We start from the raw sequence: 115,343 nt of genomic DNA, 5'->3' as shown, positions 1-115,343 counted from the left end.
CGATCGACAATGCGCGGGCTGCCGACACGAATTTTTCCAAGAACTGGTCGGCAATGTCGCGATGGAGATACATACGCTCGTTGCAGGTGCAGATCTGGCCGCAATTGGCAAACCGGGCGGCAATGGCGGCCGAAACGGCGGCGTCAACATCCGCATCCTCCATCACGATGAACGGAGCTTTGCCTCCAAGCTCGAGCCGGACAACCTTGATCCGGTCGGCCGCTGTGCGAAAAATCTCTTTCCCGGCGCGCGTGCTGCCGGTCATCGTGATCAGTGACGTATCGGGGTGTTCGACCAGCCGCTGCCCAACCACCGGCCCCTTCCCCGTCAGAACATTCAGAACGCCGGGCGGAAAGCCGACCTTGTCCGCAAGCTCGGCAACCGCGAGACCGGACAGCGGCGTGATTTCATGTCCTAACAAAACAACGGTGTTGCCCGCGACCAGCGCTGGCCCGATTTTTCTGGCGGCCAATGCCAAGGGATAGTTCCAGGCCGTCAGCGCAACGACAACACCATAGGGATGGCGCCGAATCTGGATTTCTTCGGACCTGTTGTCCGAGGCCACTATGTCACCCGAAATCCGCCGGGCCTCTTCTGCTGCATGGCACAGAAAGGTGACGGCAGCATCCACTTCACCTCGGGCTTGCGAGATCGGCTTGCCCTGCTCGGCTGTGATCAAAGCAGCCAGACGCGCGGCGTCGGCCCGGATGGCCTCGGCGAGCCCTCGGACCATTTGCGCCCGCTCGATCGCCGGGCGCGCAGACCACGCGCCAAAAGCCCCGCGGGCCGCCTCGACCGCCGCATCGGCATGCATGGCACCACCATCTGGAACCTGTGCTACGATCTCTTCATTTGCAGGGTTTTCGACATCGACCGCGTCCGCGTCAAAGTCGGCAAAGCGGCCATCGATGAACATCGAATGGCGAACGACTTGACCCAACTCCCCCACTACAGACCGCAATTTCGCCTCCCGCACTTGCTCGGCCAGACCACAATGGCGACCGCACCGCCGATCAAAACACTAATAATATTATTTCGTCAACACTAATATTAATTATCACCTACTAATATTAGTTGCGCACCCTCCGCATAGTCGATAAAAAGGATGCGAGCAAAAAGGTTGAGCGATGAACGATCAAGCGAACAAAGCCGGGCAGCACAGGGGTGTAGGACGAGTCGCGGGCCGGCAGCGCGTGACGATGCACGACATTGCGCGCGTCGCCGGGTGTTCGCAGACGACAGTATCGCTGGTTCTCAACAAGAATGATTCCGTCAAGATCTCCGAGGATACCAAGCAACGGGTCCTGGATGCCGCCAACACGCTTGGATACGCCATGCCCTCTCAACTCAGGAAACCCCAGGACAGCGCGCGCCGGCCCGCGGCTCTGGACGGAACCATAGCTTTCGTCGTGGATGATCTGGCGTCGAGCCCCGAGATGGTAAACGCGTTCAACGGCGTGAAACAGGCCGTTCGGGACACCGGAAATCTTGTGTTACTGGCCGAGACACAAAACGACCCCGAGGTCGAGCCCAGAACGCTGAGGTATTTCCTCGACCAACAGGTTGCAGGCATCATCTACGCGACCGTTTTTACGCGGCGGGTGGTCGTGCCGGATATCCTCAGGCAGACGGCCACCCCGGTTCTGCTGTTGAACTGCTTCTGCGACGACCTCTCTTTTCCTGCGGTGATCCCCGGCGAAGTCGCTGCCGGACATACGGCGACCAACGCCCTGATCAAGGCCGGGCACAAACGAATTGCCACCATCACCGGCGAGCCGTTCATGGAATGCGCCGCCGGGCGTACGACCGGGTACAGAAACGCCCTGGCTTCCGCCGACATCCCATTTGACGAGGACTTGGTCATCGAGGGCAACTGGCTGCCCAGCGCAGGCTACGCCGCCACGCGGGAATTGATGGACCTGCCCTCTCCGCCAACCGCCATTTTCTGCCAGAATGACCGCATGGCCATCGGCTGCTATGAGGCTCTCAAGGAACTTGGCCTGTCCATCCCCGAGGACATTTCAGTCATCGGATTTGACGATGACGAAACCGCGCGACACCTGTCGCCGCCCCTGACTTCGATGATCCTTCCCACCCGGGCGATGGGACGCTGGGTCGTCGAACAGCTGTTCCATGGACCGACGGACGGTCAGCGGCATCCACTCGTGAAGCTGGAATGCGAACTGGTCGAGCGCGACTCGATCAGCGAGCCCAAACGCCGGACCTGAAGGCGAAATCATGACGGAAACCTTCGATCACATCGTCATCGGCGGCGGCTCGGCCGGCGCCGCGGCAGCAGCGCGGCTGGTCAACAAAGGCAAGTGCAGGGTTCTGGTACTGGAGGCGGGGCATTCGCATCGCCATCCGCTGCTGGATATGCCGCCGGGTATCTTCAAGATGATCAACGGGTCCAAGTTCATGACCTACCACCAGACCGAACCGCAGGACCACCTGGACGGCCGCGTGCATGACATTCCGCAGGCCAACGTGCTGGGCGGCGGGTCGTCGGTGAATGCGCAGGTCTATATGCGCGGTCGGCCTTCCGACTATGACGCATGGAACGACCTGCTGAGACAGACCAACGACGGGGTCGGCTGGGGATGGGATGATGTGCTGCCTTATTTCCGCAGGATGGAAGGCAACAACAGGCTGCACAACGACCTGCATGGCAGCGACGGTCCGGTGCAGGTCTCGGATCCGGGGCATATCGACGACATGTCCCGTTGGTTCGTTCAGTCGGTGCAGGCCCTTGGCGAACCATTCAACACGGACTTCAACGGCGCATCGCAGCGCGGCGTCGGGTTCTATCAGTTCACCAATCGCGCCGGGAAGCGCAGCTCGTCAGCTTACGCTTTCCTCGCTCCACTTGAGGCGAACCCGAATTTGACCGTCCGGTTGGGCGCAAAGGTCAGCAAAGTCATCATCGAAAACGACCGGGCCGTCGGCGTGCAGTTTCGAGACAAACGCGGGTCCCACACCGTCCGATGTGATGGTGAGGTTGTGCTTGCGGCTGGCGCCCTCGTCACGCCGAAAATTCTAATGCTGTCGGGTATCGGACCGGATGCACATCTTGCTGAACACGATATTCCCGTGGTCTGCCCATTGCCCGGGGTCGGCCAAAACCTGATCGACCACCCCGAAGTTCCGATCACCGCCTTTGCCAATGGCCCTTACGGATATTTCAAACAAGGTGAGGGCTGGCGGATGCTGCGCAACGGCATCCAGTTCAAGCTGTTCGGCAGCGGCCCGGTGACGTCGGCCGGGGTAGAAGCCGGCGCGTTCGTCAATCCGTCGAACCCTGATGGAGAACCGACCATTCAGGCCTTTTGCGTTCCCATCGTCTATCTGGATCGCGACGCGCTTGACGAGGTGCAGGATGACTTTGGACTGACCGTCACAACCGTCGTGGTCAAACCGAAATCACGCGGAGAGGTTCGGCTTCGCTCGGCAGACCCCGACGCCATGCCAGTAGTTTCGCCGAACCTTCTGAAGCATGAAGACGATATGCAGGAGATGATCCGGGGGCAGCGTTTCTTTCGTCGGGCATTCACCTCGGGCCCGCTTGCGCAAAGGATCCGCGAAATCGTGATTCCGACGGCGGACGACGACCGGACGCTGCGAGCACACTGCAAACGGTTCGTGAAAACCAACTATCACCCGGCGGGCACTGCCAGAATGGGCAGGGACGGTGATCGAATGGCCGTGCTGGACCCCAGAATGCGCGTGCGCGGAATCGAGGGCTTGCGGGTGTGCGACATGTCCGCCGTGCCGGACATCAACGCCGGCAATACAAACGCACCCGCCATGATGCTGGGCGATCGATGCGCTGACCTGATCCTTGGCATTGGATCAGCACGTGAAGAACGCAATTCCTAGCCCAAGCTGCGGGGCCGCTGTCGGTTGATCCGATTTCCGGCGCAATGATATGCCCCATGCCCGACCCGTTTCGCCGAAAACAGGTTACCCGGCCTCATGGGGTCAAAGTAATCGCGGGCCACGGCAAGAGCGCTCGCGGAATGCGCCTTACAGAAAGTCGTCCCGCCTGGGCGTGAAACAGTCGATCAACTCTCCGGCCGCCAGGCAAACACAACCATGGCTAACGCCGGACGGAATGATCAGGCTGTCACCGGGCCCCAGCTCTCGCTCCTGATCTCCGATAACGAAATTGAACCGCCCGGACCGCACAAATGTCGACTGCACATGCGGGTGGTCGTGCAACGCGCCTTCGGCACCTTTCTCAAAGCGGAAGGACACCATCATGAGGTCTTCGTGATCTGCCAAAACCTGGCGCATGACGCCCGGGGCGGGCGACACAATCGGATAGCTATTGGTCATGATGCAGTGTCCTCGGTCAGGTGGCAGCGTTCATTTCACTCGAAATACTCGGCATGTTTCGCGTGAACCTCTTCGATGGTCTTGTCGATACGGCCCAGATGACGGCGAATGGTTTCGCTCGCCTTCGCCTCGTCACGGTCTGCAAGCGCCTTGGCCAGCGCCACATGATCCCGAACCAGAGTCTCGGCCTCGCTCTCGCGCCCAAGGCTCAGAACGCACAGGCGGTCGATCTTTCTTTTGCATTCCTGAATCGTGTCAAAGGCCAGCGGGTTGCCGCTCAGCTCGCATATCAACCGATGAAAGTCATAGTCGAGTTGATGAAACTCTTCGGCCTCGTTCCTTGAAACCACGTCTTTCTGCCGCTTGAGGTTGTCCTCCAGCAGCTTCGAGTATTGGGGCTTCCAAACCTGGCACGCAGCGCGCACCACCTCCAACTCGACGGCCAGGCGAACAAAGCGTGCATGACCGATCCGTTCCATTGAAAAGCTACGGACCCGAGTGGCTTTCTGAGGCCGGATCAGCAGCAAGTCCTGCGCCTCGAGCCTGTTGAAAGCATCGCGGACAGGCTGCCTGGATACCTCGAATTTTTTTGCGATGTCGGCTTCGGACAATTTCGTCCCCGGCAGGATTTCAAGCGAAACGATCGCCTCGTACAGGCTCTCATAAACGATATCGGTGGTTGTGCGCCGCTCGATCTTGTCCGTAATACTTTGCATTTCCTGCCTTTTTCTGCGCGTGACCAACTCGGGTGGTTTTCCGTGGCTCGAGGCCCCTCCCTCGATACTCGTCAGTGTATCTCCAGCCAATTGATTTGGCACGCACCGTGCGATGCCTTTTGTGATCCCCAAACAAAGTTGTTGACAATACTAGTATACTAGTCGACTAAAATACGCAACACTGCTTCTTGCCCGTCCGAACTCAAAGATCGGAACGGGCGCGCGGCAGGCTGACCGGGGATCCAAAGGGACAAGAGAATGACCGAATTGAACGCCGAACAGATTGGCCTGAACCGGGACCTTGCAGGGAAGGTTGCGATCGTGACCGGCGGCGGACGGGACATCGGCCGTGCCTGCGTTCTGAAACTGGCCGAGGCCGGAGCATCGGTCGCAATCAACTATCACAGCTCATCCACGGGTGCAGAGTCTGCGGTCCAGGAGATTACGGCTGCCGGCGGTCAGGCGATTGCCGTACAGGGCGACATGACGTCAGGCGCGGATGTGGACAGGCTGGTCTCAGAAACGATTGCCGCCTTCGGGCCCCGGATCGACATTCTTGTCCATGTGACCGGAGGGTTGGTGGCCCGAAAGACCCTGTCTGAGATGGACATGGACCATTGGCGTTACGTTATGGACCTGAACACCACTTCTTTTGCCCGCGCCGTTCAGTCGGTGTTGCCGCACATGAAAAAAGGCGGCGCGATCGTCGGGTTCGCCAGTCAGGCGGGTCGTGACGGGGGTGGTCCCGGCGCGGTTGCCTATGCGGCCTCGAAGGGGGCGGTCATGACGATGACACGTGGGCTGGCCAAGGAACTGGGGCCCGAGATCCGGATCAATTCGGTTTGCCCGGGCATGATCGACACAGACTTCCACAATGTCTTCACCAAGACCGAAGTCCGCACCAACGTGGCCAGCGCCACACCGCTGAAACGCGAAGGCACGTCCGAGGATGTGGCAAACCTCGTCGCGTTTCTGGCCTCGGACGCCGCCGCTTTCATTACGGGCGCGAACATCGACATCAACGGAGGCCTGCTCTTTTCATAGCCGGCTCCGACCGATCACCAAAAACATCTGTCTGCTTCTAGGGAGGAAAGCATGAACACCAAACTTACAAAAACACTGATCGGCGCCGCAGCCATGGTCGTCATGACCGGCAGCGCATCTTTGGCCGAGGATTGGCGCGGGTGGAACATCCACGCAGACGGCTACCCGAATACTGTCGCGATGGACAAATTCGCCGAACTGGTCACCGAAAAGACCGGCGGTGAAATCAACCTGCAAATGTTCCACGGCGGCACATTGGGCAGCCAGCCCGATGCGGTCGAACAGGTCCGCGCTGGCGCCTTGGAGGTCGGAAATTTCAACCTGGGTCCGATTGGCCCGATTGTCGCCGAGGCAAATGTCGTTTCATTGCCCTTCATCTTCAAGGACGTCCCACACATGTTCCGCGTTCTGGACAGCGAGGGCGGTGCCGCGATCGCGGCCGGTATGGCAGCCAAGGGATTGACCCCGCTTGCCTGGTATGACGCCGGCGCCCGATCCTTCTACAACGGGACCAAGCCGATCAATACCCCGGCCGATGTCCAGGGCATGAAAGTGCGGGTCATGAACAACGATCTGTTCACCGGCATGATTGCCGAACTTGGCGGCAACCCGTCGCCCATGGCCTTCGCCGAGGTCTATCAGGCCCTGAAGACCGGGGTCGTCGATGGCGCCGAGAACAACTGGCCGTCCTACGAGTCGACCGGCCATTTCGAGGTTGCCGGCTATTACTCGCTGTCCCAGCACCTGATCATCCCTGAATGCGTGTGCGTCAACACCGACAAATTCAACGCCTTGTCGCCCGAACTGCAGGCCGCAGTCAGAGAGGCGGCGCAAGAGTCCGCCGAGTTGCAGCGGCAATTGTGGGCTGAGCGTGAAGCGGCCAGCCGCGCGGCGGTCGAGGCTGCGGGTGTGGTAGTGAACGAAGTGGCCGACAAAGCGCCGTTCCAGGCCGCTATGGCCCCGGTCTACGAGGCCTATTTCGCAACCAACCCTGACCTCCGCCCGTTGGTTGAAACCATCCAGGCGACCGAGTGATCGGACCGTATCGGATCTGATACCGTCCGGCCCTGCCAATGCGGGGCCGGGCATCTGATCAAGAGTTTCAGGCTTATGAGCAATACATCTACGCCCCCGTCCTCAGTGCGCACTATGGTCAGGATCCTCGACCGCATCGCCGATGCATGCCGGATCGTGACCGGTGTCGCGCTGGTCGTGGTCACCATCATATTCGGCTGGCTCGTCTTCGGCCGCTACGTCCTGAACGCAACGCCAACGTGGGTCGAGCAGGTCGCCCTGTTGCTGGTCATGACGATCGCGTTCATCGGCGCGGCGGTTGGTGTGCACGACAACACGCATTTGTCCGTGTCCCTCGTGCGCTCGGCCGTTCCGCGGCGAGTCAGGACGGCTCTGGTCGTTTGCACGGATGTGATCATGGCCGGATTCGGTGCTCTGATGCTGGTGTTCGGGGCGCGGCTTACGATGTTCAAATGGGGGTCGCTCATCCCCTTGATCCAGGTTCCCGAAGGCTTGCGGTCATTGCCCCTGACCATTGGCGGGGGCCTTATCCTTGTGTTTTCCGTTGGTCACCTGATCCGCCTCTGCGTCGGTTTTGACGAGCGAAAAGACAGCATCGAATAGAGGCGGATCATGGGAATTCTTCTTTTGCTTGGCGTCTTCGCCCTGTGTGTACTGATCGGAACACCTGTGGCCTTCGCCTTGGGCATTGCCGCCATCTCGGCCTTCTGGTTCGAAGGTTTGCCGCTGATGATCGGGTTCCAGCGGATCATCTCGGGCATCAACGTTTTCTCGTTGATGGCAATCCCGTTTTTCATCTTCGCCGGTGAACTGATGTTCCACGGCGGGATCGCCATGCGTCTGGTGCGGTTCGCGTCAGCCGCGGTCGGCGCCGTTCGTGGGGGCTTGGGCATCGTGAATGTGTTTTCGTCGATGTTGTTTGGTGGAATTTCGGGATCGGCCATCGCCGATATATCTGCCCTCGGCTCCATTCTTGTTCCCGTGATGAAAGAGAAAGGCTACGACGCGGATTATGCGGTCAATGTGACGGTCACGTCGTCGATCGCAGGGATCATCATCCCTCCCAGCCACAACATGATCATCTTCGCCATTGCAGCGGGGGGCGGCATTTCGATCTCGAAGCTTTTCCTTGCGGGCGTAGTTCCGGGCGTGTTGATGTGCCTCTGCCTAGCCGTCGCCGCGTATCTTGTTGCGGTGCGCCGAGGGTATCAGGCCGAAACCTTTCCGGGCTGGAAGGCTCTGGTCATCAGCTTTCTCAGCGCGATCCCCGGGCTGCTGACTGCCGTGATCATCGTCGGAGGTGTCCTGTCAGGCATCTTCACGGTCACTGAATCCGGGGCGTTCGGCGCAATCTATGCCTTTGTCGTCACGCTCGTGGTCTACCGGAGTATCACTTGGGACAAGTTCTGCATCGCGGTTGCGTCGGCCGTACGCACGACGGCCATGGTCATGATCCTGATCGCCTGCGCGGGTGCCTTTGCCTATATGCTGACCTTCTACAGAGTGCCGGACAAAACGGTGGATCTTCTGACAGGCCTGACGGAAAACCCGATCCTTATCCTGCTGATGATCAATGCGGTCTTGTTGCTTCTGGGCATGATCATGGACATGGCGGCCCTGATCCTGATCTGCACGCCGATCTTCCTGCCGGTTGCCAACAGCCTTGGCATTGATCCCCTGCAGTTCGGAATGATCTTGCTGGTGAATCTGGGCCTGGGACTGTGCACTCCTCCGGTTGGCTCCTGCCTGTTTGTCGGCTGCGCCGTTGGCAAACTGCCGATGGAAAAGGCGGTTCGGACGATATGGCCCTTTTATCTGGCAATTCTGGTCGCCCTGATGCTGATCACCTTTGTGCCCGCTATCTCGTTGACCCTGCCAGGGTTGCTTGGATAGCAAAGGCGAGCAGGCAAAAGATCCGGACGCACCTTGGGTAAAGGTGCGCCCGGTTCCGCCACTGGCGGCAACGGAAGAAACACCTCCGGTCGGCGCCGGAAGCCGAGCGTCAAAGGTGCCGCCACATGGTGATTACCCGCACAAACGCCGTTGGATCCCTGCTTTAGGCATCCCTGACCACATTATGCTCGGGCATCGCGCCAGGAACGGTAACGTTTCGTCCATCGCTTCGCCCGCATCTGATTTCGCATCAGCGCGAGAAACGCCGAGTGTGGTACTTTCGGTGGCTTGCCATTTGCCAGTCGTTCAAGCTGGAAATACGCCAGCACCATCGAGGCGAACCCCGCCAGCCTTTTGTTTTTCCAAGACACTTCCGGGATATTGACCGACTCTGATTTGCCATTCCGCCAGTTTTCGACAAGATCAGGTTCAAACGCCATCGCGCGGGCCACCCCAAGAACCGAGACGCCAATCCCGCCCCGGTTGTTGGCCAATGCATCCTCGGCAACAGCCCGAGAGCGAATGCCGCCGGTCACCATGATCGGCATTTTCGCGTTAGCAGCGATTTCCCGCGCGAAGTCTACAAAATAGGCTTCGCGCCGGGCCGTGCTGGAGCCATCCTCCTGCCTGCCCTGCATGGCCGGACTCTCATAGGAACCGCCGGACAATTCGACCAGATCAATAGCCATATCGCCAAGTTGGTTGACCACCCATTTGGCATCATCCTGCCCAAATCCACCTTTCTGAAAATCAGCCGAGTTCAGCTTCACCGAAACGGTAAAGCTCTTGGAGACGCTGGCCCGGATCGCGCGAACGACCTCAAAAAGGAAGCGCGCCCTATTCTCCAAAGAGCCGCCCCAATGGTCGGTACGGCGATTGGTCAAGGGCGATAGAAACTGGCTGATAAGATAGCCGTGGGCGGCATGTATCTGAATGCCGTCAAATCCTGCTTCTTCGGCCAACGCGGCTGTTCGAGCAAAACGGGCAATCAGGTCTTGAATTTCGGCCTCGGTCAGGGCCCGCGGCGGGTTGAAGTTTTTGGACATACCGGGGATCTCGACCGGAACGTCGGAGGCCGACACCGTTTCTTCGCCCAGGCTCGCCAGGACCTGACGACCGGGATGATTGATCTGCATCCAGATTGCTCCGCCGCGCATCTGCCCTGCCTCGGCCCATTCCCGGAAAGGCGCAAGATCAGTTCCGTCTTCCAGAACCACGCTGGCGGGGCCGGACAGCGCATCAGCCGAGACCATTACATTTCCAGTAATCAACAAGCCCGCGCCGCCCGCGGCCCAGCGGCGATAAAGCCGGTGAATTTTCTCGTCTGGCACCTGCCCGAAAGCCGCCAGGCTTTCTTCCATTGCAGCTTTTGCCAGACGGTTTCTGAGAACCGCGCCGTTTGGCAATGTGAGCGGTTCAAACAGCGGTGAAACAGTCATCTTGGGATCCTTTTCTTCTCGATCCCAGGTGATATAAACCTTCGACAATGGTTGAAGGTCAAGGGCATGAAGATCGGAAAATTGGCAGAATCCACGGGCGTGTCAGCGTCAAGCATTCGGTTCTACGAAAAACACGGCCTGATCCCACCGCCCGAGCGTCTGGAGAACGGTTATCGCGACTATCCCGACGCAATGATTTCGCGCATCAAGACCATCGCAATGAGCAAGTCGCTTGGCTTTTCTCTGTCGGAAATCAAGCGCTTCCTACCGGAAGACCCGGAAAACACCATCCCGCGGCCCGAGGTGATCGCGAACCTAAGAAGCAAGTTGGCCGATGTGGATCAAAAGATCAAAGACCTGCACGGGATTCGCCGCGACCTGGACCAGATGATCGCCTATCTGAGTGACCCGGAGTCAAATGGCTGCTGAGGGTTTGGCAGCCTGAAACCTGCGCCCAGCAGGAGCACAAGACTTCGCTCGTCAGGCTTCGTATGCCGGAAGCTTTGACAGGGCGGCCTTCAGCGCATCGCCCCACCCTTCGGATATTGTCCGAAAGTACTGATCGTCGGGCTCGAACCTTGAACGCGTGCCGGCCGTAAGGCTGTCTTCCTCATAAAGCAGCAGATCAAGCGGTGCGCCGACGGACAGATTGGCCTTGATCGTTGAATCGAAACTGACCAGCAACAGCTTGACCGTTTCGGAAAAGCTCATGTCCGGATCAAACGCGCGTACCAGTATGGGGCGGCCGTACTTCGTCTCACCGATCTGAAAGAACGGGGTATCCTCACCGGCCTCGATGAAATTGCCCTCGGGATAGATCAGAAACAGGCGCGACGGGCCGCCTTTGATCTGCCCCCCCAGGATCAGGGTCGCGTGAAAGGCGCTGTCTGCCTGTTGGCCCGCTCGGGAATGCCCCTCGATGACGTCGTTCAGCGTCGCCGCAACCAATTGGGCGACCTGAAACATCGTCGGCGCCTCAAGGATCGACGGCGACCGGTCTTCCGGTGCTTTTGTACGTTCTTCCAGCAGGCTTATGGTGGCTTGGGTGGTCGCCAAGTTGCCAGCCGTCAACAAGGTAATTGAACGGTCGCCTTCGACGGTCCAATTGAACATCTTGTTGAAGGTGGACACGTTGTCGACACCTGCATTCGTGCGCGTGTCCGACATGAAAACCAGTCCGCGGTTCAGCCGCATGCCCACAGCATAGGTCATCAGGTTCTCCGTTACTGCTGTGCGACCTGCAATTGAACCGTCAACTGCTCGCCCGCTGCCCCAATTCTGTTTCCTATTACCGGGGCCGCCTGGGCATAGTCCAGACCGGTTGCGACACGCACGTATCTGTCATCGGGTGAAATCCCGTTGGACACGTCGAATCCAACCCAGCCAAGCCCGTCCAGATGAACTTCGGCCCACGCGTGGGTGGCATCCTGCAATTCGGTTTCGTTCATCATCAGGTAACCCGAGACATAGCGGGCCGGCACGCCGATCTTTCGCGCGCAAGTGATGAACACATGCGCGTGGTCCTGACACACGCCGCGCCCGGCCTTGAGAGCGTCTTCTGCGCTCCAGTCCGGGTGCGAGCCTCCCACTTCGTAGGAGACCTGAGCCCGAACGCTTTCGGACAGGGCATGCATCCGCTCAAGCGGCTCACCATCCGGCAAAGCGGCGATCACGTCTGCAACACCCTTGCCCGGCGTTGTCAAAGGCGTGCTCCGCTGAAAAAGCCACAACGGCGTCGAGCCCTCGTGACGTCCCAACACACCATGCGTATCTTCAACCTCGACAACACCTTCGGAGATCAATGAGATGCTTTGGGTATTCGCTTCGAAACTGATCAGTTCCACCGTGTTGCGATGGTAGTCCTCAAAGCTCAGCTCCTTGCGCCCCCCGGTCACTTCGGTGCTCCAAGAGAAGATATTCTGATTGCGGAAGGATTTGGGTGTTTTTCTCAGCTGCTGCAGGCCAAAGGAAACCGGCGCGTCGAAATCGTATCGTGTCTCGTGGCGAATATGCAGTTTCATTGGTCACTCATAGAACCGGTAGTCAACTTCAATCTGGCGGCTCAAGTCTCCGAGATCTTTCAAAAAGTCCTGAATGTACTCGTGCAGCCCAAGGTCAAAGATATCGGAAATCTGCCGGTCGAGGTACTTCTCGGACAGCGCATTGGCCGCCGTAACCGACGGCCCCGCAAAGCCATAGTCTTTGCTGAGATAAGAAAGGTTCTCTTGGATCTTCCTGCAGCAGAAATGCAGGCTGCGAGGCATCCGCTGATCGAGGATCAGAAACTGCGCAATTTCCGACGGCCGGGTATTCTGGCCGTGGGTCATGCGATAGCCACCACCCGCACCCACGGACCGCAGGATGCTTTCCCATTGGATGTTGTCCAGTGACGAGCCGACCGAAAAGGCCGTGGGCAGAAGGACATAGTACTTAACGTCCAGGATGCGCCCGGTATTGTCGGCCCGCTCGACAAAGGTGCCGATCCGGGTGAAGTCGAAAATATCGTTGCGCAGCATGGTCCCCAGCGTCGCACCACGAACCAGAGCCGCCTGTTGACGAATAAGCTCCAGCGTCCCCGGCAGGTCTCTCTCGTTCACGCGGCGCTTCATGGCTTGATCAATCTGCATCCACGTGGCGTTCACCGCACTCCAGACATCATGGGTCAATGCAGTTCGAACAACGCGCGCGTTATCTCGCGCCTGCTTGATGACCGACTTGATCGAGGATGGATTGTCGGCATCACGCAACATCCAATCCACGGCATTGTCTTTTGAAATCTCATCATATTTGGCGCTGTATCCACCGAAAACGCCGGCTGTTTTCAGAACCGAGCCCCATTCCGCATCGGAATTCTTGGTCCGGGTCAGCGCCATCCTCTGACCTGTTTCAAGCAGTCTGGCCGTGTTTTCCGCCCTCTCAAGATACCGGGACATCCAGAACAACCCGCCAGCAGTTTTTCCCAGCATGGTCAGTCCTCCAGAACCCAGGTGTCTTTGGTCCCGCCGCCTTGGCTTGAATTCACGACCAGGGACCCTTTTTTCAGCGCAACGCGCGTCAGGCCGCCGGGGGTGATTTCGATCCCATCCGGGGACACCAGAACAAATGGCCGCAGATCGACATGCCTGGGGGCAAGTCCCGAACGGGCGAAGATCGGTACTGTCGAGAGAGACAACGTGGGCTGCGCGATATAGTTCGACGGCCGCGACTTGAGCTTGTCACGGAAGGCCGCAATCTCTTTCTTGCTGGCGGTCGGGCCGATCAGCATTCCATAGCCGCCCGAGCCGTGCACCTCTTTGACGACAAGATCCGACAGGTTGTCCAATACGTAGGACAGCGACTCGGGGTCGCTGCAGCGCCACGTAGGAACGTTTTTGAGCAGAGGCTTCTCGCCCGTGTAGAACTCAACGATTTCAGGCATGTAGGAATAGATTGCCTTGTCATCGGCAATGCCCGTGCCCGGCGCGTTGGCGATCGTGATGCCCCCGGCCCGATAGACGTCCAGAATGCCGGGTACGCCAAGCGCGCTGTCCGGGTTGAAATTCAGCGGGTCCAGGAAATCGTCGTCAACCCGGCGGTAAAGAACGTCGATTGGTTTGTAACCACGCGTGGTGCGCATGCAGACGCGCCCATCGACAACCCGCAGGTCGTGGCCCTCGACCAGTTCCACGGCCATCTGATCGGCCAGAAACGCATGTTCAAAATAGGCTGAATTATAGATCCCCGGTGTCAATACCGCGACGGTCGGCTCGCCATCCGCGCAGGCCGGCGCACTGGCCGCAAGCGAGCGTCTCAGATTGCGGGGATAATCGGATACATTGCGCACATTCGTGGCGCTGAAAAGCTCGGGGAACATCTTCAGCATGGTTTCCCGGTTTTCGAGCATGTAGCTGACCCCGGACGGCGTACGGGCGTTGTCTTCCAAAACGAAGAACTCGTCTGGCCCGGTACGCACCAGGTCGACGCCGACCACATGGGTGTAGACCTGCCCCGGCGGTGAGACACCCAACATCTGCGGCAGGAAGGCTTCGTTGCTGGCAATCATCTCTGCCGGCACGCGACCGGCACGCACGATTTCCTGACGGTGATAGATGTCGTGAAGAAACGCATTGATCGCCCGAACCCGCTGTTCAATGCCACGTTCCAGTCGTTGCCATTCGCGCCCTGAAATCACGCGCGGAACGATATCAAATGGGATCAAACGTTCTTCGGCCTCGGTCTTGCCGTAGACGTTGAAAGTAATCCCCGTCAGCCTGAAAACTTCTTCGGCTTCGCGCTGTTTGGCCCTCAGCCGTGAGACATCTTCCGCATTGAACCAACGTCCGATCTCTTCGTAAGGACCTCTGAGAGATCCGTCGCCGTTGAACATCTCATCAAAATACTCGCTCATACGAGAAGTGTGACGATCAATTCAAACTTTGCAAGTTGTACGGGCTTTTCCAGTTGGCGGCCTTCCAAGAGATGCACAGTTTTCGAGCGAACAGCAGCCGCCCGTCGATGACGAAACTGGTTCTGGGTGCAGCGAAAATCATCGCCGCCACTCTACCGGCTTCTGGCGTCAATGACGTGCAGCCACCAAAGCAATTCTCGAAAGCAATCAGGGGCTACGGCTCCGCCTGAGAACCGACTAGGTTCCCACCGCATCCAGCAGCGCACCCCGGACAGCGTCTACCATTCTGGCACGGGGTGACATTGCGACACTCGCAAGACCGACGATGCGTCGGGGTCCGAACTGCTCCAGAGGAATTTTTTTGAGCTGTAAATGGTCATAAGACGCCAGACGACTGTCAGGTATGATCGAGACCCCGAGTTCAGCGGCGACCATGCTTGATATTGCCTCAAGGCTTTCAAGCTCCATGGCGTCTTTGACTTCTATACCCATCCTTTGCAACCAGGTCTCGATCTGCCTCCCCACAACCGCGTCGCGAGTGAACCGAATAAACGGCAGTGCGCCGAGAAGCTCTTCGGGAGAAAGGTCCGGAGTGTTTTCCGAGACGAGCAGGACCAGTTTCTCGGTCACGATTTCCGAGAACTCCAGCGACTTCGGCAGAATATCCGGGCGTGAGATGATTGCTGCGTGAACCTGCTTGCGGTCCAGCTGCAACAGCAGCTGATTGGTCAAGCCCGGAACAATTCTGACACGCACGTCAGGATGTTCTGACTTCAGCCTTGATAACGCAGCAGGCACCAAACCCGTCAAAGTCGTTGGAACTGCACCCAAGATGATCTCGCCGGCAAGTTCCTTGTCCAATCTCACCTTGTCAGCCAGGCCATCATACGCGGCGACGACCGCCGCCGCTTCTTCAACAAGCATGAGCCCCGCACTGGTCAGTTTGGGTGTCTTCGCCGACCGGTCAAACAAGTCGAGCCCCCACATGACTTCAAGGTTCCGCATCTGATGGCTTACCGCCGACGGCGTCAGATGCTCGGCCTCCGATGCGGCTCTAAAGCTTCCATGCCGATGTATTGCGATCAACGTTCGCAACGCTCGAATGCTCATCTCAAAGACCTCGCCACCTTCGTCCGGACCCGCCAACGGTGAGAGTTTTTCACCGATGGATCAAATCATTTTCGTTTTTGTTTACATTTTTTGATCTGTACCCTGCACGAAACAGGCTCAATGAAACAGCGCCCCGAGGTTCCTATGGTTGCCCCAAAGTCCAACACCTACACGTCCATCGTTGCCAAGCCTTTCGCTCCGAACCTCGGGGCCGAGATCTATGGGGTCGATTTGAGCCAGCCTGTGCCCGACGACCAGTTTGCCGAAATCCGCGATGCCTTTCACACCTATCAGGTTCTGTTCTTCAAAGAGCAGAAAGAGATACCGCCTGCGCAGCACATCGAGTTTGGGAAACGCTTCGGACCGCTCCACGCACACCCCGCAGCCCCAACGATGGAAGGATACCCGGAGATATTCGAGATCCATGCCACCAAAAATTCTAAGGTGGCCAACGGTGAGTTCTGGCACTCGGACGTGTCATGTGATGAGACGCCCCCATTGGGAACAATGCTTCAGATCCACATTGCCCCTCCTTGCGGCGGGGACACCATGTTCAGCGATATGTATGCGGCTTACGACGATCTGTCCGAACCGATCAAAAGCATGCTCGACGGACTGTCCGCCCTCCACAGCTCCGAACACATCTACAAGGGCCGGTACAGCGACCGGGGCCAAAAGGACGCGGATATTGATTGCCCCGAAGCAATTCATCCGATCGTCCGAACTCACCCCGAGACAGGACGAAAATCGCTGTTCGTCAACCGAACGTTCACAACGAAGATTATCGGCTTGTCGGACAATGAAAGTGAGGCAATCCTCAACATGCTTTTCGAGCATGCCGAACAGATCAACTATCAAATCCGGTTCCGTTGGTCGCTCAACGATATGGCTTTTTGGGACAATCGTTGCTGTATGCATCGCGCTATCTGGGACTATTGGCCCGCGGAACGAAAGGGGCGGCGTGTAACCGTGAAAGGCGACCGACCCGTCTAGCTTCGACTGGACGGGATTTCTGGGTCGAAGAAACCATTTTGGGAGCGCGAAGTGCGAGCTGCAGTCGTCAGAGAGTTCAACGAGGACCTTTCGATTGAAACGGTCCCGGACCCAACCTGCCCCGACAACGGAGTGGTCTTGGAGGTCGCCGCCTGCGGCGTGTGCCGCTCGGACTACCACGGCTGGTCCGGTGCCCACCCGAAAGTTCAAAACGGCTCCATCCTGGGGCACGAGTACTGTGGAACCGTTGTCGAGGCCGGGTCGAATGCGAAACACAAGGTGGGTGATCGCCTCATCGCCCCATTCATCCTGGGCTGCGGCAATTGCCATGCCTGTCAAACCGGAGTGTCGAATACCTGCGCCAACCAGATCGTTCCCGGATTTGGCGCACCGGGCGCCTATGCGGAATATGTTGCGGTGCCTTTTGACCATAACTTGGTTCACTTGCCAGACACACTCTCCCCTGCCCTCGCCGCCGGCCTTGGCTGCCGCGTCACCACCGCATGGCATGCTTTGACGGACCGAGCAGACGTTGCTGCGGGCGAATGGGTTGCTGTTCATGGAACCGGAGGAATTGGTCTGTCCGTCCTCTTGCTTGCGAAAATGCTAGGATGCCGGGTTGTCGTGGTGGATGTGGTCGATGAGAAACTCGAGCACGCAAAACTCCACGGCGCGGACGCGACGGTCAATGCATCCAAAGAGGATGCGGCGACCGCGATCCTGGAAATCACCGGTGGAGGAGCGCAAGTTTCCATCGAAGCTCTGGGCATCGAAACCACGACGAACGCTTCGCTGGAGTGCCTCGCGATCTTGGGCCGTCATGTGCAGATTGGGATGCCGTCGGGTGACGGTTGGATGCGCATGAACATGCGCGCGATATATTCCAAACAGCTCTCGGTTTTTGGCACCCGGGGCATGCCGTCCTGGAAGTACCCGCGTCTGCTTGGCCTGATCGAGCGGGGTGACGTAGACATACAGCCGATGGTGGCCCGAGAGGTCCGCCTTGAGGATGCCAGCGGTGAGCTTCGCGCGATGCGTGGCCCGACCTCGCCGGGCACCGCTGTAATCACGAGTTTTCGACCTTGATTGGGTGCCTGCGTCTTGCAGGATGCACGCAGGCCAAAAGGCTAAAAGTGTTGAAAATAAATAACTTAAGGCAAGTATCGGCGTTTACCCCGGCTATCGCCACACACGCCGAAAACACTGTTCCCGAAAAATGAAAACACTGTTCCCGAAAAATATTGTGAAGCCGTTTCAACAAGAAAAGCCCGCCCAAACAGTTTTGGTCAGTTCAGGCGGGCTAGCCTATCAGAGAATGAAATCACCTTCGTCTAGGCTGCTGGCGCGGACGCCGAACAACGAGATTTCCGTGTCTCCCAAATCGATCTTGGTCTTGAAGAAACGGCCGCTGATCGCATCCTCGACCTCCTCATAGTCTGTGAAGCCATAGGCGCTGAGGTCGATCTTGTCGCGACCTGCGCGAAAGCCGAACACAGTGTCATGTCCGCCGCCTTGTTCGAAGACGAAGCTGTCAGAGCCCGAGCCGCCGATGAGTTTGTCGTTTCCGGCACCGCCCGCGATCTCGTCATTTCCACGGCCGCCGAAGATGATGTCGTTTCCACCCTCGCCGTTCAGGGTGTCGTCACCCTTGCCGCCGAAAACCTTGTCCCGACCGTCACCGGCGAGAACCAGATCGTCACCACTTCCTGCGAAAACGATATCGTTGCCGCCCTTGGCATCGATCAGGTCATTGTCCCGACCTGTGCGGATGACTTCGCGCCCATCGTCTCCGATGACGAAATCGACTGCCCCTGAACCGTCAGATTGCAGTAGATCGGCGGGCAGCAGAACGCCGTTCAACACATGGATCACACCGTTAGACGCCTGAATGTCGGTCGCGATGAGGCTTGGATCCTGAACGTCCGGATCGGCATCGACTAGGGTAAGGGTCTCGGCATCCACACCAATCGTTCCGCCCTGGAGCGTTTCGATTTCCTCAGACGCAAGAACTTGGCTGGCCTGCAGGCTTTCACCGGAGACATGGTATGTCAGCACCGTCGTCAACAGTTCGATGGGATCGTTTCCGCCGTTGAGCAAACGCAGTGCGTCAACAAGGTATGCAAACGCTCCGCCCTCATCGCTGCCTTCGTATCCCAGCGAGTTCGAGAGCGCGATAAACGCGTCATCGGTCGGCGCAAAGGCGGTCAGGTCGGCATTCGGGTCATTAAGGGCGCCCGCCAGATCAGCCGCGATCAGGGCTTCTCGAAGAATGTCGAAATCACCCCCGTTTTCGTCAAAGCCGGATGCACCGCTTATCGCAAGAACGGTTTCGGTGATCGTCGGAGCGTCATTGCCTGGCAGATCGATCGGCAGCAGAACGCGATCAATCACGTGGACCACGCCATTGTCCGCCTGGATGTCTGTCTGCACCAGCGACGGGTTGATGAGGTCCGGCTCCAGATCGCCAAGTGTCGGCAATTCGGACGCATCGATCACTCCGCCCTGAAGTGAGGTCACCGAACCCGCCGACGCAATCTCGGACGAACCTTGGGTGCCTGCTGCAACATGATAGGTGACGATCGTCTCAAGCAGCGTTGCGGTTTCGACCGGATCTTCGTTCAGAGAGGTCAGAAATGCGGTTACGGCTGCGGTGTCAGTAACGTCGCCCGCAAAACCCAGATCAGCTGCGAGCTGCCCGAATGCCGCGTTTGTCGGGGCAAAAACCGTGTAGGTCGCAGAAGGGTCACCAGCCGTTCCACTGAGGACACCGAGGTAGTCAGTCCCCTTCTGGTCATCGATAAAACCTATTGCTGCGACAAGAATGCTAAAGCTTGGATTTCCTGCGGCAATTCCTGCAATTGTCGTCATAATTTCCTCCACCTGAGATTTGCAAGCCAATGATTGGCTTACCGCTGGTACGGAGCGCACAGGCCGTTCGGATCAAATATTTATGAATCACGATATGTTCCTCGCGACACCGCGTGGATCGTTCCCGCGCCCGCTGAGGCCAAAATCAAAAAACAAATCCGACCGGGTCTGATCAGCGTATCGGTCATCAGTTGAGAACAAAGGTGACGGCCAATGGGAAAACCCAAATTCGTAGTCGAAACGGGGCGTCAGGAACTTCGCGAAGTGCGCCGGGAAAGCTGGCGGCTGTACGTTTTTGTCGGTGTTCTCAGTTGCTTCACCAACCTTCTTATGCTGACCGGGCCATTGTATATGCTGCAGGTATACGACCGAGTACTGGGCAGCCGATCGGTGGAAACGCTGGTCGCTCTCTCGGTGCTTGTTGCGTTCTTGTACGGCATTCTGGGCCTGCTTGAATATGCTCGGGGGAGGATTTTCGGACGCGTCGCGGCCCGATTCCAGGCGCGGCTTGACCGTCGGGTATTCGAGGCGGTGCAGCGCAAAGCCTCGGTCGCTCCGGACGATCAAACGGAAACCGGCCTGCGCGATCTTGAGGCTGTTCAGCGGCTTTTGTCTTCTCCGGTTCCAATGGCCTTTTTCGATGTATTTTGGACGCCCGTTTTCCTTTTGGGCATCTGGATATTCCACCCTTGGCTTGGTGCTGTCGCTGCGCTGGGTGGCTTGGTCATCTTGGCACTGACCGGCTTGAACCGAGTCTTTTCGGCACGCCCCATGTCGAATGCCAGCCGTGCTGTCGCCTCGTCCGAAGCGATGTCCAACCAGTTGCGGAACGAAGCCGAAATCGTTGAGGCGATGGGTATGCGCGATGCGACCTACACGCGGTGGAAGACGTTGCGCGACCGGGCGCTGAAGGAGCAGATCCGCTCGGCAGATGTAAGCGGCAGCTTTGCCAACGCAACAAAGACCTTCCGGTTGTTTCTGCAGTCAGCCATCCTTGGTGTTGGTGCATTTCTTGTGCTTCAGGGGGAACTGACTGCAGGCGCAATGATTGCAAGCTCAATCCTGCTGGGCCGGGCGCTGGCACCGATGGAGCAGCTTGTGGCGCAATGGCAGTTGGTTCAGACCGCAAAAAGGGGCTGGGATAGTGTGGCCGAACTGCTCGGCACCGTACCGCCCGAACGTGTGAATACGCGACTGCCGAAACCCAAGGCCAAGTTGGTTGTTCAAAACCTGACCGTATTTCCGCCGAACTCACGGCAAGCCGCTCTGAAATCCGTTTCGTTCAACGTGAACCCCGGCGAAGCGGTTGGCTTGATTGGGTCGTCCGGCGCGGGGAAGTCCACACTCGCCAGATCCTTGACTGGCGTATGGCGTCCGCACAGCGGCACGATCCGGCTGGATGGCGCCGCGCTGGATCAATACGGCTCGACCGAACTTGGCAGCCTCATCGGCTATCTTGCGCAGCGGTTTCAGCTGTTTGACGGCACGATTGCCGAAAACATCGCCCGAATGGCGCCCGAGCCGGACGATGCCGCCGTCGTGGCAGCCGCAAAGAAAGCAGATGCGCATGAGATGATACTGCGGCTCGCTGATGGCTATGACACCAACGTGTCGGCGAACGGAGGGCAGCTGTCCGGTGGTCAGATGCAACGTATCGGCCTTGCCCGCGCCATGTACGGCGACCCCGTTCTGCTCGTGCTGGACGAACCCAATTCAAACCTCGACGTCGAAGGCAGTGCCGCGGTCAATCGCGCAATTGAAGAGTTCAAGGCAAACGGAAAATCCGTGTTGATCGTGGCCCACCGGCCGGCCGCAATTCAGGAATGCGACAAGCTGATAATGCTTGATAACGGCACCGTCCGGGACTTCGGCGCCAAGAAAGACGTTCTTCGGAAACTCGTTATCAACCACGAACAAATCGCAAAAACTGCCAGACAGGGAGGCCTGAAATGAAACCGGAACGGTCCGACGTAAACTCGTCTGTTTCCTGGTCAGCGCGCGGACCAGTGCTCGTGGGTCTCGTGGGCCTGATGCTGTTGCTTGGGGGCTTTGGATATTGGTCCTTCACGACCAATATTGCCGGGGCAATCGTTGCCAGCGGTCGAATTGAAGTTGATCAAAATCAACAGGTTGTGGAACACCCCGATGGCGGCGTGGTCGCCGAGATACTTGTCGACGAAGGGTCCTTGGTCGAGGCCGGTGATGTTCTGATCAAGCTGGCGTCCAATGACCTTGCCACCAAATTGGCGATCGCCGAAAAAGAGCTTTACGAACTCATGGCCCGCCGTGGCCGGCTTGAGGCGGAAAGAGACGGAACCGAAGAAATCCGATTTGATCCCATTCTTCAGCATGCTGCATCTTTGGACATCGACATCGCGGACTTGGTCTATGGGCAGGAACGATTGTTTGTGGCGCGCAAGGAATCCATCGCGCAGGAGATTGATCAGCAACTCAAAAGAGTTGGTCAGATCGACAGTCAGATTGTCGGGATTGATGCTCAAAAACTGGCGCTTGCCACCCAGCTGGACCTGATACGAAAGGAACTGACGGATCAGGAATCCTTGTTTGAACGCGGATTGGCCCCCGCATCCCGCGTTCTGTCATTGCAACGGGAAGAAGCACGCTTGAGCGGCACGATGGGTGATCTGACTGCCCGTATCGCGGAATCCGAGGGGCGAAAGACCGAAATCGAGATTCAAATCCTCAAGTTGCAAAGCAAACGCCGCGAAAATGCCATTACCCGCCTCAGGGACCTGCGGTATCGGGAACTGGAATTACGCGAGGAAACGACGAATATCGCAGAGCGTATCGCCAACCTTGAAATCACGGCGCCGGTCTCTGGGGTCGTACATGGATTGAACATCTTCAGCCTTGGCGCGGTTGTGAAACCGGCTGAACCGGTATTGTACCTCGTTCCGCAGGATCGTCCGCTGATCATAAGTGCCCGCGTCGACCCCATTCACGTTGACCAGATGTTCGTCGGACAAGATGTCGTTTTGCGCTTTTCGGCCATGGATCAGCGCAAGACGCCCGAATTGACAGGACGGGTCACCCTGGTTTCTGCGGATGCGTTCGAGGAAGCTTCGACAAACCAGACCTACTACACGGCCGAGATTGCACTGAATGCCGGAGAGCAGAAAAAACTGCCCGCGGAAACACCTCTGGTCCCTGGAATGCCGGTCGAAACCTTCATACGGACGCAGGACAGAACACCGATTGCCTACCTTATCAAACCGTTCAGCGACTACTTTGCGAAAGCATTTCGTGAGACTTGAGTGTGGGCCCCGTGTCGCCGTCAAATCGAGCCACGAGCGGGTCACTAAGGTTATCTGGCCCTGCGCGGAAAACCCGTGCTCTGCGACTGGCACGAAGATAAACCCGCTTGGCTCTTGAATAAACGCCAATGAAACTTCAACAGCCCGAACTCGGCTGTTTCCTGCAGAGCGCCCTGCCGCCTGCAGTGCCCATCACTCAAGAAAGTCGGAGACCAGACGCTGGAAGAGTTCAGTTTTCTCGGCATGAACCGCATGGGCGCAACCCGGCACGACCGCAAGCGAGGTCTTGGGGATTTCTTGCCAAAGCATATGCGTCTGGCTCCACGGATAAGTCCGATCCCGATCGCCCCAAAGCACAAGTGTTTCCTGCCGGATTTGGCTGAGGTTCTGCTCTCCGGACCAGGAGTGCATCGCGTCCAGGCCGGCGTTTATTGCAGCCAGTTTGCTTTGCGCGGCGACGGCGGCGCAGTGCTCAAACCCTTGTGCGTCTTCACGATCCAAAAAACCAAGTTGCAGCGATCCGAAGGGCGGCTGTGGCAGGCGATTTCCTGAGACAACATGACGCCCATCGAGCGCCCCAAAAGGTGATGCCACGCCAGCCTGAGATCGCGGAGGTGCTGGATCCCCCAATCCGCCTTGCACAAGGGCACCCAAAAGCCTTTCAGTTGACGGTGCAAATTCTGTACTTCCCTCGAAGAAGCAAATCTATTGTCAACGATAGGCTTTGTCGATCGACGCTTCAGGTCAGCATTCCACCGCACAGACGCGGCTTTGACACAGGAAACTCGGCGGCCATCGGTTGAAGTCCGCTCAACTTCTGAATCGCAACTCAACCGGATCGTTTGACCGTCTGGCCATGCATTGCGGCAACCACGCTGTCCGCAGACTTTCATACGGCATCAACGCTACAGATCGAACGTTCTAATACCCGGATAAATTAGCAACGAGACCTGGCTCACTCAGACGGCATTTGCGCCGTTGGTGTCGACATGGAAATCGCTCGTTCCTCATCCGTCATATCTTCGGCAATCCCATCAAAGAGCGGTGTCGAAAGATACCGTTCGCCTGTGTCGGGCAGCATCACCAGCATCACCGATCCGTCCGGGGCGCTTTTGGCCACGTCCATTGCGATGGCAAATGTGGACCCCCCTGAAATTCCGGTGAAGATCCCCTCCTCTGCGGCCAGACGCCTGGACCAGGCGATACCGTCCGCTCCGGCGACGGGAAGCAGTTCATCATAATAGGCATTGTCCAGAGCTTCCTGAAGCACGTACGGGATGAAGTCGGGCGTCCAACCCTGAATGGGATGCGGTTCAAAGGCCGGATGGCTCTCAGTGGGCTGATGGGCCTCGTTGCGGGTGTTCACGTAGCCAGACCCGACAATCGCAGCGTTTGCAGGCTCGGTCAGAATGATCTTGGTGTCAGGGCGATCACGCTTGAGCACGCGCGACACGCCCGAAACGGTGCCGCCTGTTCCATAACCGGTGATCCAGTAATCCAGCCGCTCTCCTTCGAAATCGCTTAGTATTTCCCTCGCCGTCGTGGCCTCGTGGATGTCGGCGTTGGCGCTTGTCTCGAATTGGCTGGCGAGAAACCAGCCATTTGCCTCGGCCAACTCCTTGGCCTTGGAGTACATCCCAAAACCCTTGAGCGCACGAGGCGTCAGCACAACCTTGGCCCCAAGAAACCGCATCAACCGGCGGCGTTCCACCGAGAAGCTGTCAGCCATAGTGACCACAAGCGGATAACCCTTTGCGGCACATACCATCGCAAGACCTATCCCGGTATTTCCCGAGGTAGCCTCGACGACCGTTTGCCCGGGTTTCAGCCGACCTTCCCTTTCGCCCGCTTCGATGATGTTCAGCGCAAGGCGGTCCTTGACCGAGCCCGCGGGGTTGAAGGCTTCAAACTTGACGTAGACCGTCACGTTGGCCGGCGCGATTTTGTTGATGCGAATGCACGGCGTGTTGCCGACCGTGTCCAGGACGCTGTCATATAAACGGCCGCGCCCGGATGTGGTTCGAATTTCCATGTGCCCCTCCTGCTTATCCACTTTTCTTCAAATGCGAAGAAGACTGCCACAAGCGCGATGCAATTGATAGAACGTCAACAGCACAGTAGAGGAACGGACCTTCTCCCACGCTACTAAAGCTGAGAGCCGATTGGCAAAATACTGAAAAATCCAGCTACGATATGATCCCAAGCCGAACCCGTTGGCTCTGAGTCATATTCAAGAATTTCTCCGTTCTTGCCCCGTGTTCTCCATTTGAGTTGGCCAGCACTCTCCAGCGTCACATGATACGTATATGCTGGAAGCGCATCGTCCAAAGCTCCCATGGTTTGTGCGGTCAGCGCAGGAGAGTCGATGAGAATGCCCATTTCCGTGTTGATGTTGACTGAACGCGGGTCCCAATTGAACGAACCGACAAACAGATATCGGTCATCGACAGCGAACGCTTTGGAATGAAGACCTGACCGAGATTGAGCCCAGTTTATTCCACGACGTTGGACCTGATAAGCGTCAGGCCGCAATTCATAAAGCTCGACCCCACCGCGCAGCAACGCCCGGCGTTTCTTGGCGTAGTGCGCATAGACTGGTGCTACGTCGTTTGAAGCAAGCGAGTTGGTTACGACTTTGACTTCGACACCTCGGTTTTCCAGTTCGGTCATCCACTTCACGCCGTTGTTGCGTGGCACGAAGTAGGCCGAAACGATATTGACCTCCCTGTCAGCACCTTCGAAATACGGCAGCAGTTGCGACGCAAGAATTGGATCTGAGTTATCAAGCCCTGCGGCTTTGGAGGGCGGATCGGCGTAGAGTTTTGCGGGCACCCAATCCAAAGAAAGCGTGCCGTCTGCAAAATTCTCCCTTGCAGATTTTCTGAGAGCTTCGCCGTACTGGGTCTGCTTTGCCGCCTCCACAAGCTCATTCAGTCTGCTTCGCGCTTGGCCAAGCGAAAATTCTTCAGGTTGCCCGACGACCACGCGGGCCGGAACCGCGAACTCACTGTTCCAATATTCGTCAAAGCTGTGTGAAACTTCATTTACGACAGGACCGGCTGCCAGAACATCCAGATCCGCATAGTTCATTTCCTCCCGTGCCAGGAAGTACTCGGCGCCGATATTCCGGCCACCGACAATTGTGAACACGTTGTCTGCGGTCATCGACTTATTGTGCATTCTGCGATTGATCCGCTTGAAATCCGTGAGCCCGGCAATGATCAGGCTTTGGTCGCGCCAGAAAGGATTGAACAGACGGATTTCAATATTCTCGTGGTAGTCCAATGCGGCTGTCATCGCGTCGTATCCGGATGTGTCCATGTCATCCAAAAGCAAGCGAACACGTACGCCTCGATCCGCCGCCTGCAAAAGGCTGGCCGCAAAGAGGTGACCTGTCGGGTCGTTATGCAAAAGGTAGTATTGAGCGTCGATCGATTGTTCAGCCGCTGCAGCGAGTAGAAGCCGTGACACCAAGGCTTGTTCGCCGTCGCTGATCAATTTGACACCGGACCGGCCGTCTTTGGGGTCCCCAAGCCGGGTCGCCGTCTGCCCAAGTGTGCTGTTTGTCCTTGCCGAGAATGAAACCGAATTGGTTTTCTCATATGTACGAACTTTTGGGGCACAAGCGACAAGAGCGAATGTGCAGAACGCACAAAACATGATTGTCCAAGGCTTCATCGACTTCCTCCGCTCGTCACCCATAGGTGACTACGCCAAGAGGCAAGATTGCAAGTATGTTCCGAGAAAGGTCAGGAGGTTTCCTGAAGTAGTGTCGTTTCAGAGGAATTGCGGTTCGAAGCCAGTCAGCCCGTCATGAGTATTAGATTGATCGACTGATGAAGCATCCTGTCCACAATCGAAAGGCAATCTGTTCGCCGATGAATCGTTTCTTCGGCATCGCTACACTCCCCTGTTGCCAGAAATGCACCCAAAATTTCGCACTCGGTTCGGACCAGTTTCAGGGGTCAAGACCACCCTCTCGGCGCGCCCGGAAAAAGATGCACGATTCCAGGGGTGCTTTTCATCAACGGGATCGCAGTGTCGCGAAAAAAGCGGCAAAACTCGTCTTCTTTACCTGACCGCGTTGTCACCTGAAAAATTCGCATGATCATACATCCGTCCTCCCAAAGGTGCGGTTTCTGAATGTATGTGGGCCTCGCACGATCCAGCTTAGCGTACTCGATACCGAGTGTCAGTTTAGGGCTCGGAGCAGTCGCTTATAGTCCAATTCGACAGGCGCATTGCGGACGAAGCCGCCTAATATTCAGCTTGTTGGGGTGTGTGATAACGGCCCAAGGAGGACCTTGGGGAAATTTTGACCCGGTGCCGTCAACTGCTGTTTCTAGCACAAAAGGCTGCTACGCGGGTAAAGCTCACACACTCTTCTTCGTGTTGAACGGTTGCTACAGAGAAGTGACGAAGTGCGCCAAATCACCGGTCAACTGTTGTGTTCTGCCCGCGGTCTTCCTATGTGCACTTCATCGGAAATGGAGATTTTATGTCCCGGTAAGGAGGGGAGGCAGCGCGCCTCCCGGAGCATATTCAAAATCTGAAGCACCGCCGTCGCTTTGTTGCCGACGGAGTGTTTTGATGTGCGCACTCTTTCTACCATCAGCGCCCAAATCTGACCTGGGCCAGAGACATGAAAGTGAACACCCTATGACAAGGGATTATTCCGACTTCCTTCCGCTTCGCGCAAGCGACGCCGGATCGCACGCCAATCCCAGCCCTCTTCAGGCATTGGGATGGCAACCGTTTTTCGCCCAACAGATCAGCGTAGAGGACTTGTCGGCGACACCTCCCGTTCGCGTTGTCGAAGTGCATCGCAATGGGCTGCATGTCGTCGGTGACGGCATAGATACGGTACTTCCGCCGGGAGCCGACGCAACTGTCGGAGACTGGCTGATGCTGGACTCCACACGTCCGCGCTCCAGTCGGGTTCTTGAGCGCACAAGCCTCATAAAGCGGCGTGCGCCCGGAACCGACCGGCAGGAACAACTGATCGCGGCGAACATTGATACGGCCTTTATCGTCACGTCTTGCAATCAGGACTTCAAGGTGGCCCGGCTGGAACGCTATGCAGCTCTGGCTTTGGAGGCACGGATGACACCCGTCATCGTCATCACAAAGACCGACCTCGTGACAGACCCGCAGAACTATATCGACGCTGCCCGCGCGGTATCGGACATGATCGACGTGGTCGCCCTTGACGCCCGCGGAGACGCGCCCCGGACAAAACTGCTTCCCTGGTGCAAACCCGGCAAGACGGTGGCGTTTCTCGGCTCATCTGGTGTTGGTAAATCAACGTTGGCCAATGCGCTGCTCGAGAGTCAGTCCATTGAAACCCAAACCATTCGTGAGGACGACGCAAAGGGGCGGCATACGACAACGCGGCGCGAGCTTCATGCTATGCCCAATGGCTGTTTGGTCTTGGACAGTCCGGGCATGCGGGAACTGCAGCTCACCGATGCAGCGGAAGGTATCAATGATCTTTTCGCCGACATTCAGGAGTTGGCCGCGCAGTGTCGATTCAAGAACTGTCAGCACGATTCTGAGCCGGAATGCGCTGTTCTGAAGGCTATCGATGAGGGTGTTCTTGATAGCGATCGGCTTCGCAGATGGCGCAAGCTCATGGCCGAAGATGCGTTTAACTCGGCGAGTCTTGCGGAACGCAGGTCGCGCGACAAGGCGTTCGGGAAGATGGTCCACGGAGTCAAAAAACTCAAAGATGTCAGGAAGTAAAGCGATGACACAGTCGAAAGCCGGTCAAATCGTATGGCATGACCTATTCACACCAGACAGGGCGCGTTCAATGGCATTCTACCAGCACGTCGCCAACTGGTCTTATGAAGTCGAGCGGGCATCGGATTTTGCATGGGGTGGCGGCGAGCAGGATTTCGTCCTCGCCCTCTCCGGTGACGAAGCGGGCGCGGGATTGATCGAGACGCCGCCGGAACAAGCGAATGGCTGGGTCGCCTACATCGAGGTCCCCGACGTGGACCTGGCGGCCAAGCGCGTCGACACGCTCGGAGGCCAAGTTGTTCGGGAGCCATTCGAGGTGCCGGGCGTCGGGCGCAACGCACTCGTTCGCGATCCGCTCGGCGCGTTGGTGGGGATTTCGCTGTCTCGGCACAGTTTCCCCGTGCCGAGACGGCAGTTTGGCCCTGAAGTGTATATCGGCAACGGTGATGACTTTCCGCAAGCGTTCTACATCGAACTCTTCGGATGGCAGGTGTCTCCCGACCGGGACCAGGATTGCGCCACTCTCCTCGGGCCTCGGGGCCGTCTTGTTGCAATCCAGCATGCCGCGACTTGGGCAACCGCCTCAAACGCATCTTGGGTCCCGAGCCTAAAAGTTGCTTCAGTCCCTGACGCCTTCCGTGCCGCTGAAACCAAAGGGGCGCATCCGGCCTCCTTGAACTTAAGCGAATCCGTTCAAGCTCAAATCCCCATCCTGTGTGATCCGGACGGAGTGCCGTTTGCGTTCGGCGGCAAGCAGGCAAACCCTTTCTAGCCACCTGCAGATTCTATTCAGGAACTGCAGAGCGGATATTTTCCGCTCTGCAAGGTCCGGAACTCAGCGCTTATGCGCGCTAGTGGACAGTGTATTGGTTGGAATCCAGCCGCAGACTTGTTTCTGAGGTCAGTTCTCCGATGCTTTGGTCCGGCATAGGGGGTGTGTGCCGTAGCCGCTCGGTTTGAAACCAATGACCGACACCTAGTCCCCTACAAGTCTCGCGTACTGCCGTGTCGAGATGTTTGGTGAGGCGCGGAAAGCTGTCTTTCAAGGGGTATCCTGAATTCTGAAGTCGCAAACCGTATTGCTGCCGTCGGCTGTGACCTCGACGCAGACCTCATTGATCGAGATTGCATTTCATCTAGCTTCGTCCAGGTCCGAAATTGGGTCGACAACGAATACTAGACGCCTTGCGATGGAGCCAATTCAAGTCGGTGTTTGAATTCAAACTACCGTTGATTGCTTGCGCGCGTACCTCTCAAACAACTTCTTCTGGAAAACCGACGCAAGACCAAACCGTTAAGGTTATGCCAATTGCTTTAGCCGTGGCATCAAATCCAATAGTTCCCGTGTATACGGATGCTCGGGAGCTTCGAACAACGCGTCCGTCTCCTGAACCTCAAGCAGCTTCCCATGCCGCATCACGCCCACCCGGTCACACATCTGACGTACGACAGGAAGATCATGGCTGATAAAGAGCATAGTCAGGCCCAGATGCTCCTGCAGGTCTTTGAGAATGTTCAGGATTTGCGCCTGAATGGATACGTCCAGGGCGCTGGTCGGCTCATCGCAGATCAGAAAACGGGGCTGAGTTGCGAGGGCGCGAGCAATACAAATGCGCTGACGCTGCCCACCGGAAAACTCGTGTGGATACTTGCGCCACGCGTCCTTGGCCAGGCCAACCCAGTCAAGCAGTTCGCGCACGCGCGGTTCAATTGCGGGCTTGGGCAGGATTTTGTGATGATGGATGGGCTCGGCAACGAGGTCCCCGACCCTCATGCGGGGATTTAGGCTGGAGAACGGGTCTTGAAAGATCATCTGGATCTGGCGGCGGTAGGTTTGCAGGGCCTCTGCCTCCATCACTGTGACGTCTTCGCCATCAAAGATCACCCGACCACCGTCCACAGGATAGAGTGTTCCAATCATCCGGGCGACTGTAGACTTGCCAGAGCCACTTTCGCCGACAAGGCCAAAAACCTCACCGTCGCGAATGTCGAAACTCACCTGATCGACGGCAGTGAAGTACTTGCGTTGCGAGGGCAGCAGCCCGCCCTTTTGGAGGAACGTTTTAGTAATGCTTTCGATTTCCAGCAGTTTGCCGGATTTCGACAGATCGGTCTTGTCCCAATGGGCCGCCAGATCGTCGATCTTGAAGGTTCTTTCCCGCTCGCCATAATTGACCACTGGGAAACGCTCGACTTTGGTGTGCGGGCGCGGCACGGCGGCAATCAAAGATTTGGTATACTCATGTTTCGGTGCGCCGAGGATTTGATCGGTCGTTCCGCTTTCAACCACATGACCGGAATACATCACAGTCACCGAGTCCGTGGTGTCGGCGATAACGCCCATGTCGTGGGTAACGAGGATCACGCCGACCTGACGCTCTTTCGCCAGTTCCTTGATCAGATCCAGCACCTGCGCTTGGACAGACACATCCAAGGCCGTTGTGGGTTCGTCCGCGATCAGAACGCTGGGCTCGGTACAGAGTGCAAGCGCGATTACCACCCGCTGACGCATCCCTCCGGAGAACTGGTGCGGATACTGGTTGAATCTGTCTGCCGGGTCGGGGATGGACACGCGATCCAGCAGAGAAATGGCGCGCTTTTTGGCCTCGGAAGCGGACAGGCCGAGGTGAAGCTGGATCGTCTCGACCAATTGCTCGCCCACTGTGAACAACGGGTTCAGCGAGGTTAGCGGGTCCTGAAAGATCATCCCGATCTCTTTGCCCCGGATTCGGCGTTTGTCCTCGGCGTCCAGTTCGTCAATCCGGCGACCGTTCAGCCAGACCTCACCTTCGGAGACATGGGCCGGGGGGTCCAGAAGGCCGATCACGGCGTTGCCGGTCATGGACTTGCCAGCACCGCTTTCGCCGACAACGCCCCGGATCTCGCCAGGATGCAGGTCGTAGGTCACATGCTCGACCGGCTTGAAGATGCCGTGGCGTGTGGGGATTTCCACAGTCAGGTTGCGGATCGAAAGAACGGGATCGGTCATTTCAGCCTCGGGTTCAGAACGTCACGCAGCCAGTCGCCCAGCAGGTTCACACTCAGCGCCAGTGCCAGCAGGGTGCAGGCCGGGAAGAACAGGATCCACCACTCGCCCGAGAACAGGAATCCCTGCCCAATGCGGATCAGCGTCCCCAGCGAGGGCTGGGTCGGTGGCGCGCCAACGCCAAGGAAACTGAGCGTCGCCTCGGCAATGATCGCCAGCGCCAATGAGATAGTCGCGATCACCAGCACCGGTGACAGTACATTGGGCAGGATATGGCGCAGCATGATGGTCAGCGGGCTTTGCCCGATGATGCGCGCGGCGGCGACGTAATCTTTGTTCTTCTCAACCAACGTTGCGCCCCGGACGACACGAGCGAACTGCACCCAATCGGACAGTCCAATGGCCAGGATCAGCACCCAGATCGCCATCTGGTCCCGATACTCCACCGGGGTAATGCCTTTGGCGATCCCAAAGATCAGCATGGCCAGAAGGATCGATGGGAAAGTCAGCTGCACATCCGCCGTGCGCATGATGATGGTTTCGGTCCAACCGCCGAAATACCCTGATAACAGGCCCAGAATGATCCCCAGAACCATCGCGAACAGAACGGCCGCCACCCCAACGAATAGCGAGATCCGCATTCCGTAGAGGATGGTCGAGAACACATCACGCCCCTGATCGTCTGTGCCCATCAGGAAGGTTTCGCCTGTAAAGGCATTGGGTTCCATCGGCGGGGTGAAGCCGTTCATCAGGTTCAGGCTGGCCGGATCAAACGGGTTTGTCGGCGCAATCAGTGGTGCGAGGATCGTGGCCAGGATCAGGATCAATGCCACTGTCGCCGACACCATGGCGACAGGCGAGCGGCGGAAGGCGTAGAACTGGTCGCTGTCCAGAATGCGTTTCACACGGCTCATGCGCTGACCCTCAGGCGCGGGTCGATGAAGGCGTAAAGGATATCGACCGCAAGGTTGATGGTGACAAAGATGACCGAGATCATCATCAGGTATGCTGCCATGACAGGGATATCCACGAATTGGATTGCATTGATGAACAGAAGGCCCAGGCCCGGCCACTGAAACACCGTCTCGGTGATGATGGCAAAGGCGATGATGGCCCCCAGTTGCAGGCCGATAATCGTGATGACGGGGACCATGGTATTCTTCAGCGCATGGCGGAAATTGATGGTCCGGTCACTCAGCCCACGGGCGCGGGCAAAGCGGATATAGTCTTGCCGGAGTACTTCCAACATCTCGGAGCGCACCAGCCGCATGATGAGGGTCATCTGGTATAGACCCAGTGTAATCGCGGGCAGGATCAGCGCCTTGAGTCCACTGCTTGTCAGCAAGCCTGTGTTCCACCAGCCCAGATCTACGACTTCTCCGCGTCCAAAACTGGGCAGCCAGCCAAGTTCAACTGAGAAGATGTAAATCAACAGAATCCCGATCAGGAACGTCGGCAGGGACACCCCGATCAGAGAGGCTGACATGATGAAATTCGCTGCAAACCCGTCTCGGCGGATTGCGGTGAACACACCCAGCGCGATGCCCAAGACTATGGCAAATACGGCTGAGACAAGCGCCAGTTCCAACGTTGCCGGCGCGCGTTCGGCCAGGATTTCCGCGACCGGACGCCCTTGACGGAAGCTGACGCCAAAATTGCCCTGTACCGCTTCCTGCAGAAACTTCACATATTGCACCGGAAACGGCTGATCGAGCCCCAACTGCGCGCGCAGACGTTCCACATCTTCCATGGTCCGCTCTTGCCCCAGCATGTTGTCGATCGGATCTCCGACAAAGCGGAACATGGAAAAGGCGACCAGGCCCACGACGAACAGAACTAGCGCCGACTGAGCCACACGCCTGATAATGTATGACAGCATTTAGTTGACCGTTACCCAGCGCAGAAGGAAGAAGTTGTCGGGCCGTTGTGTCAGCTCGATATTGCTGCGCGCGCCCCAGACCAGCGGTTGAACGTAAAGCGGTACATAGGCCACCTCATCGTGCAGGATACCTGCCACCTCGTCCAGCATTGCCTGACGTTTGGGTTCGTCAATCTCGGACTGGATCAGCGGCAGCAATTCATCCACGCGAGAGCTCGAATAGCCGCCAAAGTTCCACGAACCCAACTTCTTTTCCTCATTCGGGGTCGAAGCGAGAAAACGCACGGGATGCTCGGCATCAAACGTACCGGGTGACCAACCCAACAGATACATATCAAAACTGTCGGCCCGCAGTTCAGGCCAGTAGTTCTGAACCGGCATCGCATCGAGCGTCACGTTCAGCCCGGCCTGAGACAGCATGGCGGTGATCGCCTGGCAAACAGCTTCGTCGTTCAGGTAGCGATTGTTGGGGCACTTAAAGCTGATCTCAGCCCCCTCAGCGCCAGCCTCAGCCAGCAAAGCTTTGGCACTCTCGGGATCGTAGCCATAGGGATCCGCATTCGCAGCCGAATAGCCACGCATCGCAGGACTGACCAACTGGCTCGCCACCTCAGCATTGCCACGCATGATGGTTTGCAGGATAGCGGGAACGTTTACTGCCTTTGCTACCGCCTCGCGGACGCGCACATCTCGGAACAGGTCCGAGCCACCCTGCCCGGCTTCACTCGCGCCTTCCTGCTGATCAAAGCCCAACATGATCACGCGCGCTTCGACGCCCTGAATGACCTTCACATCCGGATTGCCTTGCAACCGAGCCACATCCTGAATTGGGACCGGGTTGATGAAGTCGACATCTCCGGACAACAAAGCCGCCAGAGCGGTTGCCGGGTTTTGGATTGGCACCAATTCAGCGCGGGTCAGGTTGTGTTCTGCTTTGTCCCACCAGCCGTCGAACGGTTCCAGAACAGTGCGCAGGCCCGGCTCTCGCGCGGTGACTCGGAAAGCGCCGGTGCCATTGGCGTTCAGGGTCGCATAGTTGCCCGATTCTTTGTCAGGCAGTGCTGCGTCGTTTGCCTCGGCCCAGCCGCTATCCATGATCATCCAGTTGGCAATGCTGTCCGGGAAAATCGGGTTCGGCGCAGTGGTCATGACATCGACGGTGTAGTCGTCAACCTTTACCACCTCGCTGACGGGCGCGAACCAGCTGCGGGTGTCCGAATTTTCGTCAGACGCCCGCTGGTACGAGAAGATCACGTCATCCGCATTGAATTCGGAACCATCATGAAACGTTACGCCCTCGCGCAGTTTGAACCGCCATCCAGCTCCGTCCCCGATGGTTTCCCAACTCGTGGCCAGCGCCGGTTCAATGGTCATGTCCTTGCCCCTGCGCACAAGCCCTTCGTAGACGTTGTTCAAGAAACCTAGAACCGGGGCAGAGTTGACAGCATGAGGATCCATTGTTTGCGGGTCCGTTGTAACGGCAAACGTGAACTCTTCGCCTGCGACGGGCAAGGCAAGCGCGCAGAATAGCGCGGCAGTGGTCAGACGTTTCATGATAGCTCCCACTCTTTGGTGGCGGGCCTCGCATCCCGAGGCCCGGCCACGTTTCTTACTTCAGGCCAAAATGCTTGACCATAGGCTGATCTTCGGGATCAACGTTGATGTCCAGGTTTTCAGCCATACCCCAGTTCAACACTTGATGGTGGATCGGAATATACAGCTGTTCATCCTGCACCACCCGCCAGATCTCGGCGATAGCCTGATCTCGCGCGACGAGATCCGTGTTCGAGGCCAGCGACTCGATCTTGGCATCCAACTCATCATTGTCATACCCGGTGCCGTTCCACGTCCCAATGTCGCTTTCACGGCCATGGACCAGGAAGTTGAAGATGTATTCCGAGTCATACGTCGGAACGCCCCAGCCCAGCATGTAGAAATCGGTCTTTCCGTCCGTGATCAGCGGGAAGTGCTGCGCCTTCGGTTTGGCATCCAGATTCACTGTTATGCCAATCTGACCCAACATCCCGACAGCCGCCTGACAGATACCTTCATCGTTGATGTAACGGTCGTTGGGACAATCCAGCCGGATCGAGAAACCGTCCGGATAACCCGCTTCGGCCAAAAGCGCCTTTGCACCTTCAACATCCGTGCTGCTTTCACTGTCCATCTTGGCAGTCCAGCCGTTCACGAACGGCGGGGCGATCATCCCGGCAGGTTGCGACTGACCGCGCATGACCACCTGTTGGATGGCATCTCGATTGATCGCTTTGGACATGGCCCGACGAACGCGGACGTCGGCAAGTGGGTTCTTGCCATCGACGTTATCCGCCTCGATGTCGTCCGCGCCCTGGTTCATTCCAAAGAAGATCACCCGGTTTTGCGGCGCTTGTTTGACGACCAAACCGTCGACGGCATTCACCCGGTCCAGGTCCTGCACCGGCATATCCTGAAGGAAGTTCACCTCGCCCGACAGCATCGCCGCAACGCGGGTAGCGTCATTCTGGATCGGGGTATATATGATTTCGCTGATCGCCATCGGGAACTGATCACGCCCCCAATAATTTTCGTTCCGCTCCATCACCGTTTTGACGTCCGGTTCGCGGCTGACCAGTTTGTAGGGGCCGGTTCCATTCACATTGACGGTCGCAAAGGTGATCTCACCGCCTTCAAAGTCCTGAACGTTGACCGCGTTATTCGCCTCGGTCCAGCCCTTGTCCATGATGAACAGGTCGGTGAGGTTCGCAGGCAGAATGGGGTTCGGACCGTCCGTCTCGATCTCGATCGTGTGGTCGTCGACAGCGCGCACCTCGACAATCGAATTGATCAGTTCTTTCATGTCCGAGTTCGGCTGCTTCGCACGGTTGATGCTGAACACCACGTCTTCTGCAGTGAAATCGGCGCCGTCGTGGAATTTCACGCCCTGACGCAGATTGAACACCCAGACATTCGGATCACTCTCGCTGGGGGCCCAATCGGTCGCCAGCGCAGGCTCGAAAGCACCGCTCGTATCCCGAATGATCAGAGGTTCATACATCTGGTGGCGCACGGTATGCGTCGGCCCTTCGTTCTGCGAATGCGGGTCAAGCGTCAGCGCATCCCCCGAGCGCGCCCAACGCAGAGTTTCGGCACTGGCCAAAGACGTCGTCGTCATCAAAAGCGTCAGTACGAGTATTGGATTTTTCATTATTTTCTCCCATGTTGCAGTCGTTTGACCGCATTGAATTCACGATGCTGTGTCGTAAATTTCTGTTAACGTTATGGTTGCGGATAGCATACCAACTGCGAATGCATGTCAATCGTTCAACTCGGTTTTGATTTGCTAAACACAAGCGACACGGGACTTCAGGGGGACAGCCACTCTCCCCAAAAACACCGCATCAAGTGTCTATTACTCAGACGGGAGGAACACAAACCGCAATCATCAAGCTTCATGGTCCGACAAGTAGATCCAGATAGCGCTGACGGGAACTGCGCTGCTCACAATCTGGATAATTGTCCGCTTCATAAAGCGATTGCCACGCTGTTTTGATCTGTTGCCAGAATTGCAATCCTCCCGAGGTGCTTTCGCTCATTCGCAATGCGGAGAAAGTTACCGTAGGCTCATTGCTTTCTGATGACTGGTCTCAGCCCAAACCGGACGTTCAGCCCAGAACTTTGCAATTCTAGCTTTTTGCAGAACCGGACATGCGTGAATGGTGTTGCAGGCGCTCGACCAGTTTTTCACAACGTGCGCGCAATTTGGGATTTATACGGCTAGTGTTCTCATCCTATGCTCGAAGAAACGACGGCGAGCTGCATGCGACCGCACTGGCGCCGGTTTTCAGCCCAGTTCTTTTACCGTTTTCTTAAAACCCGACGGCGACATTCCAGACCATTTACGGAAGGCCCTCGAAAACGCAGTGGGGTCTGCGTAACCAAGCCGCAGTGCGGTCTCACCAACGGACTTTCCCACCGGACCCAGCAGCTTCTTTGCTTCTTCCGGTTTGACAGCAGATATGACCTGAGATGCTGATTGCCCATAAGAGGCCAGCCGGTTGTTCAATGTCTCCCGGTGGAAACCGCATAGGCGCGCCAGTTCGTCAACACCAAATCCCGGCTCGCCAAGATGAATCCGGATGAGGCCCTGAAGCCCGGCTAAGAAATCTTGAGGCGCATGCTGGTCGAGGAAATCGCTTGTCAGGTCTGACGGGTTTTCCAATGTTTCCGAGAGCAACCGATGGCTCAGCCAGGGTGAAGGAAACCGGATCGAAAAGCCCTGAGGGCTACACTTAATGGCTTGAACACCATGAAAGTGCTTTGGCAACACGTCAGGTTCGCTTACCCGTAAAATGATCTGGCTCGGGTCCCACCTGAAATCGAGAACCCGATGCAGCAATGATACCCAGATGCTCGCCAGAAATGCGTCGGTCTGTCCGGGCGAAACCGAAATGCTGAAATTCCGCTTAGCACTGAAATAAGCGTGCTCCCCTTCCACAAGCAGCGACTGCGTGACCGCGTTGGATTCTTTCGAGACGGCTTGAGTGTAGCGCGTAAAGAAGTCGCCCAACGTCAACGCCTCGGCCAACATGTCACCGAGAGGCAGAAACCGAACAAGGTCAATTGATTGACCAACTTGCGCGCAGAAGTCTGGTGATGTTGCATCAGCAGCGGCTTGATGGATTTTATAAATCGTCCCGTGTGGCAGGAAGTTTTGGCGATCCATCACCTGAGCTTCGCTCACGCCCAGAGGGTCCAGAACAACAGCCGGTTCAACACCGGCACGACGCAAAGCAGCTACGACAGGTGCAGCAACCGATGCCCGAACCAGCGGCAAGCCCTTCTTTGTGTTTTGCTCAAATACGCCCATGTCGCCCTCAAATATCATGAAGGTAACGACAGAAAGACAGAAAACACACAAAAAGGCGCCAAAAGCATGCAGAATGCCAAATCAATTTGGCGCAGCCCGCCATACTGTCAGGCAAAATCCGGCAATCACTCTAAAATCATATTCAGAAACATACATCTTTGATTCGTATTTGGAGGGCCTCAATGACACCGAAATTCAAACACCTGGTGGCCACGACAGCCTTTTCTGCAAGCCTGGCAATCGCGGGCCAAGGTTTTGCGCAGGATGAGAGCTTTCCAATCCTATTTACCAACGTGCACGTATTTAACGGTGTCGATGAACAGCGAATTGAGAACGCAAACGTTCTGGTCGTGGACAATCTGATCGCGGAAGTATCGTCGGAACCGCTGGCCGTTGCCAATGCCCAGATCATTGACGGTGGAGGTCGAACGCTGATGCCGGGCTTGATCGATGCGCACGTACATATGGCAATCACCGAGCCCGTCGCGGACCTGAGGGACAATTTTGACTGGATGTATTGGGGCGCGGTTTCCACAATTGAAGCCGAGAAAATGCTACTGCGTGGTTTTACAACCGTTCGGGATGCGGGTGGCCCGGCAATTGGTCTGCAAAAAGCTATTGATCGTGGAAAGGCCGTAGGGCCAAGGATTTACGCATCAGGGCCGGTCATCTCGCAGACTTCCGGACATGGCGAGCATCGGGTCTATACCGAACCCCACCCGAACTTCATGGGCGCAGCCGTCTTTCTTCAACCAGCATGTCGAGTTCTTGGCCGATGGTGTGCCCGAAGTACTGCGGGCAACGCGCGAAGCGCTGCGTATGGGCGCTGTGCAGATCAAGGTAATGGCAGGCGGTGGTGTGTCATCTTCGGTTGATCCGTTGCACACCGTTCAAGGATTACCGGAAGAGTTGGAGGCTTCGGTTCGCGCGGCGGCTGATTGGGGAACCTATGTCATGGTCCACGCGTATAACGACGACTCGATCCTGCGGTCGCTGGAAGCGGGCGTCATCAGCATAGAACATGGACAACTGATGACTGAAGTGTCAGCGCAGGCCATCAAGGATTCTGGCGCCTGGATCGTCCCGTTTTATTCTCTGCTTGGGCTTGATGAGGAAGTTGTCAAGAAGGCGCTTGGCCCTGCGGCAGCTCCCAAATTCCTTGATGTTCAGGCAGGTGCGCGCAACCAGATGAAACTGTTGAAAGAGTATGAGATCGAGAACGTTGCGTTCTCGACCGATATCATCGGCGATCCCGTCGCGCTGACCAAGCAAAACGATGAGTTCAAATACCGGCTGGAGGCATGGACTTCACACGAAATCCTGCAACAAGCCACGTCAAAGTCCGCCGCACTTCTGGCGCTTTCAGGAAAACTCAACCCCTACACAGCAGGCCCGCTGGGTGTGATCGAACAGGGCGCATACGCCGACCTGCTGCTTGTTGAAGGAAACCCGGTCGAAGATGCCGAGATCCTGGTCGACTACACCAACAACATCGACCTGATCATGAAAGACGGCGTGATCTACAAAAATACACTCGATTGAGTGTCGCGCGGGGTGAATTTACCTCGACACCCCGCGCCCCCTTAGCTTGACAAATTGGAGTGCTGACACGTGGAAACACTGGCCTCACTGACAGCAATCGCCGGATTTGTTTCCTTGGCAGCAAGCGGCGCGTTGGCGCAGGACGCGCTCCCGCAAACCTTGTTCACCAATGTGCATATCTTTGACGGAATTAGTGAAGAGCGGATCGAAAACGCGAATGTTCTGGTTGAAGGCAATCTCATAAAGACAGTCTCGACCGACGGTATTGATGCGCCCGAAGCGACGGTTATCGACGGAGGTGGGCGCACGCTAATGCCGGGATTGATTGACAGTCACGTGCATCTCTACGCTACAGGGCTCGTGCAATCCTTCTCAGGTCTTCAGGCCGCCAAATGGGATCAGATCGGGGCCACAGCAGCCGAAAATGCCCGCGACTATCTCTACGATGGTTACACCACGGTGCGGGATACTGGCGGAATGGGATCAGGTCTGCGCGAACTGATCGACAAGGGGATTGTAGACGGGCCACGTATCTATGCGTCAGGTGCGGCCATCGGCCCGACTTCCGGGCATGGTGACTGGCGAAACCCCGAGCAGCGAACCTTCAACATGGGGTCGGACGACGTCGCCAATACGTTCAACCTGTCCTATATTGCTGATGGTGCCGAAGAAATCCGAAAGGCATCGCGGCTTAACTTCGCGCACGGTGCGAGTTTCCTGAAACTGATGGCCGGCGGCGATGTGTCATCCGAGCTCGATCCGCTTTGGTCCGTTGCCTACAACGTTGATGAGATTGCAACAGCGGTCGAGGCTGCGTCCTTCTTTGATACATATGTGACTGTCCACGCCTATACGGACGAAACGGTAACAATGGCTCTGGACGCAGGCGTCAAGTCACTGGAGCACGCTCAGATGGTGAGCGAGGAGACCGTCAAACGCATTGCAGATGAAGGTATCTTCTGGGCCTTGAATGTCGCAGGAATGGATCCGGCGCTGCTCGACCATCCGAATTTCTCGATGCCAACGGTGAAACCGAAACTGGAAGAATATCTGGTCGGGTCAGAAAACGTCATTGAGTACATCAAGAAATACAAACCCAAGATCGTGCATAACGTCGACACCGTGCTGTCCACCATTGGGTTTGGCCGCGCACACCAGGACTTTGAAAAGTGCTATTTCGCGGAATTGCTGGGTAACCATGCTTTCCTGGTTGCAGCGACCTCGACTGGTGGCGAGTTGGCACAGCTGACAGGGCGGCGGAACCCTTATCCCAACAAACTGGGCGTGATCGAAGAAGGGGCCTATGCAGACATCCTTATTGTCGACGGGAACCCACTGGAGGACCTGTCGGTTCTTGGCGCAAATCCGAAATGGTTTGATGCACCTGCGCGTGATCGAGGGTTTGAGACCATTCGCGTGATCATGAAAGACGGCGTCTTCTACAAGAATACTCTCGAATGAGCAGAGTATGCGGGAATTTGACACGTGCGCCTTGCATCGTCGATCCTGAACAGGGGAGCGATCAATGAACAAGGCAATCGCAGTAACTCTTTGCGTTTTTGGGATCGGCGTTGAAGGAGCAGCAACGGAACAAACCCAAAGCCGATACTATCTGGGGATCGGGGAACCAAACCCCGATGCCTGGCAAACCATGATCGACAACCCGACCGACCGGGGAAAGGACATGGGCGCTGCACTCGCCGCAATGGGCGGTGAGATGATAAGCTGTTTTTGGGACTGGCAGATGGCAAGAACTACATCACCGTCCGTTTACCGGACGATCCAGGCATGGTGCAGGCCATGTATTTTTCGCGTCTGAGCCAAGGGGTGCTAAAAGACTACAGGTTCATCGAACTGATGACGAGCGCGGACAGGGTTGAAGCCCTGAAGCGCGTGCCGGAATTTTCAACTCGGGTCGAATGAAGTTAGGAAGCAAAGGAACAGTCTATGAAGATCGTGTACGGAATTCTCGCAGCCTTAACAGTTGTGTTTTTCATCCTTGGAGGCAGCGATGCTTATGCCAAAGACAACAAGGGTAAGAAGCCGAACAAGGGCGGCAAGGACGGAGATGTCAGCATTCAGATCGAAGACAAACCCGGCAAAGGCCCAAAGGCTGTGCCACCTGGCCAGATCAAGCGCTACACGCGCGGTGCCAAGCTCCCATCTGACCTGGAGTTCGAAGAAATCGGGGACCTTTCCAAATGGAAGCTGAAGGAGCCGGGCAATGGAAACCGCTACATTCAGGTCGATGGTGAAGTCCTCGAAGTTACGAATGACCTCTCTACCGTTGTTGATGCTGTCGGCATCGTCGGTGATCTTCTCAACTAGACTAAGGTACGGTGTTTCAGGGCAAGAATTACCTCGTTTGCCCTGACGCTGGCCGGGGCGATCTTTCTGTGAACCCCGGCCCAAGGTCAAAACCCAGACACCAGACCTAGCGATGGAAAAAGCCCTTCTTGTATTTTTTGCGCTTGCTACCCTTTCGTGAGCACGCGTCCTGCTCGCGCAGGAATCCGGTGCAACTGAATGATGACCCGTCAAAGCCAGTGGCAATGGGAGCTGCTTTGCGGACAATTGAGGAGCATATGACAATGCGTCTTTCCTTTGCAGTAATAACTACATGCTTTTTGGCATTGCCGGCTCATTCGGAAGGTAATCGTGTTGAGTGGTCAGACCTGATCGTTGAATCCGCTCAGGACTACGAAGATCCTTTCGTTGAATTGACTGACAAACAGCTAAACGCGCTTCGTAAATTGGTCAGGTTGCAAGCACTACTAGAAAAAGTCGGGGCCACGCCAGAACAGCTGGACCAGCTTCAACTGGATATCGAGACGACCGAAGCAACCCTTGCTGAGGAAGGCATTGATGCGAACTGGCTGATTTCCCAACGCTGGGTTGTGATGGAAAGACGTGAAAAGGCGGGCACGGCCGCCAATGTCGACATCGATGGTGCGAACGTTTCGTTGGGCGGATTTGTGATCCCGGCACCCCGCGACGAAGATGGCTCCCAAATGGCATATATCGTGCCGGAACGTGGAATGTGTAGCCACGTGCCGCCTCCACCACCAAACCAGATGGTGCGTTTGCACCTAAGTGACTCATGGACGCCATCGACGCTTTACGAGCCCATCGCTGTAACTGGGCAAATCAGGATCGACCCGACGCAGAAAGAAATGCTGGTTGTTGATGGTCCCGTTCTCATGAAGGCTGCGTTTACTTTGGAGGTCGATGACGTTCAGACTTTTGGACCAATTCAGTCTTCCAAAGAGGCTACGACCAATAGGGCAAGCGTACTGATGGGAAGAATAGTAGCGACTGGCGGGGCTATCAAAGACGAATAGTGACACGGCCCAACTGACCTGAATATGGTTTAGAAGGGGCGTTCAGTTAGGTGGGCCGAATATCTGCTTGTGAGAGACTGAACGGCGAAAGCGGCGATAGGGGAGCGCATGAGGGTTTGGCTATTTAGGGTAATTGGGCTTGTTGCACTTCTCGCTTTCGCAGCAGTTGCGTTTGTTTGGTTGTTGTTTGCTGCTCCGATGTTCTCGGACATGCGACGCGACCTTGTGGAAAGAGTTCTTTCGGAACAAATTGGTCGGCCACTTCTTGTCCATGATGATGTAAGCGTCGCGCTTGGCCGTACGAGTTACATTTACGTAGGTGGTGTGGTCATCCCGAGCCTGACAATGCCGGAGTCAGCTCTTGTGGAATTGAACCTGCTGGAACTGGAGCTGGATATCGCCGCTTTGGCCAACAGGCGCCTGCACTTTGACAATCTCGTCGTGGAAGGCCTCCAAGCAAATCTTCTGACGGCCGAAGACGGTACCACAAGCTGGCGAAAAGGCGAGCCAACACCCAAGCCAACTTCAGAGGAAACTGTATCAGCGGATGATCAAAAAGACGTCGCGAGCGCTGATGGTACCGATAAGACCGACACGGAAAGCAGTGGAATTCTGAACTTCCTGAGCGACAAGAACGTCAGCTTCAGGTCAATCGGGTTAAACATCGACGACAAGGTCTCGGGCTTCTCATTTGTGTTTGACCTTCAGGCCCTCGCGCTCGAACAAGTAGATAATGGACAAAGAACAAAGGTCTCGGGCTCCGGCTCCGTCAACGGTCAGGTTTTCGAAATCGAAGGCGACTACCCGCACGCCGCACCGTTTACGACACGCGCCAGTTTTGGCGAAATGACCGTAAACTACAATGGCGAGCCCTTCTCGGCAGATGAAGGGGGTGGCTATCGCGCAGTCTTGGAGATGGACACAGGTGAATTCGGTGATTTTCTGGACGTCATCGGGCTGGAACGCGTTCTGGAAGGCAATGGCCAGTTGCAGGCTGAGCTCGTGTCTCAGGACGCTCTGAAGATCGAGGCGTTTACAACCACCGTAAGCCTGGAAGATGGACAGAAACTCGAAGCTGAAGGTTCAATAGATGACCTCTACACCGCTCAGGGCGTCGATCTGCTTTTCAACGCGCGACTTCATCCCGAAGGACAGCCGCCACCAGCAGCAAAAAGTATCCAGGAATTGAAGTTCACGGGCTTTGAAATGTATATGGTCGGATCCCTGGCTTCCTTCGAATTCGAGAAGTTGCTGTTCCAAACTAATGCATTCGACCAGGGGTTAGACGTAATCGGTCCAGCCTCAATCGAAAGCATTCGCCGCATGCCGGACGGCCGGCTCGCCATGCTGGGCATCGCGCTGCAAGCCGGTCCAATTGAAGAGCCTGTCCTGAAAGCCGAAGGTAAAATCCTCGATCTGCTTCAGCTTCAGGACGTGACTTTCGATGGGGAGCTAAACGGGCCCGCCAAGTTGATTTTGCCCAACCTCGATGAAGTCTACGTTGACCAGTTCGGCGGCATCAAAGCCGATTTCAACATATCCAACGCGGGTGGGCCGGTTTCACTCAACAGGTTTAACGCGACGACTTACGACACCGATCTCTGGGCACTCGATCTCGCACTTTCTGTCAACGAGCTAAAAGGGCTTTCCGGTCTCGATTTCGACGTGGAACTGGACATCGACGACAGCGCCAAGTTTCTGACCGCAGTGGATCTGCAGCCTGTCGAGATCGGAGCACTAGCTATTGATGCGGAAACCTCCAAACAGGGCGGGGACTTTGGTGCCGCAATCCAGTTCGAAGCCGGGTCCTCGCATCTTCTTGCAGCATTGGACGCAAATTTCCCCGAGGGCGCTACTGTTGTTCGGGGCAACATCACCAGCGAAAAGCTTGATCTCAACGACCTGAAGAACCTGACTGCCGTGCTGGACCAACTGAAAAGCTTGGTAGGCGAGGCCACAAAGGAACCTGAAGCCGAAGTTCAACCTTTGGTTTTACCGAAGGAGACAGACGTCCAGCCCTTGGTATTGCCAAAGGAAAAAGGGAAACCTGCCGATCTTCTGGATGTGCAGCGCGTGCTGCGAGAAGCTGACGTCGAGGTACAGATCGAATTCAAAGAGATTGTAGGCCAGCAAGGCGTAACGTCTGTTTCAAGCCAATTGTCTGCCAAAGACGGAACCGTGGATTTCGGGCCTCTTCAGATGGCTTATGGTGGCGGAAACTTCAGCCTGCGGGCGGTCATGGATCTGATTGACTCTCCTGATTGGCTTTCATTGTCGGGATCGACCTCGGGATGGGAATTCGGCGAAATCTTGGATGAGTTGGGCATTGGTATTGAGGCCTATGGACGTTTGAGCGGTGAGTTCAACGTTTCTGGCAGTACCGCCTCGGGCAAGGCCTTCGTCAATTCGATGCGTGGCAATGCGTCGTTGTCGATGTCGCAAGGTTACATTAGTACCAGTCTACTAGAGTTGGCCGGGCTGGGTCTTTTCCCCTGGCTCTTTTCAGAAGAGTTCCGACAAGGCTATACCGACATCACTTGCGTGGTCGCCCCGGTTGATATCCAAGCCGGGCGTGTCAGTTCAAACTCCATCGTCATCGAAACAGGATCGGTTCAATTGGTGGCCAGGGGGCAAGTGGACTGGCTGAACGATAGCATCGCATTAAGAGCGGAGCCTCGTCGCGTCGGCGAACCCCTATCCCGGAGCGCTTGGCCATTTGATGTAACGGGTCGGCTTTCGTCGCCAAAGTTCAAGCTGGATGTGGGCGGGTCCAGAAACAAGGCTCCAGAAGGCGCTGATGCTATGCCTACCAACAGGCAACCTTGTGTGCCGGACATCAATCAATTGCAATAATTGGAAGCTACTTAGTTCTTCAGTGGTTCCGGCTGTTCGGCCTGACACGCCAGAACCGCTTCGATTGCTTTTGCAGACCCGCTGAGATCGAGTTCCACCTCGGCCCCACTTTCACCTATAATCGTAACGCTTTGGCGTTTTCCAAACTCGGTTACAAAAGCCGGGTTGTCGAAAAAGGCGTAACCGCCGGGTACGCCATTCTTGAAGACACCAATTGCCTCGCCTTCGAATTGCGCATCACCAAAATCGAACTTCACGATGCCCTTCGCGCCGTCCTCGATCTGAACCCAGGCCGGATTAAAGGCGGCAAAAAAACCACCAGCCTGATTGGGCGCCGCGCCTATTTCAACAGTCATTTCATTTTCAAAGGGCTTCCACGCGAGACAACCATTGCCCTTTTCGGGATCAATCAGGATTGTCCAGTCCCCGGATTCACCCCACCGCTCCATACCGGCGGCATGAAGTAAGCTTGCACAACACAAAGCCAGTATTGTCAGCACATACCTATACATTTTTGACCCCGGATTAGTTTTGAAGGTTTACCCATCCTACCGATCAAGGACGATCAATCAAACGATACAAAAGAAGCGTCATGAGGATACAAGTCGTCGGGGCGCAACCGTGAAGTCTAGTTCCTGCTCATAGCCGCATACGCCGCTATTAGAAGGAATGCCCGGTTTGAGCCGTCTGCTGTGCTTTGCACAGTCCACTTTCTGCGCATTGCTGTCATTGGGGCATCGATCAGCATCAGTCAAAGTGGGCTCAAACCGGTCATTCGCTGCAACTTGCTTGAACGTCTGCTTTGCGGACCATGCTGCCGTTTGCTTCAGTTGCAACGTCGAAAGGCACATCCGGCGCCAAAGCGCGGTGGAATGACATCGCAAGGTCTAACTCCGAGCCCAAACCAGACGCTTACCGAATTTTTTAGAGATTGACTATCCATACTTGCAGAAACCTGCGTTGCGGGTTTCCTTCTGTAGTTCAAGATATCCACTGTTTCGCCAGGGTTCGAGGAGTTACTATGAAAACAGCCGTTGTGACTGGTGCCGCGGGAGGGATGGGACAGGCTATCTGCCGCCAATTGCGGACATGTGAGTTCCACGTCCTTGGACTGGACCTCAACGAGGAGGGCTTGGATGAACTGGCGGCAGAGTTAGGTTCAAATTTCACACAATTCTGCGTTGACTTGACGGATCCAGTTGCAATCGCGCAGACGTTTGATGGCATAAAGTCAGCTTATGGCGGCCTCGATGCTTTGGTAAACAACGCTGGCACCTGCTTCATGTCCGACTTCCCGCATATACCGCCCGAGGAACTGGAAAGGCAGATGGCAATCAATTTCAACTCTGCGTTCTATTGTTGCCAGCAGGCTGTCCGATTGATGTTGGAACGCGAGGGCGTCAAAAAGATTGTGAATATCTCATCAAACGGAGCTTACAATTTCGATGTATTTGACCCTCCGCACTACCGGGCATCAAAGGCGGCGATGGATACCCTTACGAAAGACCTAGCCCGTCGATACGCAAAGGAAAAAATCTGTGTGAACTCGCTGGCGCCAGCCATGACCGAGACGCCCTTGTTCAATGTCTTGTCTGAGGAAGTCTTGGAGAAAGCCGTTGGCGCCATGCCGCATGGTCATGCGATGCAGCCCGAGCAAGTCGCCTCTTGGGTCAGTTTTCTCATTTCACCGGCCGGTGACGTTTCCAGCGGAAATGTAATCATTCTGAATCAAGGGCGGGACGTCAGGTAGTTTTCAGGAAGATCAATCGATTTCGGGAAAGGTGGACCACCGGTTGGGGTCAACGGTAGACCTCTGGTGCTTTCTTCAGAACTGGCCATTGATTTGGACAATGCCCATAGATCACAAAGGCGTTTCGCTCGGATGCTAGACGCATCAACCTGTCTGCGCTGGCAATCGCGGCTTCTTCGTCCCATGACCCTGCAAATTTCTCATCGATTTCTGACGGTCGGGATATCGCGTCACTGGTGAGCAAAACCGGACCCGAGGGAAGATCGACCATCAGGGCGATCTGGCCTGGTGCATGACCGGGTGCCGCCATTACCAGAATACCTGGTCCAATCTCTACGTCGCCATCAATCAAAAGGTAATCCCGATCGGGCCACTCCAAAGGCTGCACACCGCCCCAATACAATGGACGAGGCAGAGCCCGCTCCACGGAAGAGATCAGTATCGGAGTGCTCGGAAAGTCGCCCAATCCCCCGATATGGTCGATATGAGTGTGGGTACAAATCTGCAGCGTAATGTCTGATGGAATGAGACCGAGCTTTGCCAGTTGCGCGCGAGGCAGATTTTCCGGTTCACATTTCAGGACTTCGCCAAACTCGTACAAAAGATCTTCTTTGACCGCGGCTTCGGTATCGGTCGCATATTTTTCGGGAAACCCGGTGTCGATGAGTATGGCTTCTCCCAGATCCGTCCGGATCAGAAAGCCGCAGATCCCAATGATGCGACCCGTGGAATGAACCTTGAACAGCCCGTAGTCCAATACTGCCAGGTCAATCGGCCGCCCTTTGACAAATCCCTCAGCTTGCACAAACTCTCTCCCTCATTGACTGCAAGGATTTTGAGTAGAGTGTGAAAGTCAAGGAGTCCGTCGTCACACTGCACACTATACTAGCTATCACTCAGCCCAGCAGTGCTACGGGTGAAGCTTGGAGCGAGATTGGCGGTTGAGATCGGAAAGAGGTCTTTTCTCTTAGTCAACCGACCAACAGTTAAACGTTTTGGTAGAAAATCACTGATATTTGGCCAATCTGCCGATTTTGGCTAGACTTAGAGAGTTCCCTCAACGCACAGAAAATTTGTCCGCATTCCCGACCTTGCCACTGTGCGCTCCGGAACGCTCTAACCATTGGGACTACACCGTTTAATCGCCAAGGAAGCCACCGGGAGAGTGCCAGGACGCCCGAGACCAATGTCGGGAGTTATTTTTTGCCCAAGAGCACATTCGGGCCACCGTCTGTCAAACTTGATCAGCCGTGTTATACATGGCGTCAAGATACGAAAGGCGAAATTTGATGGACGCACCAGTTATCCAACTGATATTTATGCTAGCTTTTCTAGTTGGCGTGATCTGGCTTTATATCCTGCCGATCACGATGGCGGGGCGGCGCAACCGATCCGGTTTGATCTGGTTCCTGATCGGTCTGGTTGGATCACCGCTTTTGGCCATCCTCTTACTACTGGCTTTGGGTGACGCACCCGAGCATCCAGCAACCTAGTTTTGTGAACGATACCGTCGGACACACAAAAAGGCTCCACCGGAGGGTTTCTGGACACCTGTGAGCCGTAACGGCCTTCTCAGCATGCAGGGAGGGCTTGAATTGAGTCACTACACCTTCGGAAGAGAAGAAAAGTACTCCTTCCCACTCTCGACGGCCGTGTAGTGCAATTCTACGGATGACCGATCTGTTTGAAGAATCCTAGATGACTTTGTCCGTGACCTGGTCATAGCGGCAGTTCTGACGAACGTCCGACACCGTTAGGAGCAGCCAATGAGGTTGGTGCCAGTTTGGCGGTCCTGCCCCCAACCATGAGACTTCTTGCTACATATGCCGACGCTGATGTCGTTGTTGTGAAAACGGTCATAACCGGTGGGATTGAAGATGCCGGCTCGGCTCATAACTCCATCTGTAGATTTCCACTGACTTTGTTATTGGAATTTTGCTGATCGCGCGCGGCCGCGGGTTGGAAGCTTCGGCTAGTTCGCTGATCATCGGCGCGCTGCTATTTGGTGTTTTGCATCGCTCATGTGCGTCCAGTAGGCCCAACCAATGACTAACGACTTGCGGCGATTCATTCACGAGACACGGACGGATTAGGGATTGACCTTGGTAGGTTCCCATTTTCCAAAGCCACCTTCATCCGTAGATCTTTTGGTTGCTAAAGTGTTTTGGAAACATCGATTGCAGTACAAACAGGCAGATCCTCAAAGCCTCCGAAGGTTTGAAGATCTCTGAGTGCAAGTGGTAGTCGGTCCAGAGCCCTTCCAGCAAAGCAACCAATGCGTCTGTTGCAAGATTGGCGTCTACGTCATCGTACTGGCCTTCAACCTTTATTTGCTCCAACAGCTCCAGTATCGCCGCCCTGAAACCTTTGTCTCGCGAGTCGATGAAAGGAAATACCTTCGGGTTCGAGAGCGCTTCGGCCCGGAAGGAAAACCAAATTGCGACGTCCCGTGCATTTAGGACCAAGGGATCGAAGTCTGCCTCAATGAAAGAGATTAACTTGTCTGCCGGGTTCAACTCGGGATTGGCTGCGATGACCTTCCACTGCTCCGCGTAGCGGACTGACAATTCCTCAGCCACCGCAAGCAGAAGCTTTTCTTTGGAGCCAAAGTGTAGGTTTACCATCCCTTGCGACAGTCCCGACAACTCTTGGATTCTCGCCGAGGTCGTGCCGCGAATTCCGTACTTATAGATGGCCTCTGCAGCCGCTTGGATCAACTGCTTTCGGTTCTGCAGCTTACCCAGATCACGGGCATTGGTTGGGATATCAGGCTCGAGAGTAATCTTGTTTGTCCTCCGCTGGGTGGTCGCCCTTTGTCTTCTCGCATTTAGCAGAGCGAAAGTTCAAGAATTGACATTGAATAAATGTTTGTTCATTTTGTGATTTCCATTTCATCGAGACGCTGCATGACCCTTTCCAACTCTGACTTTCGGTCCATTCGCGAGTGGGATAACGAACATTTCCTGCACCCGTGGGAGGGAATGTCATGTTTGGGCCAAAACGCACGCACCTTTGCAGAAAGCGGCCTGGGCGTTCACGTCTTCACTGAGGACGGAAAGCGCCTAATAGACGGCCCTGCTGGCATGTGGTGTATGCAATTGGGCTATGGAAACACTGAAATTGCCGATGCCATGGCCCAGCAGGCGAAAGAGATGGCGTATTTTTCGCCCTTCAACAATGCCAACTCAGCCCCCGCCCGGTTGGCGCATGAGATCGCCAAGAGGACGCCGGGCGACCTGAACCATGTGTTCTTCACGACAGGTGGCTCAACCGCCGTGGATTCCGCTCTTCGGTTTGTGCAGTTTCGCAACAACCTTCTGGGCAAGCCTGAAAAGAAGATCGTGATATCGCGGCAGAAAGCCTATCACGGATCGACCTACCTGGCGGCCTCAGTGTCCGGAAAAGAGCGAGACAAAGGTTGGCTGGACCAGGCAAGTCACCTGACGCGCTTCCTGCCAAATGTGAATCCTTGTACGCGTCGCCCCGAGCAGACAGTCGACGACTTTCTGGACGAAAAAATAGCGGATCTGGAAAACATGATCCTGCAGACCGGAGCAAACAAGGTCGCAGCTTTCATCGCTGAACCGATCTTGTGCTCTGGAGGTGTCATCGTACCTCCACCGGGATATCATTTGCGCTGTCTTGAAATCTGCCGAAAGTACGATGTCCTATATATCTCGGACGAGGTTGTGACTGGGTTCGGACGGCTTGGGCATTGGTTTGCCTCCGAAGACGTCTTTGGGATTCAGCCGGATATCATCACCTGCGCGAAGGGGATGACTTCCGGGTATGTGCCGATGGGGGCCTGCATCATTTCTGATCGGCTGATTGCAGAAATAAGCGGCGAACACGCCCAAGACGCTACCTTTTCTAATGGCTTCACCTATTCGGGCCACCCAGTAAGCGCGGCGGCCGGTTTGAAGACTATCGAAATCATGGAGCGTGACGGCGTTCTTGAGCATGTCCGCGCGATCACGCCGCTGTTCGCAGAACGCCTTCAGGTCCTAGCTGAATTGCCGCTTGTCGGTGATGCCCGCGGTATGGGGCTGGTTGGCTGCGTCGAGTGTGTTGCGGACGCCAAAGCCGATGACCTGCTGGATCTTGATAAATCAGTTGGCGCATTGATTGATCATCATTGTCAGGAGAACGGACTGATCCTGCGGCCAATCATCAATATGTGTGTGTTTTCTCCGCCGTTGATCATTTCAGAAGACGAGTTGAACCAGATGTTCGACATCCTTGAAAAGGGCATCCGGCTGGCCACCGAGGACCTGACGCGCCAGAATGCGTTGAGAACTTAGGAATGGCTTCGGGGCGGCCTCGCAACCTAGCAAGTGGCGAGCCCCTACCGCGACCTGCTACGCTCACCCAGCCCGCATTACTTCAGGCGGCAACTTAATCGGAAACCTGGATCGAACCTCTTCATCAGCCTTGCTGCCAAAGTAGTTCGGGTAGTGATTGGAAAGGATATCGTTCACAACCGACCTACTCCGCTCGAACATATCCTGACGGCCTGCCTTCTCCCAAGTGTCGGTAAGTTCCCGATCCATCAAGGTTGGATAGACATACTCGGTTTCCATGTACTGCAAGGTCTGAGCGTTGCCAAGGAAATGTCCGGGATCGATTGCGCATTCGTGGATGACGTCGACTGAAAGCGTATCGTCACTCACCTCGATCCCGCGCAGTGTTCGAGAGATCATACCCGCCGCCTCGTTGTCGATGACCATTGACTCAAAGCTACAGCCCATCAGGCTGCCGAGCATCCCGCCAAACTCGCACAACCGGTTTGCTCCCGCATGGGCCGCTAGTGCGAAGGTAAGCGCTTTTTCCAGCCCATATTGCGCATCGGGGATTTTGGAATCCGTCATTCCACATCCGACGCTGGTTGGTAGGTTGTAGAAGTTGCCCATCTGAATAGCAGCGGCTGAAATCAAAGCCTGCTCGCCACTTCCGCCAGTAAAGGATCCAGTGCGCAGATCAGTAATGAACGGCCATGCCGCAAAGACGACAGGTGTTCCTGGGTTAATCAGGTTGGCAACGGCCACGCAGGAAAGGGTCTCGGCCACCGCCTGCGCCAGCGTGCCGGCCAATGGCGCAGGTGACGTGGCTCCGGCTTGTGGCGGAACGGCAAGGTCGCAGACAAGGCCCATTTTCGCAGTATCAATCAGGATTTCCAGGTTTTCCCGCCCGAACCGAAGCGGTGAAACGATGGGACAGCCTCCAAAAATCACCGAGGGCTTTTCAAGGAACTTTCCCTCCCCGCCCGATGCCAGATCGAACATATGAATGGCGTCTTGTATGTGTTCGCGCGTGCGGAATGTCAGGCAGGACGGTTTCTCGCTTCCCGCCAGAATGGCGTATAGCATGCTCATGTCATGCTCGTAGTCCTGCGGGACATCCGTTGCCAGAACCGTATCACCGGTCATGTGAATGTTGTCGAGCCGGTCTACAAGGCGGGTGAAATCGTAGATATCCTTGAGCGTCGATGGTCGGTAACTGCGCGTTTCCGCGTCAAACGTTGTCACCGCCGTACCGGAATTTGCGTAATACACCTTGTCCTTGGTGCAGTGCATGTCGTCCTTTCCGGCCCGAGATCCGCGTGCATGGACATAGAATTCGCTGGCGGCCTTGGCCAACAGGTCTTCCATCAAGGCCCGAGGAAAACACAGCCTGCCGTGCTCGTTCACCGTCGCCCCTTTGGGCAGCACGAGATCAAGAACTTCCTGTGTTGGATCACCGACGCCGGTACGCTCCAGAATACTCAGGGCGGCTTCATGAATGCGCGCCATGTCAGCGTCTGAAAGGGGCTTGTATCTTCCTCCGGCAATGCCCGGCCAGATTGCCTGCGAAGCGACGTTGCTGGTTCGCACGGCCGCGCGCGCCTCACGCCCGCCCCCGCGCCGTCTTGATCGGCGCTTCGTTAACTCTGTCATGGTGTTTCTCCGAATTCTGAGCGTATCAGATCATGCTGAAGTAGTTGCGATAGAAACCAGGAATGCTCCACTCCATCTCGGACAGCGGTCCCGGCACGAAATGGTGGGAGTTCACGCCTTCCTGATTGTGACGGATGATCCGCTCATCATCGAGCGACGTGACATGCCAGAGCCATGTCAACGCGTCCTTGTCGTAGTCACGACCCTCTTGAGCATCGCCGCGCACATACCAGACGATCTGAATATCTGTTTCCTGCAGGGCGCGCGGAACGAACCGGTAGCCAACCATGTGATCTGCATAAACGAGGAAGTAGTTCAAAGTCCCGATCCCCAGATCGGTGGCACCGCCGTCGTGACCCTTTAGCTCTCCCAGAGCGGGAGCCAAAGGCGTACCATCCTTGCTGCCCGTCAAATACCCGGGAAACAGCGGGTAGCGCCGCCAATAGACATCTGCACCCGGCGCGAACGCGTTTTCTCCGGTCAGGTCCAACTCCTCCAAGGGAACTCCGACTTCGTCCATCCGCTCGCGAAGAGCGCCGCTGAACTCAAGAACTTGAGCAGGATCTTTCAACGAGTGACTGCGCGAATAGTCCTGATGAGACGGGGCGCAGTGATAGCACTCCAGATAGTTTTCCAAGGCCAGTTTCCAGTTCGCGGGAACCGGATACGAGGCTTCATGAGCGACCTTCAGATTTTCAAAGTCAAACGGCTTTGAAAGTGGGGCGAGTCGCTCCAACGCGGCATCCAGAGGTGGTGCATTCGCGGCTGCACAGGCGAATATCAGACCTTGGTATATCTTCACCTGAACCGGGAACAACCCATACTGGCCCGGATCAAAACCCGATCCCATTGATCGACCGTTCCGCAGTTTGCCGTTCAAGTCGAAAGTCCACGCGTGATACGGACATATGAAGTTGCGGGCTTTGCCTTTCCGTTCGATGCAAACCCGCGATCCACGATGGCGGCATACGTTCAGATGCCCGCGCACTTCGCCTTCCCGATCCCGAACGATAATGATGGACTCGGGTCCATAGTCGAACAGGAAATAATCACCCGGTTCAGGGACCTGGCTAACATGGCCGACCCAGATCCAGTTTCGGTTCCAGAACGCACTGATATCGTTCTCGTATACGGCTTGTGACGTGTAGAAGTGACGAGGCAAGGCGAACCCTTCACGTTGCGAGCCCACCAAGTCGCGCATTACTTGCAAATCATCTTGTGGCATGGTGCACCTCAAAGAAGTTCAAGGGAAACGAGTTCCCGACGGAAAAATTCGCGGTCAATTTCGCCCGCCTCGCGTTCAAAATTCCGAGCAGCCATGTGACCCGAATATACTGCGTCCGCGATCAAGCCGGGGTTTGCTGCATCTCCGATCAATTCCAACGTAGTCAGCGGGTTGTTGGCCAAGCTGCGCAGCTCATCGTAGAGGTTGGTTTCGCGCGCGCGCTGCGTCACCAACACAACTGAACCACATTCTTTGGTCTGTTCTTGCCCCGTGTACGCACATCGCACGGTCGCCTGCCCCGGCGCCACGTTGTCCAATGTATGAGACAGGACCAGTTGAACGCCGCCCTCCAGAAGACTGCGTTGTACTCGAGTTTGTTCCAGCGTTAGTTCAGTAAACGGCGAAACCATTGAAGCCGGGGTTACAAAGACGACCTCATGTCCAGCCCGAGCCAGATGATCCGCCAATACACCACCGAGATATGCCTGTTCATCATCGTAGACCAAAACCGGACCGCTCCCCGGCAGTGTCCCTGACATGATGTCATCCGGCGTAAATACCTGAGCGCCGGCGCTTATTGATACGCCGTGAAATCCAGATTTCCCGCGCCCGTCTCGTCGCCATTTTGCGCCAGTTGCGACAAAGACGTTCGGAATAGCCAGCTCGACAACCTCGGTTGCTGACAACAGGCTGTCGGTGAACAGTTGAACGTTCCCTCTTTGCCTAAGGTCATAAATCCTGTGATCTGTGACGCGTTTCCAAGCGGACAGCCCGGTCAGACCAGACTCCTGCAAGACACGGCCGCCAAGCTCTTGCTTGGCTTCCGCCAGAGTTACCTCGTATCCCCGCCGCGCCAATTGCATGGCGCATTCAAGTCCGGCTGGTCCGCTGCCCACAACGAGCGCAGTTTTCTCTTTCCCCCGACGCTCAATGAACTCTGGATGCCATTTCCGCCGCCACTCTTCGCCCATGGTCGGGTTTTGTGTGCAGCGTATGGGGACACCGAGAGAGTCGGATGAAACACAGATATTGCAACCGATGCACTCACGGATTTCTTCGATGCGACCTTCCTTGATTTTGTTGGGCAGAAACGGATCAGCGATGGATGGCCTCGCCGCGCCGATAAAATCAAGAATGCCTTTCCTGACCAGTGACGCCATCAAATCCGGCGACGTAAGACGCCCGACGCCAACAACAGGTTTGGAAGTCACCTGTTTCACGAATTCGATATATGAGGTTTGAAAGCCGTCGCGGGGCTCGAACCGGGTAGTTGCAGAGTCGTTGCTCCAATCTGCCACGTTAACATCCCAAAGGTCAGGAAGCTCGGCCAGCAACTCGACTACAGCACGGCCTTCTTCCTGCGCTTGCATGCCGTCTGCCCCGAGCATTTCGTCAACCGCAAATCGCAGGGCAATGGCGCAATCGTCTCCAACCTCTTCCTTGGTTTCTTCAAGAAGCTCGCGGGTTAGCCGCACCCGGTTCTCCAGTGAACCTCCATACTCATCCGTTCGATCATTGAACTGTGGCAGCAGGAAATGATGAGGCAAGGTCATGTGATGCCCGGCATATACATACACGATGTCGAACCCGGCTTCGCGCGAACGGCGAGCCGCTGCGCGATGCCACTTGCGAAATTCGCGAATGTCCGCCTTATCCATCGCCCTGGCTTGCTTGGGATAAGCAGTTTGCAAGGCAAGTTCTGAAGGCGCCAGCAAAGGGGCCCGGCTCAGATGATTTTGCGCGTGGTGACCGTTATGCGCCAATTCAATAGCCGCCAAAGACCCCTTTCCATGCACCGCCTCGGTCATCAGGCGCAGCGCCGGAATATCCCGCTCATCCCAAAGTCGGTTTTCGGCAAACGGGGACAGGTCAGAAGTCGGGTGAATTTCCGTCTCCTGGTTGGAGACGACGGCCCAACCACCCTCGGCCTTCATTGCCCGCATGGCAGCCTCGGCCTGCGGTCGCAAGTGCCCCATGCCGTTGCAGTGGGGCACTTGGTAGAACCGGTTTCGAGCCGTCACTGGCCCAATTTGAACCGGTTCAAAGAGTACAGAATATCCGTCAGCGCCTGACATTGCCGCGCTTCCTCCAAGAAAATCGGAAATGGTTTCGTGGGAATGGAAGGGTTTCTACATCCCCACCATTCCCGGCTGTGTTGTAAGAGCGCCTTTAGAAGCCCGCTTTGATGCGCTCGAATTCCTTCAACATCTTCGCCTCCAACTCGGGGTTAACGGCGTCAAAGAACAAGCTGCCTTCAAAGAAGCTGTCCACATCCGAGAACCCGTAAGTCTCGATCAACTCCGGGTCTGCCTGTGCAAAAGCGTCTTCATTGGCGTGGGCGTACCCCCAGCTTTCAATGATGTACTTCCCACTTGCCGCGGAGCTGAGCGCGTTCAGCATGTCATAGACCTGCTCATCCGACTGCTTCGCAGATTTCAGATGTACATAACCGCAGACCCAGGTCGCGATGCCTTTGTCCACATCACGCATCATGACTGCTGGGGTTTCGTTCCAGATCAGGTTCAGTTCCGATTGGTTCCATCCCCAACCCAGCGTGACCTCACCGCTGGCAATTGCCTGATCCAGTTGGCCGGCATCGGACCAATAAAACCGCACGTTCGGATGAACCGCGCGCAGATAGTCCGCCGCTTTTTGGAATTCCTCGTCACTCATATCGGTATAGCTGGACGCTCCAGTCGCCAAGGCTGCCATTGCAAAGGCACTGGAAGCGGCGTCCGGAATGGCGACTTTGCCCTGATAGGCGGGATCTGCAAGCAATTGCAGCGAAACATCATCCGCCGAAATCATATCGGTGCGATAGATCAGGCCGGTGTTGCCCCACTCAAACGGCACCATGTAGGTCTGCCCATCGATCGTGATGCCATCGACCTCTTTGATCTTGGGCATCAACTTGTCCCAATTCTCCAGCTTGCTGGTGTCGATTGGCTTGATCAAATCTGCCGCCACCCATTTCCTCAGAGCATCTGTGCAGGGGTGAGCCAAATCGGCCTCAAACCCGGACTGAAGCTTGGTGAACGCTTCTTCCACGCTGCCAAAATAGGTGTAGCTGGGCGCCCCACCGTACTTTTCGACATAATCGCCGTAGAAACCCTGATCCTCATATCCGGACCAGTCAAAAACGGTCAGGTCAGCGGCGTTCGCCAGAGCTTGGCCCGCGGTAAAGGTGGCAACTACTGCTGCCGTAAGTGATGCTGTTTTAATCATTGTTCTCCTCCCAAAGATTCACGTTTACCCAAGTCAATCACCGAGGCGCTTTGAACGCCAAGCCAGACGGTATCGCCGCGCGTGTGATCGACCGTGTGAAAGTAGTTTGGTACTGCGACGGCAATGCTGTCTTTCAGACCATCGACGCGCACATAGTAGTGGACACTCTCGCCATAAAAGGCGACGTCCGAGACCTCGCCCTGAACAAGAGCATCATAGCCATCCGGTTTTTCCGAGCTTATTTCCAGTTGCTCAGGTCGAACCCCGACAAGAAGTTCGTTGTCATGCACCTGGACGTTGGGGTTCACCCCGATTTCCATCTTCCCAAAGCCCTTGACGTTGACTTCGAGCGTTTCAGAATTCTCCGAAGTCACTTCGGCATCCAGAAAGTTCATTCCACCGATGAAAGAAGCCACTTCCCGGTTGCAAGGTTGGGAATACAGGACCTCTGGCTTATCCACCTGCTTGAGCTGCCCGGCGAACATGACGCCGATGCGGTCGGACATGGTCATCGCCTCGTACTGGTCATGCGTGACCATGACGAAAGTAATTCCAAGCTTCTGTTGAAGGCGTCGCATCTCCAACTGCATCGCTTCGCGCAGATTTTTGTCCAACGCAGACAACGGTTCATCCAAGAGCAATACCTTGGGCCGCATAACGAGTGCCCGGGCGAGTGCCACACGTTGCCGCTGACCTCCCGACAATTCGTTGGCTTTTCGGTCCTGCAGGCCGCCAAGCTCGACCATCGCAAGCGCCTCGGCAACGCGCTCTTTGATTTCCCTCCGAGACAGCTTTGTTTTGCGTAATCCGAAGCCAACATTGTCGCCGACGTTCAAGTGCGGAAAGATCGCATAGCTTTGGAACACCATATTTGTAGGGCGCTTGTTGGCAGGCACCTCTCCCATCGTCCGACCATCGATCCGGATCTCGCCTTCTTCGTGATCCTGAAAACCCGCGATGATACGCAATGCCGTTGTCTTGCCGCAGCCTGAAGGGCCAAGCAACGAAAAGAACTCACCTTCTTTCAAGGTCAGGTTCAGATCAGACACAGCCACAAAGGAACCAAAGCGTTTTTCTACGCCCCGAATTTCGATGATGTTCTGTTCGCTCATCTTACTTGTTTCCTTTGGCTTCAATCTGAGGACTGGATGGAACGGCGGCGGAAATATTCGGCAATCAACAGCAGCAGGACCGATGACAGTAATAGCAGTGACCCCAGTGCCAACGTGTTGGGCAGCTTTGCCGGGAAGCGGATTTGGCTCCAGATATACACCGGCAGTGTTGGGCTGTTTCCGGATAGGAAAAAGGCCAGGACGAACTCGTCAAACGACACTGTGAAGGTGACCAACAGGCTGGCAATGATTCCCGGCGCGACGATTGGCAGGGTAACACGTCGAAACGTTCCAACAACGCTTTCACCAAGATCGAACGCGGCCTCCTCCAGGGACTGGTCGAAGTCGTCGAACGCAGACTTCATGATCGACACGGAAAAGGGCAGCGCCACAAACACATGCCCAAGGATCACGGTGGTCAGCGATGGTTTCAGCCCGATGCTGATGAACAGAACCAGCATTGAACTGGCAACGATGATGCCGGGAATGACCAGTGGAAGCATGACCAATCCCTCGGACAACTCACGCCCCGTGAAGCGATAACGGACATAGGCGCGAGCTGCAAAGAGACCCAGGGAAGTTGCCATCAGGGCAGTCACGCTGCCGACGATCAGCGAATTCACCATGGCTTGCAACAGCGTGTCTTGCTGACCCAACTGCGCGTACCATTTCAACGTGAAACCTTTGAGCGGGAACGCCACGATGGTTCCGTCATTGAACGAAAACAGCGGCAACAGCAAAACCGGCAGATAGAGAAACACCAGGTAGGCAATCGCGTAAACCAGCAACCATGAGATGCGAAATACCCTGGTCATCTGATCCTCCGACCCAATGCGGTGACGACCACCACGAACAGGATCGCAACGCAGCCGACCGAAAGCATGGCGAGAAGAGACAGAGTTGCACCCAACGGCCAATTATTGGCGGCGCCAAACTGCACCTGGATCAAGTTCGCGACCATTTTTCCCTGAGATCCACCGACCAAGGCCGGAGTGACGTAATCGCCGACGGTTGGGATGAAAATGATCAGGCAGGCCGCGATGATCCCCGGCACCGTCAGGGGCAGTGTCACACGTACAAAGCGCTCCAACTTACTGCAGCCAAGGTCTGTTGCAGCCTCCAAAAGGCTGCGGTCAATCTTTTGCAGCGATACATAGATCGGCAGGATGGCAAACGGTGCCCAGGCGTGGGCGAGCGTAAGGACCACAGCAAACTCATTGTAGAGCAGGAATGTCAGTGGTTCTTGTATCAAACCCAATGAAATCAGTGCCGAGTTCAACACCCCGTTGAAACCAAGAATGAGTTTCCAACTGAACACGCGCAGAAGGTAGCTGCTCCAAAAAGGAATAGTGATCAACAACAGCCAGAGGGTCTTTTTTTGCGTACGAAAAGCAATGAAGTAGGCAATCGGATAGGCCAGACAAACCGTTGCCAAGGTCACCGCACCCGCAATTGCAACCGAACGGATCATTAGGTGTCGAACCAAGGGGTCAGTAAACGCCTCTTGGTAGTTCACCCAAGTCAATGTCCGGTCAATCTGAACATATGTCTGGGTCCAAAAACTGTAGGCGACAAGAATACAGAGCGGCACGGCTACAAGCAGCCCCACGTAGAGCGTCGCAGGCGCGCTAAGTGCCAGGCCCTTGCCCGTCTCACTTCGTAGTGCTCCTGCCATGCTTCCCTGCTGAATGTCGTTTTCGATGCTGTGACAACAGTCGATCACAAAATGGACAATCGTCCATTTAAATCTGGGATTTTTGCACTAGTTGTGTCAACTGATTATTTCGACATAGAGGCTGGCCAATTTCGCATCGGCCACTAGACGCCACCGCAAGAGACTGAAAACAAATAGAGCCGCCTAATCATATGACCGGAAGACGACAAGAAATACGCGAACGAAATCGCCTTTCTCTGATCGAGGCCGTACTCGACTCGGTGGCAGAGAAAGGGATTTCCGAGACCTCAGTCAGCGAAATCATCCAACGCGCCAATCTGTCCCGCGGCATGATTCATCTTCATTTTGGTGGTAAGGACAACTTGGTCGACGAAGCCGCCCGCTATTCATCCGAACAATACTACAACGGCATTTATGACTTGTTGGAAGCGACCGGGCAAACCGGACAGGAACATATTGAGATGATTGTTCGGGGCGACTTGAGTGAAACCATTCTCAACAAGAAAAACGTCTCCATTTGGTACGCATTTCGAGGCGAGGCCCGAAACAGAGCAGCAATCGCTGCGTTTTCAGATACCCGCGACGCCAAGCTTCGGAACTTGGTTTTCAACGCTTTCGCTCGAATTGCAAAAGAAACTGGGACGGAACACCCTAATCAAGTTGCCAGGGACGCCACGCACGGCACACTCGCAATGCTCGAAGGCATGTGGACTGATTACCTACTCCACCCGGATTCATTTGACCGCGACGAAGCAATGAGAATTGTCTTCCGATTTCTGCGTGCAATGTTCCCAAAGCACTTTGACCTGAATGGCGCAGTGTTGTCTGAGTAGAGATCGCGAAAGGTTTCCTGTCTGGCTATTGTAGAGGTGGGCAATCCCATCTTTCAGTCAACATCATGGAAGCAGAGAGATGAATGGACCGCGGCGGATTTAAGTAAACTTTGCACGCTTCGGAAAAGCGGCCTCAGTCTGCATATCGCGCTTTCTCTGATCGAGGCAGAGCGGCACAGCGCACGGTACTACCCACAGAAACCCGTGGCAAGAAAACAGTGGCGAAAGTCGGGAATGGGTGGCGGTGCTGTCAGACGAAGTCGAACCAGTCTCAGTTTACCGCGGGAACCACGAACCTATCCGGAACAAAGTTGACTCCACTCGCAACGACCGGCGAGGCGGATCAGCCTGAAGGGGCTTGGGCTGGTTAGCGATCTTTCCTAGTTGAAGTGGTCAAATACAGAGGATTTGAAGACGGCGAATTTCTGTAGATTTCGCATGTGTTTGAAACGCTGTAACGCGAGGTCGAGTCGTAGAAACGGCAGGTGGGAGTTCTCGAGGCGGTCATTGAGCCACCTGCCCGTTTGCCGTTTGTTAAAAGCGCCCAACCCAATTGCCTTAGTGCAGCCTTTTAGCATGCGAAGCGACCAGTGACGAAAGTTTTTGTGGGCAGGCGCTGGAGCAAGACGATATTTTACTCGGGAACGGCCCGACCAAAGTAGGCAACAAGGGGTTCGGCATAGATCATTCGGACGACTGCAACGACCTTGTTTTGTTGGCCACACTCTCTGACGTGGAAAGGGGGTCAGCAAAATGCGACGTGCCGCATAACTCAGGCGGCACTTTGGCTGAATTGGAGTATCTCAAGGCCATGCAACACCGGACAAAGTCTCCAAAAACATAATGAGATCAGCGATCTCCTGCTCGGACAAGCTCAGTTCTGAGAGTATGGCCTCACCGTCGGCATGCAGCCTTTCGGTATCAAGCTCGCTGTAGTGCCGGACCACCGCGTCCAAGTCGATCAAACTGCCGTCGTGCATATAGGGCGGAGTTTCAGCCACACCCCGCAAACTTGGCGTACGAAAGGTCCCAAAATCAGAATGACGCCTATGCACACTGCGAACCGCCCACGCACCTTGCTTGGCGGGATCGTCGTTCCATTCCCCGTCCAGTGTGTAGACGCTTGAAAATAGGAAGTTCAACCCGCCGAACCGTCCTTCATCGACTTCGGTTTCGCTTAGGAAGTAAGGCACACCGGCGTCGTGAAATTCATTGTTGGAAAATGCCGGGCCATTGTGGCAAAGGGCACATTTCCCGCGCCCCAGAAAGAGCTTTAGACCTCTCTGAGCAGCTTCGGGATAGTTCGCAGCCGCCAACAGATCTCCGCGTTCCAGCGCATCGCGGAAACTGTCAAATTGTGTCCGCTCGGTTCTAAGCGTCTCCAAATAGGCTGATAGAGACTTGGCCGTGTTGACCAGGACCAACTCCGGGTCTTGACTTCGGATATTGCCGAAAATGGACTCAAAATCAGCAACATAAGAACTCTCGGAAATTGCCGCCTTTAGACTTTCGCTGCTGTGAGCCATCTCTTGTTCTTCGATGATCGGATGCAGACTTGCTGCCCAGAGACTATCGCTCTTGCCACCCCAACCGTACCAGCGCAGACTCGCAAGGTTTCTCAGGGATGGGGTGTTCCGATCCAACCTGACACGGCCGAGCGCCCGCGCCTCGGATGTTGTAAATGCCTGTTCGGGGTCGTGACAACTCGCACAAGAAAAAGCGCCGTCTACCGACAGCACCGGATCGTTGAACAAAGCCGCGCCGAGCAAAATAGCCCTTGAGTCACCTGAAACGCGATTGCTGGGGTCTGGCTTGTATGTTGGCGGCCACGGCCCGAAGGAAAGCGTTTGCTGTATTTCCTCTTCGGACAATAGAATTTCTGAGTGTACAGCAACCGGAAGCGCCATTAGCGCGGTTAAAGCCCAGAACTTCATTTGAGCGTGATCTCTGACGTGTAGGACAGCGATCGCCCTCCGATATGAACGTCAGCCTGCAGCTCCCAGAGTCCCGGCATGTGAAACAGCAAATCATCGACCCGGAACATTCCATCGCCCAATGCCGAAACTTCGGGAACGTAATTCAAACCGTGCTGATGAGCGGGCATGATTGCATCAACACGCACCTCATGTGCCGTTGCTTCACTGCAGACTGAAATCAGAACGGAAAACGGTTGGGCCAACGGAATTTCGCTGACACCCAAATAAACCGCAGGCGCATCTGGGGCTTCCGACCCCATGCGTTGCCCCACAGCGTCACAAGCAATTGCTGCGCCCGGTGAAGCAAGAAGCCAGGCAACCCAACGGATCATTCTGATGCCAGCAAACGTTCAGCGTTGGCATAGGCGATGTTGTCTGCGATCCGATCCGGCAGCAGATCCAGCCATTCACGCGAAAAATCTGCGTGCGGGCCAACATAGTACCAACGCTCCGGAGCAAATGTGTCCGTCCCAACCATGAACCGTTCGGGATGCGCCTCGAACGCGGCCTTCCAATCCGGGTCTAATCGGCCGCGTGAAACCATATCCGACCGAAAAGCCAAGTCCGCCCAAAGCCTGGGATAGGTATCCAAGGCGTCAGACACACTGGCCGGGTCGTCAAAGCCAGAATGCGCCCACAAAACCCGCGCCTCCGGCCAAGTCTCGAAGATCAGGTCAACTGCCTCGCGATCACCGTGGTGGTGTAAAATGAGGTTCCGCTCTTTGGCCAGTGCAATCATACGCTGGATTACCGGCGTTTTGATATCGTTGCCGTAAGCGTGAAACTCGCCGATAGCTTCGTAGTCGTTTTTGGCCAGGTTTTCCTCCAGATAGTCAATTACAGTTTCATCGTGCATCCAGGTATTGATTTCACCGCGACGACGGTACGGGCGCAACGCTGGAACGACGATGTCCGGTGCCGCGGCCAACAACAGCTGAGTGCCATTGTCGTCTGAGCTGGAAACTAGCGCTTTCCGCACGCCCGCATCCCGAAGGATTTTAGCCACCTGTTCTGGTGGCACCAGTTCGACGGCGTCGTGGCTGTAATGAATATGCGTGTCGAAGATGGGGCGCTCTTGTGCGATGGCGGCACTGCAAAACAGCGCAGCGCCCAAAATGAAGATACGTTTCAGCACCTCAAGCCTCCTATCTATCAATCAGTCCTTGGCAAGCGTCACGTCGAAATTCACATGCAAGAAAGGTTCATGGATCTTACCAGAAAGCTCCATGCCATCAGGAAATTCAGAAGCCGGGCGTTCAACATATGTCATCACCAGATCGTCGCGCACGCCAAACACCGTGTCTTCATCCAGATAGGGATCATCGTCGGGAAATATCTCGGTCACCAAAGTGCGATAACCGGGAGCTTTGACGATGTAATGCAGGTGCGACGGTCGCCAGGGATGGCGACCACAGGCTCGCAGAATGTCTCCGACTGGCCCATCAGATGGCACCGTGTATTCCACTGGTTTGACCGTGGTGAAAGCGTAACGGCCATCTGAGCCGACCGTCATCAAGCCATGAAAAGAGTAGATATCCTGTTCCTCATCCTGACTGGCGTAGAGCCCGTTTGGTGCGGTTTGCCAGATGTCGAGCTCGGCACCCGCAATCGGATTGCCCTTTGTATCCCGGACCACGCCTTCAGCAAGAAGGACCGGCCCGCCGTAGTGACGTTTCATATCGCCACCGATCGGCAGCGGGGGTGCGCCTGAGACGTGAAACGGCCCCAACACAGACGAACTGGTCGCGTCAGGGCTGGAATGCAGCATGTCAACCAATGACGACAGGCCCAACACGTCCGAGGCTAGCACGAATTCATGCCTATCCTCGGTTTCCACCGCGGCGCAGCCTTCCAGAAACGCAATCCCAGCGCGCCACTCGTCATGCGTCAGGTTGGTTTCCCGTGCGAAATCGTGCAGGTGTTTGACCAGAGAGCCCATGATCTCGCGCATTCGTGGATCGGAGTCTTTGGACAGGTACCCCATGAAGACGTCAGTGATATTGTCTTTGGTGACAGAGCGCATCTTGGCCTCCTTAAATCAGGGCAAGGCTGAGGATCGGGAACTCGATCAGAATGAACAGAACGATCAGCATCACAAACGCAAAGGGAAGTGCGCCCATGAACACGTCTTTGAGTGATATGCGGTCGTCGTTGATCGTGGATTTTATGACAAAGCAGGATATGCCTAAAGGCGGTGTCAAAAGCCCGATTTCGGCTCCGACCACGGTGATAATGCCGAACCAGATCAGCGACATATCCAGCGCCTCGGCCATAGGTAGGAACAACGGAACAACGATAAGAATGATCGACGCCGTGTCGAGCAGCGTTCCCAGGAACAGCATCAGAAGAACATAAAGCAGCATGATCGACCAAAAGGACGCGGAATTCCCTGCAAGCAAGTCCTGAAGTTGATTGGGCAACCCCGCCAGTCCCAGCATTCGACTGTATATTGAAGCCGCCGTAATCAGGAACAGGATCGCCGCCGTGATGTGCCCGGTTTCCAGCAACGCGTCCCAGAATGCGCGCGGAGACATAGACTTGCGGGCAACCGCTATGATTAGCGCAACGAAAGCCCCGGCGGCCCCTGCTTCTACTGCCGTCAACCAACCCGTGTAGATACCACCAAGCACGATGGTAATGATGAACAGTGTCGGCAGTGTCTTGGAGGCGATCTCGCGTCCTGACATCCACTCGGTGTCTTCAACAACACGACCACCGACGAAAGCTGGGGTGAAGCGCCCCATGACCCAAATCGCGCCGACATAAGCGATTGCCAGCATAATCCCTGGAATGACCCCCGCCAGGAACATGTCCCCAACGGATTGTTCGGCCACGAAGGAATAGATGATCAGCATTGCCGACGGCGGGATGATCATCCCCAAGACCGAAGACCCGGCTACAACCCCAACCGCAAAACGTGGATTATATGCCTGCGCCATCATTTGCGGGACCGAGACTTTGGTGAACACTGATGCGGACGCAATGGACGACCCGGTAACGGCCGCAAACACGGCATTTGCTCCGACGGTCGCCATTCCGATACCGCCTTTGACCTTGCGAAATCGCATGGTCATGACCTCGTAAATATCCCTACCTAGTCCCGCTTTTGAAACGATGAGCCCCATAAAGGTAAACAGCGGGATGGTCGCAAAACTATACTCCATCGCGCTATCGCCAACCGCCACTTTCAACAGGTTGAGCGCAAGCGTGAAGTTGTCCCGCATCAGCCAGATCGACACGAACGAGACCACACCCAGAGCGATAGGAATGTAAACACCCGCGTAAATCAGAAAGACGATGGCGATGACCGAGATCAGGCCAATCTCGATCGGGGTCATTCTGCAGCCTCGTCATGCTCTGGGGTGCGGACAAGTTGCGGGCGGTCCTGCGCCGTGACGACCTTGAGCAGGAAGATCACGCAGGCAAGCGCAGTACCGCACGCGATGACCAGTTTGACCGGCCACCAAGGCAATGTGAAAAGACCCGGTACTCCGAAGTAGTCCTGTGTCTCCCACATATGAAAAAATTCTGGGAAGGTTACATAAGCGATCAGGGCCATGAAGATTGCGGAAATCGCGTTGATGATGCGCCTCAGGTTGGCTGTCAGACCGGGGCGACGATGGTGTAGCAGGTTCAAAAACCCGTCCGAGCGCGTCAATCGATCCACTCTGACCACATCGGCCAGCTGCAGGAACACGATCATCACGACCGAGAATTGCACCATCTCGTAGGTTCCGCGTAGTGGGGCCGAAAACAGGCCCCGCGCAATGACGTCAACATTCAGAATGACCACCAACGCCAGGACGACAAGCGTACCCAATGCGTTGGCGGCGATTGCAAGCGAATTGGCGACCCGCGACAAGCCAGCAACTGCGGTCTTCAGCATGAAAGGCCCCTTTCGTGGATCGCCAGCCAGTTATTTGGCCGTCCAGTCACGAACTCCGGTGAAACCCGCGTCCTGCAGCTTGCCGAGGTAAGCGGCCAAAATCGCGTCGCCTTGTTCTCCGTTTTCATTCAGGGTGGCTGCCCATTCCTGTGCAACATTTGGCATGGCGTTGGCCCAAGCCGCTCGTTCTTCGTCCGAAACTTCGACAATCGTTCCGCCGGCTTCGGTATAGGCATCCCTTGAGGCCGCGGCGCGGTCCATAGCGATACCGGCCACATGATCACGGTAGTCGATGGCAACGGCCTTAAGAACGTCTTTGACTTCGTCCGGCAACTTTGCCCAATAGTCAGAATTCACAGTTATCGTCTTGGAATTCACCGCACCCAAGTCAGCTTTGAGCATGTAAGGAGCTACTTCGGCGATCTTGAATGTTTTGGCAGCCTCCGGCCAAAGCATCGCACAATCGACCAGGCCAGTTTGAAGCATATTGTAGAAATCGGTCAGGCCACCACGTACCCCGGCCGCGTCTTTGATGCCTTCAAGATATCTGAGGTTCAGTCCAGCTCCGGCCACTTTCCGGCCTTCCAGATCTGAAACAGCCGAAACCGGCTCTGTACAGAAAACCTGATAGGTATCGAGCACGACGCCAGTTGCCAGGTAAACCTGGTTCTGCGCGGCAAACTCATTTTGCATCGCCGGGAACTCACGCGCGATTTCATCCACGGCTTTGGCCACAGCACGGGCGTCGGATGCAACGAAAGGCGTCGACCCCGAGATACCCTGACTAGGTAGCTTTGAAGAATGGAAGATCGTTGTGACGATCCCAATATCTCCAAGGCCAAGCTGGACACCTTCCAAAACACCCTTCGGCTTGACGATCGAACCGCCATAGTTCTCTTGCCAATTCATCCTGTAGTTACCGGACTCAGCCAGCCGCTTGTCCACTTCTGGAATGAAGAAATTGGTGAATTCCTTCACCCATAGGGCCCGATCTGGGTACCCATCAATCACAACGGCTGAAATGGTCTCTTCCGCCTTAGCAGGCATCGCCATGACGCTTGCCACAGCAGCCGCAACAAGGCTGCGTTTGGTCCAGTTTTTCATTTCTCTCCTCCCAGAAAGTCGGGTCTATTGACTTTTAGCTGCTTGTTTTGACCCAGTTGACGGTCAGGTCAGTGCCTGCCGCTTCGAACAGCTTTGCGATGGCACAGTATTTGGCCGTTTCCTCACCCACGCGTGTCAGCTCCTCCTGACTGGCGGGTGTTTCACAATTTACGGTGAGTACGATTTCCGGAAACGGAACATCGATCTCTTCTTCCATTAGGACGCCGCGCCGATCCAACCTGCATTTCGCGTCTATCGTCACTGTGCCAAGATCAATTCCCAAACGGTGCGCATTCTTGTGCCCAATGACGTTGGTGCAGGCGATCAGCGCTGCCATCGCGGTTTCGGTCGGAGACGGGCCAAGATTTGTTCCGCCCCGTTCGACCGGTTCGTCGACGACAACATCCAAATCACGAATGGGAATTTCGGTACGCGCGTGCGTCGGGCATTGAGCTGTCGTGCGGTACGTGACGACAGGTTTCAATTTCATGGCCACTGGGTCACCTCCTCATGCATAAGAGCAAACCTTTTCGAATGGGAAGCGAGGCAGCTTGTGAAAAAGTCCCGTTTCATCTGCGTAGCCCAAATTGCACAAAAAGTTCGACTTGAGCGTTGTTCCTGCAAAGAACTCCTCGTCGACGATCTTGTTCGAAAAGCCTGACATCGCACCGACATCCAACCCTACTGCTCGGGCGGCGATCATGAAGTAAGCGCCCTGAAGCGTTCCATTGCGAAACGCTGTATCGGCTACATATTCGGGATTGTTCTCAAACAATGGCCGTCGGTCTTCGTGCGGGAAAAGAAAAGGCAATTCCTTCCAGAAGTCCATGTCATAGGCAATGATCGCCGTGACCGGCGCATCCATCATTTTTGGAACGTTCTTTGGCTTCAACGACTTGGCAAGCCGCTCTTTTCCTTCGGCACTTTTCACGAAAACGAAGCGGGCGGGCAGCGTATTCATGCTGGTCGCGCCGTTGATCGTGATGTCATAAATCTCTTCGAGCAGATCGTCAGAAACTGGCTGGTCGGTCCAAGCATAGTGAGACCTGGACTCGCGAAGGATCAAGGCAATTGCATCGTCGGACAAACGCGGAATGCGCTCGCGCAGATCACGATGATCTTGCTGCGCCTTGGCGCGAAGTGCTTCCAGCTCTGCCCCGGTTGGTGCGGTCATGCTGCGGCCACCTTGGACTTGGCGTCTTTTTCGTCAATGACTGGGCTGGCGCAAATTCCAATGCCTTCAATCTCGACCTCTACGGTTTCGCCGGGCTTCAACCAACGGGGATTGGGCTTTTTGGCGTGTCCCACACCAGGCGGCGTGCCCAGCGCAATCAGATCCCCCGGCTCCAAAGTGGTATATTCCGAAATCGTCGCAATTACCTGCCGGACCCCCCAGATCATGTTGGCCGTATTCGAGCTTTGCAGGATTTCATCGCCCACACGGCTTTCGATCTTCAGACCTGATGCCCCTTCCGGCAACTCATCCGGCGTCACGGTGAAAGGACCGATCGCGCCCGTGTCATCAAAGTTTTTGCCGGGCGTCCACTGAACGGTTTTGCGCTGATAGTCCCGCAGCGAACCATCGTTGAATACAGTGTAGCCAAAGACATAATCCAGCGCGTCCTGCTCCGAGATATGGCGGCCGCGTTTTCCAACGATCAGCATTAGTTCGGCTTCGTAGTCGAGTTTTTCAGAACACGCAGGCCGCACCATAGGCTGGCCTGCCGCCATGATCGAATTCTTACCGCGCATGAACAGCGTTGGATATTCGGGGATGTCGTAGCCGCCCTCTTTGATGTGATCCGTATAGTTCAAACCCATACAAATGATCGTGCCGGGTGACGCCACGGGCAACGCCGGTGTGACTGAGGATAACGGCACACTATCTGCCGAGGTGATTTTTTCAGCCAGCGAGTCGGCCAGGCCAGGCTTGCTGATCAAACCCATCAAATCGGAACCGACGGCAGGGTCCAAAGCCGTTAGATTCACTGCGTTTTCACCGTTCACGGCAAAAACCGCTGTGCCTTCCGAAGTCTCTCCCACCAGGTATTTCATTGTCACCTTCCATGTTAGCTTGCTTGATTTTTGCCGACTATTTTGCCATATGTCAAATAATATCGATATTTTTGGAGGCCGCGAATGGTTGCTTGGGCAGACTACAAATCAGAAGCAAAAAGCCGCGGTGCGCTTGCGTTGGAGCTTTACGTCGCGCTGAGCACGCCAGCCAAAGCGCCCGAAGATGTAAAAGCTTCACTGCCAGATCACCTGGCGTATCAGGCGCAGCTTGAACATTCGGGGCAGTTGGCTTTTGCAGGTCCCATGTCGGATGAAACCGGCGAGCATATGCAGGGCATTGGCCTCATCATCTATAGGGCCGACAGTCTCGAAGCCGCCCGAAAGCTTGCAGAAGATGACCCGATGCACAAAAGCGGGGCACGCAGCTTTGTACTTCGGCGATGGCTAATAAACGAGGGCTCGCTGAACATCTCAATCGGACTATCGACTGGAACGAGCACGCTCAGCTAAGAGCTCCCAATAGACTGCGCCACGAAGAAGGGAATGCCAGACATGGATGCCATGCTTGATACCGAGGGCAAAGAGACATCCGCCACTCATGGTGCGTATCGAAAACTGCGCGAAATGATCCTGACTGGCGAGCTGCCGCCCGGTCAAAAGCTCAAGATCGAACAGCTCCGCGGGATGCTGGACACCGGCGCAAGCCCGGTTCGCGAAGCACTAAGCCTTTTGACATCGGATATGTTGGTGGAACGAATTGACCAGCGCGGTTTCAGGGCTGCACCAGTAAGCAAATGCAACTTCGAGGAAATCCTTATGTTGCGATGCAATCTTGAAGAAACCGCGTTGCGCAAGTCCATCGCCAATGCAAACTCAGCCTGGGAAGACAGGCTTGTTTTGCGGCACCACCATATGAAAAAGGCGAGCCAAAAAGGGGCACTCGACTTTGAAGACGCACACAAGGCGTTTCACATGGCCTTGTTGGACAATGCGAAGCTTCCTTTACTCTTGCGGTATTGCTCGCAGCTCTACGACCTGAACATCCGCTATCGATATCTGGCGGCTGGCGGGTCGAGTTACAAAAAACGTGATATCAACGCAGAACATCAGGAAATACTGGACGCAGCACTGGATCGCGATGCAGAAAGCGCAACGCGGCATTTGATCGATCATTACCGTCGAACTGGTGAGTATCTGAGCAGTCAGATGGATTCGTGAAATGCAGCGGAACTGGTTTCTGGGCGATTTGCTTAATCAGCTGTTCGACCGCCCCGGCAAAAAGCGGGGCAAGGATGACAAGCGATCCATCTTGGAGCTATGTGAAGCACTCTTGTCTGCGGAAGGTGAAGTATCAGGTTTCGCACTCGCATCAACGATACTGGATCGATACCAGACCTTGGACGACCCGGAAAAACTGGACTTCTTCGCTTATTTGAATGATCAGCTTGAGTTAGACGCGGATCAACTGTCTGAGACGGCGCGTCGTTATGCCGAGTGTAGAAGTGTCGATCTGTACAAAAGGCTTAGCGAGGCGGCCGAACCCAAACGGCAAGAATTGCTGCGCCGTCTGAATCAACCCTCCGGCGCGACGCAAGAGCTTGTGGCAATGCGCGTTGACCTGTTGCGTTTTCTCAAATCCAACCCCGAACTCAAGCGCACAGATGTAGATTTCGTGCATTTACTGCGAAGCTGGTTCAACCGGGGTTTTCTGGTCCTCAAACAAATCAGTTGGGATACACCAGCCCGCGTTCTGGACAAGATCGTCGCGTATGAGGCCGTCCATCAGATTCATGATCTGGACGACTTGCGGCGCCGGCTTTTCCCGCCCGACCGTCGCTGTTTTGCATTTTTTCATCCCTCAATGCCGGATGAACCGCTGATTTTTGTCGAAGTTGCTTTGACGACTGAAATTCCGAACGCGATTGATGTGCTTTTGTCCGAAGTTCGAGAACCGATCGAACCAGAACAGGCCAAAATCGCCGCATTCTACTCAATTTCAAACTGCCAAAGGGGGCTAACGGGAATCAGCTTTGGAAACCTGCTGATCAAACAGGTTGTGACCGAACTTTCGCGAGAGCTTCCGGGCCTCGACACATTTGTGACCTTGTCTCCGATACCCGGTATGAACCGGTGGTTAGCTGGCGAAACAGGACATTCCGAGCATGGCCATGCTGCCGAAGCCGTAATTGCGGGAACAGCCCCTCCGCAGGACGTGCGGGCGATGGCCGCCCGATACCTGTTACACGCCAAGCGCGAAGATGGGATGCCGCTGGACCCAGTGGCCCGCTTTCATCTGGGCAATGGAGCCGAGCTTCACGAACTGCATGCCGGGGCCGATCCGTCACAGAACGGACGATACCAATCCGGCGGCGCAATGGTCAATTACCTCTACGACTTAAAAAAGACTGAACGTCACCACGAAGAATTTGTGACGCACGCCACAATCGAAACCTCGCGTTCCGTGCGCGCGGCTTCAACCGCAGTACTTGCGCCCAGACCAGAGGAAAATCCAGCGTGACTAACACACTTTATGACAGCTTGTTTGCCCACCACGCGGGAAACGAGGCTCCGTTCCTGCTACTCGATGACGGAAAAGTAGTGTCATATGACGCGTTTCTGAAACGCGCTGCGCAGATCGCGCATGTTTTGCAGAAAAGTGGAGTTTCTCCTGGCGACCGCATCGTTGTGCAGGCCCCAAAGTTGGCCGATACGGTTGCACTCTATGCTGCTTCAGTTCAGGCAGGTGCTGTCTATTTGCCGCTAAACACTGCTTACACAATGGCAGAATTGGACTACTTCGCATCTGACGCCCAGCCTGCGGTGATCGTCTGCGACGACAACGACGAAGCTGAGATCAAAACATTGGCGGATCGGTATGGCGCAAGGCTGCTTACCCTTGGCGGTGAAATATCAAGCTTAAGCCGCCAAGCTGACGCGCAGCCCCGCGAGTTTGAAACCGTTGATCGCGCCCCGGACGACCTTGCGGCTTTGCTTTATACGTCGGGAACCACGGGTCGCTCTAAGGGCGCAATGTTGAGCCACCAGAACCTTTTGACCAATGCACAAGCTCTCGCGGATTTGTGGGGTATGACAAACAACGATCGCTTGGTTCACGCGCTGCCGATCTTTCACACGCACGGGCTTTTCGTGGCGATGAACACGTCACTAGTCGCCGGGTCCGAGGTTCGGCTGATGGAAAAATTCGACATTGGAATGATCTTGGAGGAATTACCGCATTCAACCCTTCTAATGGGCGTCCCAACTTTCTACACTCGATTGCTGGCAGATGACGGTTTCACCAAAGAGACGGCGGCGAACATGCGGTTGTTCGTGTCGGGCTCTGCCCCATTGCTGGCCGAAACCCATCAGGCGTTCGAAGCGCGCACAGGCCACCGCATCCTGGAGCGCTACGGTATGACCGAGACAAACATGAACACCTCGAACCCTTATACTGGCGAACGTCGCGCAGGAACTGTTGGCATGGCATTGCCCGGCATCGAGGTGATCGTCACTGATCCTGAAACCGGTGAGCAACTGCCCAGAGGGGCGGTTGGAATGATCGAGATACGCGGCCCTAATGTTTTCCAAGGCTATTGGCAGATGCCCGAAAAAACCGCTGCAGAACTTCGCGAGAATGGGTTCTTTATCACCGGGGATCTGGGCAAATACAGCGAGGATGGCTACCTGTCGATTGTAGGTCGTTCAAAAGACCTCATCATTACTGGCGGTTACAACGTCTACCCCAAGGAAATCGAAGACGTTTTAAACGACATCGATGGCGTACTGGAGTCGGCAGTCTTTGGCGTCCCTGACAACGACTTCGGGGAAGAGATCATTGCCGCTCTGGTTGCTGAGCCAGGCGTAGAACTCGACACGGATCAGATTGCATCAATCATCAGGGAAAGGCTGTCGCGCTTCAAACATCCGCGTCGCTACGAACTCGTCCAAGAGTTGCCACGAAACACCATGGGAAAAGTCCAAAAGAACGTTCTGCGCGATCAGCACACGAAGAAGGAACCCGCTACGGCAATATCTTAGCCGACCTGCCTAGAACTTCGAACAAACCATAACCCTTTGAACTGATAGTATCCCACGGATTGAATCGCCACCTCATCAGGAGATTGACCATGACTCGCATGACAGCAAAAGACTTCGATCAGGAACTGCTGGATCTGTACGACTATTATGCGCACGGAAAGATCACCAAACGCCAATTTCTGGACCGCGCCGGAAAATTCGCGGTTGGCGGCTTAACGGCTGCCGCGTTATTGAACATGCTCAGCCCGAACTATGCGCTGGCACAGCAGGTGTCGTTCAACGATCCCGATATCCACGCAGACTACATAACCTACCCCTCTCCGAACGGAACGGGTGATGTCCGAGGCTACCTTGTTCGTCCCGCTGGTGTGGAAGAACCCCTGCCCGGGGTGCTCGTGATACACGAAAACCGCGGTCTGAATCCCTACATCGAAGATGTGGCGCGACGCTTGGCGAAAGCAGGCTTTATGGCACTGGCTCCTGACGGCCTAACGTCGGTTGGCGGATACCCCGGCAACGACGCAGATGGGCGCGAGTTGCAGAAGACAGTCGACCGGGTCGAGCTGATGAATGACTTCTTCAATGGCTTCGAATACCTGTTGAACCGGGAAGACTGTACTGGGAAAGTTGGCGCTGTAGGTTTCTGCTATGGCGGTGGTGTGGTCAGCGCAATTGCCGTGGCCTACCCCGAATTGGCAGCCGGCGTGCCATTCTACGGCCGCCAACCGGCCTCCGAGGATGTGGCTAGAATTCAGGCACCGCTACTGATTCAGATGGGAGAGCTTGATGAACGCATCAACGCAGGTTGGCCGGAGTTCGAAGCTGCGCTGCAATCCAACAATAAGGTTTACAAGGCCTACATCTACGAGAATGCCAACCACGGCTTTCATAACGACAGTACGCCTCGGTATGACGAGGAAATGGCAAACTTGGCCTGGGACCGCACCATTGATTGGTTTGACACCTACCTAAAGTCCTGAACTGAGTTCGCGGAATGGCGAAGCGACGGCAAAAAATCTGTCGTCGCTTCGGTGTTCAAAAACTTCGAGAGAGCGTCATCAAACAAACTCAAAGCATTCTCGGCCAGCCCCAAATAGCTGCCTTTCTGCTGCACCAAGCTCGCGCCATTCGCCGAGGGTAGCGTTGCATGTCAGCTTCAAGGTGTCTCGATTGGTAAGAGATTGCTAAAGGTTGAAGTGATTTTAGAGGACGGAGTGAACGGCCGCGAGCTTTTGCAATTTTGCATCCGACTTACTGGCTGCATAGTAATTCGAGAACGGTTGTTTTGGTCCGTGACCCGGTCATACCGGATCGCAATCTCGCTGCGTTCTGCCTGAACGTCCGCATTTTCCTCTGTCATGCAGCGGGTGATTTTCGCCGATGCGGTGGGTAATCTTGCTGCGAGCGCTCGCTGCGTAAACTCTTCACTTCCACGGAGGGCTCGATGCGGTCACTCGCTCTACCGCCACAATTATCCGATTTGCGGACTTTTTCCGTCACTGGCCCGCGTGAACTACTGAGCCGCTTGTGACCCATCCGTCGGATACGCACAGTGTGCGGTTCACAATTGAATTAAGTTATTCCCCAACATTGGGATAAATGAACCCGTTCACCGGGTAGAAGCTGCCATACCGGCCCGGATGACTTTCAACTCGGACCAATGTCCAATCATTGTTTTTGGATACATCCTTGACGCCCATCTTCAATGATACCTTGTTGCGGTGCCAGTTGGCGTGGTTCACGATGACTTCTCTGTCAGTGACGACATCGGATACGACAGCCACGTGACCAAGCGGCATCCCTCGGGTTGCTCGAAATGACATGACCGCACCAACAACCGGTTCATTGCCTCGCTCAAAAGTATTGCGCGCCTTGCCCCACCAGTCCTTGGCGTTTCCGCGAATTTCGATACCGCTGAGGTTACGTGCGTAGGGTACGCACCATACCCTTTGCCCTCGAGCTTGTTTTTGAGAGACCTCGCGCAACGCCATGGCCTGACGTTCTGGATCGAGATCCGCGCCGCTTGGGGCCTGAGCGCAGGCAGAAACAAGAGCAAAAAGCCCCATCGCAAACGCAGCGCGAGCAGTACCGTGCAGGCACGGCCGTTTCGTATTCGCTTTGCTGTCGCTGTTCTTCAAGACATTACATTGACGGTTTGAGGGGTCGGATAGTTTTAAGGCGATCTAATGGGTAATGAAAAGAGCCCAGCCGGATCCCCGGCAGAAATTTGCCAGTTGATATTCATCCTCGAAAGGACAAGCGCGAAACTTTGCAAAGTCAACTTTCTGCGCACAGCCGCCGTCGGTCGATCGCGCAGCATCGGTCACTTGGGGCTCACATCCTCTGTTCGCTGCGTCTTCACTGAGTGACTACTTTGCGGACGAAGTGGCTAGCCTCGGACAACTTCTGAATTAGCCCGAAACATCCATCGAGTAGAAATAGGTCGCACAAATAGTCTGGTCATCAACGCTTGTAGGCGCTGCCGCACCCGTAAACATCGCGATGCCGAGATAGTCGAACCCAGAACTTTCTTCGTTCCAGGCCGCCATAAATGTGATTGGCTGGTCTCCACAAAGCGTGTTTCCCTGACGCAACGGTCCGACGTCACCTGATACCCGGAATACCTGAGCAAAAGGCACGTCACCAGACGCGCCCCAATTACCTGAACTCTTGGCGTCATGAACCTCGAGATCAAGAGAAGCGCCGGTCTCGAAGACTATCCGCTTGGTAGACAAGATTACTGGCCCGGTAATCGCCATAGCCGTTTCGCTGGAAGGATTGAAGGCCTTGGAATCCTCAAAGAGCGGTTGGGAAGATGCAGCACCCCCCATTACCCCCATAGTTATTTGCAGCATCAGGTTCGATCGACGCATTTGATTCTCCATTGTGCGAAGCGGGCTGACAACCTCAAACATGCTTTTGCTTTGTCGTCGAATGCAGCCGAGAGACCAAGCCAATCGTTGTCCATGCTGAGCACGCGATCAAGGTCTGAGGAGGGCTCGAACCTGACGTTCGTCTGAAAATCGTGAGCGTACGCGTGTGAGAATTTGCAAACCCATTGCAAGAGAAATGAGAGTTCGAAGACAAACCCAATGACATGAGCCTCCGGCTGTAACAAGATGGTGGCAGAGGTGTACGTTATGGCGGATGTTTTCGACCGCATTGCAGATTGGTTGCAGAAGCTGACCTTTTTTGATGCCGACCTTGGCGGGCTAGTCGAGCAGCTAAGTCACAGGCTGATCGATGGTGGCGTGCCGGTTTCGCGTGTTTCCTTGGGCCGCCTGATGATGCACCCTGTAATTGGATTGCTCGACGCAACATGGGATGCTTCCAACCATCGAATTGAATGGACTGTTCTTCCACGAAGCTCGGTGACAACTGATCTCTTCGACAAAGCACCCTTCGGAGAGAACTCGAAATTGGCCAATGAGATAGCGAAACAGCACTTCAACAAGGAAGTCTGGGACTTGGCGGACGACCTTACGAACGGCTCGATCAAGTTTCCTTTCATGCGAGCAGATCTGACTGACGAAGCGACCCGTGACAGATTTCCGCTATTCCAAAAACTCGCTGAGGCAGGTGTCACCGACTACGTCGTATTCAGTGCACCATTCGGCAATCGTACCGTTGTATTTGACGGCAAGGTCGAGTGGGCTTTGGGGGCGTCAGTCTCTTTTGCTACAAAGCGTCGTTCTGGTTTCACAGACCGTGAGGTAGATGGTCTGTCGCGACTGTCTCTACCTTTGCTTGGTACAGCGCGTGTTCTGTCAGAGCAGTTCCTGGCAGCTGAGTTGATGGAGGTTTACTTGGGCAAGGTGTCCGGTCGATCTGTATTGAACGGTCAAATAGCCCGGGGAGATGTCAGCAAAATTGACTGCGCTCTATTGTTCAGTGACATACACGGGTCTACGGCTTTAAGCCAGCGCCTGTCACCGGAAAAATATGTCGCGACCGTCAACCAATTCTTCGACTGCGTCGGCGGGGCGGTACACGACCACGGCGGAGAGGTTCTGAAATTCGTTGGCGATGGGTTGCTTGCGATCTTTCCTTTTGATGGCCAACGAAGACTACCCGAAGACATGTGCGAAGCTGCCCTGTCGGCGGCGCGAGAAGCGTTCCAAAGGCATAAAGAGCTTGATCCATCAGACCGTGCTGAGTTTGGGATTGGTTTGCACACTGGCGCGGCTGTGTACGGGAATGTTGGCACTGAAAAGCGCTTGGATTTTACGGTAACCGGCACATCAGTTGCGATAGTCAGCAGGTTAGAGAGCTTGACGCGAAAACTGGATGCGCGGCTTTTGGCAACTGGCGACTTTGTCAGCTTGGTATCTGAAGAGCCGCATAAATTGGGGCGGCATTCATTGCGGAGTTTTGATGAAGACTTAGAGGTCTTTTCCTACGGAATTGTCACGTAAAGCTCAATTGCATAAGCCTTTTGCAAACATGCTTTGATGTGCGTTTTGAGGCGCGGGCACTAGAATGACAACGGTCTGCTTCGGGCTCGTAGCGGTTTTCCCGCAAGACTCAGTGTTTGGCTTCTCGGCAGACAGAAGCCGCAATTCCAATCATATCGGTAAAACTTGCTTCCAGACAGAAACGGAAATTCACCGAAGCATCCGGCAAAAAACGCGGAGATAACAGGGTCGCAGTCCAATTCATTGTTTCAACGTTGATCCTGGAGGCGCCGGATGTAGTCGCTGACGATCTCTTCCCAGAGTATCGGCCACCACAATACCCAATGACCTTTGTTGTAGCCAGGAACGGCCACGATATGAGTCTCACTTTTGACACCCATCGCTTCCATTGCGGTGAGGTTGGATAGGGAATGCTCGATGCTGTAGAACATGTCATCTTCCCCATAGATGGAAAGCACCGGCCCATCGAATGATCCAACACGTCGAAAGAGCGTCGGATTGATTTGAGGATCACCGTAGCCCTCTGCCATCCATCCCCCAACGAAGTTGATCACACCAGCGGTGTTTCCCGGATCGTCGCCGGCCTGCATAAGGGCAACAATGCCCCCGCGCGAGAAACCAATCAGTAGAACCGATCCATCACTCACATCCGGTCGTTCCTGCAACGCATGCAGCGCTGCTTTTGCATCCATCAGCGCACGTTCCGCCCCTGCCAAAGATAGCCGGGCCTCCATCGAATAGCCCTCGGTCCGATCTTCAGCAAAGCCCTCGTCATACAATCCGTCGGACCCACCCCGACCGCGGCGCTGTGGGAACGCAGCGATCCAACCGTGTGAGTTCAGAACGTCCGCAAGCCAGTCGTTGGAAAAGAACCGATCAAAAGCCTGCGGATCGGTTCCAGAGCCGGTTGAGCCGTGATGAACGAGAGCCAACGGGAAAGGCCCATCACCAGGAGGTCGATAGATAGCCACAGCAAGCTCGACTGTTGCGCCGTCCTCTCGGAGTTCCGTCGTAAGGAAGTCTCGCGTTCCAACCTCAAACCACTGGCGGGTCGCCGTCGCGAGGACTTCTGAGAGGGTTTGTCGCTCGAGTATTGCGACGCGGTCCTCGGTTGGATAGATGCCCCGCAGTCGCCCCGTACCCGAAATTGAATAGCGCGCCCCGAAGTCATTGTCGGTGAACACCAACGTGCTTCCGTCTAAACGTGCTTTGCTCCGGAACCAGTTTCCGCGGCCATGCTGGCCACGTCCGACCGAGTAAACAACATTGAACAACCCATCCTCATCTCGGCTTTCGACGACGAGGATATGACTTCTCCGAGAGTCCCATCTCCCCGTCCAAATTCCAAGAAAAGGAGAATCTGGCGTTACATCAATTGCAATGTCGGCAGGAAGCGGGGCGTCCCCGATAAGGACGGAGTCTTGCGCAAAAGACTGAGTGGCCAAGACAACGAGTGTTGCGATGGTGAGAGAAAAGCGCATGACGAATGCCCCGATGCTGTAAGTGATACGAGTTCGCCCTTTTTTAGCACAGTACACGGTGCGATTAGTGCAACTCATCGCTCTGGACTGCCAAGCCTGCTACTCACCATCTTGTGAAGTGTGGTTGGCTTTGCCATTGGTTCCCACTTGCACGCGTGAAAGCGGTCTTTTGCACACGCGATTTCTCAATGAAGCCCGTCCTGGCGTCGCAGCGTGGCGGGAAACTGGCCTTTCGATTGTCGTGCAGCCATTTTTGATATGTGATGTCACAGGTTTTGGACTGAGCTGCCGTGACCGAAAATTTGACTAGTCGTCCAGATCTGAAACAAGGGACTTTAGTCGGAGGATTGCCCCTTTGCTTATGCGAGCACGATCAACTGTAAGAGAAAAGCCTTCATCTTCCTCGTGAATAATGCGGCTATCGCGGTCGGCACTTTCATAAATAGCGGTCGCAGCATAGGTGCGAATGGGGTTTTGAAATCCCTTCACTCGAACAGGCTCTCGTTCCTCAACCGGAAGCCAGTCTTTTACCAAAGAATAGGATTCGGCAGCGAGTAAGAGACCTCCTGGATCACACTCGGCCTCAAGTCTCGCAGCAAGGTTCACTTCGCGTCCGATAGCAGTGTAGTCCATCCGGTCTTCCGAGCCGAAGTTTCCAATAGTGCAGTAACCAGTGTTTATGCCCATGCGAGCGCGAAATGGTCGATCGATCAATCCTTTGCGCTGCCATTCCGTTTGCAAGTGGCCAAGCTTGCGTTGCATATCTATTGCCATTCGCACACATGCAGCGGCATCTTCTTCTACCCCGAGGCTTTCGGGTTCGCCAAAGTACAGCATCATGGCATCACCGATAAACTTGTCGAAATATGCGCCGTGCTTCAGGGCGATTTCGGACATTGCTGAAAGATACTCATTCAACAAAGTAGTCAGCTCCTCGGCTTCGAGATGATCTGTGATTTCGGAGAAGTCGACGATGTCTGAGAAGAAGATCGTGAGCTTTCGGCGGCGGCTTTCGATGGCCGCTTGCTGGTCGCCGGCAATGATTGACTTGTAGAGTTGGGGTGGCATGTATTTGGCAAGCTGTTTAGACACGTGTGTCAAAGTGTCATTCGCCTCACGCATCTGGCTCAGCAAGTGTAAGTTGTCCAAGGCGATGTTCGCTTGTGCCGCAAATGTTGTGAGAATATCGAACTGCTCTTTTTGAAGTTTTCCGGTTGAATGCCTCAACACGGCGAGAGCTCCAACAGTTTGTCCTCCTTGTGAAATTGGCACCATGGTGACTGCCTGAAACCCTGAGGCGAGGAAGTTTCCAGCCCCTATACGGAACCTGTCTTTCGATGCGGCGACGTCCGGCAGATCAATCGCCTCGCCGTTCAAAATGACATGGCCATGGATTGTTTCTGGATGAAGTGGCGCCGGAAAGCGACGCCGCCAAGCCTCGACACCAGCCGGTTCGGGACCAGAAATTGCTCCCAAAATCAGTTTGTCGCCGTCCTGTAATCCAATGCTGACTGTCGACTTTGGGAACAGCGTTTGACCCGCTTCAACAATCGAGTTGAAGACAGGTTGAGGGTCTTTAATAGAGCTGTTGACGACCTCCAGGATTTTGGCGGTCGCCTTTTGCCGATCCAGCGCCTCCCGCAACCGGAGTTCCAAGGCCGCCAAGTCCTCAGCCTTTTGTTCGTTCAGACCAAGGACGCGTTCTGGCAGCGATTTTCCCCTACCCTTCGACATCCTGATCCTCCCATTCGCGATTAGCCGTCGACCAAGTCATAGTGCTTGATGGATCGAGACTCGACGAGGTCAGCTTCTATCGGATCGATGTGCGGGCTTTGATAGTCTTCGCCCACAAACGACTTCAGTGCCTCGAGGCTCTCCCAAACCATAACGAAACTGAACTCTCGTGGCGTATCCTCTCTCGGCGCTCCCGGAAGAAGGTGCACGATTCCAGGGGTGTTTTTCATCAACGGGATCGCAGTGCCGCGAAAAAAGCGGCCAAATTCCTCTTCTTTTCCCGGCCGCGTTGTCACGTGAAAAATGCGCATGATCATACATCCATCCTCCCAAAGATGCGGTTTCTGAATGTATGTGTGCCTCGCACGATCCAGCTTAGCATACTCGATGGCGAGTGTCAGATTATGACTCCGAGCAGTGCTCGTAGAGTTTGGACGAATGACTGCTCAGCGGACAAAACAGACATTGATCGCAATGGAGCGAGTAACCGCATCGAACCCAAAGACAGCTTGGGGAAGACAGAGGCTGAGTGCTTCGATTGGCCTCCATCAAGAACTGCGGTTCGAAGGACTCCAAGTCAGTAAAACTCTGAAGAGCGTTTCTTCTGGTGCGGCTTACGGGCGTCTTTTGGTTAACCGCATTGAAAACATCTGCGTATTTTGTGTTAGTTAAGTGCATTAGGGAGAGGCATCCACCATGGGAAACACCTCCAGACGGGCATTTATTAGGTCCTTCTTGACGAGCACGACGATCCTCGTTGCTCCGAGTACATTGTTCGGGCAAGAAGGCACGCTGACCGATCTTGGCGGAGCGATACTCGATCTTGATGAAGTCACGATTTTTACGGCGCGCGAGATCGTCACACTTGATCCCGACCTTCCAAGCGCCGAAGCCGTTGCTGTTGTAAACAGTCGGATTTTGGCGACCGGCACTAGAGAGCAAGTTCAAGAGGCGATTGGTGAACAGCCCTTCACCGTTGATGACACATTCGCCGACCACATCATCGTTCCCGGCTTTATCGCCCAGCATGATCACCCAGTTTTGGGCGGCTTGAGCCTTTCGTCCGTCATTCTTTCGATAGAGGACTGGGACTTGCCACAGGGTTTATCGCGCGCCGTTGTGGACAAGGATGACTTTCTGGCACGGTTGTCCGAAGCTGTTGATGGTCAGCAAGACCCGGACACCCCTGTCATGACATGGGGATACCACGCTGCATTTTATGGTCCATTGACACGGTCGGACCTTGACCAGATCAGCAGCGAACGACCTATTTTTGTGTGGGCCCGCTCTTGCCACGAATTCATCCTGAATTCAGCTGCAATGGAGGCCGCGGGCGTTACCGAAGAGGTCATGGACGCTTGGTCCGACACAGAAAAGATGCAATCCAGCTTTGAGCATGGGCACTTCTGGGAACAGGGTTTGTTTGCAGTTCTGCCTTTGATTGCGCCATACGTGGCGACCCCTGAAAAGTTTCGCGCTGGTTTGGAGACCATGCGCGATTACATGCATGCGAAAGGCGTGACCTACGGCAACGAGCCCGGCGGCATTCTGGCACGCCCGGTTCAGGATGCGGTGAACGCTGTATTCTCCGCACCCTCAATGCCGTTTCGGTGGAGCTTCATTCCAGATGGAAAAAGCCTGATCGCCAAATATGACAATGCTGAAGATGTGATCGAACAGACAGAAGCACTTGTCGACTGGTATGGTGGCAAGACCAGTATGTCCAAAGGCAGCGTCAAGCTTTTTGCGGACGGTGCGATATATTCCCTTGCCATTCAACTGAGGGACGATCCGCTTGGCGATTACCATGGCGAGTGGATGATGGACCTGCCGGCCTTTGAACGCGCGTTTCAAACCTATTGGGACGCCGGCTACCAAGTTCATATTCACGTCAACGGTGACGCCGGGTTGGACCGTGTATTGAACGCCTTAGAGCGAAACTTACGCAGAAACCCGCGTTTCGATCATAGAACGGTGATCGTGCACTTTGCTGTGAGTGCGCCCGATCAGGTCGATCGTATCAAACGTCTGGGTGCGATTGTTTCTGCAAATCCCTACTACGTTACGGCACTTGCGGATCAATACAGTAAAACCGGTCTTGGTCCTGAACGCGCCAATGAGATGGTCCGTCTTGGAGATCTGGATCGAGCGGGCGTATCCTGGTCATTGCATTCCGATATGCCGATGGCGCCCGGTGATCCATTGTTCCTAATGTGGTGTGCGGTGAACCGCGTGACGAGTTCCGGTCGGGTAGCAGGACAGGATCAGACGGTCCCGGTCGAAGAGGCCTTGCGTGGAGTGACAATCAACGCCGCCTATTCTCATCGTCTTGAACGGGACCTTGGCAGTATCGAACCTGGCAAGCGTGCGAACTTCACTATTTTGGATGACAACCCATTGACGGTGGATCCCATGGCAATCAAGGACATTCAGGTTTGGGGAACAGTATTGGAAGGCGAAAAATTTCCTGTGGGCGACAAGCCAGAACAGGAAGATACACGTTTGCCTCTAAATGATCCGGACAGCCAAAGAGAGTTCGCAGTGAACACTCTCAATCACGCGCTTTCGGTTGTTCACGCCCATCTCTAGGCGCGTTCGCTTTAGGAGCAGAATGATCCGAAATCTCGCGCGCCTGATCCTGAGGCGGGAGCGCTCGGGATAGCCTGTTTCTGCAAACTTTTGATACCGGATATTGGCGCAATCGCCGTCGTAATCTTTATGCAAAAGTGAATGTCGACTTCGTCCGCGCCGCAAAAATTCACTGAATTTCCCCTACCCGCAGCACGGCGCCCCCAGTGACCGAAGCTGCAGGATCGACCGACGGCGGCTATGCGGACAATGCGGCCGGTCGAAGTTCGTGAGAAGGTTCCAAAACAAGATGTCTTTTCGATGAAACGTATTATGCGTTACGAAGAGACATGAACGGAGACCGCAAACTTTCCGCAGTACTCTCGGCCGATGTAGTAAACTACTCGGGCCAAATAAAGGCGGATGAGAACAGAACTCTCAGTGAACTCCGTGTCCTGCGTCGAAAGATATTCGATCCTTTGGTCAGTGATCATCGCGGCAATATCATAAAGAGGATGGGCGATGGATGGATCGTCGAGTTTAGTTCGGTCTCGGGCGCTGTGCGATGCGCCCTCGATCTTCAAAGCCAAGTGTCAGCCCAGTCTTCACTTAAACTGCGAGTGGGCGTGCATCTTGGAGATGTCGTATTCGACGAAGATGACATCTTCGGCGATGGGATCAACATAGCTGCGCGGCTACAAGAGGCTTCCGACGAAGCGGCTGTGTTGATTTCCGATGTCGTCCATCGCAGCCTTGATGAGAGGCTCGCCGAGCGATTTCACCGCGCTGGCGAACGGCATTTCAAAAATGCCCCGTCACCAGTCGAAGTATTCCAATGGTCGCCACCTGGCTCAGCTCCACCGCGAGTGACGCCCGCGAGTCATACGAAGTCATTGCTGATCGGCGTCCTACCTTTTGACAATCTTTCTTCCGACCCCGATCAGGAATTTTTTTCCGATGGCATTACCGAAGAGATAATTACCACCCTGTCAAAACTCCCGAACTTACTGGTCGTCGCGCGGAATTCCACTTTCGTCTACAAGGGGCGTTCCGTGGATGTGAAACAGGTCGGACTGGAACAAGGAGTCGATCTTGTTCTCGAGGGAAGTATCCGCCAAAGCGGTAGTCGTGTGCGAATTACCGCGCAGCTAATAGATGCGAAGTCCGGCATGCATATTTGGGCAGACCGGTTTGATCGCCTGATAGAAGACGTATTCGAGGTTCAGGATGAAATTGCTCTGAGAATTGCGACTGAACTTCAAGTCGAATTGCTGGCAGGCGAGATGGCCCGTTTCAGGGGTTCGGGGACCAAAAGTCTGGATGCCTGGACTGCTCAACTGCAAGCTGTGGAGGCTTCTCGCAGAATAACAAAGGAAGCACAGGCTGACGCTCGCCGGTTTGCTCAGCAGGCAATTTCTCTGGATCCTGGTTACTCTGCTCCATATTGCACTTTGGGGTTCATTTGTACTGTGGAAGCAAGGCATGGCTTTGTAGCAGACCGAAATGCGGCGCTGGCAGAGGCGCGCGACTGCGCTCGACGCGCTCTGAAAATAGACAGTTACAACCCAGAGGCTCATGCAATTGCGGGTTTCGCGGATGCAATCGATGGCAAGCTGAAACCGGCTATCGAGAAGTTCAACGAAGCGCTTCAGCTAAATCCAAATCACGCGGACGTCGCTGCAAGGTTGTCGATTACACTAGCGTTCGATGGACAGGCAAAAGAAGCTATCCGCGTGGCGCGGCAAGCCATTACTCTCAACCCTCATTATCCGGGCTGGTATGCTGGTGTTTTGGGTTTGGCCCTTCGGCTCGACGGTCAATACGAGGAAGCCAAGGAGGCATTCACCGAGTATAGTCAAAGGGTTGAAGGTTTTGGGCACCTCGACCTCGTTATCGTACATATGGAAACGGATAACGTTGAGGCCGCTCGCGATGAGGCGCGGAATGTGATGAAATACCGTCCTCAGTTTTCCATATCGGACTGGGCAGAAACTCAGCTTTTCTCTGACTTAGAACGATTGGAAAAAGACTGCGAGTCTCTGCGTTTGGCGGGCTTACCCGCATAAGCGCAACGTTGATTTTTAGAAACGAATTTTCTATTGGAAACTGATACCCGCAGTGTCCGCTTTGGTATCAATGCGTTCGTTTGTTGTAACTTGCTAGAACGTCTACTTTGCGGACAAAGCGGCCGCGTCTCATCCGTCCACCAAGGACAGCAAGCTACTCAAAGCTGACATCGCTTTCCGACGTTTCACAGAACTCGAAAGATTGACACTTCACATCCCTTGGATATTTGCGAGTCGCGCAGGATAGAGGGATAATAAAAATAGAAAGACGCTCCATGACGCCCACCGGTTTCGTCTTGACCAGATGTTGGTAGAGATTGAGCAGATACGACCGCTGGCAGAGTCATTGGGCTTGCCTCAAGTACCATGGCGTTTTGTGATGCGGTACAGGGAGTAACTGCTGCCATAAGGAAATTGCGACTTAATAATTGAATCTAAGACCGATCCCGGCGGCTTGGTCATAGGGTCGATCAGCACCAATCCCGATCAGCACATCTGCATAGAGGGCTACTCCGGGGCTGAGGTTCTTTCCGATCTGGAATTCTGCGGTCGCGGGCCAGGCGTCATTCTCCCAATCATAGGGCGCTTTGATATCCGCTTTGATCCAATACCCCTCACCAAATGGCTGAAGTGCAATTAGGCGCATCGCGGTTTGGTTGACATCGATCGGTCCATTGTAAGATGCGAAATGCTGGACCAGCGGGATCAGTGTCAGCCCACTTTTTGTGTTTGCAAAAGCGAAGCCTCCGAACGGAGCAATTTGATCAGACCCGATGCCTATGCCTTCATCGGGGTCGCCAAAATCAAGTATCCATTCCAAACCAAGCGCGGATTTTACAGCCCATGTGTCATTCAAGGGGTTTTGGGAAGGGAAGTAGATCAGCTTGAAGCTGGTCTTCTCGAACCCATTGAACCTCTGTCCCGTCACATTCGTTGAATTGTAATGTAGTTCGTATTTTAGCTTCAGATCGGGGCGCAGCATGTATGCACCATCGATGAACATGTCCTGACGGTCTGCCCCCCCTTCCAGATCGAAATACTGATAGCGAATGTCCGTGTTGTTAACCGCAGCCAGTGGATTTGACGCGTTTTCCTCAGCTTTGGTGGTAGAAGCCACTACGAGCATCGCCAAGGATAAGACTGCCAGATGAAAGGTGATGCGGGTCATAGTACACCTTGGAAAAATTCATGCGACCAGTCAGACGGCGGTGTATCGGCACCGCCGTCTCAAGTTCGTCATTGCCAGCTTGAAAAGACTTCTCGGGCCAATTCGCTTTCGGGCCTGAGGTTTTCAATTCCTTCATAAGGGACACCCTTGCCGAGCTGTTTGTGAGGGTGCTTCACGATGGTTTTCTGATGGCGCTTTACCATGTCTTGGAAAGACGCCCCGGACCACAGTGAATACCCGACAAGCGGATGTTCTTCACGGGGATCGCGATAGACATTGAAGACAGGGGCCGCCGCGCCTGGCTGACCGGGGGCTGGCAGATGCATCTTGAACTCTTGCTTCACCACCGAACGCAATACTGGCCCTTCGTACACATAGACGTAATCGCGGCGCGAATTGCCTTCTCCCTCGAGCAACAATGCCGTCTGATCGATGCCATCAATCACCCGGTCGCGTGGAATGTGGTCTGTCGCGCCTGCGATCCGGGCAAATGTAGAAAACAAATCCGAGACATGAACGATGTCACCTGCCGCACTGCCCGCTTCGATTGCACCGGGCCACCGGATGAACGCATCAGTTCTCACACCGCCTTCAAGGTGCTGTGTCTTTCCACCGCGATAGATCAGTTGGTTTAGGCCGGAAGTCCCCTCATAATGATACATCAAGCCATTGTCAGCCATGATCATGACGACGGTGTTATCCGCCTTGCCGGTTTCATCCAGCTTGGCCAAAACCTCGCCGATCCAACCGTCTAGAACCTGCAATTTGTCCGCATGGAAGCCGCCGTTGCGAGATACGGCCTGCTCAGGATAAGCAAAGTTCAGCGGATAGAGTGGCCAGTATTGCATAAAGAATGGCGCGTCCTGCGAAGCCAGCCGCTCCAGCTGCTCCAATGCTTGAAGCTGATAGCGCAAGTTCATTTCCTCGTATTTCGCTTGGGTCCATTCTTCGCCGGGCTCCATTTCGACTTCGCGAGCCAGACCACCCGCTTCACCTTCTACGCCGGTCACAAGGCCATAGGGTTTGAACCGCTCGTCCAATTGAAATTGGTTGGACTGCCCTGACCAATGGTAACCAAGCATATTGTTGGCGACCATCGCATCACGTGTCATCAAGCTCAGCTGAACCTGCTGATGCAAGGGAAAAGCCGCCCAGTCGAAGCCCTGATTGTGCGGATAGGCCTGTTCAATATCGCCTTGGTGCCATTTCCCGACGTGCGCGGTGTTGTACCCTACTTCCTTGAGGATTTCGGCGATGGTGACTTCCTCGGACGCAAGACCTTCGCCGACCAGGGCGACCTTGACCTCTTCCACGCCCGCGCGCACCGGATGTCGACCGGTCAACATCGCCGTTCGAGTCGGTGTGCAGGATGGCTCCGTGTACATTCGCATCAAAGACATGCCTTCTGTGGCAAAGTCATTGATGTTGGGCGTATCGAAACCGGTGACATAGTTCATCGTCCGGTTGCCCATTTGACCGAAACTCACATCGTCAATCAGAATGTAGAGAATGTTGGGTGGTTGTCCTCCATTCGCGCCACGGATCTCGGCAAGCTTAACTTCTATCTCCGCATCCTGAGCATCCCATTGCTCGCCAAACTGCGCGCGGAGAAACTCGAACTCGCCGTCGTGTATGATAGGCGCTTCTTGGGCAAAACCCGCGCCAGAAATCAGCACCATGGCTGTGGCATGTTTCAATATTGATCTCATCGGTTTCCCTTCCCCTATTTGAATTATATCTTCCCTGCACGCCGCAGCGATTCAGCAATTTCATCCCGAAGACCATCCAAAGACTCGCGGATGTCGCGGGCAATCGGGTACGACCGACTTCTCGGCTCAGTGTTCACGGAGAGGTACTCGTCACTGAGAAGCTGATAGTCTCGGCAGATTTCATCGAAAACGGTGTCCGCCCGCCTTAGGTCCGCAATCGCGGTCCGATGGTTGGGAAACAGGATATCAAGGGCGATGCCTTTCATTTCGGAGCTCGTTCAATGGATCAACTGGTTTAGGGGAGTGTTGGACGAATTCACTTTTAACAATAGGTGTATCGGGGCATAATACGGTGTAATCAGATGCGTAACTTACTGAAAATATGGGTTTAACCAAAGACACATCTTCTCCATTGAATGAGAGCGGGTCACCTGCTGCAAAAGATGTTCGGGCGGCACTTCAGCGGCTTATCAGGTCTTCGACTTTCACGGGCTCGCAGCGCTTGCAGGACTTTCTGGTGTATGTGGTTGAAGAGTCGCTAAATGGTCGGGCCGATGATATTCGTGCCAAGACCATCGCAATGGATGTTTATGGTGGGACCCTGTCAGAGATGTCGCGCCGTGAAAACGTGGTTCGGGTCGATGCTGGTCGCCTGCGCCGAAAGCTTGCTGAATATTACGCTGCCGACGGGCAGGACGAGAAAACGGTGTTTGAACTGCCAAAGGGTGGTTACGCACCTCGGATTTTGAGAAGCGGCTTCGAACCGGCACAGCCCGAATTCTCAGAGCTGGAAACCAGTGCGCGCGCATGGGCTCGGCCAGGTGTTGGGATTATCGGGATTATCATTTTAGGCTATGTTGCTGTTGCTTTTTGGATGAGCTCGACAAAGCAGGATCTTCCGACTGATTTATCCGTAGATGGCCTGAGCCGTGACGAGCGCAGCGCAATTTTTGGCGCATCCCCAATGCGTCTACAGGCTGTAAATCTAGCCAATACTGGTCGAGACCTGATCTTTCCGGCTTTGGAACCTGCGCGTCTTGAAGCGGCCCTGACCATATTCAAGGGGGCAATTGAAAACGACGACAGCTATTTCGGCGGCTATGCAGGTACTGCTCAGGTCGCTGCGACAATTGCTGTACTTACATCCGATACCGACTTGGCTCAGGACATGTTGAACTATGCCGATGCTCAAGCCAAACGGGCCATCGAGTTGGCTCCGGAAACGGGTTGGAGCCAGTCCGCAATGGCCTGGGTCAACTTTGCCAAGGGAAACTGGCCTGAGGCAATAGAATTTGCACAAAGAGCGCAACGTTTGGCACCACACGACGTACATGTGTTGGAGTTCGTGTCGCTGGTCCTGCTTTATTCTGGTTCATTCGAACAAGTCATAGCAATTAGCGAGGACGCACTCTCAAGAATTGAGCTAGAACGGGCTTATGTGTTTCAGAATGCGATGGGGTCAGCAAAATTCCATCTGAAGGACTATGAAGGTGCTGTGTCAGCCTTTGAACAAGTAACGGAGAAAGGCGGCCCTGTCGGACCTGTCTCCGTTGCTTACCTAATGGCGTCACATCAGATGTTGGGGAATAAGGCTCAAGCTCAGTCTCTATCAGAACAACTGTCACGCGAGTGGCCGGACAGTCGCGTGGATGCACTGTTTAAGAAACTTTTTGCAAATCCGAAATATGGGCAAGACCTCGGTGACGCCATGAGACAAGCCAATTGGATTCCACCAAATTAGGAGTGTGATTTCGCATTGCGACCGCTTGAGTTTCTATCAACGGCATTGAGACCGAATGCTCAGTAATTGCACCATGTCCGCTTCATTCGAATTCCTGCCATTCGAACATTACGCAGCGTTGGTCAAAATGGGCTTAAGGCAGACGTTCGCTCACCTACGCTCAATGACTGCATTGCGGACTCTTCGGTCATTCGCATGCAACACCAGTGTCTATCTTGACCCTCGGGAAATGTCTCAGGCCAGATTGTTCTTGTGCGCTTTGCCGTTCTTCATAATCACATCGAAATTGTCCGCAGAGGCCATGACCGTAAGGTCGGCAATCGGGTCTCCGTCCACGAGCAGAATATCTGCGTAGGCTCCGGGTTGGATGACACCGACTGGACCAGCCTGGTAGGGATTACGCGGGCCGGTCAAGTCCCAAAGCTGACCATTCAGACCTGTTGCCTGCCGCAAAATCTCGGCGTTGCTGAACCATGGCGTCCTGAGCTGCAATTCCTCCAACTGCGTTGCTTTCGTTTGCCTCGATCCGACAAAGTCTGTTCCGAGTGCAATCTTAGCGCCGGACTCTCGCGCTAATCGAAGCATGGCGTCGAGACCATCAAACGCCATCTTTTGGCGTTCTGCCTGGGCGGGCGTGAACCCTGCCGGAATGTCTGCTGCAAAAAAGCCAACCTGGGTTGAAAGCCAGACCCCTTTTTCCACGGCCAACTCCATCGACTCAGGCGTCATGAGGTTGCAGTGTTCAATACATTGGTAACCTGCCTCAATGGCGGCCCGAACCGATGTGTCCATGTATGCGTGCGAGGTCGCGTAAGTGTTCCAACGTTTGGCCTCCTCTACTGCCGCTTCGAGTTCTGCCGGCGAATACTCGTTGATATCCAATGGGTCGTAGAGGCCAGTCACGGCGCCGCCTGAAAAGACTTTGATGAAGTGCGCACCCTGCCGGAACTGCTCGCGTGCAGCCGCCAGAACTTCAGGTACCCCGTCTGCGAAAAGTGTGATCCCAAGTCGCTCCGCTTCTGTGAACGGCGGCCCGCCGAAGGCTCTCGGACGCACGGATCGCGGCCGAAGGTCGCCATGACCGGCGGTCATTGAAATCGCAGCGTTTGACGCCTGAATGCGCGGACCGGGGTGAAGGCCCTCGTCTATGGCGCGCGCCAAACCGAGAATGCCGCCACCAGTATCACGGACACTGGTAAAGCCACGCATCAGGGTGGCTTCACTTTCACTCAATGCCAATGCAGCAATGTAATCTGGACGTGCTGTCAGGAAGCCAGCAGGGTCCTGGTTCCACTGCAGGTGCACATGCATGTCGAGGAGCCCCGGCATCAAGGTCCGTCCATCTCCATCGATGCGCGGTACCTCTGGCGCGGCATCAACAGCGGGCGAGACATCCTTGATCAATTCCCCTTCGACAAGAACGTTCGTGAGTTCGGTCAACTCATCGGACATCCCGTCATAAACACGCACGTTCGTGAAGAGTGTGGCATCTGGGGCTTGAGCACGAACTCGCGCCGGGACCAGCGCCAGCGCAGCGGTCGATGCAAGACTGGACAAAAATACGCGTTTGGAGATCATAACTGAACCCTCAAGATGGCGAAGAAGTTATTGAAGGCTACCTCAGGCTCGCCTGTAAAACCATCTGGCAAACCTGATGAAGGGGGTGACGTAAGGTATAGATTTTTTAGGGTGTTAAACTGAAGGTAATCCTTCGCAGCAAGAACACCGCTTTGGGCTTACAAGCGGTTATTCGCTGCGCTTGCCGGGAGCGTCCGTTCTATAGGCAATCCTATTGTTAAGTGAATGCCAGGGAAGGACTGCTCTTTCTTTTTAGGATCGTTGCAGACCTATGTCTGTTCACGAAAGGCTCCACATACATCTTTGGCTTTTACCAGGCTGCGGCCCTCGCAAATCACGGTGCCGTCGGGGGTCGTACAGCTCGCCCAGAGATCCACCAGATGTTTTTCGGGGCGCAGTTTCGTAATCGAGACTTGCGCTGTCAGGACTGTGTCCAGTGGTGCTGCAGCATTAAACTTTAGATCTTGTTTTAGGTAGTTGGTGCCTGAACCTGGTAGCTCGACACCAAGTAGGTAAGAAAACAGAGCGGCGAGCAGCGGCTCGGGGACGCCTTCAGATTTGCCCCCACTCAGCGAAGTGAAGGCGCGTATGTCTTCTTCGGTGTACCGCCGAGCGATGTGAGCGGATTGTCCAACTTTCAACATCGGATTTCTGCCTTCCCGATCAAACATTCTGCGCCGTCGGCAACCCGAACGGCACGCATTATCAAGCGTCCTTGCGTCTCCTGTTTGATGGACAAATCCAGCGGCTCTCCGGCAAATGCCGGATTTGGAAACATGAGACTCTGTGAAGACGTGTTGAGGGATGGGTCGTTTTTCTTCAGCATGCCCCAGAGCTTGGCGTAGAGCAGCATGCCGTGAGACACCGTCCGACCGAATGTCGTGTCGGCGCAGAAATCCGGGTCCACATGGATCGCGTTGTCGTCACCGGACACGCGCGCAAAGGCATCAAAGTCATCTTGCGTCGGGGTCCAGCGTTGTTGGAGGTCAATCATGACCAAAAGCCTCGATCAGAGCGGGCTTGCGAATTTTGCCGGCCGCGGTGCGTGGGAAATCCGGGACAACTCTCACATATGCGGGAATTTTGTAGCCGGCCAAACGTTCGCGGCACCAAGAACGCAGGTTTTCGGCATCAAGCGTTTGTTTCGGTCGCAATAGAATGAACGCGGCGCCAACCTCTCCCCATCTATCGTCGGGCACACCGATCACAGCTGCCTCGAGAACGGCGGGATGGGAATACAAAACCTTCTCAACTTCAGCCGGATAGACGTTTTCGCCGCCTGAGATGTACATGTCCTTGATGCGGTCGACGATGTAGTAGTACCCGTCTGTGTCGCGACGCGCGATGTCTCCGGTTTTGAGCCACTTGTCTTCGGTGAAGGTATTTGCCGTAGCTTCTGGATTGGCAAAATAGCCCGGCGTCACACCGGGGCCTTTGATGTGCAATTCGCCAACTCCTTCCCTGCCATCGGGTACTCCGCTCAATCGTACTTGCGTCAGGCTTTGCGGTTTACCGACCGAACCGATCTTTTGCTCGGCATGGGCGGGATCCATCAGAAAAACAGTTGGGCCAGTTTCAGTCATGCCCATGCCATTCAGGACTTTCACACCGCGACCCGCAAAAAATCGGATCAACGGTTCCGAGAGGGGGGCACCGCCGCAACCGCAACGGATGTTGTGCCAATCAAGTTCGTCAATCCAGGGGGCAAGCGACAATGCCTGATAGACTGCGGGTACGGCGAAGAACTGGTTGATCTGACCGGACGCGATTAGGTCGCGTATCTCGTCCACATCGAACTTTGGAAAGATTGTCGATGAACCGCCGGATAGAAAAATGGGCAGTGTGTATAGGTTGATCCCCGCCGTGTGGAACAACGGCAAGAAACACGCGGAGCGGTCAGTCGATGCGATATCGATGGCTTGCCCGATGTTAATGGTGTTTGCCCATGCCATTCCTGCGGTTTGGATGACGGACTTGGGCAAGCCCGTCGTTCCAGACGTGAAGAGCAGATACCAAGGTCGATCAGAGGGGATCGAAGCCGCCAACTTGGGGCCACCTTGCTCGATCCATCCTGCAAGATCGTTTTCTATCGTCAGGAGCGGTGCCCCGACCCCTCTTGCCGTTTCGGCTGCAACCTTTTGGAACTCGGCGTCTGTGAGCAAAACCGAGACACCAACTTGCTCCAGAGTTTCGACAAGCTCCGGCGCGGGCTGACGCCAATTTAGGGGGCAGAGAATGATGCCTGTTTTTTGGCAGGCAAAAAGGGTGATGAAAAACTCGGCAGAGTTCTGGCACAGGATGGCCACTCGGTCGCCCTCGGAAAGGCCAAGGCCAGAGAGACCGGCCGCAACTGCATTGGCGGCATCATTTATCTGGCCAAAGCTCCAATTGCGCGACGACAAAGTGTCATGAAACGCAAGGGCATTGGGCGAAAGCTCCGCCCTTTTCGCGGCCATGTCAGGGATCTGGTCAAACATTTCTTTCATCCCTTGGCTGAAGGAATTCTTGCATCTTGGTCAGAGTTTCCGGTCGTCCAATCATGGCCCTGAAGGACTCGGTCTCGGCCTCGAGCCGTGTTTTGACGACCGCCCGGCGCTTGTCGTCCCAGAACAGGGACTTTGTTGCCAGCGCCGTGCCGGTTTCGATCTGGGCAAGCAGCTTCGCGGTGCGCGTTTCGGGATCTTGATCAACAGCCTGAACAAGCCCAAGGCTTCTCAGCTGCTGTGAACCCTGCCGATGGTTGGCCATTATCCAGCCCCTTGCGTTTGCGCCGCCAATCAAGTCCGGCAAAAGGGCGGTCCATCCGCCATCCGGGGCAAAACCCACCACCCCGTAATAGGGCTGAACAAACGCGTCTGGCGATGCAACCACCAGATCAGAGGCAAACACCATTCCGGCTGACCCACCAGTTGCCGCACCGCGCACGGCCGAAGCTAAGACTACGGGCATCTCGACCATGCGCAATACCAGCGCCTGCAGTACGGGTACGACCTTTGCAGTATAGCTTTCGACCTGCCCAACCCGCGTTGCCTCGGCAAACCGACCTACATCACCACCGGTCGAAAAATTGCGCCCGCCTGAGATCAGTGCTTTTTTCACATCCGATTGCTCCAGCGCATCGAAAGCAAGGTGCAGTTCGTCGAGAATGCCGGGCTCCAGAGCATTTGAGCGAGGCGCTTGCAAACGGATCAGACAGCAGGGCTCGGAGTTTGGCAGGTCTTCTATGTGCCAGGCGACCAACTTGCTCATGGGGCCAAGCCGTTGCAGATCAACTTATGTGCCTCGGCGACAACGCGGTCGATGTCGACGTTGTCGTCCCAAAGCACGTAGCGCTCGCCCAAAGCCTTCGCAATCCCCATCAGGGCCCAGGCTCTGACCTCCGCGTCCCCTTGAGAAATCTCGCCCTTGAGTACGGCGTGCTCCAGTTGATCGGCGTAAGCCTTGCCAAACTCTGTGTAGTAGGTGCGGTAGGCTTCGGGATCAACGAACCGTGCCTCTTCGACAATGCGGTATTGCAACGGTCGGTCACGAACCACGCGCAAATAGGCCTCGAGCCCGGCACGCTCTGCTTCCAATCGGTTTGGCGCGCCGACGATCTGTTCGGTCGTTTGCGTTCTTGTGGCGCGGCCCATGTCCTCGACCAGCTCACGAAACAGTGCTTCCTTGCTGGAAAAGTAGATGTAGAACGTGCCAAGTGCCGTTTCCGCCGTACGTGTAATGTCGGCGATTGAAGCGGCTGCAAAACCCTTTTCACCGATCACCTGCTCAGCAGCTGCAAGGAGCTTTGCGCGGCGCTCAACCCCGCGTTTGGTTTTTGGTTGGGAAGCAGAGGATTTCGTCATTCCGTCAGTGTCCTCCTGCGCTCAGTCTTTGTGCTTTCCAATGTCCTGACAAACCGCCGGATGGCATCGCAAAAGGCGTCAGGCTCTTCGAGATGCGGAGAATGCCCGGAGTTCTGGAAAACCCGCACCTCGGCCATAGGTGAATGCCGTTCGATCCAATAGGCCACTTCCGGATCATAAAGCCTGCTATGCGCCCCCGCGCAAACCAAGTACGGAATATCGATCGCGGCGATGCTCTGCCGTGCATCCATTGCAATTAGATCGTCCCAAATCGGGCGCAGCGCTGTTGGGTCTTGCTTCAAAAGAAGCGCCCTCATCGCGTCCTTATTCGCCTCCTGGACACCGTTGGGCGCGTACATGTTGTGCAGAATGTTGTTGACCATGCTGCGCCATTGAAATTCGATCTTCGAGGACGTGGATAGAACAGCGTCAGTATTTTGGCCGCCTAGTCCAAACGCCCATTGATCGTCAGGCAGCAATCGCGGGCTCATGTCGATGGTAACCAGCCCGCTCAGGCTCTGGGTGCCTTCCTGCACGAGATACTGCCATGCAACGGCGGCCCCCATGGACCAGCCGACCAAAACAGGATGATCCAACTGATTGATGATTTCGCTCGCAACCTCGACACAGCCTGCAAGGCTGGGCTCATCCATTTCCCGGGAACCATGTCCGGGCAAATCTGGTGCATAACAGTCGAAACCCGGCCCGAGCTGTGTTTTGACCCCATCAAAAACCGCACCATTCATGGCCCAGCCGTGTAAAAAAACTAGCGGAACGCTCATGCGGTACGCTGCCCGCGCAGGCGACCGACGATGCCGGTTGGGAAGAAATAGACGCTGAGAATAAACAGGATGCCTAGCCACATCAGCCAACGATCGGGATCAACAAGCTCGGGGATCAGTGGCAAGCCTTCGGTGGCATGAGATGCCGCGCCCATGAGGTTTTGCAGATAGGTCTGCGCCAGTACGAAAAGCACCGCACCCAGCACCGCTCCATACATCGTGCCCATGCCGCCAATGACGACCATCAGCAGAATGTCGAGCATAATCTCAAAGCTTAGCGTTGTGTCGGGTCCAACATACCGTAGCCAAATTGCAAACAAGCTTCCGGCAAGCGCAGCGGTGGCCGCCGACAAGCAGGTTGCTGCGGTGCGATACCATACGACCCGGTAGCCGATTGCCTCGGCTCGAAAATCGTTCTCGCGTATGGCTTGCAGGACGCGACCAAAAGGAGAATTCACGATACGCAGAAGAAGCAGGAACAGCACCAGCGAGCTGAAGAAGATCAGGTAGTAGTTCAGGATTTTCCCCGTGAACTTGACCCCCATCACCTCGCCCATCCTGTTGGCAGAGGTCAGAACGCGCGGGATTTTATAGGTCAGCCCGTCTTCACCACCGGTGATGTCAGAAAACTGCGACACAAGAACTGCGACGGCAGATGCAACGGCAAGCGTAATCATCGCAAAGAATATCGCACGTACTCGGAGGCTGAACAGGCCAATCAGCAGCGCCAGAACGATTGCTGCCAACGCGCCCAGAACCGAGCCGACCAGAAGGGCATCAAACCCGCGCCCCATATGTGTGGACGCAAGCGCGACGCCATACGCGCCCATGCCAAAAAACATTGTATGGGCAAAACTCACGATCCCGGTGTAGCCAAGAAGCAGGTCATAGCCTGCCACCAGTACGATAAAGATGCAGATCCGAGCAGCGGTGTCCAAGGCGCGCACGCCTTCAAAAATGAACGGCGCACCGGCCAAGCATATCAGGATCAGCAGCAGCAGCGCCGTCAGAATGGGAGAACGGGGCGTGTCGCCAGATATCAGACGTACAATCATTTCACTTGGCCTTCACTACAGGCAGCATGCCTTGTGGCCGCCACATCAAGATTGCAGTCATCAGCGCGATGTTGGACACAAGCGCCAGTTTGGGTTCGAGGAATGCCACGTAGTTCTGCAAAAGCCCGACCAGGAGCGCGCCAATGAAAGCGCCCTCGACCGAGCCAAGACCACCGATAATTGCCACGATGAAAACAAGGACCATCATGCGTTCGCCCATGCCGGCAGTGATAACCTCTTGATAAAGGCCCCACATCACACCGCCCAAGCCAGCAAGCGCTGATCCGGCGATGAAAACGCCGACGAAAACCACGCGCAGTCGGTATCCCAACGCTTCGACCATCGGGCCGTTTTCGACGCCTGCCCGAACGATCAATCCGATCTTGGTACGGCGCAGGATCATGCGCATGGCAATGAACAGAACAGCTCCGATCCCCACGGCGAGAAGGCGATATTTTTCCATCGCGGCGCCTGCAAAGGTGATCGCGCCTTTCAGCATTTCGGGGCGGTTGATAAAGATCTCATCCGGGCCCCAGATCACATGGATCAACTGTTCGATCACGATCAGGCCGCCAACGGTAACAAGGATCTGCTTTAGGTGTGCGCCGTAGACGGGTTTGACGATCACCCGTTCGAACACCCAGCCCAACGCACCAGTCACAGTCATGGCAGCCACAACCGCAAGAAAAACTGCCGACATGTTGAGCAGCAGTGAGGTCGCTCCGGTCCAGTCGCCAAGCGCGATCAGGACCGAGATCCCGACGAAGGCCCCGACGGACACAAATGCACCGTGGCCAAAGTTGATGACATCCATCAGGCCAAACACCAGCGTAAGCCCGGATGCCATGATGAAAATCATCATCCCCATGGCGAGGCCCGACACGGTCAAAGTCAGCCAGGATGATGGAGCGCCGATCGCAAAGAACCCAAGCACCACGAGGATCGGGATCAATAGAAACGGCATCGCCTTGTCCAGACGCTCACCCAGCGACACGTCCGCGAAGGTTGGCCTGTGATCAGGAGCGGCGGTCATTCAGTGCGCCTCCATGCTTAGACCCATCAGGTTTTCCTGAAGGTCTTTATTGCTTGCAAGTTCCGCCATGGCCCCGGTCCAGATTACGCGCCCGTCATCCATGACAACCGCGCTGTCCCCGAGGGCTTTGGCGACTGAAAAATTCTGTTCCACCAGAAGGATCGAGCGGCCCTGTGCCTTTAGTTCGCGCAGAGCGTTGGCCATGGTCGCAATGATGGCTGGCGCCAGTCCCTTGGTGGGCTCATCGATCAGATACAGTTCGCGGTCTTCGGCCATAGCACGGGCAATGGAGAGCATCTGTTTTTGACCCCCCGACAGGTTTCCCGCTTCGCTGTTCCAGAAGTTGCCCAGTGCCGGAAACGCGCCCAACAGCCACTCCTTCCGTTTCAGGTCAAGCGGACCGGAGCTCGCACCCAAAACCATGTTTTCTTCGACCGTTAGATCGCTGAAGATACCCATGTCCTCGGGCACGAAGCCAATGCCGGCGCGGGCGCGGGCAGAGACCGGCAGGCGCTTCAGGTCTTGGCCGTCATAGAGTATCTCGCCCGACTTTGCGGTCCATTGCCCCATGATAGTCTTCAGCGTCGTGGTCTTGCCTACGCCGTTGCGGCCGAGAAGCATTGTCACCTCGCCACGGGGCACCTCAAAGTCGACACCTTGCAGAATGTGGTATTGCGCGATGTCGGTATAGACACCTTTCAGCGTCAGGATTGGGTCAGACATGATCCATTTCCTTACCCATGTAAGCCTCTTGCACTACGGCCGAGGCCATGACTTCGGCTGGTGGACCGTCAGCGGCCAACGCGCCATTGTGCAAAACGATAATGCGGTCAGCCAGAGTTCGGATCACGTCGAGCTTGTGTTCGACAAGCAGCACTGTTCTGCTGGTATCGGCCTTGATCTCTGCAATCAGGTCCAGGATCACCGGAGCCTCATCCACGCTCATGCCTGCTGTTGGTTCGTCGAACATGTATACCAGCGGGTCGAGGCCAATAAGCATGGCCACCTCCAGCTTTCTCTGATCGCCATGCGACAGTTCGGACACCAGTTGGTTTTTCTGCGTATCGAGGCGAACCCGCTCCAGAATGCCGCTGGCTTCCGCAGTCAGTTCGGTGTGGCTGTCTGCCATCGAGAATAGCCCAAAGCCTTTGTGTTTACGCGACTGGATCACCAGTCGAAGGTTTTCAAGAACGGAAAGGTCGGGGAACAGGTTGGTCAACTGAAACGCACGTCCCAGGCCTCGACGGCAGCGTTCGGCGACACCGAGGCGGGTGATGTCCTGACCATTCAAGGTCACTGTTCCCGCGGTCGCCGCAATCTGACCTGAGATCAGGTTAAAGTAGGTCGTCTTCCCTGCGCCGTTGGGTCCGACAATTGCCGTCAGCTCTCCGGCTGGAAATCGGCAGGTCACCGTATCGACGGCCACATGCCCACCAAACCGCACAGTGAGTGCGTCAGTTTCCAAAAGTATCTGGGTCATTGGATGAAGTCCTAATGTCCCCGGGGCGGCAAAAGACAAACCGCCCCGGCTTCATGCGACAAACTGAGGCCGCAGCTTATTGATTGCGAACGGGAATTTCCATCTCGTCCATGCCGATCTCACGGACCAGCACCGGCACACCATAGTCCTTGCCGTCCTGAATTTCGGTGCGGAAATGGTACATGGTCTGCATTGCCTGATGATCTTCTGGGCGGAACATCATCGTGCCTTTGGGAGTTTCCCAAGTTAGCCCCTTCATCGCAGCAATCAACGCTTCGGTGTCTTCAGCGCCTCCAGCCTTTTTGATCGCTTCAACAATGGCGATTCCTGCCGCCATGCCGCCGGCTGTAAAGAAATCCGGCGGGCTGTCGAAACGCTCAAAATGCGTTTTCACAAGCCAGTCGTTCACCGGGTTCTTGGGGATCTCATAGTAGTAGTAGGTGGCGCCTTCCATTCCAGGCAGCTCTTTGTACGCCTTAAGAGCCGCTAGGATGTTTCCGCCTGTGGCGATCTCGACCCCAAACCGGCCAGGCTCCATCGCGTTGATCTTGCTCATCGGATTGCCGCCACCGGCCCAGATGATGAACAACTTCTTTTCGCCTTCGATATCAGCCATCGCATTGAAAATGCGTTCTGCGGCTGCGGTGAAATCCGTTGTGTCGGTCGGCACATATTCCTCATGTGCCAGTGTCGCACCTGTTCCTTCCAAAGCTTCCTTGAAAGCCGCCACGCCGTCGCGACCAAACGCGTAGTCCTGCGCCAGAGTTGCAACCGTGACGTTCTCACCGCCCAGAGCAACAGCGTTCGCAATCGCATCCTGAGAGGAGTTGCGGCCAGTACGGAAGATATATGGGTTCCAGTTTTCACCAGTGATCGAGTCCGCCACCGCGGGCTCTACGATCAATACACGCTCGTATTCCTCGGCAACGGGCAGCATCGCCAAAGCAACACCAGAACTGACCGGGCCAACCGCGATATGGGCGTCATCGTCGCCGTAAGCCTCTTCCAGTTGCGCACGGCCAATGTCCGGCTTCAACTGTGTGTCTTTCTCGATGATGACGATCTTCTCCCCATTGATCTCCATCGTGCCATCCGTGGCGTATTCCAACCCCAGCTTCAGACCATTGTGGGACTGGGCTGCATAGGCCTCAAAAGGTCCAGTTTTGCCGTAGACATGGGCAACTCTTATTTCCGCAATCGCCGTAGACGAAATCAACGCGCCGACAGCGGTTAGTGCGAGCATGCGCAACATAAAGGCTCCTCCCGTTTTCCTCCGTCGAAAATGAAACATGAATCATAATTCATGTCAAAGATAATTGTTCTGAGAGGCGGCCAACAAGTTGCATGGAACTCGTTAGGCCCGCTTCGGTATGTAACAAGAAACCCCATGGTTAGCGATCTTTCCTGGTTGAAGTGATTGTAGACGGAGGAATGGACGGAGGCGAATTTCTGTAGACTTCGCATGCGCCTGAAACGCTGCATCGCGCGTTCGCGTCGTCGAAACGGCAGGTGTGAATTCTCGGCGCGGTTGTTGAGCCACCTGCCCGTCTATTGTTTTTCGAACGCGCCTATTTCTCTGAGCGCAGCCTTGTAGGAAGCGAAGCGATCTGTGACGACCTCCTTGGCGCAACCGTGCCGTTTCATCAATTTCCTGAGGAATTTTAGTGCTGCAGCCTTGTTTCGGCGCTGGGTGACAACTGCTTCCAGCACTTCACCTTCGTGATCTACTGCACGCCACAGATAATGTCGCTTGCCATTCACCTTTACGAAAACCTCGTCCACGTGCCACTTCCATTTCGAGAACGCGCGCAGCTGCTGCACACGCTTCCGTCGGATCTCAGCTGCAAACACTGGACCAAACCTGTTCCACCAATATCGGACGGTTTCGTGGCTCACGTCGATGCCTCGCTCGTGCAACAGATCTTCGACATTTCGAAGCGAGAGCGGGAAACGGATGTACAGCATCACCGCAAGGCGGATGACCTCGGGACTGGTTTTGAAGTACTTGAAAGAGGCAGGTTTGGTCATGGGCAAAAGCTACGCAACCGTCCTGCCTGCCTCAAGACAAGTTCTTCTGACAAGACCCTTCGTAGAAGTGCGGCAGTATAGATTGTTGGCCTATTTGAAGTAAATTTAGGTGTGGAGAATTGTCGGGCTACGTCGGCCAACGTAATCGCCAGGGAATAAGGCAATACGAAATCCAATTATCCAGATGACAATTGAGGAACTTTTGGTCGATTAATCTCATTGTCCGAGCAAAACCCACCAAGTGAGCTTCAGCGCTGCTTTCGTTTAACCGAAATAATGCATCCAGAGTGTTTTGGATGCCGTGCAGGGACATCTCGTGCCATAGCGTCCACGTTTCCGAGGTGCCGCAACGCTCCGTTGTTCAGCAACACACCGCGCCCTGCATCGTAACGGCGCTGTCCAAATCCGCTGGCAACGCATTCCCAGTTTTCCTTGGTCGCTGCGTTGCGGAACCTGGGTAAGTCGTGCGGGTCATGCCGTCCAGGTGTTGCTGCGACATGATCGTGTTTCTTTGAATTGCTTTGGTGGGTCAAATGGTGGGTCACTTGTGTTGTGCCAGTTGGCTGGACAGTACCGGTTGTCGGCCTTGGCTTTGGGCGCATAACTGTCACGACGCCTTGTGGTTTCGGATGTCCTGGGACGGCCACATGAGTTGCCGTAGGTTTTGGTGTCAACTGTGGAACTTGACCAGGAACTGCTGTGGGAACCTGATTGGGAGTCGCGGTTGGGACGAGCGGTGGCACAGCAGTTTGACCGTTAGGTTGAGGCGGAACCTGGCCAGGAACAGCGACTGGTATTTGGTTGGGTGTTGCTGTTGGCACCAGGGGCGGCACATTGGGTTGAGGCGGAACCTGGCCTGGGACAGCTATCGGAACTTGATTGGGAGTCGCAGTCGGAACTTGCGGCGGCACGGCAGTCGGTCCGGTAGCTAACGGCGGAACCTGATTGGGAACGGCTGTCGGAACCCGGTTTGGCGTCGGGTTTGGCACCAATGGAGGAGCTAGGGTCGGCGCTACGACGGGTGTTGGAACTTGACCGGGCACAGCTATCGGAGTTGCGATAGGAACCCGACCGGGAATTGCGTTCGGGACCGCGCCCGGTGCAAGGACCGGCACTGTAACGGACGTCGGCGTTTGCGGCGTTCCTCGAGGTGGCAACTGATTTGCCACCGGCTGCGTTGGGCCGGTAATTTGATTGCCTGGCCCTTGCCCACCGGTCTGCCCGCATCCTTGGCTCGACTGGTGTGGGTTCCCTACACCTCGACACCACCCGTAGTGATTTCCGCGGGCAAAGACCTGAGTAGCGGCCAGTCCAGCAATCAAACAAGCTGCGGAAAGTAAAGCAATGCGGTTCCGTTTCATAACATCCTCACCAACTTGTTGTCAGAGCAAGATACGCGCCAGGATCGCCAGAGTCGGTCAAAGGACCGTCCCTCAAAGGAACACCGACATATCCGGACAAGAATAGGTTTTGCTTAAACTCAATGTCCAAACCCAGACCTGTCGATGCCAGTGTAGCACTTTCAACTTCAAAACTCGCAGGGTCATTGTTCGAGATGTACCCCACGTCGAAAAAAGCAAAGGGTGTTAAGCGATGTATGCTCTGGGACCTAGGGAAGTAGGAATGAGACACTTCGAAAATCGCGGAGATCCCGGAATCACCATCTACCTCGTCAAAACGATATCCGCGCAAAGCATAACGATCACCAAGGAAGTACTCCTCTACCGAGGGCAGCCGGTCGGTTGTGAACTGGCCCCAGATCTCAGTGCGCCAAGCTGTGTTGGGCGACAAGCTCGTTAGCGGGCTTTCGTATCCAATGCCGCCCCGTAGATGCCAGAACGAGGAGTCGCCGTCGTCAAAATTCGCGTCCGTCGTATTATTGTTGCCAAACGATAAAGTTAACCCAGCCTCCAGAGTTTGCCCTTTTGGATAGTTTTGCCCATAGAGATACGTTAGGCCGACGACACCTGCGTCACTGGATAATGGCACGCCGCCACTGACTGAGTCCGCCTCGGAAAGGCGATAATCCAGCAGAAGATATCCATAACGGGCCACATCGCGGATCACGGGGTAGCCCAACGCGACGGTGAAGTTCTCGCCATCAACATCTGTTCTTGCAAACTCCCCCGAGAGGTCACGTTTTGCATTTATGTTTCCGTAGAAAACCTCACCGTATAGACCATCGCTGTTTAGCGGCGTGCGATAGGTAACAGCGCCCCACAAAGAGTGTTCGTCGTCTTTGTCCCAATTGTAGTTGCCAGACCCCTCAAATCGCAGCAAATCCCCGACAGTCAGCGTCGAATAAAACTCTTGCACGACATAGAAGCTGAGCGCTTCTCCCAGCTCACGCGGAGGGTTGTCGAGTGTCGCACTACCGGCTTGTTTTCGCAGTGGCTCTCCCAATACTCTCAGCCGAGCACCAGCCTGATCTGGGTAATCAAGTTCGGTCGACACGTCCAAGTCGGGTATGTCCTCGGCGAGCATAACTGCCCGCTCAAATTGTTTGAGAGTTATCGGGTATGCGGTGGTGAGTGGGCGAAAGATCTTTTCCAAGGTTTGGAACGTGCGCGTATCTACCCCTTCAATTTCGATGGTTTGAATGCGTCCTTCATCCACAACTATGCTCTGCCCATCGGGTCCAGGCCAGGCCTCAGCCAAGAAGTAACCGTCTTCTCGGTAGATCTGCGTAATCGTTGATGCGACATCCGCCGCTGTGATGCGCCCCGACCGGTCAAAGGCCAACTGACCGGCAAACGTTAACAGCTCATCGGTATCATACACCGTTACGCCACTGACAGAGTGCTGGGATGCGATGTCCCAAGTTTGGGCCATGCTGTATTTTGGGACTGATACAATAGCCAAAAAAGTGCAAATGATCGCAATTACAACCGAGTTGGTTACGGGCATTTTCTACAACCTTAGCATGATTGAGCATGTTAAAACCCAATCCTATTACGAGGTTTGAATGTCTGAGCTTACCGGTACTCAAATTTGATCACGACTGGTGCTTTCGAGATACACAGCGACCAGATTACAGTGCGCCTTCGTCGCCTAGGAACTCGATACCAGCTGTCGCGCCATCACTGTAAGCAATGCAATTCCAAGGAGCACGGTCCTCACCAACACCGACAGTGACTTGTGTTCCAGCTTCGCTAAACGCGGATGAGAGCACAACGACTTGCGAATTGTTCGTTGTTTTGGCTACATCTCGCAAACACGCCTGCTGAGCGGGTGTGAGTTCGGCGGACGCGCTAGACGTACTCGTTTCGTCACATGCCGCAAGCAATGCAAACAAAGTTGTGCCTGCAATCATCACTGTCTTTTTGGTCATTTTCTTCTCCATCAGGGTCCATCGAATCTAGTGAAATTGGATGCTCCTTTTTGAAGCGTCCGCTTCTACTCAGCCAATTGAGCACAGCTCGATCCGGTGCTTACCTATCTCAAAGATTTGTCGCCAACGGATTGGTCGGGGGAACGATATCGAGTTGATTGCCGGGGCCGACAACAACGGAGGTAAAATATAGTTGTGTCGAATTCGCATGTTTGAATCTAATTTTTAATAAATCAATATTTTTTTCGCGCGTAAATTTCTCTACGCTCTCGTACGATAGGCCTCTGCGTTCAAACAAAAAAGTAACTGGGAGCTAAGAGTGTGTTCCCCTGAGCGGCGAAGCGATTTGAGGCCGCACAAAAACAATGAAGGGATTGAAAGATGGGATTTGGTGAAGCCGTTAAGACGTGTTTCTCGAAATACTTCCAGTTCTCCGGTCGGGCTATACGCTCAGAATACTGGTGGTTCTTCTTGTTTGTGGTTCTCGTGAGTGCCGCTTTAGCTGTGCTGGATACGATCATATTCGGGACCAACCCCGAAACAGGCCAGGGATCTCGGGTCCTGTCCTCTGTTTTCCAACTGGCTGTTCTCATACCTATGCTGGCCGCCGGTTGGCGAAGGCTGCATGATACAGGACGACCTGGCTGGTATTTGCTGCTGCCGATGGCGCTCAGCATTACAACGCTCTTTGTTATGCTGGGTGGGGTGGCGTTCTTTTCGGTATTGGAGCAAGGGACGGAAAACCCCGATGCATTGCGAGGACCTGCGGCCGTCCTGGGCGTGACCGGTATTGTTGTTGTCTCAATTCTTCAATTGGTTCTGTCCATCCTGATGATCTGGTGGCTGACGCGACCTTCCCAAGAAGGCGCAAACGAATACGGCGCACCTGTTTCCTAACCTGGTTGCCTGGGTAACGGGCCGGCAACTCTGGCTGAATGACAGCACGAACCACAACATCATGGAGAGAGATGATGAGTTTCAAAACGATTTACTTTGGAACGATGATGATGGCAGGAGCGACCACAGCATCAGCGGAGTGGTCGTTCAACTCCGGGCCTAACCCCAATGCTTTTATTCAGACCGGAAACATGACGCTGGAACTTCAGTGTAATCGTATCCGCTTTGCTCCGGCTGGATATGAGGATAGCCAGGACATCGTGGAAAAGCAGGGGCTCTCCATTCGTTTCTTGAAGAACGGCACCACCGAAGTTGGAGCATTTCAGGTCGGCGCAGAAAACGCTGCCGTGCAGATCGTCGACAACTATCCCGTCGAGGTCAGTTTCAATAGTCAAGAGGACTATGGTTTTGTACTGGACCAGCTTGCGGCCAATGCATCGGTTAATCTGTCGATGATTGATCAAGATGTCAGCTACGGAATCTTTGACTTGAAGGGTTCCAGCGCAGCAATTCGGTCCCTTCGTTCCGCCTGCGACTCAGATGCTAGCCAAGGGACCTCCTACGAAGCACCCGAAGGCATCGTCTATTGTGGTGGCGGAGCGAAAAAACGCCAAATCGAATATGTAATTCTGGACAATCCAGAGGGGGAGTGGGACGCGAGAGTAACGGTCAACGGCGAGTCGATCAGAGCCATGACGGCCTACAGTTACTTCGGAAACTATGAGCCGCCCGCCGGATTTGTCGTCGCCCTGCTTGGGGAAGACAGGTCCGAGTTTCTGATTTTTAGCGAAGGCTCGGTAAACTGGCTGGAATACGGGGACTACAGATATGATCAGTGCAATTGATGCCACCTTCCAAACAGCTTCCCAAATAGTGCGTCAATTGAAAGGTTTAGTTTCCAGGTTTGTGCTGGTCTCTGGTCTAGTATGGAACTCACCAGCTGTCGCGGCTGATGTATCGCAACTTCCGCCCGGTTTGCAGGCGAAGGTTGATCTGGCGGCACAGGCCTGCGCGGAGTTCAACGACGGTCAGTTTGACTTAGACTGGGGTGCGGTTGAGAGGGTCGATCTCGACGGAGATCTACGACGCGACTGGGTTCTGAATGAGTCTGGTTTCGCGTGTTCAAGCGCCGCATCTCTTTATTGCGGAACTGGCGGATGCATGTCGCATTTTTGGGTTGGTGAAGAGGTGCAATCCTTGCTCAATCAAGGCTGGACAGTCGTTGATTTTGGGCGCCAACGCGTTGTTGTGGCAGGTATTCATGGATCCGATTGCGACGGAATAAACCCAACGCCTTGCGTTACGGCCAGTGTTTGGGACGCGGACGCTAAAACGTGGCGCTCGTCTGCTGGTGATTGGGAGTAAACTGCAATTGGGCACCGTATAGAAGCCTGAGAGACTGTTTGTTCGATGGGTTCTCTGTAGCATGCAAACTTTGGGCGAAGTTTCAGCATATTAATTTATAAAATCAATCTTATACATGTAGAAGTTTAAACGCACCTACACCCAGTCTCGGAAATTGCAAAATCTTTTTACGAATGTCCGCTTCGGGCTCAAGGCAGACGTTCGCTCACCTACGCTCAATGACTGAATTGCGGACAACGCTGCCATCCGCATTTTTTTCCAAAGGACCGCGGACAGCCCAAAACGGACATTCGCAATTAGACTTTGCAATTCCCGAGAAGCGTAGCAGATCAACCATTTGCTCGCGCCGCGAGTGCTTGCGCAGCATCAGTTCACAGGAGCGGCACGAATGTCGATGCGTTGCTGCTGATGACGTCAGGCCAGTCATTCATAGCCACGAGGAAACCTTGATCACGTACCGCTCTGTCGCCGCACTCAGGCTCGACAAGAGAGACGCGGACTTAAGCTGCCATTCGCTGCTGCTCCGCCCCCAAATCCCTACAACAACAGATTAATGCCAAGTAACTTCTTTCGGCGGTTCACCAGGCTACTTGGTCACGTGCTTGTTTCACAAACACCTGCCTTAGCAGTACTAGCGTTGCGACGAGGGAAACTTCCTTGACTCTATTCTGGCAAAGGACCACAAACGTGCATTGGTGAAAATTACTCGTCGTCGCGATGCTGCCGGCTTCGATGATCCAATGGCCTTCAGACTAACTGTAGCATGTGCCCCAGCATAGGAACGGGTCGCGCTGGGGTCTTCGCGTTGAGCTCGTTCCTCGCAAGCATTCGCAACTGTCACCTGACATGCTCCAGTTATCGCGTTACCCATCAATGAAGGCGCCGTATGAACAGAACATGGCTTATAAATCGCGTGCCCGATGCCGGATAGATCAGGTCTCAGGCTCCGTTTCAATCAGTCACTCATCGTGTTTTTGCGCCGCGTTCTTTGTTTGATCCCGACACTCTTGGTGTTGCTCTCCGGAACGCAGCTTCCCGCCCAAGTCGCAGGCAATGCTGATGGATCGGTCTGTGACGAAGGCTTCGAAAACAAGAACGGATCGTGTCAAAGAGCAAACGCACCTGAAAATGCGCATTTGACCGGCAGTTCCTATGGTCCAGGTTGGGTATGCAACCATGGATTCAAGCGTGTTGGAGATTTTTGTGAGGAAATAGAAGTTCCTAAAAACGCATATCTTGCATCGACCGGAGATCGATGGGAGTGCAATCGGCTCTTCCGACAAGTCGGTGAAAGATGCGAAGAATTGATAGCGCCTCAAAATGGGTACGTCGGAACCCGGTTTGGCGCACAGGAAATACACTGCAACTGGGGATTTCGTAAGGAAAGCCAAACATGTGTTGCAATAGAAGTTCCAAAAAACGGTCGTCTGAGCGACAAAAGAAGCTCGGATGGGTGGGTATGCCTCAGAGGGTACAGGGCAGCGGAGAGCGGCTGTGAGCCAGTGGCAATTCCACAGGATGCATATCTCGCCCCTGAGACTTTTTCCGGATGGAAATGCGAACGTGGTTTTCGCGCAAACCGGAACAGGTGCGATAAGATTCAAGTTCCTTCCAACGCTCATTTGAACCGAAGAGGTGACGGTTGGGAATGTAATCGTCCATTCACAAGACAGAACGATACGTGCACGGAAAATGTGCCATAACAATGCGTTGGTGGAAACCTATGCCGCATGAGAAATCAGGAAGGACAAAGCCGTGAACAATGACTCGATTGATGAAAACCTGGGCAAGAGCATCAAGGCTGAAAAGGCGCGTCGCCGGTCCAATGGGATAAAGATATCTATTGCATCGGCGGTGTTTGTCGCAGCGATAGTTGTAGTGGTGTTTCTCTGATGCGCAAAAATACCCCTCAAATTACCCTTTCCGGTTCAAAGATGTCAGCTCGAGGTCTGGAACAACGAGCATTTCAGGACCGCAGTGTTCGTAAGTCGCGGAACGCTGACGTATCAGGAGTGATTGAGGAAGAGTTTGGAAAGTACTTGATCAAGGCCGGCGTTCTGAGCGGCGATAGTGTTGCACGGGCATTTCCCAAACCGCCGGCCAAAACGCAGACAATGATTGCCGATGCAGTTGGAGAAACACCAGCATTGGCTATAGAAGCCTTGAAAGAAATTCTCGCAGAACGAGACAGGAAGCGTAGCGGTCAACGCCGTTTGGAGGGAAACTCCGGAACCCTCGTTCCCAGTGAAAGAGAATATGCCGAGGCATTGCGCCAGATCAGGCTCACCCCTGCGCAGGTCAGGTTGCTGAAAGCACTTACAATCGCGGGCAAGGACGGTCTGACCATTGGTAACTTGTCTCAGGCGGCCGGTTACAAATCGCGCGAAGCCTCTATCAAGGTCTTCAAGAAAATCGGGCTATTGATTGCGGAATATCTGGAGCTGGATCTTCCCGAAGCCGGATCGGCACAGAATGATGGAGCCGCACAGGTTCTGGCATTTTCTCACATCGAAAGTGACGACGAGCCCGCAACTTGGATTATGCATCAGGAACTGCGCGACGCTGTTCGTTCGGTTCTATGACGCACGTTCCAGCCCCCGCTTTTGAAGTGAGCTCTAAATCGGAACACATGCACGAAAGGTTGGTCACGTAGCTTATGTTGGAGAAACGACCATATCCGCTCGACCTGATTTATGTACCTGTTAAACGGGCAAAAACGCTTGATCAACAAAAAGTTCTGACGCTGGCCGAAGATATCCTGAAGAACGGCCAGAGGACCCCGATCCAGATACGCGCGGACAACAAGAGGTTCGTGCTGATCGAAGGCCTTCACCGACTGGAGGCCATTCGCGCCCTAGGCGGTGACACTGTGGAGGCATATCTGGTGCGCGCCAGACTACACTGAGTAGTTATTGGCGTTCGACAAAGCCTCGGAAAATGTCAGCAGGCGCTGGCTTTTTTCGTCCCAAAGATGCAATCGTGCACAGTGAAGGCTCTCATATAGAGTAATACGTTGGCAATTTTCCAACTCGGAATGGTCCCGCAAAACTTCGTTTAGCCGATAAAACGGTATGCGGCTGGCAAGGTGGTGAACATGGTGAACGCCAATATTTGCAGAGAACCAAAGCAGGATGCCTGGTAAGGCATAATGAGAACTTCCATGGAATGCGGCGTCCTGAAGGTTCCACTCTTCTTCCCGTTCCCATGTCGTGTGTTCAAACTGGTGTTGAATATAGAAAAGCCAAATACCAATCGAGGCGGCGACGATCATGGTTGGCAGGAATACATAAACCAGCACATCCAGGCCTCCGGTCCAAAAAATCAGGGCCAGGACCACCGCAATCGCGGCGTTTGTTCCCATTGCGCTTGCCCAATACAGCCAGCCTGACCGCATGAAACCAAAGGGTAAGCGATTTTGCAGAAAGAACGTGTAGACAGGCACGATACAGAACAGGAAGAAGGGGTTCCGGATTAACCTGTAAGCGGCACGACCGGCCCGCTTGCGCTTCAGGTATTCCTCTACAGTCAACGTAGGGATATCGCCCATCCCGCGCCGATCGAGGTTGCCGGTTGAGGCGTGGTGAATCGCGTGGCTTTGCCGCCAGACGTCATAAGGTGTGAGGGCGAGAACACCCAAGACCCGGCCTGTCCAATTGCAAACGGTACGGTTTTTAAAAAATGATCCGTGACCACAATCATGCATGATGATGAAGAGACGCACCAGAAATGCAGCGTTAAGGATTGCCAGTGGAATAGCGACCCAGACACCAAGGGAAAGCGCAAACCACGCTGCGCCCCATAGTGCGAAAAAAGGGATAACAGTAATTGTCAGTTCAAAAACACTACGCTTGTTATCGGGTACGCGGTATTGAACGAGCGCCCGGGTCAATTCCTGCTTTTGCAACTGACTTTTTCTCCAACGGCTCTTGGGAACCCTCTGAACAAACGGGCACCCCAGAAGGATGCCCGTAGCAGGCTATGCGAGTGCCAGGTTGGAAGCGCTTTCGCGTCCGTCACGGCCAGCTTCGACGTCGAAGGTAACCTTCTGGCCGTCCTTCAATTCGCTAATGCCGGAACGCTCAAGTGCGGAAATATGCACGAACACGTCGCGCTTCCCATCTTCAGGCTCGATAAAGCCAAAACCTTTGGTTGAGTTGAACCATTTTACTGTGCCATTTGCCATGGTGGAAGTCTCCTAATGCTTGTCGCCCGCATCATTGCAGCGACTCGGCGTGGTCGGTCTGAATCGAGGGACTGAACGCCGAATTGAGGAGACAGCAGGTCGAAAAAGAAAAACGTAAGCCACGTATATATGGACTTTGGATACGCACGATACAAGCCCTGATGCATTGGCTAACAACAGAGGCTTTGAGACTGCCGGGCTCGAAACTGTTCAAACGAACCGAACCACCTCTGACCGCCGATGCCGTCGAATGGGAAACCCTGAAATGGGTCGACTGGTTCAACAACCGCCGCCTGCTGCAGACCATCGGAAACATCCCGCCAGCAGAAGCCGAGGAGAAGTTCTATGAACAGCGTAACGAGTTCGATAAAGTCGCCTGAAACGGAGTAATCAGCCTCCGGAAAACCCGGGGCGGTTCAAGTGTCTATCTTGACCCTCGGCAAATCTCTCAGGCCAGATTGTTCTTGTGCGCTTTGCCGTTCTTCATAATCACATCGAAATTGTCCGCAGAGGCCATGACCGTAAGGTCGGCAATCGGGTCTCCGTCCACGAGCAGAATATCTGCGTAGGCTCCGGGTTGGATGACACCGACTGGACCAGCCTGGTAGGGATTACGCGGGCCGGTCAAGTCCCAAAGCTGACCATTCAGACCTGTTGCCTGCCGCAAAATCTCGGCGTTGCTGAACCATGGCGTCCTGAGCTGCAATTCCTCCAACTGCGTTGCTTTCGTTTGCCTCGATCCGACAAAGTCTGTTCCGAGTGCAATCTTAGCGCCGGACTCTCGCGCTAATCGAAGCATGGCGTCGAGACCATCAAACGCCATCTTTTGGCGTTCTGCCTGGGCGGGCGTGAACCCTGCCGGAATGTCTGCTGCAAAAAAGCCAACCTGGGTTGAAAGCCAGACCCCTTTTTCCACGGCCAACTCCATCGACTCAGGCGTCATGAGGTTGCAGTGTTCAATACATTGGTAACCTGCCTCAATAGCGGCCCGAACCGATGTGTCCATGTATGCGTGCGAGGTCGCGTAAGTGTTCCAACGTTTGGCCTCCTCTACTGCCGCTTCGAGTTCTGCCGGCGAATACTCGTTGATATCCAATGGGTCGTAGAGGCCAGTCACGGCGCCGCCTGAAAAGACTTTGATGAAGTGCGCACCCTGCCGGAACTGCTCGCGTGCAGCCGCCAGAACTTCAGGTACCCCGTCTGCGAAAAGTGTGATCCCAAGTCGCTCCGCTTCTGTGAACGGCGGCCCGCCGAAGGCTCTCGGACGCACGGATCGCGGCCGAAGGTCGCCATGACCGGCGGTCATTGAAATCGCAGCGTTTGACGCCTGAATGCGCGGACCGGGGTGAAGGCCCTCGTCTATGGCGCGCGCCAAACCGAGAATGCCGCCACCAGTATCACGGACACTGGTAAAGCCACGCATCAGGGTGGCTTCACTTTCACTCAATGCCAATGCAGCAATGTAATCTGGACGTGCTGTCAGGAAGCCAGCAGGGTCCTGGTTCCACTGCAGGTGCACATGCATGTCGAGGAGCCCCGGCATCAAGGTCCGTCCATCTCCATCGATGCGCGGTACCTCTGGCGCGGCATCAACAGCGGGCGAGACATCCTTGATCAATTCCCCTTCGACAAGAACGTTCGTGAGTTCGGTCAACTCATCGGACATCCCGTCATAAACACGCACGTTCGTGAAGAGTGTGGCATCTGGGGCTTGAGCACGAACTCGCGCCGGGACCAGCGCCAGCGCAGCGGTCGATGCAAGACTGGACAAAAATACGCGTTTGGAGATCATAACTGAACCCTCAAGATGGCGAAGAAGTTATTGAAGGC

General features: G+C 55.1%; 103 protein-coding genes and 3 pseudogenes (1 of these 106 running past the window's edge). 40 read left to right on the top strand and 66 right to left on the bottom strand.

The window, feature by feature from the left end:
- Positions 1-949 carry the 5' portion of an aldehyde dehydrogenase family protein gene (locus tag GOW72_RS10745; protein ID WP_217358150.1) on the bottom strand. It extends 506 nt beyond the left edge of the window, so 949 of the gene's 1,455 nt are visible here — the first part of the coding sequence; its start codon is at positions 947-949; its stop codon lies beyond the left edge, outside the window.
- A gap of 178 nt (positions 950-1,127) precedes the next feature.
- On the opposite strand from GOW72_RS10745, the gene GOW72_RS10740 reads away from it, so the two are divergent.
- Positions 1,128-2,228 (top strand): LacI family DNA-binding transcriptional regulator, encoded by a 1,101-nt coding sequence (locus GOW72_RS10740; protein WP_244952396.1) that lies wholly within the window; start codon positions 1,128-1,130, stop codon positions 2,226-2,228.
- A 10-nt stretch (positions 2,229-2,238) separates the two neighbouring features.
- A complete protein-coding gene (locus GOW72_RS10735) occupies positions 2,239-3,876 on the top strand; it encodes a GMC family oxidoreductase (RefSeq protein ID WP_170366856.1) in 1,638 nt (545 codons plus the stop codon).
- A 147-nt stretch (positions 3,877-4,023) separates the two neighbouring features.
- Here the strand turns inward: GOW72_RS10735 and GOW72_RS10730 are convergent, their stop codons facing one another.
- A complete protein-coding gene (locus GOW72_RS10730; protein ID WP_170366855.1) occupies positions 4,024-4,335 on the bottom strand; it encodes a cupin domain-containing protein in 312 nt (103 codons plus the stop codon).
- A 35-nt stretch (positions 4,336-4,370) separates the two neighbouring features.
- On the bottom strand, positions 4,371-5,051 hold the full coding sequence (locus GOW72_RS10725) for a GntR family transcriptional regulator (protein WP_170366854.1): 681 nt from the start codon (positions 5,049-5,051) through the stop codon (positions 4,371-4,373).
- Positions 5,052-5,309: 258 nt separating this feature from the next.
- On the opposite strand from GOW72_RS10725, the gene GOW72_RS10720 reads away from it, so the two are divergent.
- From GOW72_RS10720 to GOW72_RS10705, 4 genes are all read left to right on the top strand, one after another.
- Positions 5,310-6,095, top strand: a complete 786-nt coding sequence (locus GOW72_RS10720) for an SDR family NAD(P)-dependent oxidoreductase (protein WP_170366853.1) — start codon at positions 5,310-5,312, stop codon at positions 6,093-6,095.
- A gap of 51 nt (positions 6,096-6,146) precedes the next feature.
- Entirely contained in the window at positions 6,147-7,130 is a 984-nt protein-coding gene (locus GOW72_RS10715; protein ID WP_093961689.1) for a TRAP transporter substrate-binding protein, read from the top strand.
- A 114-nt stretch (positions 7,131-7,244) separates the two neighbouring features.
- Entirely contained in the window at positions 7,245-7,733 is a 489-nt protein-coding gene (locus tag GOW72_RS10710) for a TRAP transporter small permease (RefSeq protein WP_244952395.1), read from the top strand.
- A gap of 9 nt (positions 7,734-7,742) precedes the next feature.
- On the top strand, positions 7,743-9,023 hold the full coding sequence (locus GOW72_RS10705) for a TRAP transporter large permease (RefSeq protein ID WP_170339264.1): 1,281 nt from the start codon (positions 7,743-7,745) through the stop codon (positions 9,021-9,023).
- 182 nt (positions 9,024-9,205) lie between these two features.
- Here GOW72_RS10705 and GOW72_RS10700 read toward each other — a convergent pair whose 3' ends face one another.
- On the bottom strand, positions 9,206-10,462 hold the full coding sequence (locus tag GOW72_RS10700) for an NADH:flavin oxidoreductase/NADH oxidase family protein (protein ID WP_170366852.1): 1,257 nt from the start codon (positions 10,460-10,462) through the stop codon (positions 9,206-9,208).
- Between the two features lie 66 nt (positions 10,463-10,528).
- On the opposite strand from GOW72_RS10700, the gene GOW72_RS10695 reads away from it, so the two are divergent.
- The gene (locus tag GOW72_RS10695; protein ID WP_170366851.1) at positions 10,529-10,891 is read left to right on the top strand and encodes a MerR family transcriptional regulator; all 363 of its coding nucleotides are present in this window, start codon (positions 10,529-10,531) and stop codon (positions 10,889-10,891) included.
- 51 nt (positions 10,892-10,942) lie between these two features.
- Here the strand turns inward: GOW72_RS10695 and GOW72_RS10690 are convergent, their stop codons facing one another.
- From GOW72_RS10690 to GOW72_RS10670, 5 genes are all read right to left on the bottom strand, one after another.
- Entirely contained in the window at positions 10,943-11,674 is a 732-nt protein-coding gene (locus GOW72_RS10690; RefSeq protein WP_170366850.1) for a proteasome-type protease, read from the bottom strand.
- An 11-nt stretch (positions 11,675-11,685) separates the two neighbouring features.
- On the bottom strand, positions 11,686-12,483 hold the full coding sequence (locus GOW72_RS10685; protein WP_170366849.1) for a transglutaminase family protein: 798 nt from the start codon (positions 12,481-12,483) through the stop codon (positions 11,686-11,688).
- Between the two features lie 3 nt (positions 12,484-12,486).
- Entirely contained in the window at positions 12,487-13,428 is a 942-nt protein-coding gene (locus GOW72_RS10680) for an alpha-E domain-containing protein (protein ID WP_170366848.1), read from the bottom strand.
- A 2-nt stretch (positions 13,429-13,430) separates the two neighbouring features.
- Positions 13,431-14,849: a circularly permuted type 2 ATP-grasp protein gene (locus GOW72_RS10675; protein WP_170339274.1), complete on the bottom strand. Its 1,419-nt coding sequence runs from the start codon at positions 14,847-14,849 to the stop codon at positions 13,431-13,433.
- Positions 14,850-15,086: 237 nt separating this feature from the next.
- On the bottom strand, positions 15,087-15,959 hold the full coding sequence (locus GOW72_RS10670) for a LysR family transcriptional regulator (protein WP_170366847.1): 873 nt from the start codon (positions 15,957-15,959) through the stop codon (positions 15,087-15,089).
- 120 nt (positions 15,960-16,079) lie between these two features.
- On the opposite strand from GOW72_RS10670, the gene GOW72_RS10665 reads away from it, so the two are divergent.
- The gene (locus tag GOW72_RS10665; RefSeq protein WP_217358149.1) at positions 16,080-16,952 is read left to right on the top strand and encodes a TauD/TfdA dioxygenase family protein; all 873 of its coding nucleotides are present in this window, start codon (positions 16,080-16,082) and stop codon (positions 16,950-16,952) included.
- Positions 16,953-17,003: 51 nt separating this feature from the next.
- Positions 17,004-18,038, top strand: coding sequence for a zinc-binding dehydrogenase (locus tag GOW72_RS10660; RefSeq protein ID WP_170363776.1), 1,035 nt, complete (start codon positions 17,004-17,006; stop codon positions 18,036-18,038).
- A 222-nt stretch (positions 18,039-18,260) separates the two neighbouring features.
- On the opposite strand, the gene GOW72_RS10655 is transcribed toward GOW72_RS10660, so the two are convergent.
- Positions 18,261-19,820, bottom strand: a complete 1,560-nt coding sequence (locus GOW72_RS10655; RefSeq protein ID WP_170366846.1) for a fasciclin domain-containing protein — start codon at positions 19,818-19,820, stop codon at positions 18,261-18,263.
- A gap of 213 nt (positions 19,821-20,033) precedes the next feature.
- Between GOW72_RS10655 and GOW72_RS10650 the strand changes: the two genes are divergently transcribed.
- Complete coding sequence (locus GOW72_RS10650; protein WP_170366845.1) at positions 20,034-21,773, top strand: type I secretion system permease/ATPase; 1,740 nt, start codon at positions 20,034-20,036, stop codon at positions 21,771-21,773.
- Positions 21,770-23,095, top strand: a complete 1,326-nt coding sequence (locus GOW72_RS10645) for an HlyD family type I secretion periplasmic adaptor subunit (RefSeq protein ID WP_170366844.1) — start codon at positions 21,770-21,772, stop codon at positions 23,093-23,095. Before GOW72_RS10650 ends, GOW72_RS10645 begins: the two co-directional genes overlap by 4 nt.
- 192 nt (positions 23,096-23,287) lie before the next feature.
- Here the strand turns inward: GOW72_RS10645 and GOW72_RS10640 are convergent, their stop codons facing one another.
- The 3 genes from GOW72_RS10640 to GOW72_RS10630 form a co-directional block, all read right to left on the bottom strand.
- Positions 23,288-23,725 (bottom strand): alpha/beta fold hydrolase, encoded by a 438-nt coding sequence (locus GOW72_RS10640; RefSeq protein ID WP_170366843.1) that lies wholly within the window; start codon positions 23,723-23,725, stop codon positions 23,288-23,290.
- A 325-nt stretch (positions 23,726-24,050) separates the two neighbouring features.
- Entirely contained in the window at positions 24,051-25,127 is a 1,077-nt protein-coding gene (locus GOW72_RS10635; RefSeq protein ID WP_170366842.1) for a PLP-dependent cysteine synthase family protein, read from the bottom strand.
- 113 nt (positions 25,128-25,240) lie between these two features.
- Complete coding sequence (locus GOW72_RS10630; RefSeq protein ID WP_170366841.1) at positions 25,241-26,773, bottom strand: phospholipase D family protein; 1,533 nt, start codon at positions 26,771-26,773, stop codon at positions 25,241-25,243.
- 981 nt (positions 26,774-27,754) lie between these two features.
- Between GOW72_RS10630 and rsgA the strand changes: the two genes are divergently transcribed.
- Positions 27,755-28,837, top strand: a complete 1,083-nt coding sequence (gene rsgA, locus GOW72_RS10625; protein ID WP_170366840.1) for a ribosome small subunit-dependent GTPase A — start codon at positions 27,755-27,757, stop codon at positions 28,835-28,837.
- Positions 28,824-29,609, top strand: coding sequence for a VOC family protein (locus GOW72_RS10620; protein ID WP_170366839.1), 786 nt, complete (start codon positions 28,824-28,826; stop codon positions 29,607-29,609). Before rsgA ends, GOW72_RS10620 begins: the two co-directional genes overlap by 14 nt.
- Before the next feature lie 528 nt (positions 29,610-30,137).
- On the opposite strand, the gene GOW72_RS10615 is transcribed toward GOW72_RS10620, so the two are convergent.
- The 6 genes from GOW72_RS10615 to GOW72_RS10590 form a co-directional block, all read right to left on the bottom strand.
- On the bottom strand, positions 30,138-31,826 hold the full coding sequence (locus GOW72_RS10615) for an ABC transporter ATP-binding protein (RefSeq protein WP_170366838.1): 1,689 nt from the start codon (positions 31,824-31,826) through the stop codon (positions 30,138-30,140).
- Positions 31,823-32,737, bottom strand: a complete 915-nt coding sequence (locus tag GOW72_RS10610) for an ABC transporter permease (protein WP_170339892.1) — start codon at positions 32,735-32,737, stop codon at positions 31,823-31,825. Before GOW72_RS10610 ends, GOW72_RS10615 begins: the two co-directional genes overlap by 4 nt.
- Complete coding sequence (locus tag GOW72_RS10605) at positions 32,734-33,702, bottom strand: ABC transporter permease (RefSeq protein ID WP_170339894.1); 969 nt, start codon at positions 33,700-33,702, stop codon at positions 32,734-32,736. Before GOW72_RS10605 ends, GOW72_RS10610 begins: the two co-directional genes overlap by 4 nt.
- Complete coding sequence (locus GOW72_RS10600) at positions 33,703-35,256, bottom strand: ABC transporter substrate-binding protein (protein WP_170366837.1); 1,554 nt, start codon at positions 35,254-35,256, stop codon at positions 33,703-33,705.
- 55 nt (positions 35,257-35,311) lie between these two features.
- Positions 35,312-36,886 carry an ABC transporter substrate-binding protein gene (locus GOW72_RS10595; protein ID WP_170366836.1) on the bottom strand — a complete coding sequence of 525 codons (1,575 nt, stop codon included), beginning with the start codon at positions 36,884-36,886 and terminating at the stop codon, positions 35,312-35,314.
- 636 nt (positions 36,887-37,522) lie between these two features.
- The gene (locus GOW72_RS10590; RefSeq protein WP_170366835.1) at positions 37,523-38,548 is read right to left on the bottom strand and encodes a helix-turn-helix domain-containing protein; all 1,026 of its coding nucleotides are present in this window, start codon (positions 38,546-38,548) and stop codon (positions 37,523-37,525) included.
- Positions 38,549-38,730: 182 nt separating this feature from the next.
- Here GOW72_RS10590 and GOW72_RS10585 point away from each other — a divergent pair, with 182 nt between their 5' ends.
- The 7 genes from GOW72_RS10585 (at position 38,731) to GOW72_RS10555 (ending at position 46,284) form a co-directional block, all read left to right on the top strand.
- Positions 38,731-39,423, top strand: a complete 693-nt coding sequence (locus tag GOW72_RS10585) for an amidohydrolase family protein (protein ID WP_170366834.1) — start codon at positions 38,731-38,733, stop codon at positions 39,421-39,423.
- Positions 39,329-40,090 carry an amidohydrolase family protein gene (locus tag GOW72_RS10580; RefSeq protein ID WP_170366833.1) on the top strand — a complete coding sequence of 254 codons (762 nt, stop codon included), beginning with the start codon at positions 39,329-39,331 and terminating at the stop codon, positions 40,088-40,090. Before GOW72_RS10585 ends, GOW72_RS10580 begins: the two co-directional genes overlap by 95 nt.
- Positions 40,091-40,159: 69 nt before the next feature.
- Complete coding sequence (locus GOW72_RS10575; RefSeq protein WP_170366832.1) at positions 40,160-41,551, top strand: amidohydrolase family protein; 1,392 nt, start codon at positions 40,160-40,162, stop codon at positions 41,549-41,551.
- A gap of 64 nt (positions 41,552-41,615) precedes the next feature.
- On the top strand, positions 41,616-41,909 hold the full coding sequence (locus tag GOW72_RS10570; RefSeq protein ID WP_170366831.1) for a hypothetical protein: 294 nt from the start codon (positions 41,616-41,618) through the stop codon (positions 41,907-41,909).
- A 128-nt stretch (positions 41,910-42,037) separates the two neighbouring features.
- Positions 42,038-42,418 carry a hypothetical protein gene (locus GOW72_RS10565; protein ID WP_170366830.1) on the top strand — a complete coding sequence of 127 codons (381 nt, stop codon included), beginning with the start codon at positions 42,038-42,040 and terminating at the stop codon, positions 42,416-42,418.
- Positions 42,419-42,606: 188 nt separating this feature from the next.
- Positions 42,607-43,431, top strand: a complete 825-nt coding sequence (locus GOW72_RS10560; RefSeq protein ID WP_170366829.1) for a DUF3299 domain-containing protein — start codon at positions 42,607-42,609, stop codon at positions 43,429-43,431.
- A 108-nt stretch (positions 43,432-43,539) separates the two neighbouring features.
- Entirely contained in the window at positions 43,540-46,284 is a 2,745-nt protein-coding gene (locus tag GOW72_RS10555; RefSeq protein ID WP_170366828.1) for an AsmA family protein, read from the top strand.
- A gap of 11 nt (positions 46,285-46,295) precedes the next feature.
- Here GOW72_RS10555 and GOW72_RS10550 read toward each other — a convergent pair whose 3' ends face one another.
- Positions 46,296-46,784 (bottom strand): hypothetical protein, encoded by a 489-nt coding sequence (locus GOW72_RS10550; RefSeq protein ID WP_342355371.1) that lies wholly within the window; start codon positions 46,782-46,784, stop codon positions 46,296-46,298.
- A 521-nt stretch (positions 46,785-47,305) separates the two neighbouring features.
- Between GOW72_RS10550 and GOW72_RS10545 the strand changes: the two genes are divergently transcribed.
- Positions 47,306-48,034, top strand: coding sequence for an SDR family NAD(P)-dependent oxidoreductase (locus tag GOW72_RS10545; protein ID WP_170366827.1), 729 nt, complete (start codon positions 47,306-47,308; stop codon positions 48,032-48,034).
- Between the two features lie 49 nt (positions 48,035-48,083).
- Here the strand turns inward: GOW72_RS10545 and GOW72_RS10540 are convergent, their stop codons facing one another.
- Positions 48,084-48,839, bottom strand: coding sequence for an MBL fold metallo-hydrolase (locus GOW72_RS10540; RefSeq protein ID WP_170366826.1), 756 nt, complete (start codon positions 48,837-48,839; stop codon positions 48,084-48,086).
- 514 nt (positions 48,840-49,353) lie between these two features.
- Between GOW72_RS10540 and GOW72_RS10535 the strand changes: the two genes are divergently transcribed.
- Positions 49,354-49,527 carry a hypothetical protein gene (locus GOW72_RS10535; RefSeq protein ID WP_244952393.1) on the top strand — a complete coding sequence of 58 codons (174 nt, stop codon included), beginning with the start codon at positions 49,354-49,356 and terminating at the stop codon, positions 49,525-49,527.
- A 639-nt stretch (positions 49,528-50,166) separates the two neighbouring features.
- Here GOW72_RS10535 and GOW72_RS10530 read toward each other — a convergent pair.
- Positions 50,167-50,751, bottom strand: a complete 585-nt coding sequence (locus tag GOW72_RS10530) for a TetR/AcrR family transcriptional regulator (protein WP_244952392.1) — start codon at positions 50,749-50,751, stop codon at positions 50,167-50,169.
- Between the two features lie 189 nt (positions 50,752-50,940).
- Here GOW72_RS10530 and GOW72_RS10525 point away from each other — a divergent pair, with 189 nt between their 5' ends.
- The gene (locus GOW72_RS10525) at positions 50,941-52,335 is read left to right on the top strand and encodes an aminotransferase (protein WP_170367191.1); all 1,395 of its coding nucleotides are present in this window, start codon (positions 50,941-50,943) and stop codon (positions 52,333-52,335) included.
- A gap of 63 nt (positions 52,336-52,398) precedes the next feature.
- Here the strand turns inward: GOW72_RS10525 and GOW72_RS10520 are convergent, their stop codons facing one another.
- From GOW72_RS10520 to GOW72_RS10490, 7 genes are all read right to left on the bottom strand, one after another.
- Entirely contained in the window at positions 52,399-53,967 is a 1,569-nt protein-coding gene (locus tag GOW72_RS10520; protein ID WP_170366824.1) for a trimethylamine methyltransferase family protein, read from the bottom strand.
- 25 nt (positions 53,968-53,992) lie between these two features.
- The gene (locus GOW72_RS10515; protein ID WP_170366823.1) at positions 53,993-55,192 is read right to left on the bottom strand and encodes an aromatic ring-hydroxylating oxygenase subunit alpha; all 1,200 of its coding nucleotides are present in this window, start codon (positions 55,190-55,192) and stop codon (positions 53,993-53,995) included.
- Positions 55,193-55,200: 8 nt separating this feature from the next.
- Positions 55,201-57,267, bottom strand: a complete 2,067-nt coding sequence (locus GOW72_RS10510) for an oxidoreductase (RefSeq protein WP_170366822.1) — start codon at positions 57,265-57,267, stop codon at positions 55,201-55,203.
- A 94-nt stretch (positions 57,268-57,361) separates the two neighbouring features.
- Positions 57,362-58,417, bottom strand: a complete 1,056-nt coding sequence (locus tag GOW72_RS10505; RefSeq protein ID WP_170339920.1) for an ABC transporter substrate-binding protein — start codon at positions 58,415-58,417, stop codon at positions 57,362-57,364.
- Positions 58,414-59,529 carry an ABC transporter ATP-binding protein gene (locus GOW72_RS10500; RefSeq protein WP_170366821.1) on the bottom strand — a complete coding sequence of 372 codons (1,116 nt, stop codon included), beginning with the start codon at positions 59,527-59,529 and terminating at the stop codon, positions 58,414-58,416. The genes GOW72_RS10505 and GOW72_RS10500 overlap by 4 nt, the downstream gene beginning before the upstream one ends.
- Before the next feature lie 20 nt (positions 59,530-59,549).
- Positions 59,550-60,344 (bottom strand): ABC transporter permease, encoded by a 795-nt coding sequence (locus GOW72_RS10495; RefSeq protein ID WP_170357403.1) that lies wholly within the window; start codon positions 60,342-60,344, stop codon positions 59,550-59,552.
- A complete protein-coding gene (locus GOW72_RS10490) occupies positions 60,341-61,204 on the bottom strand; it encodes an ABC transporter permease (RefSeq protein WP_170366820.1) in 864 nt (287 codons plus the stop codon). Before GOW72_RS10490 ends, GOW72_RS10495 begins: the two co-directional genes overlap by 4 nt.
- A gap of 191 nt (positions 61,205-61,395) precedes the next feature.
- On the opposite strand from GOW72_RS10490, the gene GOW72_RS10485 reads away from it, so the two are divergent.
- Positions 61,396-62,037: a TetR family transcriptional regulator C-terminal domain-containing protein gene (locus GOW72_RS10485; protein ID WP_170366819.1), complete on the top strand. Its 642-nt coding sequence runs from the start codon at positions 61,396-61,398 to the stop codon at positions 62,035-62,037.
- 296 nt (positions 62,038-62,333) lie between these two features.
- Here GOW72_RS10485 and GOW72_RS19130 read toward each other — a convergent pair.
- From GOW72_RS19130 to GOW72_RS10435, 11 genes and pseudogenes are all read right to left on the bottom strand, one after another.
- Positions 62,334-62,585: pseudogene (locus GOW72_RS19130) on the bottom strand (IS6 family transposase); the annotation flags it as partial.
- A gap of 255 nt (positions 62,586-62,840) precedes the next feature.
- Positions 62,841-63,971 carry a cytochrome-c peroxidase gene (locus GOW72_RS10480; RefSeq protein ID WP_170366818.1) on the bottom strand — a complete coding sequence of 377 codons (1,131 nt, stop codon included), beginning with the start codon at positions 63,969-63,971 and terminating at the stop codon, positions 62,841-62,843.
- Complete coding sequence (locus tag GOW72_RS10475) at positions 63,968-64,345, bottom strand: hypothetical protein (RefSeq protein ID WP_170366817.1); 378 nt, start codon at positions 64,343-64,345, stop codon at positions 63,968-63,970. The genes GOW72_RS10480 and GOW72_RS10475 overlap by 4 nt, the downstream gene beginning before the upstream one ends.
- A complete protein-coding gene (locus tag GOW72_RS10470; protein WP_170366816.1) occupies positions 64,342-65,148 on the bottom strand; it encodes an amidohydrolase family protein in 807 nt (268 codons plus the stop codon). The genes GOW72_RS10475 and GOW72_RS10470 overlap by 4 nt, the downstream gene beginning before the upstream one ends.
- Positions 65,149-65,169: 21 nt before the next feature.
- Entirely contained in the window at positions 65,170-66,036 is an 867-nt protein-coding gene (locus GOW72_RS10465; RefSeq protein WP_170366815.1) for a dioxygenase family protein, read from the bottom strand.
- Between the two features lie 10 nt (positions 66,037-66,046).
- Positions 66,047-67,351, bottom strand: coding sequence for a TRAP transporter large permease (locus GOW72_RS10460; protein WP_170339327.1), 1,305 nt, complete (start codon positions 67,349-67,351; stop codon positions 66,047-66,049).
- Entirely contained in the window at positions 67,348-67,899 is a 552-nt protein-coding gene (locus GOW72_RS10455; RefSeq protein ID WP_170366814.1) for a TRAP transporter small permease subunit, read from the bottom strand. The genes GOW72_RS10460 and GOW72_RS10455 overlap by 4 nt, the downstream gene beginning before the upstream one ends.
- A 30-nt stretch (positions 67,900-67,929) precedes the next feature.
- The gene (locus tag GOW72_RS10450) at positions 67,930-69,003 is read right to left on the bottom strand and encodes a C4-dicarboxylate TRAP transporter substrate-binding protein (protein WP_170366813.1); all 1,074 of its coding nucleotides are present in this window, start codon (positions 69,001-69,003) and stop codon (positions 67,930-67,932) included.
- Positions 69,004-69,037: 34 nt separating this feature from the next.
- Positions 69,038-69,493 (bottom strand): OsmC family protein, encoded by a 456-nt coding sequence (locus GOW72_RS10445; RefSeq protein WP_170366812.1) that lies wholly within the window; start codon positions 69,491-69,493, stop codon positions 69,038-69,040.
- A gap of 18 nt (positions 69,494-69,511) precedes the next feature.
- Positions 69,512-70,177, bottom strand: a complete 666-nt coding sequence (locus tag GOW72_RS10440; RefSeq protein WP_170339949.1) for a malonic semialdehyde reductase — start codon at positions 70,175-70,177, stop codon at positions 69,512-69,514.
- Entirely contained in the window at positions 70,174-71,058 is an 885-nt protein-coding gene (locus tag GOW72_RS10435) for a fumarylacetoacetate hydrolase family protein (protein ID WP_170366811.1), read from the bottom strand. The genes GOW72_RS10440 and GOW72_RS10435 overlap by 4 nt, the downstream gene beginning before the upstream one ends.
- Positions 71,059-71,142: 84 nt before the next feature.
- Between GOW72_RS10435 and GOW72_RS10430 the strand changes: the two genes are divergently transcribed.
- From GOW72_RS10430 to yghX, 5 genes are all read left to right on the top strand, one after another.
- On the top strand, positions 71,143-71,529 hold the full coding sequence (locus GOW72_RS10430) for a YciI family protein (protein ID WP_170366810.1): 387 nt from the start codon (positions 71,143-71,145) through the stop codon (positions 71,527-71,529).
- Positions 71,530-71,571: 42 nt separating this feature from the next.
- Positions 71,572-72,237: a GntR family transcriptional regulator gene (locus GOW72_RS10425; protein WP_170366809.1), complete on the top strand. Its 666-nt coding sequence runs from the start codon at positions 71,572-71,574 to the stop codon at positions 72,235-72,237.
- Between the two features lies 1 nt (position 72,238).
- Positions 72,239-73,537 carry a malonyl-CoA decarboxylase gene (locus tag GOW72_RS10420; RefSeq protein WP_170366808.1) on the top strand — a complete coding sequence of 433 codons (1,299 nt, stop codon included), beginning with the start codon at positions 72,239-72,241 and terminating at the stop codon, positions 73,535-73,537.
- Complete coding sequence (locus GOW72_RS10415; protein ID WP_170339960.1) at positions 73,534-75,057, top strand: AMP-binding protein; 1,524 nt, start codon at positions 73,534-73,536, stop codon at positions 75,055-75,057. Before GOW72_RS10420 ends, GOW72_RS10415 begins: the two co-directional genes overlap by 4 nt.
- 89 nt (positions 75,058-75,146) lie before the next feature.
- Entirely contained in the window at positions 75,147-76,037 is an 891-nt protein-coding gene (gene yghX, locus GOW72_RS10410) for a YghX family hydrolase (RefSeq protein ID WP_170366807.1), read from the top strand.
- Positions 76,038-76,634: 597 nt separating this feature from the next.
- Here the strand turns inward: yghX and GOW72_RS10405 are convergent.
- A complete protein-coding gene (locus GOW72_RS10405) occupies positions 76,635-77,123 on the bottom strand; it encodes a CHAP domain-containing protein (RefSeq protein WP_170340103.1) in 489 nt (162 codons plus the stop codon).
- A 345-nt stretch (positions 77,124-77,468) separates the two neighbouring features.
- Complete coding sequence (locus tag GOW72_RS10400) at positions 77,469-77,972, bottom strand: hypothetical protein (protein WP_170366806.1); 504 nt, start codon at positions 77,970-77,972, stop codon at positions 77,469-77,471.
- A 225-nt stretch (positions 77,973-78,197) separates the two neighbouring features.
- Between GOW72_RS10400 and GOW72_RS10395 the strand changes: the two genes are divergently transcribed.
- Positions 78,198-79,472 carry an adenylate/guanylate cyclase domain-containing protein gene (locus GOW72_RS10395; RefSeq protein ID WP_170366805.1) on the top strand — a complete coding sequence of 425 codons (1,275 nt, stop codon included), beginning with the start codon at positions 78,198-78,200 and terminating at the stop codon, positions 79,470-79,472.
- Between the two features lie 248 nt (positions 79,473-79,720).
- Here GOW72_RS10395 and GOW72_RS10390 read toward each other — a convergent pair whose 3' ends face one another.
- The 3 genes from GOW72_RS10390 to GOW72_RS10380 all read right to left on the bottom strand — a co-directional run bounded on the left by GOW72_RS10390 (position 79,721) and on the right by GOW72_RS10380 (position 83,004).
- The gene (locus tag GOW72_RS10390; RefSeq protein WP_170366804.1) at positions 79,721-80,953 is read right to left on the bottom strand and encodes an alpha/beta hydrolase family protein; all 1,233 of its coding nucleotides are present in this window, start codon (positions 80,951-80,953) and stop codon (positions 79,721-79,723) included.
- Between the two features lie 306 nt (positions 80,954-81,259).
- Positions 81,260-82,687: an adenylate/guanylate cyclase domain-containing protein gene (locus tag GOW72_RS10385; RefSeq protein ID WP_170366803.1), complete on the bottom strand. Its 1,428-nt coding sequence runs from the start codon at positions 82,685-82,687 to the stop codon at positions 81,260-81,262.
- A gap of 20 nt (positions 82,688-82,707) precedes the next feature.
- Positions 82,708-83,004, bottom strand: a complete 297-nt coding sequence (locus GOW72_RS10380) for an antibiotic biosynthesis monooxygenase family protein (protein WP_170366802.1) — start codon at positions 83,002-83,004, stop codon at positions 82,708-82,710.
- 454 nt (positions 83,005-83,458) lie between these two features.
- Between GOW72_RS10380 and GOW72_RS10375 the strand changes: the two genes are divergently transcribed.
- Positions 83,459-85,276: an amidohydrolase gene (locus GOW72_RS10375; RefSeq protein ID WP_244952391.1), complete on the top strand. Its 1,818-nt coding sequence runs from the start codon at positions 83,459-83,461 to the stop codon at positions 85,274-85,276.
- 329 nt (positions 85,277-85,605) lie between these two features.
- Entirely contained in the window at positions 85,606-87,321 is a 1,716-nt protein-coding gene (locus GOW72_RS10370; protein ID WP_170366800.1) for an adenylate/guanylate cyclase domain-containing protein, read from the top strand.
- Between the two features lie 421 nt (positions 87,322-87,742).
- Here GOW72_RS10370 and GOW72_RS10365 read toward each other — a convergent pair whose 3' ends face one another.
- The 3 genes from GOW72_RS10365 to GOW72_RS10355 form a co-directional block, all read right to left on the bottom strand.
- A complete protein-coding gene (locus GOW72_RS10365; RefSeq protein ID WP_170366799.1) occupies positions 87,743-88,489 on the bottom strand; it encodes a hypothetical protein in 747 nt (248 codons plus the stop codon).
- Between the two features lie 68 nt (positions 88,490-88,557).
- Entirely contained in the window at positions 88,558-90,186 is a 1,629-nt protein-coding gene (locus GOW72_RS10360; RefSeq protein ID WP_244952390.1) for a sulfatase-like hydrolase/transferase, read from the bottom strand.
- Positions 90,187-90,221: 35 nt separating this feature from the next.
- Entirely contained in the window at positions 90,222-90,464 is a 243-nt protein-coding gene (locus GOW72_RS10355) for a hypothetical protein (protein ID WP_170363821.1), read from the bottom strand.
- 236 nt (positions 90,465-90,700) lie between these two features.
- Here GOW72_RS10355 and GOW72_RS10350 point away from each other — a divergent pair, with 236 nt between their 5' ends.
- Positions 90,701-91,939: a tetratricopeptide repeat protein gene (locus tag GOW72_RS10350; protein WP_170366798.1), complete on the top strand. Its 1,239-nt coding sequence runs from the start codon at positions 90,701-90,703 to the stop codon at positions 91,937-91,939.
- A 234-nt stretch (positions 91,940-92,173) separates the two neighbouring features.
- Here the strand turns inward: GOW72_RS10350 and GOW72_RS10345 are convergent, their stop codons facing one another.
- The 15 genes and pseudogenes from GOW72_RS10345 to GOW72_RS10275 all read right to left on the bottom strand — a co-directional run bounded on the left by GOW72_RS10345 (position 92,174) and on the right by GOW72_RS10275 (position 107,068).
- Entirely contained in the window at positions 92,174-93,517 is a 1,344-nt protein-coding gene (locus GOW72_RS10345; RefSeq protein ID WP_170366791.1) for a metal-dependent hydrolase family protein, read from the bottom strand.
- A gap of 269 nt (positions 93,518-93,786) precedes the next feature.
- Positions 93,787-94,188: a hotdog family protein gene (locus GOW72_RS10340; protein ID WP_244952389.1), complete on the bottom strand. Its 402-nt coding sequence runs from the start codon at positions 94,186-94,188 to the stop codon at positions 93,787-93,789.
- On the bottom strand, positions 94,155-94,511 hold the full coding sequence (locus GOW72_RS10335; protein ID WP_170366797.1) for a MaoC family dehydratase: 357 nt from the start codon (positions 94,509-94,511) through the stop codon (positions 94,155-94,157). Before GOW72_RS10335 ends, GOW72_RS10340 begins: the two co-directional genes overlap by 34 nt.
- Positions 94,504-95,994, bottom strand: a complete 1,491-nt coding sequence (locus tag GOW72_RS10330) for an AMP-binding protein (protein WP_170366796.1) — start codon at positions 95,992-95,994, stop codon at positions 94,504-94,506. Before GOW72_RS10330 ends, GOW72_RS10335 begins: the two co-directional genes overlap by 8 nt.
- Positions 95,987-96,766, bottom strand: a complete 780-nt coding sequence (locus GOW72_RS10325) for an enoyl-CoA hydratase/isomerase family protein (RefSeq protein ID WP_170363826.1) — start codon at positions 96,764-96,766, stop codon at positions 95,987-95,989. Before GOW72_RS10325 ends, GOW72_RS10330 begins: the two co-directional genes overlap by 8 nt.
- A complete protein-coding gene (locus GOW72_RS10320) occupies positions 96,763-97,359 on the bottom strand; it encodes a TetR/AcrR family transcriptional regulator (RefSeq protein ID WP_170363827.1) in 597 nt (198 codons plus the stop codon). The genes GOW72_RS10325 and GOW72_RS10320 overlap by 4 nt, the downstream gene beginning before the upstream one ends.
- Entirely contained in the window at positions 97,356-98,141 is a 786-nt protein-coding gene (locus GOW72_RS10315) for an alpha/beta fold hydrolase (RefSeq protein ID WP_170363828.1), read from the bottom strand. Before GOW72_RS10315 ends, GOW72_RS10320 begins: the two co-directional genes overlap by 4 nt.
- A complete protein-coding gene (locus tag GOW72_RS10310) occupies positions 98,138-99,196 on the bottom strand; it encodes a branched-chain amino acid ABC transporter permease (RefSeq protein ID WP_170363829.1) in 1,059 nt (352 codons plus the stop codon). Before GOW72_RS10310 ends, GOW72_RS10315 begins: the two co-directional genes overlap by 4 nt.
- A 1-nt stretch (position 99,197) precedes the next feature.
- Positions 99,198-100,229, bottom strand: coding sequence for a branched-chain amino acid ABC transporter permease (locus GOW72_RS10305; RefSeq protein WP_170363830.1), 1,032 nt, complete (start codon positions 100,227-100,229; stop codon positions 99,198-99,200).
- Positions 100,230-100,952 carry an ABC transporter ATP-binding protein gene (locus GOW72_RS10300; RefSeq protein ID WP_170366795.1) on the bottom strand — a complete coding sequence of 241 codons (723 nt, stop codon included), beginning with the start codon at positions 100,950-100,952 and terminating at the stop codon, positions 100,230-100,232.
- Entirely contained in the window at positions 100,945-101,709 is a 765-nt protein-coding gene (locus GOW72_RS10295; RefSeq protein WP_170363832.1) for an ABC transporter ATP-binding protein, read from the bottom strand. Before GOW72_RS10295 ends, GOW72_RS10300 begins: the two co-directional genes overlap by 8 nt.
- Positions 101,710-101,785: 76 nt before the next feature.
- On the bottom strand, positions 101,786-102,961 hold the full coding sequence (locus tag GOW72_RS10290; protein ID WP_170363887.1) for a substrate-binding domain-containing protein: 1,176 nt from the start codon (positions 102,959-102,961) through the stop codon (positions 101,786-101,788).
- A 140-nt stretch (positions 102,962-103,101) separates the two neighbouring features.
- Positions 103,102-103,737 (bottom strand): annotated as a pseudogene (locus tag GOW72_RS10285) (IS6 family transposase); the annotation flags it as partial.
- 1,368 nt (positions 103,738-105,105) lie between these two features.
- On the bottom strand, positions 105,106-106,644 hold the full coding sequence (locus tag GOW72_RS10280) for a ShlB/FhaC/HecB family hemolysin secretion/activation protein (protein ID WP_170366794.1): 1,539 nt from the start codon (positions 106,642-106,644) through the stop codon (positions 105,106-105,108).
- A gap of 124 nt (positions 106,645-106,768) precedes the next feature.
- On the bottom strand, positions 106,769-107,068 hold the full coding sequence (locus GOW72_RS10275; RefSeq protein ID WP_170343556.1) for a hypothetical protein: 300 nt from the start codon (positions 107,066-107,068) through the stop codon (positions 106,769-106,771).
- A gap of 381 nt (positions 107,069-107,449) precedes the next feature.
- On the opposite strand from GOW72_RS10275, the gene GOW72_RS10270 reads away from it, so the two are divergent.
- From GOW72_RS10270 to GOW72_RS10245, 6 genes are all read left to right on the top strand, one after another.
- Positions 107,450-107,965, top strand: a complete 516-nt coding sequence (locus GOW72_RS10270) for a DUF805 domain-containing protein (protein WP_170366793.1) — start codon at positions 107,450-107,452, stop codon at positions 107,963-107,965.
- 74 nt (positions 107,966-108,039) lie between these two features.
- Positions 108,040-108,810, top strand: a complete 771-nt coding sequence (locus GOW72_RS10265) for a hypothetical protein (protein WP_170366792.1) — start codon at positions 108,040-108,042, stop codon at positions 108,808-108,810.
- Positions 108,794-109,330, top strand: coding sequence for a hypothetical protein (locus GOW72_RS10260; RefSeq protein WP_170343553.1), 537 nt, complete (start codon positions 108,794-108,796; stop codon positions 109,328-109,330). The genes GOW72_RS10265 and GOW72_RS10260 overlap by 17 nt, the downstream gene beginning before the upstream one ends.
- A gap of 1,755 nt (positions 109,331-111,085) precedes the next feature.
- Positions 111,086-111,223, top strand: coding sequence for a hypothetical protein (locus GOW72_RS10255; RefSeq protein WP_170337404.1), 138 nt, complete (start codon positions 111,086-111,088; stop codon positions 111,221-111,223).
- Positions 111,223-111,912 carry a hypothetical protein gene (locus tag GOW72_RS10250; RefSeq protein ID WP_170363836.1) on the top strand — a complete coding sequence of 230 codons (690 nt, stop codon included), beginning with the start codon at positions 111,223-111,225 and terminating at the stop codon, positions 111,910-111,912. Before GOW72_RS10255 ends, GOW72_RS10250 begins: the two co-directional genes overlap by 1 nt.
- Before the next feature lie 74 nt (positions 111,913-111,986).
- Complete coding sequence (locus GOW72_RS10245; protein ID WP_170363837.1) at positions 111,987-112,235, top strand: ParB N-terminal domain-containing protein; 249 nt, start codon at positions 111,987-111,989, stop codon at positions 112,233-112,235.
- Here GOW72_RS10245 and GOW72_RS10240 read toward each other — a convergent pair.
- Both GOW72_RS10240 and GOW72_RS10235 read right to left on the bottom strand, forming a co-directional pair.
- Complete coding sequence (locus GOW72_RS10240; protein ID WP_170357378.1) at positions 112,227-113,234, bottom strand: fatty acid desaturase; 1,008 nt, start codon at positions 113,232-113,234, stop codon at positions 112,227-112,229. The two genes, GOW72_RS10245 and GOW72_RS10240, sit on opposite strands and share 9 nt — an antisense overlap.
- A gap of 72 nt (positions 113,235-113,306) precedes the next feature.
- A complete protein-coding gene (locus tag GOW72_RS10235) occupies positions 113,307-113,513 on the bottom strand; it encodes a cold-shock protein (RefSeq protein ID WP_170357379.1) in 207 nt (68 codons plus the stop codon).
- Positions 113,514-113,752: 239 nt separating this feature from the next.
- Here GOW72_RS10235 and GOW72_RS10230 point away from each other — a divergent pair.
- A pseudogene (locus GOW72_RS10230) lies at positions 113,753-113,893 on the top strand (IS3 family transposase); the annotation flags it as partial.
- A 68-nt stretch (positions 113,894-113,961) separates the two neighbouring features.
- Here GOW72_RS10230 and GOW72_RS10225 read toward each other — a convergent pair.
- Positions 113,962-115,305, bottom strand: coding sequence for a metal-dependent hydrolase family protein (locus GOW72_RS10225; protein ID WP_170366791.1), 1,344 nt, complete (start codon positions 115,303-115,305; stop codon positions 113,962-113,964).
- Positions 115,306-115,343 lie beyond the last annotated feature (38 nt).

It is taken from the genome of Ruegeria arenilitoris, assembly GCF_013032855.1.
Taxonomy (GTDB): Bacteria; Pseudomonadota; Alphaproteobacteria; order Rhodobacterales; family Rhodobacteraceae; genus Ruegeria; species Ruegeria arenilitoris.
The sequence above is the reverse complement of the archived record's forward strand: the minus strand, read 5'-3'. Positions and strand labels throughout refer to the sequence as shown.

Bases quoted from the DNA above. Each gene is read 5' to 3' on its own strand.
- GOW72_RS10665 (WP_217358149.1), top strand. From the start codon at position 16,080: ATGAAACAGCGCCCCGAGGTTCCTATGGTTGCCCCAAAGTCCAACACC.
- GOW72_RS10445 (WP_170366812.1), bottom strand. From the start codon at position 69,493: ATGAAATTGAAACCTGTCGTCACGTACCGCACGACAGCTCAATGCCCG.
- GOW72_RS10275 (WP_170343556.1), bottom strand. From the start codon at position 107,068: ATGACCAAAAAGACAGTGATGATTGCAGGCACAACTTTGTTTGCATTG.
- GOW72_RS10315 (WP_170363828.1), bottom strand. From the start codon at position 98,141: ATGAGCGTTCCGCTAGTTTTTTTACACGGCTGGGCCATGAATGGTGCG.
- GOW72_RS10495 (WP_170357403.1), bottom strand. From the start codon at position 60,344: ATGACCAGGGTATTTCGCATCTCATGGTTGCTGGTTTACGCGATTGCC.
- GOW72_RS10295 (WP_170363832.1), bottom strand. From the start codon at position 101,709: ATGACCCAGATACTTTTGGAAACTGACGCACTCACTGTGCGGTTTGGT.
- GOW72_RS10265 (WP_170366792.1), top strand. From the start codon at position 108,040: ATGAGTTTCAAAACGATTTACTTTGGAACGATGATGATGGCAGGAGCG.
- GOW72_RS10630 (WP_170366841.1), bottom strand. From the start codon at position 26,773: ATGAAGCCTTGGACAATCATGTTTTGTGCGTTCTGCACATTCGCTCTT.
- GOW72_RS10400 (WP_170366806.1), bottom strand. From the start codon at position 77,972: ATGTTTGAGGTTGTCAGCCCGCTTCGCACAATGGAGAATCAAATGCGT.
- GOW72_RS10300 (WP_170366795.1), bottom strand. From the start codon at position 100,952: ATGTCTGACCCAATCCTGACGCTGAAAGGTGTCTATACCGACATCGCG.
- GOW72_RS10390 (WP_170366804.1), bottom strand. From the start codon at position 80,953: ATGCGCTTTTCTCTCACCATCGCAACACTCGTTGTCTTGGCCACTCAG.
- GOW72_RS10425 (WP_170366809.1), top strand. From the start codon at position 71,572: ATGGATGCCATGCTTGATACCGAGGGCAAAGAGACATCCGCCACTCAT.
- GOW72_RS10465 (WP_170366815.1), bottom strand. From the start codon at position 66,036: ATGCGCTCTGTCACCAAAGACAATATCACTGACGTCTTCATGGGGTAC.
- GOW72_RS10740 (WP_244952396.1), top strand. From the start codon at position 1,128: ATGAACGATCAAGCGAACAAAGCCGGGCAGCACAGGGGTGTAGGACGA.
- GOW72_RS10690 (WP_170366850.1), bottom strand. From the start codon at position 11,674: ATGACCTATGCTGTGGGCATGCGGCTGAACCGCGGACTGGTTTTCATG.
- GOW72_RS10570 (WP_170366831.1), top strand. From the start codon at position 41,616: ATGAACAAGGCAATCGCAGTAACTCTTTGCGTTTTTGGGATCGGCGTT.
- GOW72_RS10340 (WP_244952389.1), bottom strand. From the start codon at position 94,188: ATGTTTGATCGGGAAGGCAGAAATCCGATGTTGAAAGTTGGACAATCC.
- GOW72_RS10250 (WP_170363836.1), top strand. From the start codon at position 111,223: ATGCGCAAAAATACCCCTCAAATTACCCTTTCCGGTTCAAAGATGTCA.
- GOW72_RS10720 (WP_170366853.1), top strand. From the start codon at position 5,310: ATGACCGAATTGAACGCCGAACAGATTGGCCTGAACCGGGACCTTGCA.
- GOW72_RS10385 (WP_170366803.1), bottom strand. From the start codon at position 82,687: ATGTCGAAGGGTAGGGGAAAATCGCTGCCAGAACGCGTCCTTGGTCTG.
- GOW72_RS10525 (WP_170367191.1), top strand. From the start codon at position 50,941: ATGACCCTTTCCAACTCTGACTTTCGGTCCATTCGCGAGTGGGATAAC.
- GOW72_RS10490 (WP_170366820.1), bottom strand. From the start codon at position 61,204: ATGGCAGGAGCACTACGAAGTGAGACGGGCAAGGGCCTGGCACTTAGC.
- GOW72_RS10475 (WP_170366817.1), bottom strand. From the start codon at position 64,345: ATGATCCGTTGGGTTGCCTGGCTTCTTGCTTCACCGGGCGCAGCAATT.
- GOW72_RS10515 (WP_170366823.1), bottom strand. From the start codon at position 55,192: ATGCCACAAGATGATTTGCAAGTAATGCGCGACTTGGTGGGCTCGCAA.
- GOW72_RS10520 (WP_170366824.1), bottom strand. From the start codon at position 53,967: ATGACAGAGTTAACGAAGCGCCGATCAAGACGGCGCGGGGGCGGGCGT.
- GOW72_RS10725 (WP_170366854.1), bottom strand. From the start codon at position 5,051: ATGCAAAGTATTACGGACAAGATCGAGCGGCGCACAACCACCGATATC.
- GOW72_RS10650 (WP_170366845.1), top strand. From the start codon at position 20,034: ATGGGAAAACCCAAATTCGTAGTCGAAACGGGGCGTCAGGAACTTCGC.
- GOW72_RS10290 (WP_170363887.1), bottom strand. From the start codon at position 102,961: ATGTTGCGCATGCTCGCACTAACCGCTGTCGGCGCGTTGATTTCGTCT.
- GOW72_RS10455 (WP_170366814.1), bottom strand. From the start codon at position 67,899: ATGCTGAAGACCGCAGTTGCTGGCTTGTCGCGGGTCGCCAATTCGCTT.
- GOW72_RS10715 (WP_093961689.1), top strand. From the start codon at position 6,147: ATGAACACCAAACTTACAAAAACACTGATCGGCGCCGCAGCCATGGTC.
- GOW72_RS10565 (WP_170366830.1), top strand. From the start codon at position 42,038: ATGAAGATCGTGTACGGAATTCTCGCAGCCTTAACAGTTGTGTTTTTC.
- GOW72_RS10505 (WP_170339920.1), bottom strand. From the start codon at position 58,417: ATGATTAAAACAGCATCACTTACGGCAGCAGTAGTTGCCACCTTTACC.
- GOW72_RS10420 (WP_170366808.1), top strand. From the start codon at position 72,239: ATGCAGCGGAACTGGTTTCTGGGCGATTTGCTTAATCAGCTGTTCGAC.
- GOW72_RS10670 (WP_170366847.1), bottom strand. From the start codon at position 15,959: ATGAGCATTCGAGCGTTGCGAACGTTGATCGCAATACATCGGCATGGA.
- GOW72_RS10655 (WP_170366846.1), bottom strand. From the start codon at position 19,820: ATGACGACAATTGCAGGAATTGCCGCAGGAAATCCAAGCTTTAGCATT.
- rsgA (WP_170366840.1), top strand. From the start codon at position 27,755: ATGACAAGGGATTATTCCGACTTCCTTCCGCTTCGCGCAAGCGACGCC.
- GOW72_RS10635 (WP_170366842.1), bottom strand. From the start codon at position 25,127: ATGGAAATTCGAACCACATCCGGGCGCGGCCGTTTATATGACAGCGTC.
- GOW72_RS10370 (WP_170366800.1), top strand. From the start codon at position 85,606: ATGAACGGAGACCGCAAACTTTCCGCAGTACTCTCGGCCGATGTAGTA.
- GOW72_RS10330 (WP_170366796.1), bottom strand. From the start codon at position 95,994: ATGTTTGACCAGATCCCTGACATGGCCGCGAAAAGGGCGGAGCTTTCG.
- GOW72_RS10645 (WP_170366844.1), top strand. From the start codon at position 21,770: ATGAAACCGGAACGGTCCGACGTAAACTCGTCTGTTTCCTGGTCAGCG.
- GOW72_RS10270 (WP_170366793.1), top strand. From the start codon at position 107,450: ATGGGATTTGGTGAAGCCGTTAAGACGTGTTTCTCGAAATACTTCCAG.
- GOW72_RS10705 (WP_170339264.1), top strand. From the start codon at position 7,743: ATGGGAATTCTTCTTTTGCTTGGCGTCTTCGCCCTGTGTGTACTGATC.
- GOW72_RS10620 (WP_170366839.1), top strand. From the start codon at position 28,824: ATGTCAGGAAGTAAAGCGATGACACAGTCGAAAGCCGGTCAAATCGTA.
- GOW72_RS10335 (WP_170366797.1), bottom strand. From the start codon at position 94,511: ATGATTGACCTCCAACAACGCTGGACCCCGACGCAAGATGACTTTGAT.
- GOW72_RS10245 (WP_170363837.1), top strand. From the start codon at position 111,987: ATGTTGGAGAAACGACCATATCCGCTCGACCTGATTTATGTACCTGTT.
- GOW72_RS10345 (WP_170366791.1), bottom strand. From the start codon at position 93,517: ATGATCTCCAAACGCGTATTTTTGTCCAGTCTTGCATCGACCGCTGCG.
- GOW72_RS10510 (WP_170366822.1), bottom strand. From the start codon at position 57,267: ATGTCAGGCGCTGACGGATATTCTGTACTCTTTGAACCGGTTCAAATT.
- GOW72_RS10460 (WP_170339327.1), bottom strand. From the start codon at position 67,351: ATGACCCCGATCGAGATTGGCCTGATCTCGGTCATCGCCATCGTCTTT.
- GOW72_RS10365 (WP_170366799.1), bottom strand. From the start codon at position 88,489: ATGACCCGCATCACCTTTCATCTGGCAGTCTTATCCTTGGCGATGCTC.
- GOW72_RS10260 (WP_170343553.1), top strand. From the start codon at position 108,794: ATGATCAGTGCAATTGATGCCACCTTCCAAACAGCTTCCCAAATAGTG.
- GOW72_RS10320 (WP_170363827.1), bottom strand. From the start codon at position 97,359: ATGACGAAATCCTCTGCTTCCCAACCAAAAACCAAACGCGGGGTTGAG.
- GOW72_RS10305 (WP_170363830.1), bottom strand. From the start codon at position 100,229: ATGACCGCCGCTCCTGATCACAGGCCAACCTTCGCGGACGTGTCGCTG.
- GOW72_RS10435 (WP_170366811.1), bottom strand. From the start codon at position 71,058: ATGAAATACCTGGTGGGAGAGACTTCGGAAGGCACAGCGGTTTTTGCC.
- GOW72_RS10235 (WP_170357379.1), bottom strand. From the start codon at position 113,513: ATGGCAAATGGCACAGTAAAATGGTTCAACTCAACCAAAGGTTTTGGC.
- GOW72_RS10325 (WP_170363826.1), bottom strand. From the start codon at position 96,766: ATGAGCAAGTTGGTCGCCTGGCACATAGAAGACCTGCCAAACTCCGAG.
- GOW72_RS10590 (WP_170366835.1), bottom strand. From the start codon at position 38,548: ATGGGCGTATTTGAGCAAAACACAAAGAAGGGCTTGCCGCTGGTTCGG.
- GOW72_RS10555 (WP_170366828.1), top strand. From the start codon at position 43,540: ATGAGGGTTTGGCTATTTAGGGTAATTGGGCTTGTTGCACTTCTCGCT.
- GOW72_RS10700 (WP_170366852.1), bottom strand. From the start codon at position 10,462: ATGACTGTTTCACCGCTGTTTGAACCGCTCACATTGCCAAACGGCGCG.
- GOW72_RS10310 (WP_170363829.1), bottom strand. From the start codon at position 99,196: ATGATTGTACGTCTGATATCTGGCGACACGCCCCGTTCTCCCATTCTG.
- GOW72_RS10685 (WP_170366849.1), bottom strand. From the start codon at position 12,483: ATGAAACTGCATATTCGCCACGAGACACGATACGATTTCGACGCGCCG.
- GOW72_RS10485 (WP_170366819.1), top strand. From the start codon at position 61,396: ATGACCGGAAGACGACAAGAAATACGCGAACGAAATCGCCTTTCTCTG.
- GOW72_RS10500 (WP_170366821.1), bottom strand. From the start codon at position 59,529: ATGAGCGAACAGAACATCATCGAAATTCGGGGCGTAGAAAAACGCTTT.
- GOW72_RS10730 (WP_170366855.1), bottom strand. From the start codon at position 4,335: ATGACCAATAGCTATCCGATTGTGTCGCCCGCCCCGGGCGTCATGCGC.
- yghX (WP_170366807.1), top strand. From the start codon at position 75,147: ATGACTCGCATGACAGCAAAAGACTTCGATCAGGAACTGCTGGATCTG.
- GOW72_RS10355 (WP_170363821.1), bottom strand. From the start codon at position 90,464: ATGAAAGGCATCGCCCTTGATATCCTGTTTCCCAACCATCGGACCGCG.
- GOW72_RS10695 (WP_170366851.1), top strand. From the start codon at position 10,529: ATGAAGATCGGAAAATTGGCAGAATCCACGGGCGTGTCAGCGTCAAGC.
- GOW72_RS10405 (WP_170340103.1), bottom strand. From the start codon at position 77,123: ATGGGGCTTTTTGCTCTTGTTTCTGCCTGCGCTCAGGCCCCAAGCGGC.
- GOW72_RS10595 (WP_170366836.1), bottom strand. From the start codon at position 36,886: ATGAAAAATCCAATACTCGTACTGACGCTTTTGATGACGACGACGTCT.
- GOW72_RS10610 (WP_170339892.1), bottom strand. From the start codon at position 32,737: ATGAGCCGTGTGAAACGCATTCTGGACAGCGACCAGTTCTACGCCTTC.
- GOW72_RS10545 (WP_170366827.1), top strand. From the start codon at position 47,306: ATGAAAACAGCCGTTGTGACTGGTGCCGCGGGAGGGATGGGACAGGCT.
- GOW72_RS10710 (WP_244952395.1), top strand. From the start codon at position 7,245: ATGGTCAGGATCCTCGACCGCATCGCCGATGCATGCCGGATCGTGACC.
- GOW72_RS10615 (WP_170366838.1), bottom strand. From the start codon at position 31,826: ATGACCGATCCCGTTCTTTCGATCCGCAACCTGACTGTGGAAATCCCC.
- GOW72_RS10450 (WP_170366813.1), bottom strand. From the start codon at position 69,003: ATGAAAAACTGGACCAAACGCAGCCTTGTTGCGGCTGCTGTGGCAAGC.
- GOW72_RS10605 (WP_170339894.1), bottom strand. From the start codon at position 33,702: ATGCTGTCATACATTATCAGGCGTGTGGCTCAGTCGGCGCTAGTTCTG.
- GOW72_RS10680 (WP_170366848.1), bottom strand. From the start codon at position 13,428: ATGCTGGGAAAAACTGCTGGCGGGTTGTTCTGGATGTCCCGGTATCTT.
- GOW72_RS10600 (WP_170366837.1), bottom strand. From the start codon at position 35,256: ATGAAACGTCTGACCACTGCCGCGCTATTCTGCGCGCTTGCCTTGCCC.
- GOW72_RS10395 (WP_170366805.1), top strand. From the start codon at position 78,198: ATGGCGGATGTTTTCGACCGCATTGCAGATTGGTTGCAGAAGCTGACC.
- GOW72_RS10280 (WP_170366794.1), bottom strand. From the start codon at position 106,644: ATGCCCGTAACCAACTCGGTTGTAATTGCGATCATTTGCACTTTTTTG.
- GOW72_RS10675 (WP_170339274.1), bottom strand. From the start codon at position 14,849: ATGAGCGAGTATTTTGATGAGATGTTCAACGGCGACGGATCTCTCAGA.
- GOW72_RS10585 (WP_170366834.1), top strand. From the start codon at position 38,731: ATGACACCGAAATTCAAACACCTGGTGGCCACGACAGCCTTTTCTGCA.
- GOW72_RS10225 (WP_170366791.1), bottom strand. From the start codon at position 115,305: ATGATCTCCAAACGCGTATTTTTGTCCAGTCTTGCATCGACCGCTGCG.
- GOW72_RS10535 (WP_244952393.1), top strand. From the start codon at position 49,354: ATGCTAGCTTTTCTAGTTGGCGTGATCTGGCTTTATATCCTGCCGATC.
- GOW72_RS10430 (WP_170366810.1), top strand. From the start codon at position 71,143: ATGGTTGCTTGGGCAGACTACAAATCAGAAGCAAAAAGCCGCGGTGCG.
- GOW72_RS10440 (WP_170339949.1), bottom strand. From the start codon at position 70,177: ATGACCGCACCAACCGGGGCAGAGCTGGAAGCACTTCGCGCCAAGGCG.
- GOW72_RS10380 (WP_170366802.1), bottom strand. From the start codon at position 83,004: ATGATCATGCGCATTTTTCACGTGACAACGCGGCCGGGAAAAGAAGAG.
- GOW72_RS10480 (WP_170366818.1), bottom strand. From the start codon at position 63,971: ATGAAGTTCTGGGCTTTAACCGCGCTAATGGCGCTTCCGGTTGCTGTA.
- GOW72_RS10735 (WP_170366856.1), top strand. From the start codon at position 2,239: ATGACGGAAACCTTCGATCACATCGTCATCGGCGGCGGCTCGGCCGGC.